At 69.4% G+C, this 109,886-nt stretch carries 110 protein-coding genes (2 of these 110 running past the window's edge); 77 read left to right on the top strand and 33 right to left on the bottom strand.

What is annotated here, in order from left to right; translation table 11 throughout:
- Positions 1–393 carry the final stretch of an Ig-like domain-containing protein gene (locus ACLQ2Q_RS02980; RefSeq protein WP_425817779.1) on the top strand. It extends 696 nt beyond the left edge of the window, so the window shows 393 of its 1,089 coding nt (coding positions 697–1,089); its start codon lies off the left edge, out of view; its stop codon occupies positions 391–393.
- A 172-nt stretch (positions 394–565) separates the two neighbouring features.
- Here the strand turns inward: ACLQ2Q_RS02980 and ACLQ2Q_RS02985 are convergent, their stop codons facing one another.
- A complete protein-coding gene (locus ACLQ2Q_RS02985; protein ID WP_425817781.1) occupies positions 566–823 on the bottom strand; it encodes a hypothetical protein in 258 nt (85 codons plus the stop codon).
- 230 nt (positions 824–1,053) lie between these two features.
- Between ACLQ2Q_RS02985 and ACLQ2Q_RS02990 the strand changes: the two genes are divergently transcribed.
- Positions 1,054–1,497, top strand: coding sequence for a thermonuclease family protein (locus tag ACLQ2Q_RS02990; protein WP_425817783.1), 444 nt, complete (start codon positions 1,054–1,056; stop codon positions 1,495–1,497).
- A 1-nt stretch (position 1,498) separates the two neighbouring features.
- Here the strand turns inward: ACLQ2Q_RS02990 and ACLQ2Q_RS02995 are convergent, their stop codons facing one another.
- Entirely contained in the window at positions 1,499–2,137 is a 639-nt protein-coding gene (locus ACLQ2Q_RS02995; protein ID WP_425817785.1) for a hypothetical protein, read from the bottom strand.
- Between the two features lie 509 nt (positions 2,138–2,646).
- Here ACLQ2Q_RS02995 and ACLQ2Q_RS03000 point away from each other — a divergent pair.
- From ACLQ2Q_RS03000 to ACLQ2Q_RS03040, 9 genes are read left to right on the top strand one after another with little or no spacing between them, the layout of a single operon-like run.
- Positions 2,647–3,522 (top strand): sulfurtransferase, encoded by an 876-nt coding sequence (locus ACLQ2Q_RS03000; RefSeq protein ID WP_425817787.1) that lies wholly within the window; start codon positions 2,647–2,649, stop codon positions 3,520–3,522.
- Positions 3,519–4,658 carry an LLM class flavin-dependent oxidoreductase gene (locus ACLQ2Q_RS03005; RefSeq protein WP_425817789.1) on the top strand — a complete coding sequence of 380 codons (1,140 nt, stop codon included), beginning with the start codon at positions 3,519–3,521 and terminating at the stop codon, positions 4,656–4,658. Before ACLQ2Q_RS03000 ends, ACLQ2Q_RS03005 begins: the two co-directional genes overlap by 4 nt.
- Complete coding sequence (locus ACLQ2Q_RS03010) at positions 4,655–5,884, top strand: acyl-CoA dehydrogenase family protein (RefSeq protein ID WP_425817791.1); 1,230 nt, start codon at positions 4,655–4,657, stop codon at positions 5,882–5,884. The genes ACLQ2Q_RS03005 and ACLQ2Q_RS03010 overlap by 4 nt, the downstream gene beginning before the upstream one ends.
- Positions 5,881–7,548, top strand: a complete 1,668-nt coding sequence (locus ACLQ2Q_RS03015) for an ABC transporter substrate-binding protein (protein WP_425817793.1) — start codon at positions 5,881–5,883, stop codon at positions 7,546–7,548. The genes ACLQ2Q_RS03010 and ACLQ2Q_RS03015 overlap by 4 nt, the downstream gene beginning before the upstream one ends.
- 4 nt (positions 7,549–7,552) lie before the next feature.
- Positions 7,553–8,539 (top strand): ABC transporter permease, encoded by a 987-nt coding sequence (locus tag ACLQ2Q_RS03020; protein WP_425817795.1) that lies wholly within the window; start codon positions 7,553–7,555, stop codon positions 8,537–8,539.
- Positions 8,536–9,450 (top strand): ABC transporter permease, encoded by a 915-nt coding sequence (locus tag ACLQ2Q_RS03025; protein ID WP_425817797.1) that lies wholly within the window; start codon positions 8,536–8,538, stop codon positions 9,448–9,450. The genes ACLQ2Q_RS03020 and ACLQ2Q_RS03025 overlap by 4 nt, the downstream gene beginning before the upstream one ends.
- Complete coding sequence (locus ACLQ2Q_RS03030; RefSeq protein ID WP_425817799.1) at positions 9,447–11,153, top strand: dipeptide ABC transporter ATP-binding protein; 1,707 nt, start codon at positions 9,447–9,449, stop codon at positions 11,151–11,153. Before ACLQ2Q_RS03025 ends, ACLQ2Q_RS03030 begins: the two co-directional genes overlap by 4 nt.
- Positions 11,150–12,148 (top strand): ketopantoate reductase family protein, encoded by a 999-nt coding sequence (locus tag ACLQ2Q_RS03035; protein ID WP_425817801.1) that lies wholly within the window; start codon positions 11,150–11,152, stop codon positions 12,146–12,148. Before ACLQ2Q_RS03030 ends, ACLQ2Q_RS03035 begins: the two co-directional genes overlap by 4 nt.
- A complete protein-coding gene (locus ACLQ2Q_RS03040) occupies positions 12,145–13,488 on the top strand; it encodes an FAD-binding oxidoreductase (protein ID WP_425817803.1) in 1,344 nt (447 codons plus the stop codon). The genes ACLQ2Q_RS03035 and ACLQ2Q_RS03040 overlap by 4 nt, the downstream gene beginning before the upstream one ends.
- Before the next feature lie 100 nt (positions 13,489–13,588).
- On the opposite strand, the gene ACLQ2Q_RS03045 is transcribed toward ACLQ2Q_RS03040, so the two are convergent.
- A complete protein-coding gene (locus ACLQ2Q_RS03045; RefSeq protein WP_425817805.1) occupies positions 13,589–13,945 on the bottom strand; it encodes a carboxymuconolactone decarboxylase family protein in 357 nt (118 codons plus the stop codon).
- Positions 13,946–14,108: 163 nt separating this feature from the next.
- Here ACLQ2Q_RS03045 and msuE point away from each other — a divergent pair, with 163 nt between their 5' ends.
- The 3 genes from msuE (at position 14,109) to ACLQ2Q_RS03060 (ending at position 16,346) form a co-directional block, all read left to right on the top strand.
- Positions 14,109–14,732 (top strand): FMN reductase, encoded by a 624-nt coding sequence (gene msuE / locus ACLQ2Q_RS03050; RefSeq protein ID WP_425817807.1) that lies wholly within the window; start codon positions 14,109–14,111, stop codon positions 14,730–14,732.
- A gap of 102 nt (positions 14,733–14,834) precedes the next feature.
- Positions 14,835–15,269: an SRPBCC family protein gene (locus tag ACLQ2Q_RS03055; protein ID WP_425817809.1), complete on the top strand. Its 435-nt coding sequence runs from the start codon at positions 14,835–14,837 to the stop codon at positions 15,267–15,269.
- Positions 15,270–15,455: 186 nt separating this feature from the next.
- Entirely contained in the window at positions 15,456–16,346 is an 891-nt protein-coding gene (locus ACLQ2Q_RS03060) for an alpha/beta hydrolase fold domain-containing protein (RefSeq protein ID WP_425817811.1), read from the top strand.
- A 44-nt stretch (positions 16,347–16,390) separates the two neighbouring features.
- On the opposite strand, the gene ACLQ2Q_RS03065 is transcribed toward ACLQ2Q_RS03060, so the two are convergent.
- A complete protein-coding gene (locus ACLQ2Q_RS03065) occupies positions 16,391–17,365 on the bottom strand; it encodes an intradiol ring-cleavage dioxygenase (protein ID WP_425817813.1) in 975 nt (324 codons plus the stop codon).
- Between the two features lie 140 nt (positions 17,366–17,505).
- Between ACLQ2Q_RS03065 and ACLQ2Q_RS03070 the strand changes: the two genes are divergently transcribed.
- Positions 17,506–18,219, top strand: coding sequence for an SOS response-associated peptidase (locus ACLQ2Q_RS03070; RefSeq protein ID WP_425817815.1), 714 nt, complete (start codon positions 17,506–17,508; stop codon positions 18,217–18,219).
- Between the two features lie 23 nt (positions 18,220–18,242).
- Here the strand turns inward: ACLQ2Q_RS03070 and ACLQ2Q_RS03075 are convergent, their stop codons facing one another.
- A complete protein-coding gene (locus ACLQ2Q_RS03075; RefSeq protein WP_425817817.1) occupies positions 18,243–19,100 on the bottom strand; it encodes an LLM class flavin-dependent oxidoreductase in 858 nt (285 codons plus the stop codon).
- 92 nt (positions 19,101–19,192) lie between these two features.
- Positions 19,193–21,073: an adenylyl cyclase gene (locus ACLQ2Q_RS03080; RefSeq protein ID WP_425817819.1), complete on the bottom strand. Its 1,881-nt coding sequence runs from the start codon at positions 21,071–21,073 to the stop codon at positions 19,193–19,195.
- A gap of 148 nt (positions 21,074–21,221) precedes the next feature.
- Between ACLQ2Q_RS03080 and ACLQ2Q_RS03085 the strand changes: the two genes are divergently transcribed.
- Positions 21,222–22,259, top strand: coding sequence for an aldo/keto reductase (locus ACLQ2Q_RS03085; protein WP_425817821.1), 1,038 nt, complete (start codon positions 21,222–21,224; stop codon positions 22,257–22,259).
- Between the two features lie 37 nt (positions 22,260–22,296).
- On the opposite strand, the gene ACLQ2Q_RS03090 is transcribed toward ACLQ2Q_RS03085, so the two are convergent.
- Positions 22,297–22,836 (bottom strand): WHG domain-containing protein, encoded by a 540-nt coding sequence (locus ACLQ2Q_RS03090; RefSeq protein ID WP_425817823.1) that lies wholly within the window; start codon positions 22,834–22,836, stop codon positions 22,297–22,299.
- Positions 22,837–22,889: 53 nt separating this feature from the next.
- On the opposite strand from ACLQ2Q_RS03090, the gene ACLQ2Q_RS03095 reads away from it, so the two are divergent.
- A complete protein-coding gene (locus tag ACLQ2Q_RS03095) occupies positions 22,890–23,621 on the top strand; it encodes an MBL fold metallo-hydrolase (RefSeq protein WP_425817825.1) in 732 nt (243 codons plus the stop codon).
- Between the two features lie 241 nt (positions 23,622–23,862).
- A complete protein-coding gene (locus ACLQ2Q_RS03100) occupies positions 23,863–24,789 on the top strand; it encodes an alpha/beta hydrolase (protein WP_425817827.1) in 927 nt (308 codons plus the stop codon).
- 199 nt (positions 24,790–24,988) lie between these two features.
- Here ACLQ2Q_RS03100 and ACLQ2Q_RS03105 read toward each other — a convergent pair whose 3' ends face one another.
- Positions 24,989–25,486: a hypothetical protein gene (locus ACLQ2Q_RS03105; protein ID WP_425817829.1), complete on the bottom strand. Its 498-nt coding sequence runs from the start codon at positions 25,484–25,486 to the stop codon at positions 24,989–24,991.
- 3 nt (positions 25,487–25,489) lie between these two features.
- Positions 25,490–25,903 (bottom strand): DUF4383 domain-containing protein, encoded by a 414-nt coding sequence (locus ACLQ2Q_RS03110; protein WP_425817831.1) that lies wholly within the window; start codon positions 25,901–25,903, stop codon positions 25,490–25,492.
- Between the two features lie 180 nt (positions 25,904–26,083).
- Between ACLQ2Q_RS03110 and ACLQ2Q_RS03115 the strand changes: the two genes are divergently transcribed.
- Positions 26,084–26,713: a hypothetical protein gene (locus ACLQ2Q_RS03115; RefSeq protein WP_425817833.1), complete on the top strand. Its 630-nt coding sequence runs from the start codon at positions 26,084–26,086 to the stop codon at positions 26,711–26,713.
- 171 nt (positions 26,714–26,884) lie between these two features.
- Here the strand turns inward: ACLQ2Q_RS03115 and ACLQ2Q_RS03120 are convergent, their stop codons facing one another.
- On the bottom strand, positions 26,885–27,088 hold the full coding sequence (locus ACLQ2Q_RS03120; RefSeq protein ID WP_425817835.1) for a cold-shock protein: 204 nt from the start codon (positions 27,086–27,088) through the stop codon (positions 26,885–26,887).
- A 90-nt stretch (positions 27,089–27,178) separates the two neighbouring features.
- Positions 27,179–28,294, bottom strand: a complete 1,116-nt coding sequence (locus tag ACLQ2Q_RS03125) for a fatty acid desaturase family protein (protein WP_425818609.1) — start codon at positions 28,292–28,294, stop codon at positions 27,179–27,181.
- A gap of 281 nt (positions 28,295–28,575) precedes the next feature.
- Here ACLQ2Q_RS03125 and ACLQ2Q_RS03130 point away from each other — a divergent pair, with 281 nt between their 5' ends.
- The 5 genes from ACLQ2Q_RS03130 (at position 28,576) to ACLQ2Q_RS03150 (ending at position 32,212) form a co-directional block, all read left to right on the top strand.
- Positions 28,576–29,523 carry a L,D-transpeptidase gene (locus tag ACLQ2Q_RS03130; protein ID WP_425817837.1) on the top strand — a complete coding sequence of 316 codons (948 nt, stop codon included), beginning with the start codon at positions 28,576–28,578 and terminating at the stop codon, positions 29,521–29,523.
- 63 nt (positions 29,524–29,586) lie between these two features.
- Positions 29,587–30,009 (top strand): SRPBCC family protein, encoded by a 423-nt coding sequence (locus ACLQ2Q_RS03135; protein ID WP_425817838.1) that lies wholly within the window; start codon positions 29,587–29,589, stop codon positions 30,007–30,009.
- A complete protein-coding gene (locus ACLQ2Q_RS03140) occupies positions 30,006–30,299 on the top strand; it encodes a DUF1905 domain-containing protein (RefSeq protein WP_425817840.1) in 294 nt (97 codons plus the stop codon). Before ACLQ2Q_RS03135 ends, ACLQ2Q_RS03140 begins: the two co-directional genes overlap by 4 nt.
- A 244-nt stretch (positions 30,300–30,543) precedes the next feature.
- The gene (locus tag ACLQ2Q_RS03145) at positions 30,544–31,098 is read left to right on the top strand and encodes a prepilin peptidase (RefSeq protein ID WP_425817842.1); all 555 of its coding nucleotides are present in this window, start codon (positions 30,544–30,546) and stop codon (positions 31,096–31,098) included.
- Positions 31,099–31,174: 76 nt separating this feature from the next.
- Complete coding sequence (locus tag ACLQ2Q_RS03150; RefSeq protein ID WP_425817844.1) at positions 31,175–32,212, top strand: YhjD/YihY/BrkB family envelope integrity protein; 1,038 nt, start codon at positions 31,175–31,177, stop codon at positions 32,210–32,212.
- Here the strand turns inward: ACLQ2Q_RS03150 and ACLQ2Q_RS03155 are convergent.
- From ACLQ2Q_RS03155 to glgP, 3 genes are read right to left on the bottom strand one after another with little or no spacing between them, the layout of a single operon-like run.
- A complete protein-coding gene (locus tag ACLQ2Q_RS03155; RefSeq protein WP_425817846.1) occupies positions 32,205–32,981 on the bottom strand; it encodes an isocitrate lyase/PEP mutase family protein in 777 nt (258 codons plus the stop codon). The two genes, ACLQ2Q_RS03150 and ACLQ2Q_RS03155, sit on opposite strands and share 8 nt — an antisense overlap.
- Before the next feature lie 34 nt (positions 32,982–33,015).
- Positions 33,016–33,747, bottom strand: a complete 732-nt coding sequence (locus ACLQ2Q_RS03160; protein WP_425817848.1) for a glutamine amidotransferase — start codon at positions 33,745–33,747, stop codon at positions 33,016–33,018.
- Entirely contained in the window at positions 33,744–36,308 is a 2,565-nt protein-coding gene (gene glgP / locus ACLQ2Q_RS03165; protein WP_425817850.1) for an alpha-glucan family phosphorylase, read from the bottom strand. Before glgP ends, ACLQ2Q_RS03160 begins: the two co-directional genes overlap by 4 nt.
- An 84-nt stretch (positions 36,309–36,392) precedes the next feature.
- Between glgP and ACLQ2Q_RS03170 the strand changes: the two genes are divergently transcribed.
- The 3 genes from ACLQ2Q_RS03170 to ACLQ2Q_RS03180 are packed head-to-tail and all read left to right on the top strand — an operon-like array spanning position 36,393 to position 37,750.
- The gene (locus ACLQ2Q_RS03170; protein ID WP_425817852.1) at positions 36,393–36,611 is read left to right on the top strand and encodes a response regulator; all 219 of its coding nucleotides are present in this window, start codon (positions 36,393–36,395) and stop codon (positions 36,609–36,611) included.
- A gap of 14 nt (positions 36,612–36,625) precedes the next feature.
- Positions 36,626–37,234, top strand: coding sequence for a CYTH domain-containing protein (locus tag ACLQ2Q_RS03175; protein ID WP_425817854.1), 609 nt, complete (start codon positions 36,626–36,628; stop codon positions 37,232–37,234).
- Between the two features lie 51 nt (positions 37,235–37,285).
- Positions 37,286–37,750, top strand: a complete 465-nt coding sequence (locus ACLQ2Q_RS03180) for a PaaI family thioesterase (RefSeq protein WP_425817856.1) — start codon at positions 37,286–37,288, stop codon at positions 37,748–37,750.
- 260 nt (positions 37,751–38,010) lie between these two features.
- On the opposite strand, the gene lpdA is transcribed toward ACLQ2Q_RS03180, so the two are convergent.
- Positions 38,011–39,408 carry a dihydrolipoyl dehydrogenase gene (lpdA, locus tag ACLQ2Q_RS03185; protein WP_425817858.1) on the bottom strand — a complete coding sequence of 466 codons (1,398 nt, stop codon included), beginning with the start codon at positions 39,406–39,408 and terminating at the stop codon, positions 38,011–38,013.
- A gap of 9 nt (positions 39,409–39,417) precedes the next feature.
- Positions 39,418–40,161: a copper resistance protein CopC gene (locus tag ACLQ2Q_RS03190; protein ID WP_425817860.1), complete on the bottom strand. Its 744-nt coding sequence runs from the start codon at positions 40,159–40,161 to the stop codon at positions 39,418–39,420.
- Between the two features lie 172 nt (positions 40,162–40,333).
- Between ACLQ2Q_RS03190 and ACLQ2Q_RS03195 the strand changes: the two genes are divergently transcribed.
- On the top strand, positions 40,334–40,750 hold the full coding sequence (locus ACLQ2Q_RS03195; RefSeq protein ID WP_425817862.1) for a hypothetical protein: 417 nt from the start codon (positions 40,334–40,336) through the stop codon (positions 40,748–40,750).
- A gap of 182 nt (positions 40,751–40,932) precedes the next feature.
- Here the strand turns inward: ACLQ2Q_RS03195 and ACLQ2Q_RS03200 are convergent, their stop codons facing one another.
- Positions 40,933–41,280: a hypothetical protein gene (locus ACLQ2Q_RS03200; RefSeq protein WP_425817864.1), complete on the bottom strand. Its 348-nt coding sequence runs from the start codon at positions 41,278–41,280 to the stop codon at positions 40,933–40,935.
- 205 nt (positions 41,281–41,485) lie between these two features.
- Between ACLQ2Q_RS03200 and ACLQ2Q_RS03205 the strand changes: the two genes are divergently transcribed.
- The 3 genes from ACLQ2Q_RS03205 (at position 41,486) to ACLQ2Q_RS03215 (ending at position 43,312) form a co-directional block, all read left to right on the top strand.
- Positions 41,486–41,956, top strand: a complete 471-nt coding sequence (locus ACLQ2Q_RS03205; protein ID WP_425818611.1) for an FHA domain-containing protein — start codon at positions 41,486–41,488, stop codon at positions 41,954–41,956.
- Positions 41,956–42,648, top strand: a complete 693-nt coding sequence (locus ACLQ2Q_RS03210) for a MerR family transcriptional regulator (RefSeq protein WP_425817866.1) — start codon at positions 41,956–41,958, stop codon at positions 42,646–42,648. Before ACLQ2Q_RS03205 ends, ACLQ2Q_RS03210 begins: the two co-directional genes overlap by 1 nt.
- Before the next feature lie 118 nt (positions 42,649–42,766).
- Entirely contained in the window at positions 42,767–43,312 is a 546-nt protein-coding gene (locus ACLQ2Q_RS03215; RefSeq protein ID WP_425817868.1) for a MerR family transcriptional regulator, read from the top strand.
- Here the strand turns inward: ACLQ2Q_RS03215 and ACLQ2Q_RS03220 are convergent.
- Complete coding sequence (locus ACLQ2Q_RS03220; protein WP_425817870.1) at positions 43,309–44,142, bottom strand: ParA family protein; 834 nt, start codon at positions 44,140–44,142, stop codon at positions 43,309–43,311. The two genes, ACLQ2Q_RS03215 and ACLQ2Q_RS03220, sit on opposite strands and share 4 nt — an antisense overlap.
- A 94-nt stretch (positions 44,143–44,236) precedes the next feature.
- Between ACLQ2Q_RS03220 and ACLQ2Q_RS03225 the strand changes: the two genes are divergently transcribed.
- The 3 genes from ACLQ2Q_RS03225 to def all read left to right on the top strand — a co-directional run bounded on the left by ACLQ2Q_RS03225 (position 44,237) and on the right by def (position 49,812).
- Positions 44,237–47,644 carry a pyruvate carboxylase gene (locus tag ACLQ2Q_RS03225; RefSeq protein ID WP_425817872.1) on the top strand — a complete coding sequence of 1,136 codons (3,408 nt, stop codon included), beginning with the start codon at positions 44,237–44,239 and terminating at the stop codon, positions 47,642–47,644.
- 77 nt (positions 47,645–47,721) lie between these two features.
- Positions 47,722–49,317 carry an AAA family ATPase gene (locus ACLQ2Q_RS03230; RefSeq protein WP_425817874.1) on the top strand — a complete coding sequence of 532 codons (1,596 nt, stop codon included), beginning with the start codon at positions 47,722–47,724 and terminating at the stop codon, positions 49,315–49,317.
- Positions 49,318–49,320: 3 nt separating this feature from the next.
- A complete protein-coding gene (gene def, locus ACLQ2Q_RS03235) occupies positions 49,321–49,812 on the top strand; it encodes a peptide deformylase (RefSeq protein WP_425817876.1) in 492 nt (163 codons plus the stop codon).
- 603 nt (positions 49,813–50,415) lie between these two features.
- Here def and ACLQ2Q_RS03240 read toward each other — a convergent pair.
- Positions 50,416–52,242 (bottom strand): AMP-dependent synthetase/ligase, encoded by a 1,827-nt coding sequence (locus tag ACLQ2Q_RS03240; protein WP_425817878.1) that lies wholly within the window; start codon positions 52,240–52,242, stop codon positions 50,416–50,418.
- Between the two features lie 150 nt (positions 52,243–52,392).
- Here ACLQ2Q_RS03240 and ACLQ2Q_RS03245 point away from each other — a divergent pair, with 150 nt between their 5' ends.
- The 3 genes from ACLQ2Q_RS03245 (at position 52,393) to ACLQ2Q_RS03255 (ending at position 55,524) form a co-directional block, all read left to right on the top strand.
- Positions 52,393–53,328 carry an ROK family glucokinase gene (locus ACLQ2Q_RS03245; protein WP_425817880.1) on the top strand — a complete coding sequence of 312 codons (936 nt, stop codon included), beginning with the start codon at positions 52,393–52,395 and terminating at the stop codon, positions 53,326–53,328.
- Positions 53,329–53,330: 2 nt separating this feature from the next.
- Positions 53,331–54,092: a lysophospholipid acyltransferase family protein gene (locus tag ACLQ2Q_RS03250; protein ID WP_425817882.1), complete on the top strand. Its 762-nt coding sequence runs from the start codon at positions 53,331–53,333 to the stop codon at positions 54,090–54,092.
- An 82-nt stretch (positions 54,093–54,174) separates the two neighbouring features.
- On the top strand, positions 54,175–55,524 hold the full coding sequence (locus ACLQ2Q_RS03255; RefSeq protein ID WP_425817884.1) for a class II 3-deoxy-7-phosphoheptulonate synthase: 1,350 nt from the start codon (positions 54,175–54,177) through the stop codon (positions 55,522–55,524).
- A 13-nt stretch (positions 55,525–55,537) separates the two neighbouring features.
- Here ACLQ2Q_RS03255 and pknB read toward each other — a convergent pair whose 3' ends face one another.
- Complete coding sequence (gene pknB, locus ACLQ2Q_RS03260) at positions 55,538–57,481, bottom strand: Stk1 family PASTA domain-containing Ser/Thr kinase (RefSeq protein ID WP_425817886.1); 1,944 nt, start codon at positions 57,479–57,481, stop codon at positions 55,538–55,540.
- Positions 57,482–57,551: 70 nt separating this feature from the next.
- Entirely contained in the window at positions 57,552–58,787 is a 1,236-nt protein-coding gene (locus tag ACLQ2Q_RS03265) for a LysM peptidoglycan-binding domain-containing protein (RefSeq protein WP_425817888.1), read from the bottom strand.
- A 229-nt stretch (positions 58,788–59,016) separates the two neighbouring features.
- Between ACLQ2Q_RS03265 and ACLQ2Q_RS03270 the strand changes: the two genes are divergently transcribed.
- On the top strand, positions 59,017–59,367 hold the full coding sequence (locus ACLQ2Q_RS03270; RefSeq protein ID WP_425817890.1) for an Rv2175c family DNA-binding protein: 351 nt from the start codon (positions 59,017–59,019) through the stop codon (positions 59,365–59,367).
- A gap of 15 nt (positions 59,368–59,382) precedes the next feature.
- On the opposite strand, the gene ACLQ2Q_RS03275 is transcribed toward ACLQ2Q_RS03270, so the two are convergent.
- Positions 59,383–60,477 carry a polyprenyl synthetase family protein gene (locus ACLQ2Q_RS03275; protein ID WP_425817892.1) on the bottom strand — a complete coding sequence of 365 codons (1,095 nt, stop codon included), beginning with the start codon at positions 60,475–60,477 and terminating at the stop codon, positions 59,383–59,385.
- Positions 60,478–60,542: 65 nt separating this feature from the next.
- Between ACLQ2Q_RS03275 and ACLQ2Q_RS03280 the strand changes: the two genes are divergently transcribed.
- From ACLQ2Q_RS03280 to ACLQ2Q_RS03375, 20 genes are all read left to right on the top strand, one after another.
- Positions 60,543–60,920: a DUF3040 domain-containing protein gene (locus tag ACLQ2Q_RS03280; RefSeq protein WP_425817894.1), complete on the top strand. Its 378-nt coding sequence runs from the start codon at positions 60,543–60,545 to the stop codon at positions 60,918–60,920.
- Positions 60,921–61,124: 204 nt separating this feature from the next.
- On the top strand, positions 61,125–61,556 hold the full coding sequence (gene mraZ / locus ACLQ2Q_RS03285; RefSeq protein ID WP_425817896.1) for a division/cell wall cluster transcriptional repressor MraZ: 432 nt from the start codon (positions 61,125–61,127) through the stop codon (positions 61,554–61,556).
- 103 nt (positions 61,557–61,659) lie between these two features.
- On the top strand, positions 61,660–62,613 hold the full coding sequence (gene rsmH, locus ACLQ2Q_RS03290) for a 16S rRNA (cytosine(1402)-N(4))-methyltransferase RsmH (RefSeq protein ID WP_425817898.1): 954 nt from the start codon (positions 61,660–61,662) through the stop codon (positions 62,611–62,613).
- Entirely contained in the window at positions 62,610–63,200 is a 591-nt protein-coding gene (locus tag ACLQ2Q_RS03295; protein ID WP_425817900.1) for a hypothetical protein, read from the top strand. The genes rsmH and ACLQ2Q_RS03295 overlap by 4 nt, the downstream gene beginning before the upstream one ends.
- Positions 63,201–63,204: 4 nt before the next feature.
- Positions 63,205–64,995 (top strand): peptidoglycan D,D-transpeptidase FtsI family protein, encoded by a 1,791-nt coding sequence (locus ACLQ2Q_RS03300; protein WP_425817902.1) that lies wholly within the window; start codon positions 63,205–63,207, stop codon positions 64,993–64,995.
- Positions 64,996–65,035: 40 nt separating this feature from the next.
- Entirely contained in the window at positions 65,036–66,448 is a 1,413-nt protein-coding gene (locus ACLQ2Q_RS03305; protein ID WP_425817904.1) for a UDP-N-acetylmuramoyl-tripeptide--D-alanyl-D-alanine ligase, read from the top strand.
- Positions 66,445–67,554: a phospho-N-acetylmuramoyl-pentapeptide-transferase gene (gene mraY / locus ACLQ2Q_RS03310; protein ID WP_425817906.1), complete on the top strand. Its 1,110-nt coding sequence runs from the start codon at positions 66,445–66,447 to the stop codon at positions 67,552–67,554. Before ACLQ2Q_RS03305 ends, mraY begins: the two co-directional genes overlap by 4 nt.
- On the top strand, positions 67,551–69,143 hold the full coding sequence (gene murD / locus ACLQ2Q_RS03315; protein WP_425817908.1) for a UDP-N-acetylmuramoyl-L-alanine--D-glutamate ligase: 1,593 nt from the start codon (positions 67,551–67,553) through the stop codon (positions 69,141–69,143). The genes mraY and murD overlap by 4 nt, the downstream gene beginning before the upstream one ends.
- A gap of 61 nt (positions 69,144–69,204) precedes the next feature.
- Entirely contained in the window at positions 69,205–70,389 is a 1,185-nt protein-coding gene (gene ftsW, locus ACLQ2Q_RS03320) for a putative lipid II flippase FtsW (protein WP_425817910.1), read from the top strand.
- Positions 70,386–71,459 (top strand): UDP-N-acetylglucosamine--N-acetylmuramyl-(pentapeptide) pyrophosphoryl-undecaprenol N-acetylglucosamine transferase, encoded by a 1,074-nt coding sequence (locus tag ACLQ2Q_RS03325; protein WP_425817912.1) that lies wholly within the window; start codon positions 70,386–70,388, stop codon positions 71,457–71,459. The genes ftsW and ACLQ2Q_RS03325 overlap by 4 nt, the downstream gene beginning before the upstream one ends.
- A gap of 154 nt (positions 71,460–71,613) precedes the next feature.
- Entirely contained in the window at positions 71,614–73,047 is a 1,434-nt protein-coding gene (gene murC, locus ACLQ2Q_RS03330) for a UDP-N-acetylmuramate--L-alanine ligase (RefSeq protein WP_425817914.1), read from the top strand.
- A gap of 2 nt (positions 73,048–73,049) precedes the next feature.
- The gene (locus ACLQ2Q_RS03335) at positions 73,050–74,276 is read left to right on the top strand and encodes an FtsQ-type POTRA domain-containing protein (protein WP_425817916.1); all 1,227 of its coding nucleotides are present in this window, start codon (positions 73,050–73,052) and stop codon (positions 74,274–74,276) included.
- 171 nt (positions 74,277–74,447) lie between these two features.
- On the top strand, positions 74,448–75,605 hold the full coding sequence (gene ftsZ, locus ACLQ2Q_RS03340; RefSeq protein ID WP_425817918.1) for a cell division protein FtsZ: 1,158 nt from the start codon (positions 74,448–74,450) through the stop codon (positions 75,603–75,605).
- Between the two features lie 8 nt (positions 75,606–75,613).
- Positions 75,614–76,339, top strand: coding sequence for a YggS family pyridoxal phosphate-dependent enzyme (locus ACLQ2Q_RS03345; RefSeq protein ID WP_425817920.1), 726 nt, complete (start codon positions 75,614–75,616; stop codon positions 76,337–76,339).
- A 32-nt stretch (positions 76,340–76,371) separates the two neighbouring features.
- Complete coding sequence (locus ACLQ2Q_RS03350; RefSeq protein ID WP_425818613.1) at positions 76,372–76,836, top strand: cell division protein SepF; 465 nt, start codon at positions 76,372–76,374, stop codon at positions 76,834–76,836.
- 9 nt (positions 76,837–76,845) lie between these two features.
- Positions 76,846–77,139, top strand: coding sequence for a YggT family protein (locus ACLQ2Q_RS03355; RefSeq protein WP_425817922.1), 294 nt, complete (start codon positions 76,846–76,848; stop codon positions 77,137–77,139).
- Between the two features lie 111 nt (positions 77,140–77,250).
- Positions 77,251–77,844, top strand: a complete 594-nt coding sequence (locus tag ACLQ2Q_RS03360) for a DivIVA domain-containing protein (RefSeq protein ID WP_425817924.1) — start codon at positions 77,251–77,253, stop codon at positions 77,842–77,844.
- A 9-nt stretch (positions 77,845–77,853) separates the two neighbouring features.
- Positions 77,854–78,441, top strand: a complete 588-nt coding sequence (gene lspA / locus ACLQ2Q_RS03365) for a signal peptidase II (RefSeq protein WP_425817926.1) — start codon at positions 77,854–77,856, stop codon at positions 78,439–78,441.
- A gap of 1 nt (position 78,442) precedes the next feature.
- Positions 78,443–79,363 carry an RluA family pseudouridine synthase gene (locus ACLQ2Q_RS03370; RefSeq protein ID WP_425817928.1) on the top strand — a complete coding sequence of 307 codons (921 nt, stop codon included), beginning with the start codon at positions 78,443–78,445 and terminating at the stop codon, positions 79,361–79,363.
- Positions 79,364–79,428: 65 nt separating this feature from the next.
- Positions 79,429–80,001, top strand: coding sequence for a GNAT family N-acetyltransferase (locus ACLQ2Q_RS03375; protein WP_425817930.1), 573 nt, complete (start codon positions 79,429–79,431; stop codon positions 79,999–80,001).
- A 4-nt stretch (positions 80,002–80,005) separates the two neighbouring features.
- Here ACLQ2Q_RS03375 and ACLQ2Q_RS03380 read toward each other — a convergent pair whose 3' ends face one another.
- Positions 80,006–80,485, bottom strand: coding sequence for an NUDIX hydrolase (locus ACLQ2Q_RS03380; protein ID WP_425817932.1), 480 nt, complete (start codon positions 80,483–80,485; stop codon positions 80,006–80,008).
- Between the two features lie 95 nt (positions 80,486–80,580).
- Here ACLQ2Q_RS03380 and ACLQ2Q_RS03385 point away from each other — a divergent pair, with 95 nt between their 5' ends.
- From ACLQ2Q_RS03385 to ACLQ2Q_RS03415, 7 genes are all read left to right on the top strand, one after another.
- Complete coding sequence (locus tag ACLQ2Q_RS03385; RefSeq protein WP_425817934.1) at positions 80,581–81,186, top strand: RNA polymerase sigma factor; 606 nt, start codon at positions 80,581–80,583, stop codon at positions 81,184–81,186.
- Positions 81,161–82,285, top strand: a complete 1,125-nt coding sequence (locus ACLQ2Q_RS03390; protein WP_425817936.1) for a hypothetical protein — start codon at positions 81,161–81,163, stop codon at positions 82,283–82,285. Before ACLQ2Q_RS03385 ends, ACLQ2Q_RS03390 begins: the two co-directional genes overlap by 26 nt.
- Positions 82,286–82,470: 185 nt before the next feature.
- Positions 82,471–85,983 (top strand): DNA polymerase III subunit alpha, encoded by a 3,513-nt coding sequence (dnaE, locus tag ACLQ2Q_RS03395; RefSeq protein WP_425817938.1) that lies wholly within the window; start codon positions 82,471–82,473, stop codon positions 85,981–85,983.
- Positions 85,984–86,050: 67 nt separating this feature from the next.
- Positions 86,051–87,160: a hypothetical protein gene (locus ACLQ2Q_RS03400; protein ID WP_425817940.1), complete on the top strand. Its 1,110-nt coding sequence runs from the start codon at positions 86,051–86,053 to the stop codon at positions 87,158–87,160.
- Between the two features lies 1 nt (position 87,161).
- On the top strand, positions 87,162–88,466 hold the full coding sequence (gene hisD, locus ACLQ2Q_RS03405) for a histidinol dehydrogenase (protein ID WP_425817942.1): 1,305 nt from the start codon (positions 87,162–87,164) through the stop codon (positions 88,464–88,466).
- Positions 88,467–88,555: 89 nt separating this feature from the next.
- On the top strand, positions 88,556–89,005 hold the full coding sequence (gene nrdR / locus ACLQ2Q_RS03410) for a transcriptional regulator NrdR (protein ID WP_425817944.1): 450 nt from the start codon (positions 88,556–88,558) through the stop codon (positions 89,003–89,005).
- A gap of 235 nt (positions 89,006–89,240) precedes the next feature.
- The gene (locus ACLQ2Q_RS03415) at positions 89,241–90,275 is read left to right on the top strand and encodes a quinone-dependent dihydroorotate dehydrogenase (RefSeq protein WP_425817946.1); all 1,035 of its coding nucleotides are present in this window, start codon (positions 89,241–89,243) and stop codon (positions 90,273–90,275) included.
- Between the two features lie 248 nt (positions 90,276–90,523).
- Here ACLQ2Q_RS03415 and ACLQ2Q_RS03420 read toward each other — a convergent pair whose 3' ends face one another.
- Positions 90,524–91,090, bottom strand: coding sequence for a DUF3043 domain-containing protein (locus ACLQ2Q_RS03420; protein WP_425817948.1), 567 nt, complete (start codon positions 91,088–91,090; stop codon positions 90,524–90,526).
- 47 nt (positions 91,091–91,137) lie between these two features.
- Between ACLQ2Q_RS03420 and ACLQ2Q_RS03425 the strand changes: the two genes are divergently transcribed.
- The 6 genes from ACLQ2Q_RS03425 (at position 91,138) to ACLQ2Q_RS03450 (ending at position 97,068) form a co-directional block, all read left to right on the top strand.
- The gene (locus ACLQ2Q_RS03425) at positions 91,138–92,556 is read left to right on the top strand and encodes a dipeptidase (RefSeq protein ID WP_425817950.1); all 1,419 of its coding nucleotides are present in this window, start codon (positions 91,138–91,140) and stop codon (positions 92,554–92,556) included.
- A gap of 73 nt (positions 92,557–92,629) precedes the next feature.
- The gene (erpA, locus tag ACLQ2Q_RS03430; protein WP_425817952.1) at positions 92,630–92,995 is read left to right on the top strand and encodes an iron-sulfur cluster insertion protein ErpA; all 366 of its coding nucleotides are present in this window, start codon (positions 92,630–92,632) and stop codon (positions 92,993–92,995) included.
- A gap of 156 nt (positions 92,996–93,151) precedes the next feature.
- Positions 93,152–94,054, top strand: a complete 903-nt coding sequence (coxB, locus tag ACLQ2Q_RS03435; RefSeq protein WP_425817954.1) for a cytochrome c oxidase subunit II — start codon at positions 93,152–93,154, stop codon at positions 94,052–94,054.
- Positions 94,055–94,056: 2 nt separating this feature from the next.
- A complete protein-coding gene (gene ctaD, locus ACLQ2Q_RS03440) occupies positions 94,057–95,820 on the top strand; it encodes a cytochrome c oxidase subunit I (RefSeq protein WP_425817956.1) in 1,764 nt (587 codons plus the stop codon).
- A gap of 1 nt (position 95,821) precedes the next feature.
- Positions 95,822–96,256 (top strand): cytochrome c oxidase subunit 4, encoded by a 435-nt coding sequence (locus tag ACLQ2Q_RS03445; protein ID WP_425817958.1) that lies wholly within the window; start codon positions 95,822–95,824, stop codon positions 96,254–96,256.
- Positions 96,256–97,068 (top strand): PP2C family protein-serine/threonine phosphatase, encoded by an 813-nt coding sequence (locus tag ACLQ2Q_RS03450; RefSeq protein ID WP_425818615.1) that lies wholly within the window; start codon positions 96,256–96,258, stop codon positions 97,066–97,068. Before ACLQ2Q_RS03445 ends, ACLQ2Q_RS03450 begins: the two co-directional genes overlap by 1 nt.
- On the opposite strand, the gene ACLQ2Q_RS03455 is transcribed toward ACLQ2Q_RS03450, so the two are convergent.
- The 5 genes from ACLQ2Q_RS03455 to ACLQ2Q_RS03475 all read right to left on the bottom strand — a co-directional run bounded on the left by ACLQ2Q_RS03455 (position 97,065) and on the right by ACLQ2Q_RS03475 (position 102,104).
- Positions 97,065–97,586, bottom strand: coding sequence for a rhodanese-like domain-containing protein (locus ACLQ2Q_RS03455; RefSeq protein ID WP_425817960.1), 522 nt, complete (start codon positions 97,584–97,586; stop codon positions 97,065–97,067). The two genes, ACLQ2Q_RS03450 and ACLQ2Q_RS03455, sit on opposite strands and share 4 nt — an antisense overlap.
- A 138-nt stretch (positions 97,587–97,724) precedes the next feature.
- Positions 97,725–99,545, bottom strand: a complete 1,821-nt coding sequence (locus ACLQ2Q_RS03460) for a cytochrome b (protein WP_425817962.1) — start codon at positions 99,543–99,545, stop codon at positions 97,725–97,727.
- On the bottom strand, positions 99,542–100,600 hold the full coding sequence (locus tag ACLQ2Q_RS03465) for a Rieske 2Fe-2S domain-containing protein (protein WP_425817964.1): 1,059 nt from the start codon (positions 100,598–100,600) through the stop codon (positions 99,542–99,544). The genes ACLQ2Q_RS03460 and ACLQ2Q_RS03465 overlap by 4 nt, the downstream gene beginning before the upstream one ends.
- A gap of 40 nt (positions 100,601–100,640) precedes the next feature.
- Positions 100,641–101,444 (bottom strand): c-type cytochrome, encoded by an 804-nt coding sequence (locus ACLQ2Q_RS03470; protein WP_425817966.1) that lies wholly within the window; start codon positions 101,442–101,444, stop codon positions 100,641–100,643.
- 21 nt (positions 101,445–101,465) lie between these two features.
- Positions 101,466–102,104 carry a cytochrome c oxidase subunit 3 gene (locus ACLQ2Q_RS03475; protein ID WP_425817969.1) on the bottom strand — a complete coding sequence of 213 codons (639 nt, stop codon included), beginning with the start codon at positions 102,102–102,104 and terminating at the stop codon, positions 101,466–101,468.
- Positions 102,105–102,281: 177 nt separating this feature from the next.
- Here ACLQ2Q_RS03475 and trpD point away from each other — a divergent pair, with 177 nt between their 5' ends.
- The 5 genes from trpD to ACLQ2Q_RS03500 all read left to right on the top strand — a co-directional run bounded on the left by trpD (position 102,282) and on the right by ACLQ2Q_RS03500 (position 106,808).
- Entirely contained in the window at positions 102,282–103,346 is a 1,065-nt protein-coding gene (gene trpD / locus ACLQ2Q_RS03480) for an anthranilate phosphoribosyltransferase (RefSeq protein ID WP_425817971.1), read from the top strand.
- Positions 103,347–103,426: 80 nt separating this feature from the next.
- Positions 103,427–103,939, top strand: coding sequence for an aromatic ring-opening dioxygenase LigA (locus tag ACLQ2Q_RS03485; protein ID WP_425817973.1), 513 nt, complete (start codon positions 103,427–103,429; stop codon positions 103,937–103,939).
- An 8-nt stretch (positions 103,940–103,947) separates the two neighbouring features.
- A complete protein-coding gene (locus ACLQ2Q_RS03490) occupies positions 103,948–104,952 on the top strand; it encodes a PHP domain-containing protein (protein ID WP_425817975.1) in 1,005 nt (334 codons plus the stop codon).
- Positions 104,949–105,476: a ClbS/DfsB family four-helix bundle protein gene (locus ACLQ2Q_RS03495; RefSeq protein WP_425817977.1), complete on the top strand. Its 528-nt coding sequence runs from the start codon at positions 104,949–104,951 to the stop codon at positions 105,474–105,476. Before ACLQ2Q_RS03490 ends, ACLQ2Q_RS03495 begins: the two co-directional genes overlap by 4 nt.
- A gap of 9 nt (positions 105,477–105,485) precedes the next feature.
- Positions 105,486–106,808, top strand: coding sequence for a CynX/NimT family MFS transporter (locus ACLQ2Q_RS03500; RefSeq protein ID WP_425817979.1), 1,323 nt, complete (start codon positions 105,486–105,488; stop codon positions 106,806–106,808).
- A 48-nt stretch (positions 106,809–106,856) separates the two neighbouring features.
- Here ACLQ2Q_RS03500 and ACLQ2Q_RS03505 read toward each other — a convergent pair whose 3' ends face one another.
- Both ACLQ2Q_RS03505 and ACLQ2Q_RS03510 read right to left on the bottom strand, forming a co-directional pair.
- Positions 106,857–107,777, bottom strand: a complete 921-nt coding sequence (locus tag ACLQ2Q_RS03505) for a 5'-3' exonuclease (RefSeq protein ID WP_425817981.1) — start codon at positions 107,775–107,777, stop codon at positions 106,857–106,859.
- Positions 107,778–107,834: 57 nt separating this feature from the next.
- Positions 107,835–108,194: a hypothetical protein gene (locus tag ACLQ2Q_RS03510; RefSeq protein WP_425817983.1), complete on the bottom strand. Its 360-nt coding sequence runs from the start codon at positions 108,192–108,194 to the stop codon at positions 107,835–107,837.
- Between the two features lie 215 nt (positions 108,195–108,409).
- Between ACLQ2Q_RS03510 and ACLQ2Q_RS03515 the strand changes: the two genes are divergently transcribed.
- Complete coding sequence (locus tag ACLQ2Q_RS03515) at positions 108,410–108,709, top strand: putative quinol monooxygenase (RefSeq protein ID WP_425817985.1); 300 nt, start codon at positions 108,410–108,412, stop codon at positions 108,707–108,709.
- Between the two features lie 51 nt (positions 108,710–108,760).
- Here ACLQ2Q_RS03515 and ACLQ2Q_RS03520 read toward each other — a convergent pair whose 3' ends face one another.
- The gene (locus ACLQ2Q_RS03520) at positions 108,761–109,363 is read right to left on the bottom strand and encodes a dihydrofolate reductase family protein (protein WP_425817987.1); all 603 of its coding nucleotides are present in this window, start codon (positions 109,361–109,363) and stop codon (positions 108,761–108,763) included.
- A gap of 57 nt (positions 109,364–109,420) precedes the next feature.
- Positions 109,421–109,886, bottom strand: partial view of an SDR family NAD(P)-dependent oxidoreductase gene (locus ACLQ2Q_RS03525; protein WP_425817989.1) — the 3' portion only. 314 nt of this gene lie beyond the right edge of the window; the window shows 466 of its 780 coding nt (coding positions 315–780); its start codon lies beyond the right edge, outside the window; it ends in the stop codon at positions 109,421–109,423.

Here is a 109,886-nt window from a genome sequence, read left to right on the forward strand (position 1 = left end):
GCCGCTGCGACTCTCGCGGGCGAATCGGGCTACAGCAGACAGGCGCCCGAAACGTGGGCCTACCGGACGGCGTGGAGCGGGCCGGTCACCTTCGAAGCGGCCGCGCCATCGAGCACCTTCCTCGCACTCGAGCGCCGGGTCGGGACCTCACGGGAGCGGCTGACCGCATCCGCCCTCGTGAAGAGTTCCGCAGGTGTTGTGGCCGGGGGGACGATCGACTTCTTCGTCGATGAGAAGCTGGTCGGGAGCGTGGCGGTCGACGCGAAGGGGCGGGCGTCCCTTGAGTTGCCGAAGCTCGCGCGCGGCAAGCACGTGGTGGTCGCGACCTTCCGAGGCACGGGCGCGGTGAAGTCCTCATCCAGCGCGGCATCCTCCCTGCGCATCCTGATCTGAGGCAGGATCCGTCGTCCGCGGCGCCGCCCGCCGGAGGATTCATGGTCCACGGAGGACCGATTCAGTCGCGGGCTCGACTCTCGTTACAGTGCCGGGATCGACATCGCGCCGCTGGTCTTCGGGGTTGTTGCGTTGCCCCCTGGCTGAGCCCTCGCACAGGAGCGGCTCGCGGTCAGCGCGGCGCGTTCGGCGGCCCTTCCCGCCCGGATGCTTGACGAAGGTGAGCCATGTGCAGGCGGTACGTCGCGAGCTTCAGAGAGTTCGCCCATCCGAGGAGCTCGGCACCCAGCTCGGCGCGGTACCGGATCTCGCCGTTGAGGCGCCGGATCTGCACTCTGCCGTACACCCGTCCCTGCGGGTCGATCATGCGCCACGTTCCTGTCGGCCCTTCATGCGCCGCAAGGACGGGGTGCCACTCGCGGTCCGTCATGCGCTTAGCTTCGAACAAATATTCGATAAGCGCAAGAGCTCCGTCACGGTTCAGCGCGAGCGTCGTCGCGCTGGGGACGGTTCGGCGGTCGGGATGCAGCACGCCTTATGCTCAGCACCATGCGTGAAGTTCGGGTGGCGCTCGTGAGTGTCGCTGTCGCTGGTCTCGTGGTGGGCTGTGCACCTGAGCCAACGTCAGGCTCCGCTCCCACCCTGATTTCGACAGCCACAGTGGACTGGGTCGTCGACGGTGACACGATCGAGACCAGCGACGGCACGGTGCGCATCATCGGGATCGACGCGCCGGAGCGCGGCGTGTGCGGGTACGCGGAAGCCGCGGCGCTCGTCTCATCCCTGCTGAACAAGGGGGATCTCGCGATCCTGGAGCTGCCCGAGGGGCAGAACGACGAGGACCGGTACGGCAGGATGCTGCGCCACGTCGACACGGCGCAGGGTGTGGATGTCGGGTTGTCGTTGCTGACGGCGGGTCTCGCCGTCGCGCGTTACGACTCGACCGATGGTTACCCCGCGCACCTCCGGGAGACGGATTACCATGCCGCGCAGGTTGCGACGGTCGCGGCCGATGGAGCCGTGACGACGGTTGCCTGCAAGACGGCTGCGGATGCGGCAGAGCAGGCAAGGATCGCGGCCGAGCAGCAGATCAATCACCGATGAGTCAGAAGGAGGAGAGGTTCTCCCCCAATCCGCCGGTGGCGAACTCCGAGCGGAGGATGCCGCGGCGTCGCAGTACCGGGACGAGTTCGTCGAGCATCCGGTGGAGCGTCACCGGGTGAAGGTCGCCTGAGAAGAGGAGCCCGTCGTTGTCGGCGTCCTCGCCCAACTCCTCGACGAGGTCCGCGATCTCCTCTGCCGTGCCGACCGTGCCGCCGGTCCCATTCCCGATTCGGCCGAGGCGGGCCTTGCCGGCGAGCACGTCGCGCAAGGGGGCCTCGGCGAAGCTGTCGAAGTCGCCGCGAAGCCCCTTGATGGTGCCCTGCGAGACGTGCTCGCCGAAGACCGCGGGGTCGAGCGGCTTGTCCAGGTCGAGGGTTGTCAGATCGGTCTCCAGGTCGCTGGACCACGCTTCGGCGACGTCACGCAGCGCGGCCTCGTCTGGGTCCAGGGAGGCACGCACGATCCGGTCCGCCTCGTCTGCACTTGCCGCGACGATGGGTGTGAAGACGAACAGCGTCTTGATGTCGTCTGCATCTCTTGCGTGCTCGCACCCCGCCGGCGCACCCGCCCGGCTCGGTGTCGCCGTGTCTATGGTCGCAGTCGACGGTCGCGCAGAGACCGCGCGCAGCTGCGAAGACATCCGGGGAGATCGGGGCCCGGAATGACACGCGGCGAAATGAACCGAGCGCCGAAGCGTCCCTTCGAGCGCAGTCCGCTCCGCCGACCACGATGCGCCGGAGTCGACAAACACCAGGTGAGGCCGAAATCCGGCAACCGCCACGCGGCGTCTCGATCTCGCCCCGGCTATCACCAGGACGCCGTGTGACACGCGGCGTCATATGCCGCGCGATCTGGGCGAGCTCGCCCGCCGTTGTCCATAGTCTGGCCAGAGCACCTCGACAGACAGGACTCGGATGCGACCCGCACCCTTCACCACGACCCTTCGGGGCGTCGGCGTGGCGCGTGGCGTGGACGTGACCGACTCGCTGAGCCTCTGTTCGCTGAATCCCGGTGCCGCGAGGCGTCGTCGAATGCGCTCGGCCGTCAGCGCCTCGCTGCGCTGACACTCGCTCCGGCAGCATCCGATTCCTTCCGCGCCCGGCACCCTCGTGCCCGGTGCTCGACATCCGCCGACTCCGAAAGACAATCGTGTCCCAGATCCTCATCACCGCAGACGAACTCGCCGACCTGCTCTCCGCCGATTCACCAGTCCGCGTTCTGGACGTGCGCTGGCGCCTGGACCGCCCCGATGGGCGGCCCGAGTTCCTCGACGGCCACATCCCGGGGGCCGTCTACGTCGACCTCGATTCCGAGCTCGCCGAACACGGCGCACCGGCCGACGGACGGCATCCGCTCCCTTCCAACGCCCTGCTGCAGACGGCGGCTCGCCGCTGGGGGGTGAACGACGGCGACGTCGTCGTCGTGTACGACGACCTCAAGTCCCTGTCGGCGGCCCGCGCGTGGTGGCTGCTGACGGACGCCGGCATCGCCGACGTGCGGATCCTCGACGGGTCGCTTCGCGCGTGGACGAACGCCGGCCACGCTCTCGAGCAGGGCGATGCCGTCCCCGCCCCTGGCAGTGTGACGCTCTCGAGAGGGCACCTGCCTCAGGTGGACATCGACCAGGCGGCCGCCCTGGCCGGACGGGGGGCGCTGATCGATGTGCGGGCTGCCGAGCGCTACCGCGGGGACTTCGAGCCGATCGACCCTCGGGCCGGCCACGTGCCGGGGGCCCTCAACCGCTTCACCGCGCAGAACGTCGACGCCGACGGGCGATTCCTCGATCCGGAGACCCTGCGCCGCGAGTTCGCCGAGCTCGGAATCGAGCATGGCGAGCCGGTCGGCGTCTACTGCGGGTCGGGCGTCACGGCATCCCACGCCTTCGTGGCCCTCACCCTGGCCGGCTACAGCCCCACCCTGTACGCGGGGTCGTGGAGCCAGTGGTCGAACCACCCCGACCGCCCGGTCGCCATCGGATCCGAACCCGAAGGCGCCCTGGCGTCCATCCAGAAGGAGAAGTCATGACCGTCGAATTCATCAGCGCCGTCAACGTCCGCCCAGGAGACGAGCTCAACCCGCTTCCGGGGCGAAGCCTTGACCCGGACTACCTGCGCCACTACTCGCGCGCGCTCGAAGATGCGGGCTTCGACTACACCCTCGTTCCCTACGGCAGCTCGGGCGCCGATTCGTTCGTCGTGGCCACAGCCGTCGCGGCGGCCACAGAATCGATCAAGCCCATCGTCGCCGTGCGGCCCAACACCGTCTTCCCCACCGTAGCGGCGCAGCAGCTCGCCACCCTCGACCAGTTCTCGAACGGCCGTGCCGTCGTGCACATCATCTCCGGGGGCAGCGACGCCGAACAGGCGCGCCAGGGGGACTTCCTGAACAAGGATGAGCGCTACGACCGCTCGGCGGAGTGGATCCAGATCGTCCGGCGCTCGTGGAACGAGCGAGCGCCGTTCAGCCACGAGGGAACCTACTATCGCTTCGAGGACTTCGGGCCCGGATTCCAGCCGCACGGCGAGATCCCGATCTCGGTCGGCGGATCCTCGGACGCGGCGTACCGGGTGGGCGGCGCCCTCGGTGACATCTTCGGGTTGTGGGGCGAGCCCCTCGCCGACACCCGCGACCAGATCGCCCGCGTGAACGAGAGCGCGGCCGCCGCCGGGCGCACCGACACACCTCGAATCTGGGTGACGTTCCGGCCCATCGTCGCCGCGACCGACGAGCTCGCCTGGGAGAAGGCGCACGCCCAGATCGCGACGCTCGCCGAGAACTACGCCAACGCCGGTCTCGTGCCCTTCCGCGGGCAGACCGGCACCCCACAGAACGTCGGCTCCCAGCGACTGCTGGATGCCGCGGCGCGCGGCGAGCTGCACGACCGTGCCCTGTGGACCAAGCCCGCCGCTGTGACCAACGCGCAGGGTGCCTCGACGGCGCTCGTCGGCAGCTACGAGACGGTGGCCGCCGCGATCCTCGACTACGTCGACCTCGGCGCCGAGCTGATCTCGATCCGCGGCTACGACAACCTCAACGACGCGATCGACTACGGCCGGTACATCCTGCCGCTCGTCCGCCAGGAGCTGGCCCACCGGGAGGCCACCGGCGTCCGCGGCGAGATCGTGGCGCAGCCTCCTATCACCGAGGGCGTCCGAGCGTGAGCGCGGTCGCCGCCGCGGACCTCCGGGAGGTGCGCCTGGATGCGGGCTCGCTCGCGGCCGTGACGGCGGCCCTCGCGGCGCACGCCCCGACGCACGACGCCGACGCCTCCTTTCCCTGGCCCGGGATCCTTGCCGTGCACGAAGCCGGGTTGCTGACGGCATCCGTGGTGGAGCGGGACGGCGGGCGCGGCCTCTCGGCGCACGAGACCGTCGAGGTCTTCCTCGCTCTCGGGCAGGGCGACCCCTCGGTCGCCCTGATCACGGCGATGACCGTCGCCCAGCACGCCCTGCAGGCAACGACCGGGGCGCTGCCCGTGGAGCTCTACGCGCAGATCCTTCGTGAATCGGCCGAGCGGCCGACGCTTCTGAACGCCGTGCGCGCGGAGCCGGAGCTCGGCGCTCCCGCGCGCGGGGGGCTGCCGGCCACCACGGCGCGGCGCACTTCGGACGGCTGGTCGGTGTCTGGCCACAAGGGCTTCGCCACCGGTTCGGAGGGCCTGGCCTACCACCTCGTCTGGGTCGTCACGGATGAGATCGACCAGCGCGTAGGCCACGTCCTCGTTCCGGGCGACGCGCCCGGCATCCGCATCGAGCGCACGTGGGACCACCTCGGCATGCGCGCCAGTTCGACCCACGACGTGATCTACGACGACGTGCGCGTGCCGTTCGAGAACTTCAGCGGCGCTCCGGTCGGCACGGTGCCGAACAACGGCAGCATCCCGGGTTCCATCGCCCTCGCGGTGCCGTCGCTGTACGTCGGCATCGCGCAGGCGGCGCTCGCGGCGTTCGCCCGGTTCGCCAACGAGCGCGTACCCACGTCGCTCGGGCGGCCGATCGCAACGCTCGAGCGCATCCAGTCGGTCGCCGGCGAGGCGCAGGCGCAGCTCACCCAGGCCCGGCTGGTGCTCGACGCCGTCGCGGCGCAGACCGATGAAGGACGACCGGATCCCGCTTCGCCGGGTCTCGTCAAGCTCCTGACCTCCCGCGGCGCGATCGCCGCGGTGCAGGGGCTCGTCGCCGCGATCGGCAACCCCGGTCTGACCCGCAGCCTCCCGTTCGAGCGGCACCTGCGCGACGTGCTGTGCGCCCGCCCGCACCCCCCGCAGGACGACGCCGCCCTCGTCGCGGCCGGCCGGAGCGTCCTCGAACACACCCCGGTCGCTTCGCTCCCTCGCTCAACGACCGATGCCAGTCGAACCCACCAAGAAAGAGGCACGACACCATGAGCACGACCCATCGATACCGAACCCCTGCGCTCGCCGCGTTGGCCGCGGCATCCGTCGTCCTGATGGCGGGCTGCGCGGGAACCACCGGAGGCGCGGCGACAACCGCCCCCGAGGGAGACCCCGTCGCCGGCGGCGAGCTGACTGTCGAGTTCTGGCCCGACAATGCCGCGTTCTCGTGCGTCGACCCATTCCAGACCTACTGGATCGAGCACCGCCAGGTGATCCGCAACGTCGCCGACTCGCTGACCGACCAGGACCCCGAGACAGGCGAGATCGTGCCGTGGCTCGCCACCGACTGGGAGGTCAGCCCCGACGGACTGACGTACACCTTCAACCTGCGCGATGACGTGACCTTCAGCGACGGAACGGCGTTCACGGCCGATTCGGTCGTGCTCGCCCTGGAGAGCGCCAAGGCGACCCTCGCTGCCGTTCCCGGCGCCTATGGAGGGGTGTACGTCTCCGGATACGCGTCGAGCACGGCCGTGGATGAGGACACCGTCGAGGTGCAGTTCTCGACGCCGAACGCCGCGTTCCTGCAGGGCACGTCGACGACGAACCTCGCGATCCTCGCAGCGTCGTCGTATGAGGGCACCCCCGAGGAGCGGTGCCTCGGCAACGTCGTCGGCTCCGGCCCGTTCGTGCTCGATCAGTACACGCCCGCTGAGGGCATCGACCTCTCCAAGCGCACCGGGTACGAATGGGCGAGCGAGCTGAATGCCCACCAGGGCGATGCCTACCTCGACGCCGTGCACATCAACTACGTCGCAGAGGACAGCGTGCGGGTAGGCGACCTCGCCAGCGGCGCCAGCGACATCGCGTGGCCGCGCAACCCGTTCACCCCCGAGGACCGGGCGCTCCTGGAAAGCAGCGGCGCCACGATCGAGAGCCGGTCGCTGCCGGGTCCATCCTCGGCGTACTACCCGAACGTGAGCGAGGGTCATCCGCTCTCCGAGAAGGCGGTGCGCGACGCGCTGCAGATCTCGATCGACCGCGAGACCTATGCCCAGACCATCTACGGCGCCGACTACCCGGTGGTCGAGGGACCATTCGACACCACCACGCCGTTCTTCGAGAGCCAGGCGGATGCGCTCGCCTACGATCCCGAGAAGGCCGGGGAGATCCTCGACGAAGCCGGATGGGTGCTCGAAGACGGCGCGACGTATCGCAGTCGGGACGGCCAGACGCTCACGCTCGTGGCGCCCATCACGGCCGAGACGCCCGGCGATGTGCTGCTGCAGGACCAGCTCAAGCAGGTCGGCATCGAGCTGAAGCTCGACGTCTACCAGCCGGCCGATCGTGCTGCCATCACCGCGAACGGCGAGTACGACCTGCTCGCGACCTACTACACCAGGGCCGACCCCGGTGTGCTGGCCTGGATCCTCGACGAGCGCTACGCCGGGTCCAAGGCGTTCGCCAAGAACGCCCAGACCCCGGAGACCGCGGCAGAGGTGCAGGCGCTCTTCGACGCGGGACTGCAGGAGGCCGATCCGGCGGACCGGTCCGACATCTACGCAGAGCTGCAGCAGCTGCTCATCGCCGACGGGGTCTCCTTCCCCATCTTCGAGCGTGTGCAGCTCGCCGCCACCGCGCCGGGCGTGAACGGGTTTCGTTTCACGAGCGAGTCGTTCCTGTCGTACTACGACATCTGGAAGAGCGCGGAGTAGCGCCATGACGAGGTACGTGCTGAAGAGGATCGGACAGGCCGCGCTGGTGCTGTGGGCTGCCTACACGGTGACCTTCGCGATCCTCTACCTGCTGCCGGGCGACCCGGTCGCCCTGATGCTGTCGGCCAACAACATCGAGGTCGACTCGCTCACGCCGCAGGAGAGGGAGGTGGCCGCGGCCCGACTCGGGCTGGACCGCCCCCTCTGGGCTCAGTACCTCGGCATGCTCGGGGCGGCGCTGCGCGGCGACTTCGGGGTGTCCTTCGCCAAGGGCATCCCGGTCACCGAGCTGCTCGCGCAGCGCCTCCCCGGCACCCTCACCCTCAGCGTGATCGCCATCGTCCTCGCCCTCGTCATCGGCGTCGCCATCGCGTTCCTCGCGACGTGGCTGCCCCGGGGGCGGCTGGCAGACCTGCTGCGCCGGGTGCCCGCGGTGGGCGTCAGCGTCCCGAACTTCTGGATCGGGCTCCTGCTGATCCAGGTGTTCGCCTTCACCCTCGGCTGGTTCCCGGCGATGGGCAGCGAGGGGTGGCAGAGCCTCGTGCTGCCGGCCGTCACGATGGCCATCCCCACCGCGGCGGTGCTCGCCCAGGTGCTGACCCGCAGCTTCGACGACACGCTCGCTGAGGCCTACATCGCCACCGCCCGGGCCAAGGGCCTCAGTCGTTTCGCGGTGCAGGTGCGTCACGCCTTCCGCAACGCGGCCCTGCCCACCCTGACGATCCTGGGCCTGCTGGTCGGGGCGACCGTGACCGGCTCGATCGTCGTGGAGACGGTGTTCTCACGCAACGGCGTGGGCCGGCTCGCCCAGGAGTCGGTGCTCGCCCAGGACATCCCCGTGGTGCAGGCGATCGTCGTGCTGGCGGCGGCCGCGTTCGTCGTCGTCAATCTGATCGTCGATCTGCTCTACCCCCTGCTCGATCCCCGCATCGCCCGAACCGCGAAGGCCCGAACCCCGAATGCCCGAACCCCGAATGTGAGCCGCGCATGACCGACCTGCTCGAGAAGCCCCTCGTCGCCACCGCACCGACCGAGGAGACCGGCGCAACGCCGGCGCCGCGGGCCGCGGCATCCACCCCCGGCCGCCGTCGGCGCCCGGTCCCGGCGCTGCTCCGCCGACCCGGCGTCGTGGTCGCGCTGGCGATCGTCGCCTTCGCGCTGCTGACCGCGATCGCACCCTCACTGTTCGCCACCTACGACCCCACCGCCACGGCGCCCGCCGCGAGACTGCAGCCGCCGAGCCTGGCGCACTGGTTCGGCACCGACGACCTCGGCCGCGACCTGTATTCGCGGGTCGTGCACGGCTCGACCCTGACCATCGCGGCCACGGTGCTGGCGATCGGCATCGCGCTCGTCGCCGGACTCACGCTGGGAGTGCTCGCCGGGTTCCTCGGCGGGGGCGTCGATTCGGTGACCATGCGGATCGTCGACGTCTTCCTCGCGATCCCCGGCCTGCTGCTCGCTTTGGCGATCGTGACCGCCCTCGGCTTCGGCACGATTCCGGTGGCGATCGCCGTCGGCATCGGCATCGTCCCGGGCTTCGCCAGAACGACCCGGGCGGAGGTGCTGCGAGTGAAGACGCTGCCCTACATCGAGGCGGCCCGCTCCGGCGGGGCGTCGTGGGGGCGCATCCTCTTCACCCACGTGCTGCCGAACTCGTGGGGGCCGGTCGCCGTCCTGGCCGTCCTGGACTTCGGCGCCGCGATCCTCGCCGTCGCCGCGCTGAGCTTCCTCGGCTTCGGGGCGGCGCCGCCCGCGGCCGAGTGGGGGACGCTCATCTCCAACGGGCGCAACTTCCTGATCACCGCGCCGTGGGTGTCTCTCCTGCCGGGGCTGTTCGTCGCCGTCGTGGTGCTGAGCCTGAACCATCTGGCGAAGAGCCTGGAAGAGGTGCAGCGATGAGCCCGGATGCCGGAAACGGCGCGACCCCGATCGAACCCGGTGCGCCGATCGAACCCACCGCGCTGATCGAACCCGCCGCGCTGATCGAACCCGCCGCGCTGATCGACATCCGCGGCCTCGCCGTCGACTACCGTCGCGACGGCCACCTCACGCACGCGCTCCGAGGCATCGACCTGCGGGTGGAGCGCGGCGAGCGGGTGGCGATCGTGGGGGAGTCGGGCTCGGGCAAGAGCACCGCTGCGCTGGCGCTGCTCGGGCTGCTGCCGCACACCGGCCGTGTCGTAGCCGGCTCGGCGAAGGTGGCCGGGGTCGAGCTCGCCGGCGCGCCGGAGCGGGTGGCACGCCGCATCCGCGGCCGCGTCGTCGGACTCGTGCCGCAGGATCCGACCGTCTCGCTCAACCCGACGCAGCGCATCGGCCACCAGGTCGCCGAGGCCGTTCGCCTACGAGGCGTGCCGAAACCCGCGGTCGATGCGGCCGTCGTCGAGGCGCTCACTCAGGCGGGCATCGATGACCCGGTGGCACGAGCTCAGCAGTACCCCCACGAACTGTCCGGGGGTCTGCGTCAGCGGGTGCTCATCGCGGTCGCGCTCGCCGGCGACCCGGATGTCATCGTCGCCGACGAGCCGACCAGCGCCCTCGACGTCACGGTGCAGCGCCGCATCCTCGATCACCTCGATGCCCTCGTCCGCGAACGCGGCATCGCGCTCGTGATCATCACGCACGACCTGGGGGTCGCCGCCGACCGCGCCGACCGCGTGCTGGTGCTGCAGGACGGGCTCGTGGTCGAACAGGGCGCGGCCGTCGAGGTGCTCGCCAGGCCCGCTCACGCGTACACCAAGCGGCTCGTGGCCGCCGCTCCGGGGCTCATCTCACCGCGCCCGCCGCACCCGCAGCCGGAGGCGGCGCCCGTCCTGGTGCGATGGGAAGGCGTCGGGAAGGACTTCCCGCTGCCGCGGGGATCGGCATCCACCTCCCTCCGCGCCCTGGATGACGTCTCCCTCGAGGCCCGCGCCGGTCGCACCCTGGCGATCGTGGGGGAGTCGGGGTCAGGCAAGACCACCCTGCTGCGCATCGCGCTGGGGCTCGAGAAGCCGACGCGGGGCCGGGTGCTCTTCGACGGCACCGACGTCACCTCGCTGAGCTGGCGCGCGGCCCGACCGCTGCGTCGCCGGTTCCAGCTCGTGCAGCAGAATCCGTTCTCGTCCCTCGATCCGAGATTCTCGATCGGCCGCAGCATCGCCGAGCCGCTCGTGTCGTTCGGTCTGGGCACGCGCACCACGCGTCGCGCCCGGGTCGCCGAGCTGCTCGAGCTCGTCGCGCTTCCGGCGGATGCGGCGACCCGCCGCCCGGCGGAGCTGTCGGGTGGCCAGCGCCAGCGCGCCGCGATCGCCCGGGCCCTCGCCATCGAGCCCGAGCTGCTGTATCTGGACGAACCGGTCTCGGCGCTGGACGTGTCGGTGCAGGACCAGGTGCTGCGACTGCTGGCCCGGCTGCAGCAGGACCTCGGCGTCGGCTTCGTGCTGGTCTCCCACGACCTCGGCGTCGTGGCGCAGGTGGCGCACGAGGTGGCCGTCATGCGGCGGGGACGCCTGCTCGAGCAGGGAACGGCGGCCAGCGTGCTCGCCGCCCCCACCCACGAATACACGGGGGCGCTGCTGGATGCCGTGCCCGGTCGAACCCTCCGAGAGGCTGTCGCATGAGTCGCTACATCATCGTCGGTGCGGGAGCCCTCGGTGCGCTCCTCGCCGCGCAATGGACGATCGCGAAGGTGCCCGTCACCCTCGTCGCCCGAGGCGCGTCCTACGAGGCGATCGCAGCTCGAGGCATCCGGGTGCGGCGTCCGGAAGGCGACGAAGTGGTTTCGGTGGACGTGGTGTCCTCGATCCGCGACGCGGCTCCGCGCCTCTCCGACACGGTCGTGCTGGCCGTCAAGTCGCAGGATGCCGAGTCGGCCATCGCCGAGATCGCCTGGATCCCCCTCGCCCACCGTGTAGGAGTGGTCGCCGATCTGCCGATCCTCACGCTGCAGAACGGCCTGGCGAGCGAGGACGCGGCGCTGCGCCGCTTCGATCGCGTGATCGGAGTCTCGGTCGGTATCCCCGCGAGTCACCTCGAACCGGGCGTCGTCGTCTCGCCCGCGAAGCCGGTCGTCGGGGTCGCCTGGATCGGCGGGTATCCCACGTCGCTGCCGGGCGAGGAGGAGCGCCACCGCGGTGCGTTCGCGCAGGCGGGCTTCGCCGCGCTGATCGAGCCGGATATCGCGGCGGCCAAGCGCCGCAAGCTCATCGCCAACCTTCGCAACGTGGTCGATGTCTTCGATGCGACGATCGAGCAGCAGGAACACGCTGAGGCGGCCCTCGCGCAGGAGGCGCGTCGGGTGTTCGCCTCGGCCGGCCTTGCCGTCGCCCCACCGCCGTGGGACGCGCCGCGCATCGATGTCGCCGAGGTGCCGGGGCATGAACCGGGGCACCTATCCACCTGGCAGAGTTTCGCGCGAGGGGCCTCGAGTGAGGTCGACTTCCTGAGCGGCGAGATCGCGCTGATCGCCCGCCGGCACGGCATCCATGCACCGCTCAACGCCGCAGTGGCACGGGAACTCGGTGCGCTCGCCGCCCACCGAGGGCGCCCGGGCGAAGTGACCTTGCCGCCCGAATTCGCCTCAGGGTGGCTGCCGCGCGAACGGCTGCGAGCATGACGCCGCAGTCTCCGCCCGTCGACGTGCTGACCGACCTCGACGTGCTGCGGGCCGCCGCCACCGACCGATCCGGATGGCCGGTCACGAACCCCGCCGGGGTGCTGCGCCCTCACGACGTCTCCGAGGTGCAGCGCCTGCTCGCATGGGCGCACGACACGGGAACTCCGGTGATCGCGCGCGGCGCCGGATCAGGCCTCGCCGCGGGCGCTGTCGGCGTGACCGGAGCCCTCGTCCTCGACCTCTCCGGCCTCGACCGCATTCTCGACCTCGACGCGGACGAGCAGCTCGCCCGCGTCGAACCGGGCGTCATCACCGCAGAGCTGGATGCCGCGGCATCCGTTCACGGTCTGATGTACGCCCCCGATCCCGGCAGCGTGGGAATCTCGACCATCGGCGGCAACATCGCCACCAACGCCGGCGGCCTGCGCGGCGCCAAGTACGGCGTGACACGAGACCACGTGCTCGCGCTCGATGTGGTGCTCGCGGATGGCACCCTGATCCACGTCGGCCGGGACACCATCAAGGGCGTCACCGGATACGACCTCGTCGGCCTCTTCACGGGGTCGGAGGGCACCCTCGGCGTCATCGTCGGAGCCACCCTGCGGCTCATTCCTCGCCCGGTCCGCACCGTCACCGCGGCCGTCTACTTTCCCGACATCGCGGCCGCGGCACGCGCCGTGACGGCCATCACGCGATCGGGGGCGCGGCCCGCGGTGCTCGAGATCCTCGACGGACCGACGCTCGGCGCGATCGACGCGCTCGAGGGCACCACCTTGCGCGACCGCGGCGACGCCCTGCTCGTCATCCAGACCGACGGATTCGGCGCGGAGGAGGAGCTCGGCGTCATCACCTCCGCCATCGCGCCTCTGGTCACACACGTGGAGACGGCGACGGATCCCGCGGCATCCGAAGCCCTGCTCTTCGCACGCCGCCGCGCGCTGCCCGCGCTCGAGGCCCTGGGCCGTACCCTGATCGAGGACATCGCGGTACCACGACGGCGCTTGGCGGAGGCCGTCGAGCGGATCGAGGCGATCGCCCGGGAAGAGCGCGTGCGCGTCTTCGTCTTCGGGCACGCCGGCGACGGCAACCTGCACCCCATCATCGTGACCGAGCGGGGCCCGGTCGATGCCCCGGTGCCGCCGCAGGCGCTCGCGGCGGCCGACCGGATCTTCGCCCTCGCGCTCGAACTCGGCGGCACCATCACGGCCGAGCACGGCGTCGGCCGGCTCAAACGAGCGTGGGCCGAGCGAGAGCTGGGACGGGATGTGCACGTCCTGCAGCTGAGGCTGAAGGGGCTGTTCGACCCCCTGGGCATCCTCAATCCGGGGAGCAGCGTCTGACGCACCGCGCCGAATGCGGCGGGTCCGAGGTCGCCGAGCCTGTCGAGGCGTCGTCACCCCGACCCTTCGACAGGCTCAGGGACCGGGGTCTCGTGATCCCTCAGTGCTGGTGCGCGGGCACCAGGGCGTCTTCGGCGAACTTGAACGCGAGGCGGCCGTGCGCGAAGCCGCCGCCGGCGCGGATGGCGGTGGCGACCCACGCGGCCTCGGCCAGTTCGGCCTCGCTGGCCCCGGCGCGCGCGGCCTTCTGACTGTGCCCGTCGATGCAGTAGACGCACTGCGTGGTGATCCCGACGGCGAGGGCGATGAGCTCGCGGTACTTCAGCGGAATCTCGCGTCCCTCGGAGGCGAACACCGCGCCGTCGAACTCGGCCCACGCCTTGAGGATGTCGGGCGTTTCGGTCTTGTAGACGCGGGTGTATGCCCGGTCGGCTTCGCGATCGAAGAAGTCGCTCATGAGTGTGTCCCTTTCCGGCACAGGCGGTGCAGGACCGCGTCGGACTGTCACGCTATCCGCGCGGCGCTCTTGCGGCTGCCCGCGTTACGCGTCGTGACACCCGTGTGACGCCCGGTGTCGGGGGAGAGGGGCGCCAGCTCCGGGATCGACGTAGCGTCACCTCATGACCACGATCGCCGCCCACCGCGAGTCCTCGCTCACGCCGCCATCCCTGCGCGCTCCGCTCAAGGTCGTCGGTGTGTCGGGGTCGCTGCACACACCCAGCAAGACCACCGCGCTCGTCTCGGAGATCATCGGCGCGGTGGGTCGCCGAGCGCGCATCGAATCGCAGCTGATCGAGCTCGCCCGGATCGGACCGTCGCTCGCCGGGGCGCTACGTCGCGACGACGTCACTCCCGAGGTCGACGCGGCGCTGCGCGCCATCGAGAGCGCGGATCTGCTCGTGGTCGCCAGTCCCGTCTACCGTGCGTCCTTCACCGGCCTGTTCAAGCACCTCTTCGACTTCGTCGACCAGTACGCACTGGTCGGGCGCCCCGTTCTGCTGGCCGCCACGGGCGGTGGCGAACGCCACGCGCTCATCATCGAGCACCAGCTTCGCCCGCTCTTCGGCTTCTTCCAGGCGATCACCCTGCCGTTGGGCGTCTACGCCAGCGCAGCCGACTTCGAGGGGAACGAGCTGCGCAGCGATGCGGCGCTACAGCGCATCGAGCAGGCTGTCGGCCGCGGGCTCCCCCTCATCGAGCAGGCGGCCGAACTGCAGACCTCGGCGTACGTCTCGACCTGGTAGGTCCGGCGTGGGCGCTTGACCCTCGCGCGGAGAGACACATACCCGGCACACGTCATCCGATCCGCGGCCCCACTTTCGACTCTCGGCGATAGCATTCGGCGCATGGCCGAGCCCGCATCATCGATCACCGTCCACCATCATTTCGATGCTGTGCAGAAGGTCGTGTGGGACGCATGGACGGATCCGGCGGTCGTGCGTCGCTGGTGGGGCTCGGACCCTGACGGGGTTGTGACATCCGCAGCACTCGATGTGCGACCGGGCGGCCGTTTCGCCATCTCATTCCAAGATTCCAGCGGTGACCTGCACACCTGCACGGGCGAGTACCTTCGGATCGAGGCGATGACCGAGCTGGATTTCACCTGGTCGTGGCTCAGCGAGACCAACGCCCCATCACGAGTGAGCGTGTTCTTCACGGCGGATGACACCGGCACGCGAATGCGTTTCGTGCACGGCGAACTCCGCGGCGGGTCGGATCACGATTACGAACAAGGCTGGCAACGCACCTTCGCGAAGCTGGACCGCGTCCTCGCCGGATAGCTGTCCGCGTCGCGCGCTTCCACCCGCTCGGTCAGGGGTAGGTATGGAACGGTGTCGATCGTCCCCGTCCCTGGACGTCTGACCGCTCGCCGAAGGCGAGGTCGAGCAGGGCGGCAAATCCCAGGGCAGGGGCATGAACCCAGCATCGCGTGCCTCGTCTCATCGTCCGTGCACGATGCTGGGGGGATGACACTCGTCGTTCCCGACGCTTTCGTGCCGCTGGCGCTGCGGCTGCTCCGCGCCAACCGCCCGTTCGTCACCGCTGAGGGCGCCAGGAGACGGATCCGGCAACGCGAGCTCCGGCCCATCCCGTACGGACCCCCGCCGCGGTTGCGGCCCGGCATCCGTCTCGACGTCGAGCATGTCGACGGCTGGCCGGTCTATACGATCCTGCCGCGGGAGATCCAGGGCGGTGCCGTCTACGTGCACGGTGGCGGCTGGGTCAACGAGATCGCGCCCCAGCACTGGCAACTGGCCGCTCGGATCGCCGACGAGGCGTCGATGGCGGTGACCGTGCCGATCTACCCGCTCGTCCCCTTCGGCACCGCGCGGCAGGCGCGCGAGGGGGTCCTCGCGCTGGTGCGTCGCAGTCGTGAGCGGTTCGGTGCGACGTGCCTTGCCGGCGATTCCGCGGGGGGTCAGATCGCCTTGTCCACCGCACTCGCGCTTCGCGACGAGGGCGTGGTCTTGCCGCACACCCTCCTCATCTCTCCTGCGCTCGACCTTTCCTGGAGCAACCCCCGAATCCCGGCGGTGCAGCCGACGGACCCGTGGCTCGGTACGCCCGGCGGCAAAGTCCTGGCAGAGCACTGGCGGGGCGGGTTGGACCTCCTCGATCCAGCCGTCAGTCCTCTCTTCGGCGACCTCGCCGGGCTCGGGCCGGTGACCGTCTTCACCGGGACACGCGACGTCCTCAACCCGGACGCGCACCTTCTTGCGGGAAGAGCTCATGCTGCTGGCGTGGCACTCGAGTTGCGGGAGGTCGCCGGGCAGGTGCACGTCTACCCGCTCATCCCCACGCGCGCGGGACTCGATGCGCAGCGCGAGGTGGTCCGGAGGATGCGAGAAGCGATCTAGGTTTCCCAAGGTCATCGCGCCGGATGTCACCCTCACGGCGGAGGTCAGGGGCGGCCGCCGCCGGGCCCGCCGCCTCCGGGCGCCGATCCGGCCGCCGGCACCGTGGCGGTGTCGACGCGCACGGTCAGCGCGACGGTGAAGCCGGCGGTCGTATCGCCGGTGACGGTCGCGAGTTGCAGCGCTCCGGCGTCGTCGCCGAAGACGTTGTCGCCGGCGAGGGACACCTGCGACATGTTCGCGCTTGATCCGTTGTACTCGGACAGGGCGTACACGGTGTCGCTGACGCCCTTGGGCAGGGCCACCTGAGAGGTGGCGATCACGTTGGCCGAGTCGGTGATCGCATCCAGAGTCGGGTAGACCTCGAAGTGGATGTGCGGCCACCGTCCCGCGTAACAGGCGGGGAAGATCGAGGTGAACGAGACCAGACCGTCAGGGCCCGCGACCTGGACGCCTCGGAGATAGGTCTGGTCTTCGACGCCCTCCGAGTACATCGAGTACCCGCCCTGGGCGTCGCAGTGCCACGCGTAGACGGCGACGTTCTGGAATGGGACATCGCCATGAGCGGCATCGAGGATCGTGAGGTTGAGCGTCATCGGTACGCCCTCGGCGGTCGCTCCGCCGTCGAGGCTGCTGCGGATGTCGCTGCGCACGATGCCCGACTGCTCCAAGATGTCGGGCCCGTTGGACCCATCGCCGGGGTACGGTCCCGCAGTCTCGTCCGGGATCTCACGCGCCGGGACGGCCGTCGAGCCGGGCGCAGAGGACTCGGTCGGGGTGTCGGTCGGAGACGATGTGGACGTGGGGGTCGAAGTGGTGCCCGTCGCGCTGGGCGCGCACGCCGCGAGCGCCGCCGCGCCCATCCCCACACCCACGAGGCTGAGGACCCCGCGTCGGCTGATGAGCGTGCGGATGTCGAACGGCGCGCCCTGGTCGACCACCTCCTCACGGGAATGATCGAGCAATCGGCCCTCGAAACGGGGGCCCTGCGTGGTCTGCTGCGGTTCGGGAATGCGGCGCATGATCTCTCCAAGCAAGTCGACGGAATCCTGACGAGAACCAGCATCCGGTCCCTGTCGATGACGCAACGTTGCGTCCGCTATGCGATTCCTATGTCGCCTGCCGGGTCACGCCGGGTGATGCGGGCTGGTACCCTCGGCGCATGTGTGGCCGGTTCGCGCTGAACGCCAAGACTGATGAGCTGATCCAGGAATTCGTCGCTGCCGGCGGGGACTTCCGCGAGTGGACGGGAAGCTATTCGATAGCGCCGACGAACACGGTGCCGATCGTGCGCGAGCGAGCGGACGAGAAGACCGGTGAGATCAGGCGGACGGTGGATGCCGCGGTGTGGAACTTCCATCCGGCGTTCATGAAGGAATCCAAGCGCCCCCAGTTCAACGCCCGCATCGAGACGGTCGCCACCAACGGTCTCTGGAAGGGCGCCTTCGCGTCCTCCCGAGCCCTGTTCCCGATGCTCGGCTACTACGAATGGACGGGAGAGCCGGGCAACAAGCAGGCGCACTTCCTGCGCGCTCAGTCAGGCGGACTTCTCGCGGCGGCGGGCATCTACACCGTTCGCAAGGTCGACGACGATTGGGAGGTCTCGGCGGCGATCATCACCCGTCCGGCGCGGGATGCGTCGGGCGAGATCCACGACCGGATGCCCGTCTTCCTCGAGCCGGCCGCCTGGGACCACTTCTTGACTCCGGACAAGCTGGATGCCGCCGGCAAGGAACAGCTGATCGAGCTGCTGAACGAGGAGTCCGACAAGGTCGCCGGCACCATCGCGGGTTACGAGGTGGATCGGCGAGTGAACAACACCCGCACCGCGGATCCCACCGACGCGTCCCTCATCGAACCCATCTCGACGGACTGACCCGCGCCCGATCGCGGAGCGCATCAGCCCCGAGGTCCCGCGCGGCGCCCTTCTTCGACGATTTCCCGGACGCGCGGCGCTGTCTCCTCTGCGAACGAGCGCAGGAACGCGCCATCGTCCGAGCCGACGATGAAGGTGCTGAACCCGTGCACCAGTGCCAGGTCCGCGAGGCGCTTCACCCCTTCCCGTCCGGAGATGTTCAGCAGCCGGCGCACGTCGGCGGGGGCGCGGCCCGCGCGATCCGCCGCGTCATCGATCCGCGCGTTCGCCTCGCGCAGATCCGCGGACTCCATGCGCCCGAGACTCGGCAGCCAGCCGTCGGCCTTGGCACCCGTGATCCCGAGCATGCGGGGCTTGTAGGCTCCCACCCAGATGGGGATTGCGTGGGCGGGAACCGGGCCGCGCTTGGCCCCGCGCACGGTGTCGTACCGGCCGCCGTGCAGAGGCGTGCGGTCACCGGGATCCCAGATGCCCCGGATCAGGTCGATCGCCTCGGACAGGGCGTCGACCGCCTGGCCCGGACTCAGGCGCCGACCGCCCATGGCCTCGATGGCATCCCAGAACGCACCGGCGCCCAGCCCCAGGTTGAAGCGTCCGTCGCTCAGCAGGTCGAGCGACGCCGCGGAACGGGCGATCACCGGCACCGGCCGCAGTGGCAGGTTGAGCACGTTCGGCGCGAGCTGGATCCTCGTCGTCACCGCGGCGACGTAGGAGAGCAGCGTCCACGTGTCGTGGAATCGGGGTTGATACGGATGGTCCTGGAACGCGACCAGGTCGTAGCCGAGCTCCTCGCTCAGCACGGCGAGGGCGACCGCTCCGTGCGGCTCGGCGTTCGTCGGAGTGATGAACGTGCCGAAGTGCAGCGGATGCCCGTAATCCATCCCTCCACTGTGACGCAGGAAACGTCCCGGCGGTGCGTGCTGCACCGCCGGGACGTCCGCCTACCGGCTGCCTGCCTCTCGGGGGGCGGGGCCTAGGGCGCCGGGTAGGCCGGCACGTACGCCGGAGCGCCCGTGTTCGTATTGTCGACCTGGCCACCCACGCCGTTCACCACGTGCTGGATGGTGCCGGCACTGAGGTTGACCGTCATGATGTGGTGCAGCCGCACGCCCGGCGCCTGAGGTGCCGTGAACCCGTTGGCCGTGACGATCGACGGGTTGTTCTGGTTGAAGACGTACACCCCGGCGCCGTCGAGGCGGTGCGTCGTGACATCCGGTCCCACGGCGTATCCGGGATAGCCGAGCGTGCCGTCGGGCTGTGTCCAGTCTGCCTGGGTCGGGGGATCGTACGGCAGCTCATTCTGATACAGGATGACGCGGCCGCCGTCGCCGTTCCACAGCGTGTTGTACTGCTGGAAGTGCTCCACGAACAGACCCGTGGCGGTCACGTTGTCGCCGTTGACGATCACGCCGTTGGTGCCGATGTTCGTCGCCCAGCGGTCGGTGTCGCCGTTCACTCCGTTGGTGAAGCCCTCGAGCCCGTGGTCGGCGCGCCACACCCAGATGTGGTCGATGAGCACGTGATCGGAATTGATCTCGACGGCCGTCGTCGCCTTGCCGACGTGCGGCCCACCGACGCGGAAGTACACGTCGTTGAGCGTGATCGGGTTCGAATCCGGCAGCTGCTTGCCGCTGTCCTTCCTGCCGACCTTCAGCAGCACAGGGGAGAGGCTTGTGCCCGCGTCGATCGTGATGCCGGCGACGACGACGCCCTCGACATCCTTGATCTCCATCGGGACCACGCCGTTCGCCGCGGTGAGCGTGGCGTGCCCGAGACCGAGCACCACCGTGTCGGCCCGCTTGACGTCGATCGTCCGGTCGATGTCGTAGAGGCCGGGCGTGAAGATCAGGTGCTGCCCGCGGGCCAGCGCGTTGTTGATGTCCTTCACGCTGTCCGACGGCGTCGCGAGAAAGAAGTCGGTGATCGGGATGCTGCGCCCCGCTGTCTCGCCATCGGCCCAGGAGACGCCGCTCGTGTTCGTCCGCGCGGCCGGCACTCGCACGTTGTAGGCGCCCGCGTCATCCACGGAGAGGTACGGCTTCTCCCGGCTGAGGGGGGTCTTCTCGATCGTCGTGTACGGGGGCGCCGGGAATGCGTCATCCGCAGGGGCGCCGACGACTCCCGAGAAGACCTGGTTCCACACGCCGTTGCTCCACCCCGCGACCTCGCTGTTGCGGGTCAGCCACTGCTGCTGCGACCCGCTGACGACGAAGGGCAGACGCGAGTCTGCGATGTACCCACCGCTGGCGTACTGCGGACCGGCGGTGCAGTAGTCCATGAGCGACAGGTTGGCACCCGAGATGTCCAGGCGGCGCATCGAGACCGCCTGCGAGACGGCCCAGAAGTTCGCGCTCGCGCGGCATTCGTCCTGCCCCGCCTTATTCACCTGGAGCGAGAGGTTGGAGATCGTGCGCCAGAAGTTGACGAGGGCGAGACAGTTGGCTGTTCCCCCGTCGGCGAGGCAGCGGTTGTAGACCTCGATGGCCCCGTTGATGTTGACATCCTCGGGCGACGCCCCGAGCCCGGCCACCTCGGTGTAGTAGCCGACCTCGAACTGCAGCGGCATCTCCGGCGTGCCATAGTCGCCCGGGAGGAAGTAGACGGCGTGCCTGCTGGTGCCCATCTCGTTGTTGCGCTGCTGGTCGGCGAGCTCGTCCATCGTGCTCTGGATCTCGGCCAAGGGAGTGTCCGGAGAGAAGACCGTGACGTTGGGCCCGAGGTCAGGGTCGTACGCATCGACCGCCCGAGGTGGAGCGGCGTGCGCCGGGGATGCCACCAGGGCGGCAGCGACGAGTGCCGCACCCGTCACGGAAGCGGCGAGACGTCGAAACCGACGCCTGGGTGTGCTGGTCATGCGAAAACCTCTCCATCGAGGGAATCGGCGGCGGATGCCACTCACTTACAGCACTGTAACCAAACGGTGAGAGCGTTCTCAAGGTTTGAACGTGATCCGTCCCGGTCGGCCGCGCAGCGGGTAGGGTGGCGCCGACGGAAGGAATGGGATGCAGCAGCGAATCCTCGGCAGGACCGGACGGAACGTCTCCGCGATCGGTCTCGGCACATGGCAGCTCGGCGCGGACTGGGGGGACGTCAGCGAGGAGGACGCTCGCGCGATCCTCACCGCGTCGGTCGATGCGGGTGTCACCCTCTTCGACACGGCGGATGTCTATGGCGACGGTCGTTCCGAGAAGCTGATCGGTGGGTTTCTCGCGGAGCGCGCCGAGGCCGGAGTCTTCGTCGCCACGAAGATGGGCAGGCGCGAGGCCCAGCTGCCCGAGAACTACGCGGCGGAGAACTTCCGCCTGTGGACCGACCGCTCCCGGGCCAACCTCGGGGTGGACACCCTCGACCTCGTGCAGCTGCACTGCCCGCCCAGCGAGGTCATCGAGGCCGACGCGACCTACGACGCGCTCGACGCCCTCGTCGCGGACGGGTCGATCGCCGCCTATGGCGTCTCGGTCGAGACCTGCGCTCAGGCACTGTCGGCCATCGCCCGGCCAGGGGTCGCGAGCATCCAGATCATCCTGAATCCGTTCCGGCTGAAGCCGCTCGACGAGGTGCTGCCTGCCGCGGAGGCCGCGGGAGTCGGCATCCTCGCCCGCGTCCCGCTCGCGTCCGGGCTCCTCTCCGGCCGGTACACCGCCGACACGACGTTTGCGGCTGACGACCACCGCAGCTACAACCGCCACGGCGAGGCGTTCGACCGTGGCGAGACGTTCTCGGGGGTCGACTTCGAGGTCGGGATCGAGGCGGCGCGCGAACTCGCCGCGGCCGTGCCGGAGGGGGTTTCGCTGCCGGCCGCATCGCTCGCCTGGGTGGCGTCGCGCCCGGGCGTGACCACCGTCATCCCCGGAGCGCGCACGGTCGCGCAGGGGGTCTCGAACGCGGATGCGGCGGCCCTGCTCGACGCCGACGCAGAGGACCGGCCGTTCGAGGACCTGGGATTCGACGTGGGCGGCTTCGATGTGGAGGCGTTCGCAGACGTCGTACGCGATGTGTACGACCGGCGACTCCGGGCCGACATCCACCCGCTCTGGTAGGTCGGCGGGAGCGCGCGGATCGCGCACGCCCGCGGACTCAGCGCGTGAGTCCGCGCGTGAGCGCCTCGATGCCGTAGTCGAACGCGCGGTCCACGTCCCCTCCGAGCTGGAAGGCGCCGGCGAGCTCCATGCCGACGAAGCCGCTCGCCCACGCGGTGATCGTGCGGGCGGCCTCGAGCGCGTTCTCCTCTCCGACAAGATCGCGGGCGGCGCGAAGGATCGGCTCGCTGTTCTGCGCCATCACCTCGGAGTTCGGGCGAGTGGCGTCGGGGCCGAGCGCGAAGATGAGCTGGTACGCCTGCGGGGACTCCTTCGCGAATGCCCGGAACTCGTGTGCGAAGTGCGCCAGCCCGGCATCCGTTCGCTCGAGCCGCTCGCGAAGATCGCGTACGGTGTCGTCGGCGACCAGGCCGACGAGCGAGTCGCGGTCTTTGACGTGCTTGTAGAGGGAGGGCGCACGCACACCGACCCGCGCGGCAACGGCCTGCATCGTGAGGCCTGGGAGCCCGTCGGCCTCGAGGATGTCGCGGCCGGCGGCGATGATGTCGGCGACGGATGTGCGCGGGGGAGTGGGCATCGGATCTCCTCGATAGCTATTGACAATAGCCATGATAGCTACGTATGATAGCCATGTCTACAGAGGAGGCAGCCATGGAACTGGCACCGCACATTCGCCGCATAGGCAACGACATCATCGCCGTGCATCTGATCGTGACCGACGAGGGGATCACCGTTGTCGACGCCGGGCTCGCCGGTCATCGGAAGGACCTGCTCGGCGAGCTCGAGGCCGTGGGTCGCTCGCTCGACGACGTGAAGGGAGTCATCCTCACGCACGGCGATTCCGATCATGTCGGCTTCGCCGAGCGGCTGCGCCGGGAGGCGGGTGTGCCGGTGTACGTCCACGAAGCGGATGCCGCGAGGGCCAAGGGCGCGAAGCCGCCGAAGACGGGCCGGCAGCACATGCATGTCGCACCGACGGTCGGGTTCTTCTGGTACTCGCTCCGCAAGGGCGGGCTCCGCACGACCGCGCTGAGCGAGGTCGTCGCGATGCGCGGCGGAGAGATCCTGCCCCTGCCGGGCGCGCCCCGCATCATCGAGCTGCCCGGGCACTCGCCGGGAAGCATCGCCGTGCACGTTCCGCTGGCCCGGGCGGTGTTCGTCGGGGACGCACTGACTACCCGGCACGTGCTCACGGGCGAGGTGGCGCCGCAGCCTGCGCCCTTCACCGACGATCCGGATGCCGCGGCCCGATCGCTCGATGCGATCGCCGATCTGGACGTGGACTGGGTCATTCCCGGCCACGGTGCACCCTGGCACGGCAGCCCGCGGGCGCTCGTCGACGCGATCCGCACCCGGTCCTGACCCAAAACCGCCCTCTGCTCCACCCTCACCCGACCCGGCCCGGCCACGACCCGGCCCGGCGCCACCCGGCCGCTGCCCACCGCCGCCGCCGCGCACAACGGCGGACTTCGTTCGCGACACGCCGGCAGCGGCATCCGTCACACGGCGTGTCGGCCCTGATTCCTGCCGTTGTGCGCGCGGGGATACCGAACGATGAGCATCGAGAACGCCCATAGTCTGAACGGACTCGACAGGAGACCCGATGACCGTGTTCCATCCCGACCTGCGCGCGGGCCGCTGCATCCCCAAGTTCTCGTACGGACCGCGCCTCGCGCGGTTCATGGCGACCAGGGCTCCCAAGCCCAAGGACCCTGGTGAGGGCGTGACGGCCGAGGAGCTCGTCGTGCGGGGTCCGCAGGGCGGGCCGGATGTCGTGCTCCGCGTCTTCCGGCCGGACGGGCTCACCGTCGCTGCACCGGCGCTCTTCTGGGTTCATGGCGGCGGGCTGATCGGCGGCTCCCCGCAGCAGGACGACGCGACGAACATCGCCTTCGCCCGTGAGCTCGGTATCACGGTCGCCGCGGTCGCCTACCGCTTCGCGCCGACCCATCCCGCACCGGCGGCTGTCGAGGACGTCTTCGCCGGTTATCTGGGGCTCCTCGAGCATGCCGAGCGGCTTCACATCGACACCGCGCGCGTGGCCATCGGCGGCGCGAGCGCCGGGGGAGGGCTGGCGGCGGCGCTGGCGCTCCTCATCTACGACCGCGGCGCGCCGGCGCCGGCGTTCCAGCTGCTGGTCTACCCGATGCTCGATGACCGGACGGCAGCGCGCACCGACATGGACACCCGCAACGTGCGGGTGTGGACGCCGGGAAGCAACAGATTCGCCTGGGAGTCGTATCTCGGGGCCGAGCCGGGCGGATCCGATGTCTCGCCGTACGCGGCTCCGGCGCGGCGGGTGGCGGTCTCCGGTCTTCCCCCGGCGTGGATCGGCGTCGGTACGCTCGATCTCTTCTACGAGGAGGACATCGAGTACGCGCGGCGCCTCAACGAGTCAGGGGTGGCCTGCGAGGTGTACGTCGTTCCCGGAGCGTTCCACGGGTTCGATGCGATCTTCCGGAAGGCTGACGTGACCCAGGAGTTCTGGGCCGAACAGGCACGGGCGCTGCGGGCGGTGCTCTTCGACTGAGGGTCGTGTCCTCAGGCGGCGCCGGCCGTTCACAAGGGCGGATGCCGTTGGCCGACGGGACGGACGGGGCGGTGTTCCGCGGCGTTTCGGCGGTGCACAACGGCGGAGATCGTGCTCGACATGCCGGACGAGAATCGTATCGCCCGGCGTGTCGGCAGAGATATCCGCCGTTGTGCAGCGCGGCGGCGTGCCGCTGCCGTCAGTGGCCACCGTGGCGCGACGTCTCGCCGTGGGGAACGGCATGCTCCCCAGCATCCGTCAGGGCGAGGGCGGGAGTCGTGAGCCCGGCGACCAGCGCGGCGCCGGCCAGCAGTCCGAGAAGGGTGCGTCCGGGGCGCTGCCGCGACGCCTCGTACGTGCTGCGGCGAGGCGATCGCCGTCTCTCCGCGCGCAGCACCGCCGCGGCGGCGAAGGCGATCACGAGCAGCAGGACGGCTGCCGCGGCGAGCGGCACCCCGGCGAAAGAGCCGGAGAGGCCCGCGATTCCCGACACCCCGATGGCGCCGAGCGCCGCACCCATCACGACGCGGGGCCGGGTCATCCGCCCGCTGCGGAGCGCATACACGCCCCACGCGAGCTCCAGCGCACCCATCGCGCCGAGCAGCACTGCCCAGAGGGGCGAAGAGCCGGCCGCCACGGCGAGGTGGATGAGGCCCGCCCCCCACGCACAGAGGGCGGGCCACTGACGCGTGAGCATGGGTCAGGCCACCGCAGTCCGGGTCGAGACGACCTTGTCGGCCGCGAGACCCGTGGCCAGCAGCACGATCGCGCTCGCGAGGTGCAGGAAGTGGTCGGCCGTGTTGAGGGCCAGGATGTTGGCCGCCGTGTTCACCAGGAAGAACCCGACGATGCCGAGCAGCAGGTATGCCGCGCCGACGACGACGTTGACGGTCTTCGCCGCCTTGACCGAGACGAGGCCCCCGATGAGCAGCGCGGCGCCGATCAGCAGGTGGGCGATGTTGTGCAGGGGGTTCACGGCGAAGATCCCCAGCAGCAGGCCGCCCTCCGTCGCGATGAATCCGACGCCGCCGGTGTAGGTGAAGCCGAGCAGTCCGACGAGCAGGTAGACGGCGCCGAAGACCACCCCGACGATCCGATTTGGTGAATTGCGCATGACGGGACTCCATTCCGCACGGACTGTCCGTGTCGACAAGTCTTCGGAGTGGACGCCCGATCGGATGTCCCGGCGATGCAGCAGGATGCGCTGAGCACCTCCGAGTGGTTGAGTGTGAGCACCAGTCCGCAACGGATGCCCGCCCCCGCCGGCCGCCGTCGCAGCACGGAAGGATCCTCGATGGCACCGCCCAGCGTGCGCGTTGCGGTCGCTCTCGGAGCCCTTTTCGGCTTCGCGTGGGCGGCCGCCTTCCGGGCCTATATGAGCGAGCTCGCGGGGCCTGCCTCGAAGATCGACTGGTTCGGAACCTTCGGTGCCATCGTGCTGCCTGGCGCCATCGTCGGTGGCCTGCTCGGCTGGGCGCATGCGCTGCGGATGCGCGGCGGCCGGCCCGGCTGGCGCTGGCTCGCACTCGCCCCGCTTCTCTTCGCTGTCGCGCCGATGTTTCTGCCGGGAGCGCTGGAGGCCCTCGTCACCGAGGGGCTCGGCGGGGGAGCGGTCGGGGTGGCGCTGCTCGCGATCGGCGGCGGATTCGCGATCTCCGGTCGAGGTCCACTGTGGGCGCGCATCGTCTGCGGGGTCATGAGCGCTGTGCTGCTGGCGGGCGCCGCCGCGACCGCGCTGTTCCTCGGGCGCGCTGCGTTGCCCGGCAATGAGGCGCGCGGCTGGTGGACCCTGCTGCTGGCGGCATCGCTGCTGATGATCCTCGTGCTCGCGGCATCGATCCCGTTCCGTCCCGTGTTGACGCACGCGCCGGCCGGGCTGCGGCCGAACGGCGGGCCGGAATCAGGCTCGTCGGGGCGCGAGTGATCCGGTGAAGCGGCGGCGCGGGCGGATCCGGTAGTCCGGCCTGCTTGCGGCACGGCTTGCGTCACCCGCAGGCGGGAACTTCCGGGACGCGAAGCGAGGATGCGGCCGCCCACACGCCGCACGCATGACGAAGCGCCCGGCCCCAAGGGACCGGGCGCTTCGCAGAGAAGACTAGACGAGACGGATGTTCTCCGCCTGCAGGCCCTTGGGGCCGCGAGCGGTGTCGAACTCGACACGCTGGTTCTCTTCGAGGCTGCGGTAACCGCCGGTGGCGATTGCGCTGTAGTGAGCGAAGACGTCGGCGGTGCCGTCGTCAGGAGCGATGAAGCCGAAGCCCTTTTCGGAGTTGAACCACTTAACGGTGCCGGTGGTCATGATGTTATTCCTTACTTTCGTTGTACCGGGGCCAGTACTCCGGCCCCATCTCGCGCCGCACCGTAGTGCGGAGACGTTCTGTGGGAGACGCTAGACGCGCCTGAACTGTCCTACAAGGGGGCAGTCGAAGGGATCGCGGGCCGAGAGGCCCACGCGGTTGAGATATTCGATCACGATGCCGTAAGAACGGATCAGTGTTGTCTCAGTGTACGGAACATCGAGCGTCTTGCAGTACTCACGTACGATTTCGCTCGCACGGGCCAGGTACGGCCGCGGCATGTTCGGGAAGAGGTGGTGCTCCACCTGGTAGTTGAGACCGCCCATGAGGGTCGATGCCCAGACGCGGCCCTTGATGTTGCGCGAGGTCAGCACCTGCTTGCTGAAGAAGTCGACTTTCGCGTCCTTCGCGATGATCGGCATGCCCTTGTGGTTCGGAGCGAAAGAGGCTCCCATGTAGAGGCCGAAGACGGCGAGCTGCACGCCGAGGAAGGCGAACGCCATGCCGAGCGGAAGGAACCAGAACAGGACGCCGAGGTAGAGCGCGAAGCGCAGCGCGATGCTGGTCAGCTCGATCCAACGGCCCTTCACCGGTGCGCGGGAGACCAGCGTCCTGATCGATATGAAGTGCAGGTTCACGCCCTCGAGCAGCAGCAGCGGGAAGAATGCGTAGCCCTGCTTGCGGGTGATGAGGGCGCGAAGGCCCTTGGCCGAGGCGGCATCCTCTTCGATGAAGGAGATGGTGTCGATCTCGATGTCGGGGTCGCGACCGATCTGGTTCGGATTCGCGTGGTGACGGGTGTGCTTCGTCATCCACCAGGCGTAGCTCATGCCGACCACGAACGTGGCGAGAAAGCGACCGAGGCGATCGTTGTTCGGACCGGACTTCAGGATCTGCCGGTGCGAGGCCTCATGGGCGAGGAAGGCGAACTGGGTGAAGATGATGCCGAGTGCGGCGGCCATGAGCAGCTGGAACCAGCTGTCGCCGAGCAGCCAGATTCCGAAGCCCGTCGCGACGAGCGCGACGGTGAGTCCGGAGCCGACGAGGGCGTAGAACCAGCGGGCCCGACGAAGCAGACCCGATTCCTTCACCACTCGGGAGACCGCGGAGTAGGACTGCGCGATGTTGGGCGCTGACCCTTGGATGCGGGGGCGGGTTTCGCGGACGGGACCGGCCCCAGCAAGGGCCGTATATGCCGTAGAAGAGATATGTCTCTCACTTCGCTCGGCGGTCCGTTGCCCGGACCTGGGTTACGCCAAAGGCAAACCGCCGATCGCTTCTTTCAATGTAGCGTGCCGGTGGCCCGGGGGGCTGGGATTGACCTGGCAATTAACCCCGTGGTAACGCGTATGCCGATTTCACGAAGTATCCGGAACCGGACACTGATGTCCCATCCTTCCGCGGCGGCAGCAGCGTCCGTCCGGTGCCGACACGCCGGAGGACGAGCGCGCCGCTTGACCCTCCGTCGTCCGGCGCGGACGATGAACTCATGCCGGAGGCGAGGGAACAGGATGCCGCGGCCGCGCCCCCGCGGCGCCGTCGCGCAGTGGTTGTCGCCCTGGCCGTCCTCGTCGCCCTGGCCACCGGCATCGGCACCGCTTACCTCCTCGCTTCACGCGACGCCGCGCCGGTCGTGGCGGTCGAAACGACGGCCCCGGCATCCACCCCGCCGACGGATCGCACGGCGACACCGACTCCGACACCGACCCCGGCACCCACCGGGCCGCCCGCGAACACGACGGTCTACGACACGGTCTCCCTTCCCCCCGTCGACGTGTTCGGGATCCACGCCGCCCTTCCGGTCGACGACGACCCGTTCGGCGCGGTGACGCCGTGGCGCGCGCGGTCCGCGGCGGCGTTCGCCCCTGTCTTCGCCGACCCCCTCGGCCAACCCGTCGCCGCGCTGCCTCGTGAGTACGTGTACGGCGGCACGGTGGTACCCGTTCTCGAGCGCCAGGAGCACTGGGTGAAGGTGCTGCTCGTCGGTCGCCAGGCGATGCCGTCGCAGGGGAACCCTCGCCAGCTCACGGGCTGGCTCCGCGCCCAGGATGTCGAGCTCACGCCCGGCGATGTCGCCGTAGATGTGAGCATCTCTGCCAGGACGATCGATATCGTGCGCGCGGGCGTGGCCGAGCGCGTCGCTACCGACTTTGGCTGGGGTGTCGAGGCGACGCCGACGCCGCTCGGCCGTGCGTTCCTGATGACCACGCGCATCGAACCGGAGTACGCGTACACACGAGGCAACCCGATCATCTACCTTTCGGTGCAGTCGGAGACGCTCGACGGGTTCGGCGGCGCGCCGGTTGCCATCACCGCCTTCCACTACCACGACGTGCGTTCCGGGCCCGTCTCCAACGGATGCCTCCGCGTCGGCGCCGAAGTGACACAGGCGCTCGCCGCGCTGCCCGACGGCACGCCCGTCACTCTCCGGCCGTGATCTCCTCTTCCGCGCCCGGAAACCGGTCGCGGCGGCATCCCGAGTAGCCGTATCGTGACGTGCATGCCAGAGCTCGAGACATCCGTGATCGTCGATGCGACGGTCGGCGAGGTGTGGGAGGCGTTCACCGATGCCCACGTCTTCGCCACGTGGCTGTGGCCCGCCTCGTTCGGCACGATCGCCGAGATCGAGGCGCAGCCCGGCGGATCGTGGTCGGCGCGTTCCACGTCCATCGGCATCGGCGTCTCCGGCGTGTACTCCGAGTTGGACAAGCCGTCCACCTTGCGCTCGACGTGGGTGTGGGATGGCGAGCCCGAGGTCACCGACATCGCTGTGCACGCGGAGCCTGAGTCATCCGGTGCGACGCGCGTCACCGTGACCCACGCGGGCTTCGCCGACGAGGAGGCCCGCGATGACCACGTGCTGGGCTGGACCGACTGCCTCGCGCGGCTCGTCGACCGGTTCGAGCCCGGGGAGCCGGTGTGAAGATCGAGTTCGAAAGCGAGGTCACCCACTGGGAGGCCCGTGACGACTCGTCGTGGTACTTCGTCCACCTTCCCGAAGAGCTCTCGAACGACATCAAGGAACTGCCCCGGCCGGCGCGCGGGTTCGGCTCACTGCGGGTACGCGCCAGAATCGGCCGGACCTCGTGGGCGACCTCCATCTTTCCCGGATCCGCGGGGTACGCCCTGCCGTTGAAGAAGGCGGTCCGCGATGCCGAGGGACTGGAGCTGGGCTCAGTGGCTGTCGTGGAAGTCGAGCTGATCGACCTTTAGTTCTGCTCAGGTTTCGCTCGGCGCGGGTGGGTCGAGTTGACACAACATGAGAGAACGCTCATGATTTGTCAGGGGAGTAGCGGCGCTGGGGGCGCCGTCGCCATCCAGCTCTGGGGAGAGGCTGGACCGGATTCGGTCCGGCGGCATCGTGACGACGTTCGCGATGTTCGCGGTGGTTCTACTCGCCGGGTCACGGTGGCACGATCCGGTGGCATGCGAGCCGGGAAGCGCGACAGGACAGGTGATGGCCGATATCTCATATCAGGCCATCGCTGTCCTGTCGCTCGCCGGGCCGGCGTCGTGGGTCGTGCTCGCCGCCTACCTGTACTTCCTGTCGATCAGCGTGGTCCTGGCATCCATCGACATCGCGACCCACCGTCTGCCGAACGCCATCGTGCTTCCGGGCTATGTCGTCGGCCTCACGCTGTTCACGGTGGCGTGCCTCGTCGGCGCGCCCTGGCAGCAATTGGTGCGCGGCGTGATCGGTATGGCGGTGCTCTACTGCTTCTACCTGGTTCTGCGTCTGATCCGCCCTGGCGGGATGGGCGGCGGTGACGTCAAGCTCGCCGGTGTCATCGGGCTGTACCTCGGGTGGGTCGGATGGGGAGCCTTGGCGGTCGGCGCCTTCGCCGCCTTCCTGCTGGGAGGCGCCTACGGCGTCGTCCTTCTCGCCTCCCGGCGCGCCGACCGGCGCACGGCGATCCCGTTCGGCCCGTGGATGATCGCCGGGGCGTGGATCGGCATCCTGCTCGGTGAGGCCGTGAGCCGGTGGTACGTCGGAGTCCTCGGAGGCGTCTAGTCACCGCACGAGTGGATCCGCGAAGCTCCGTTGCCAAACGACGCCGGGGAGTCGGCGACGCCGATAGCGTGGACGAATGGCGGACCCCGCGGCATCCAAACCCCCCGGCCTGATCGCGCGACTCACCGCGTGGGCCCTCACCCTCAAGCCCGTTCGGGCGATCCTGCTCTACATCGAGCGCCGAGGCCCCATGCTGGCCGACAGCATCACGTACCGCACCCTGTTCTCGGTCTTCGCCGGTGTGCTGCTCGGATTCTCGATCGCTGCCCTCTGGCTGTCGGACAATCCCGTCGCGTGGGAGGCCCTGATCGACGGGGTGAACGCGGCGATCCCCGGCCTCCTCGGAGAGGACGGGCTCATTGATCCGGAGTCCATCAAGGCGCCTGAGGCGATCAATCTCGCCGGCATCCTGTCGTTCATCGGTCTGGTGGGCGCCGCGATCGGTGCCATCGGCTCGCTGCGCGTCGCGCTGCGCACCCTCGCCGACCGTCTCACCGACGACATCTTCTGGGTCTGGGTGATCCTGCGCAACCTCGTGCTCGCGATCCTGCTCGGCGGCCTGCTGGCTGCGGCGGCCGGTGCCACCTACCTGGGAAGCTCCCTGCTCGGGGTCGTGCGTGGCTGGATCGGCATCTCGGCGCGGGACCCCGTCGCAGGGCTGGCCGTGACCGGCCTCTCGGTCGTCATCGTGTTCGTCCTCGACGCGGTCGTGATCGCCCTGATGTTCCGGTGGCTCTCGGGGCTGCGGCCCTCCGCCAGGACGCTGTGGCCCGGCGCGCTGCTGGGCGCGGCCGGACTGAGCGCGCTGCAGCAGCTCTCGAACCTGTTCGTCGCGGGCGCCGCCAACAACCCCCTGCTCACGACGTTTGCGTCGCTCATCGCTCTGCTGCTGTGGCTCAACCTGTCGTCGCAGGTGATCCTGATCGCCGGCGCCTACATCGTGACCGGGGTGGAGGAGCAGACCGACCGCGTGAAGGCGCGCTTCGGCGCGTCGACCTTCGCGCAGCGGCGGGTGCGGCGCGCCGAGATCGGGGTGATGGTGGCGGCGACCGAGCTCGAGGCCGCCCGACGCGACGAGGCCAAGGAGCGCTCCGGGACGGCTGCTGTTAGTTGAGTGCCTCGGTGTCGGCCGGGATCACGCCGTCCGCCATCAGGTCGAGCGCGACGCGCTTGAGCGCCGTCAGCGCGACGCGCTGCGGAAGCGGACCATAGGAGATGCGCGCGACGCCGAGGGCCTCGTACTCTGCCGCGGCGAGGTTTCCGGGGACGCCGATGACGCTGATCTTGCGGTCGCCGATCCCGTCGACAAGCCGGCGGGTCGTGTCGGCGGTCAGCAGTCCGGGCACGAAGACCGTGGTCGCCCCCTCGGCGAGATAGGCACGCCCTCGCTCGATCGCGTCGGCGATCGACTCCTCGAGGGGGCGTTTGCCGCCCTTGATCAGGGCGTCTGTGCGGGCGTTGAGCACGAACGGCACGCCCTCGGCCTCGCCCGCCGCGATCACCGCGCGGACCGCGGCGACCGAATCGGCCAGCGGCTTCATCGCGTCCTCGACGTTGGCGCCGACCGCTCCGGCGCCGATCGCACGGCGGGTCGTCTCACCCGCGTCGCCGTAGCCGGAGTCGAGGTCGGCGCTCACCGGGAGCTCGGTGGCCGCCGTGATGCGGGCGATCGCCGCGATCATGAGGTCGAGCGGGATCTGCTCGCCATCGGGGTACCCGTGGCTGGCGGCGATGGAGTGTCCGGCGGTCGCGAGGGCACGGGTTCCCGGCAGGTCGGCGATGACCTTCGCGCTCACGGCATCCCACACGTTCACGAGTCTGAGGATCTCGGCAGCGGAGTGCAGGGCGGCGAACGTGCGGGCCTTGTCGGCGGTGTCAGTCATCGTTCCAGGCTAGGGGTGCGCGGACGGACGGCGGTCAGCGGGCGTAACGCGCGACGAAGTTCTCGAGGATGCGGCCCGTGTGGGCCACCGGGGCGCGTCGGACGGCCGCGAGCGTGAGGTCGAGCTCGTCCGGCGCGAAGTACCCGTAGCCGGAGTAGGCGTGGATGCGCGTGGTGATGCCGTCGACATCCAGCTCGGGGTGGAACTGCGTCGCGTACACGTTCTCCCGCACGCGGAACATCTGCACCGGGCAGGAAGGGGATGACGCGAGCAGCATCGCCGATGGCGGCAGGCTCGAGATCGCCTCCTTATGTCCGACGAACGCCTCGAAGGTATCCGGCATCCCATCGAGCAGGGGGTCGCGACGGCCCGCATCGGTCAGCGTCACCGGTACGACGCTGATCGGCTCGGAGTACGTGCGATCGATCGTGGCGCGCTGATGCACGCCGAGCGTGCCCACCCCGTAGCAGGCGCCGAGGAACGGGAAATTGCGCGCGACCACGTCATCCAGAAGCGTCGCGAACTCGCCCTCTACGCGGTGCTGGATGGCCGACTTCTTCTCCGCGGGATCGGATGCGTTGAACGGTCCGCCGCCGACCATGATGCCCGACAGTGCGTCGAGGTCGAAGTGGGGCATCGGTCCGGACTCCAGGCGAACCCGGATCAGGTCGCGCTCGGCCAGTCCCGAGAAGCGGAGGAAGAGCGCGTACTCCTCATCCGCCGGACCGTCTTCTGCACGCGTCGAGAGCAGGACGAACGGCTTCACGAGGCGTAGGTGACCAGGCCCAGCTCGACGGGGGAGACGAGCTGCGGATGCGTCGGAATCACGCGCACCGTGTAGCCGAACGTGCCGGTGACCGTCAGCGGCAGCGCGCCCGTGAACGTGGTGATGCCGCCGTCGGCCGGGCCCGCGGCATCCAGTCGCATGACGGCGTGATCGCTCGCGAGCTTGTCGTTCTCGTCGGTGCGTCCGTAGGCCAGCTCCACCGCGACATCCTCGGTGGACAGCCCGTCGAGCGCGACGTACGCCCGCACCTCCATGCGGTCGCCGGCCTGCGCCTGCTGCGGGATGCCGGAGCTGTCGACGTTCGCGACGTGCACCTTGGGCCACGCCGCCTTGACGCGGTTGACGAACGCGGCGAGCTCACGCGCCTCGGTGAAGCCGTCGGCGCGCAGCGCGGCGTCGTGCTGGGCGGCAGGCACGTAGAGGCGCGTGACGTAGTCGCGCACCATCCGGTCACTCGTCGCCTTCTGCCCGAGGTCCGTCATCGTGTGACGCACCATCTCGAGCCAGCGGCGCGGGATGCCGCCATCCCGTTCGTAGAACGTCGGCACGAGCTGATGCTCGATGAGGTCGTACAGCGCTGAGGCCTCGGCGTCGTCGCGCTCCTCATCATTCGAGGCGTTGTCGGCCGTCGGGATCGCCCAGCCGTTCTTGCCGTCGTACCACTCGTCCCACCAGCCATCGAGGATCGACAGGTTGAGCACGCCGTTCAGGGCCGCCTTCATGCCCGACGTTCCGCAGGCCTCGAGGGGACGGAGCGGGTTGTTCAGCCACACGTCGCACCCCGGGTAGAGCGTCTTCGCGAGGGTGATGTCGTAGTCGGGCAGGAAGACGATGCGTCCGCGCACCTTGGGGTCGCGGCTGAACTTGACGAGCTGCTGGATGAGGATCTTGCCCGAGTCGTCGGCCGGATGCGACTTGCCGCCGATCAGGATCTGCACGGGGCGCTCGGGGTCGGTGAGCAGACGGGTCAGGCGCTCGGGGTCCCGCAGCATGAGCGTCAGGCGCTTGTACGTCGGCACGCGGCGAGCGAACCCGATGGTGAGGATCGTCGGGTCGAGCAGGTCCTCGATCCACGCGGGCGCGGTGTCGCGTCCGCTGGCCTGCATCGCGGATGCCGCGACACGACGGCGCGCCTCCCCGACGAGCTCGTTTTTCATCTGTGAGCGGACGCCCCAGAGCTCCTCGTCGGACACCCGAGCAGCATCCCGCCAGTCGTGCCTGTCGGAGTGCGCATCGCCGAACGCCCGCTCGCTCACGCCCTTGAGCGCGGGGTGCACCCACGTCGGCGCGTGCACGCCGTTCGTGATCGAGGTGATCGGCACCTCCTCGGTGTCGATACCTGGCCAGAGCTGGCCGAACATTCCCCGGCTGACGGCGCCGTGCAGCAGGGAGACGCCGTTGGCGTGCTGCCCGAGATGCAGGCCGAGCACCGCCATGTTGAAGACCGAGCCGTCACCGCCGGCGTAGTCCTCGAGGCCGAGGGCGAGCGCGCGCTCCGGATCGATCCTCGCGAACAGCCCGCTCTGCAGGTAGTCGCGGATCAGGTCGCGCGGGAAGCGGTCGATGCCGGCGGGCACCGGAGTGTGCGTCGTGAAGACGGTGGAGGCGCGCACCTGGGCGAGTGCCTCGTCGAACGCGAGGCCGTCGAGGGTGATGAGCTCCGACATCCGCTCGAGGCCCTGGAAGCCGGCGTGTCCTTCGTTCGTGTGGTACACATCGGGCGCCGGGCGCCCTGTGACCCGGCAGAACGCGCGCACCGCGCGCACGCCGCCGACGCCGAGCAGCAGCTCCTGCAAGAGGCGGTGCTCGCCGCCTCCGCCGTAGAGGCGGTCGGTGACGCGGCGCATCTCCTCGGTGTTCGAGGGCGTCTCGGAATCGAGGAGCAGCAGCGGGATGCGGCCGATGTCCGCGACCCACACGCGCGCGTGCAGCTGCCGGTCGTGCGGAAGCGTGAGCGAGATCTCGACCGGCGAGCCGTCGGCGTCGCGCAGCAGGGTCAGACCGAGGCCGTAGGGGTCGAGGAGGGGGTAACTCTCACGCTGCCAGCCGTCTTCGCCGATCGACTGACGGAAGTAGCCCGCCCGGTAGAAGAGGCCGACGCCCGTGAGCGGAACCCCGAGGTCGGACGAGCTCTTCAGGTGATCGCCGGCCAGGATGCCGAGGCCGCCGGAGTACTGGGGAAGCGAGCCGTCCACGCCGAACTCGGGGGAGAAGTAGGCGATGTGCGCGGGCTTCGGCCCCTCGAGGTTCTGGAACCAGCGGTCACCCGTGAGGTAGGCGTTGAGGCGCTCGGACTCTTCGCGCACGCGCGCGACGAAGGACTCGTCGGCCGCGAGCTCGTCGAGCCTCGTCTGTCCCAGTGCGCCGAGCATGCGGGCGGGGTTGGCGCCGACCTCTGCCCAGAGCTTCGGATCCATGGTCTCGAACAGTGCATGCGTCGCTCGGCTCCAGGACCATCGCCAGTTGGCGGCGAGCGTGTCGAGGGCGGCGAGCGAGTCGGCGAGCACCGGGCGGACGGTGAACGTGCGGATGGCCTTCATTCGGCTGATTCTAGGCGACGTGCAAACGCTTCCAGACCGGGTGGGTACAAGCGCGGGTCGAAGGCCGGGTCTACTGTGGAAGACATGGCCATCGCACGTCTTCACGGTGGGCCTCTCGACGGGCAGCTGCTGCCCCTCGAGTCGCCCGAGCTCGACTCTCTGATCGTCCCCTACGGCGAAGGGCAGATCGTCTACCGACGAGAGGGAGCTCTCGCGCACACGGGCGGCAGTGACGGTCCCTCCGAGGCGGAGTTCTGGTTCGTCGAGGCCACCGATGAAATCGGACCCAACAGCGACGACTGACAGTACGTGACGCCATGACCGAGCCGACCAGCTCCCTCGAGGTGGAGCGCAAGTACGACGTCGACGATGACACGCCTCTGCCGGACTGGTCCGCGCTGCCGGGCGTCGACTCGGTCGGCGAGGCCGAGACGCGCCCGCTCGATGCGGCGTACTTCGACACGGACGATCTGGCGCTCGCTCGCGCGGGGGTCGCCCTGCGCCGGCGGACGGGCGGCCCGGATGCCGGGTGGCACCTGAAGGGCGCGCTTATCGACGGCGGCCGCACCGAGTTGCACTGGCCGCTCGGCGAGACCGCCGACCTCCCGGCGGACGTTCTCGAGGCGGTTCAGGGTTACTCAACGGCCCCGCTGGAGCCCCTCGCCCGCATCGAGAACGCGCGAACGGCTTACGCGCTGCGCGCGGCCGACGGCGGGGTGGTGGCCGAGTTCGCGGACGATCACGTGCATGCGACCGATCTGCGCGCGGGGACCGTGCGCACGTGGCGTGAGTGGGAGATCGAGCTGAGCTCGGCGGCGCCGGTCGACGTGGATGGGTTCTTCGCCGCGGTGGAGCGCGCGGTGCGCGCCGCCGGCGCGCGAGACGCGGCATCCGCCTCGAAGCTCGCCCGGGCCCTGGGACGCTGACCGCCCTGGTGTGTGAGCATGGCCCCGGACGCAGCACGCTCTCGCTCGATCATGTGGGATGATCCCAAGCCGCCGCTCGCGGCATCCCGCGATCTCGATGGCCTCGCGTATCTGCGGGAGCTGCTCGCGGGGACGTACCCGCCGCCGCCGATCTCGCGGCTGATGAACTTCTGGATCGTGTCTGCGGAGCCCGGCGAGGCGGTCTTCGAGTGCGAGCCGGGGGAGTACCACGACAACCCGCTGGGCATGGTGCACGGCGGGCTTGCCTGCACGCTGCTCGACACGGTCGTCGGATGTGCGGCGCAGACGACGCTGCCGAAGGGCGTCGGCTACACGTCGATCGACCTCAACGTCTCGTACCTTCGGCCGATCATCTCGACCTCGGGCGTTATCCGCGCCACCGGCAGGGTGGTGAAGGGCGGCCAGCGCGTGATCTTCGCCGAGGGCGTGATCGAGGATGCCACTGGTCGGCCGCTCGCGACGGCGACGAGTTCCCTGCTCGTGCTCAAGGGCTGAGCGCCCGCTGGGATGTGTGCGCCGGTCCCAGACACCAACGCCGCCCCCGGCTTCGGTCGGGGCGGCGATGGTAGCTCCCGCGGAGCGGGCGCTCCGCAGAGTCTAGGGATGCCCGGCGTGCGGCACCAGGGGTCGCGGTGCGGCGGCGGGAGCGGTCACGGCCTCAGGTCCGGGGCCGAACCTGAGAGCCGGCGGCACTTCGCGCGAGACCGTGAGACGCGAGCGGGCAGAGGAACCGTCCGCCTCGCCCGGCCGCTCTGTCAGAAGTTGATCATGTGCCCCGCGAGGCCGTGGAAGGTCTCCTGCAGAGCCTCCGAGAGCGTCGGGTGGGTGTGCACGTTTCGGGCCAGCTCCAACGCCGTCAGGTCCCACTTCTGGGCCAGCGTCAGCTCCGGCAGCAGTTCGGAGACGTCCGGTCCGATCATGTGGGCGCCGAGCAGCTCGAGGTGCTCGGCATCCGCGATCACCTTGACGAAGCCCACCGGCTCGCCCAGACCGTGCGCCTTGCCGTTGGCCATGAACGGGAACGTCGCGACCTTGATCTCGTGGCCCTCGTCCTTGGCCTGCTGCTCCGTGAGGCCGAACGAGGCCACCTGCGGGGAGCAGAACGTGGCGCGGGGCATCATGCGGTAGTCGCCCAGCGGCATGGTCTCGGCCTTGCCGATCGTCTCGGCGGCGACCACCCCCTGCGCCTCCGCCACGTGGGCGAGCTGCAGCTTCGCGGTCACGTCGCCGATCGCGTAGATGTGCGGAACGTTGGTGCGCATGTAGTCATCGATCGCGATCGCGCCCCGGTCCGTGAGCTTCACGCCGGTCGCTTCGAGGCCGAAGCCCTCGACCCGCGGAGCGAAGCCGATCGACATCATGACCTTGTCGGCGTCGATCGAGCCCTTCGACCCGTCCTTAGCCGTGTAAGTGACCGTCACCGAACCGCCGTTGTCGACGACCGTCTCGACCTTGGTGGAGACGAGGATGTCGACGCCGTAGTTCTTGTACTGCTTGGCGATCTCCTTGGAGACATCCGGGTCTTCGTTCGGCAGCGCCCGATCGAGGAACTCGATGATCGTCACCTTGACGCCGTAGTTCGTCATCACGTAGCCGAACTCCATGCCGATGGCGCCGGCGCCCACGATGACGATCGAGCCGGGCAGCTCGCGCTCCATGATCTGCTCTTCGTACGTCACGACGTTCTCGCTCAGCGTGACCCCGGGCAGCAGGCGCACGTACGAACCGGTCGCGATGATCGCGTTGTCGAACGTGACGGTCTCGGACGAGCCGTCGGACTTGGCGACCTGGATCGTGTTCGCGTCGGTGAACGTCCCGCGGCCGTCGTACTCGGTGACCTTGTTCTTCTTCATCAGGAAGTGGATGCCCTTGACGCGTCCGTCTGCGACCACGCGGCTGCGATCGAACGCGGCGCCGTAGTCGAAGGTCGCCTCGCCCGAGATGCCGAAGAGCTTCGCCTTGTGCGCGAACGTGTGCGCGAGCTCGGCGTTCTTGAGCAGGGCCTTGGAGGGGATGCACCCCACGTTGAGACAGACACCGCCCCAGTACTTCTCTTCGATGATCGCGACGGAGAGGCCGAGTTGGGCGCTGCGAACGGCCGCGACGTACCCGCCGGGGCCAGCGCCGAGAATGACGACGTCGTAGTGAGGCATGCTCTCAGCCTATCGGTCGGTGTCGGGCGCGGATTCGGGTTCGCCGGAGGCCGAACCCGTGCCGGCGGCTGGGGAGGACGGGGTCAGCGACGCGGCCTGCGATGCCCGGATCGCCTCGGTATCGCGCCGGCGCCTGGACCGCGAAACGAGCAGATAGACGACCCCTCCGAGGATCGCGGCGCCCACGATGCCGAACAGCACCCACGGAAGGCTTGCCGACGAATCGGCCTCTTCTACCGGCAGGGGGGTTTCTGTCACCGCGGGGGCGGTTGTCGCCTCCTCGCTCGGCTCAGCCGACGGGGTCGCGCTCTCCGACGGCGTCGCGGTGGGGACCGGCTGCGCCGCCTCGACGGTGAACGCGAACTCCGCCGATATGGGGTGCCCGTCTCCCGAGACGACCTTCCAGAGCACACGGTACGCACCGTTCTCGAGGTCCGGGAAGAGCGGCTGCGTGACCGTCGTTCCCTCGGTCAGCGCGTCGCCGTCATTGACGACCGTGCCCGCAGCATCCAGCACCTGCACCTCGGTCGCGCCTTCTCCCGTCGTGAGCTCCGCGCTGAAGGTGAGCATGACAGCGGCCGGCGCCTCGGTCAGCACGGAGCCGGCGGCAGGATCGGAGGAGACGAGCTCGTCGTGGGCGAACGCGGGCGAGGCGAAGAGGAGCGCCCCACCGAGGGCCAGCATCCCGGCGAGGGCCAGAGAACGGATGCCGCGAAGCGGCCTGCGGACGAGGGATTCGGTGTGTGCAGACATCCCGTCGAGCCTAGTCCGCGGGCCGTTCCCCGCCCGCCGGGCCCGACCCGTGTGACGACCTTGTGAATTCGGGCTGAGCATCGCGATGAGGTGGTGACGCGGCGGGAGCCGCGGAGTAACCTGCCGATCAGGAGCGGGGAAGCCGCTCCGGGGAACAATCGGAGGAGCGAACATGGACTCGATGATGATGGGCATGATGTCCAAGGGCATGATGCCGATGGCCGGCATGGAGAACATGGACATGGCCGTCATGCAGGCCTGTATGGACGCCTGCTCGGCCTGCGAGCAGGCGTGTACGGTGTGCTCGGCTCAGCAGATGGACGGCTCGATGATGTCCTGCGCCGCCATGTGCATGAACTGCGCCGACATGTGCAACACGATGATGCGCGCGATGATGCGCCCGATGGGCATGGACATGGCGAGCATGATGGCGATGCTCGACGCCTGCATGGCCATGTGCAAGACGTGCATGGACGAGTGCATGAAGCACGCCGAGATGAGCGACGTCTGCCGGATGTGCGCTCAGGCGTGCCAGGCGTGCATGGATGCCTGCATGGCCATGAAGAACTCGATGAGCGCGATGGCGTAGCCACCGGTCTCTGAAGAACCGCGCCGGTCCCTGAAGAACCGCGCCGGTCCCTGGAGAACCGCGCCGGTCCCTGGAGAACCGCGCCGGTCCCTGAAGAACCGCGCCGGTCCCTGAAGAACCGCGCCGGTCCCTGAGCTTGTCGAAGGGTCGGCGCCCCGACGGGCTCGGCGACCGGCTGGGCGTCAGCCGCGCAGCACGTTGAAGCGCGCGGTCCCGACGGCGAGCACGTGGTAGCGGTCGTGCAGCGAGACCGGTGTGCCGCCCGAGACCGCGCGTGCCGCGCCCGCGCCGTTCCACAGGGCGATCTCTTCGCCGTCGAGCGTGCGCAGGTGCACCACTCCGGCTTCCGCGTGCACGCGTTCGACGATCGCATCGACCCACTCGGTCGGCGTCGCCGACGCGAGGCGGGCCTGGATCAGGTGGATGCCGTGACCCGGCGCGAACGCCGTGCAGTCTCCGCCGTGCTCGCACATGCATTCCACACGCTCACGCACCTGGAGGGCGGGAATCGGGTGGAGAGGGCTAGACACGGGAGGGTCCTTTCGCGATAGCGTCGATTTCCGCCACAGTATGCGGAATCGGGCCCCGAAGCACTCGCGCTGACACACGACGAAACATAGTCGTGGCCCCGTTTTCCGGCATCCGCCGGGTGTCCGGCGGAGCCCCATCGGATAGGCTGGGCTGGATAGGAGGCTGAGCGTGTCAGATGCGGAGTACCGTCCCGAGTCGCGGGACATCAAGCGCGAATCCGACGTCCCCGGGGACTCGCGTGCTGGTTCGAGCGACACCACCCAGACGTTCGGCCATGATTCCGATCTGTCCTTCGTGCCGTTCGGCAGCGAGCTGACCACGACGGAGATCGAGGCGATCACAGCTCTGCCGGCCCGGTCCGCCCTCCTGCTCGTTCGTTCGGGACCCACGGCGGGTGCCCGCTACCTGCTCGACACGGACGTGACGACCGTCGGCCGGCATCCCGAGGCCGACATCTTCTTCGACGACGTCACCGTCTCGCGACGCCACGCGGAGATCACCCGCACGGGTGACACGTTCGAGATCATCGATCAGCGATCGCTGAACGGCACCTACGTGAACGGCGAACGTGCCGATCGTGGGGTGCTCACCAACGGTGCCGAAGTGCGCATCGGCAAGTTCCGCCTCAACTTCTTCTCGTCGCCCGCTGACCTGACTCAGGCCGCGGACGGCTGATGCCGGCCGCTTCCGCCCGCGCACGTTCATCGTCCGCGGGGCTTCTCAGCATCGGTCAAGTGCTCGCACGCCTGACGCCGGAGTTCCCGCAGCTGACGACATCCAAGCTCCGCTTCCTCGAAGTGCAGGGCATCATCACGCCTTCGCGCACGGAGTCCGGGTATCGCAAGTTCTCGCTCGGCGACCTCGACCGGCTGCGGCTGGCGCTCACCCTGCAGCGCGACCACTACCTGCCGCTCAGCGTCATCCGCGACTACCTCGCCGACGTCGATGCGGGTCGTGAGCCGGCCACGCCGGCCTCGCTGGCACCGCCGTCCATCGTCCCCGCGGCGCGGCGGTATCGCCGCGAGGACCTGCTCGCGGCATCCGGTGCGGCGCCTCAGCTTCTCAACGACGCGATCAGCACCGGCGTGCTGACGGCCGCGGAGTCGTACGACGAGCAGGCGGTGTCGCTGCTGCGCGCGCTCGTCGCCCTCGACCGCCACGGCATCGAGCCGCGGCACCTGCGGGGAATGCGCCAGAGCGCCGAGCGGGAGGTGGCGCTGATCGAGTCGGCGCTGTCGGCGCTGCTGCGACGAACGGATGCCGGCTCCCGCGCCAAGGCGAGCGAGCTCGCCCCGGAACTCGCACATCGCCTCGACGATGTGCGGGCGATCTTCGTGAAGAACGCCCTCGGGCGTATCGTGTCCTAGGGACCGGATTTCGATCGTCTTGCGCGACACGCCCAACGCGCCGGGCGGATGTCGTTGCCCAGTGGTTGTCGCTCATCTAGCGTGGAACCTACCCCGACCCGATGAGGAGGACGCGAGCATGAAAGCTGGCGAACTAGCCGGCGAACCTCAGTTCGCCGCAGATCTCCTCTTCACCGACGGACTGCCCGACATGGACGACGAGGTGGGCTACCGCGGTGCGGTGGCGGCGCGCGCCGCCGGCATCACATACCGGCAGCTGGACTACTGGGCCCGCACCGAGCTGGTCGAGCCCACGGTGCGAGGGGCCAAGGGCTCCGGGTCGCAGCGGCTGTACGGCTTCCGCGACATCCTCGTGCTGAAGCTCGTCAAGCGGCTGCTGGATACGGGAATCTCCCTGCAGCAGATCCGCACGGCCGTCGATCAGCTGCGCGCCGCGGGCATCCGTGATCTTGCGGGGACCACGCTCATGAGCGACGGTGCGTCCGTGTATCTCTGCACGTCGAACGACGAGGTCATCGACCTGGTGAGCCGCGGTCAGGGCGTGTTCGGCATCGCCGTCGGGAAGGTGCTGCGGGAGGTCGAGTCGACGCTCGTCGACTTCGACGCGCAGGCACCCGAGTCGGTGGACGAGCTCTCCGCTCGTCGCGCGGCGCGTACGGCCTAGTACAGCGCCGGCGGGCCGGTACGGCCGCCGATCTCGGCGGGGACAGGGATGCGGCCGGTGCGCATGACGCGGTCGAGCAGCGCGTCGAAGTCGGCCGCGAGCTCCTGCGCGGAGTCGCCGGGCCAGATGTGCAGCGGCTTCGCCGCGCCCTGCGCCTGCTGGAGCGACGTGCGCTCCGGCAGCTGGGGCGACAGCACCAGCGGGCCGAACATGTCCCGAAGCTCCTTGATGCGGAACTGGTGCTCGATCGACTGGGGGCGAACGCGGTTGACCACGACCCCGAGCGGCTGCAGGCGGGGGGAGAGCCCACGGCGGATCTCTTCGATGGCGCGCAGCGCGCGGTCGGCGGCGGCGACGGAGAACAGTCCGGGCTCGGTCACGACGATCACGCGATCGCTTGCGGCCCAGGCCGTGCGGGTGAGGGCGTTCAGCGACGGGGCGCAGTCCACGAGAACGAGGTCGTAGTCGGCCTCGACGGTGGCGAGGGCCTCCTCGAGCTTCCACACGTCGCGCACGCTCGGGTGCGGGCCGTCGAAGTTGATCGCCGACGGGCTGCCGATCATGACGTCGATCGTGCCGGGGTGCACCTTGGCCCAGCCGCTCGAGGTGATCGCCTGCTTGACGATCTTGTCCTTGGGGTTCGCCAGCACGTCGGCGACGTTCAGGCGGCCGGCAACCTGGATGTCCATGCCCGTGGAGACGTCCGACTGGGGGTCGAGGTCGACGACGAGCGTCCGGACCCCACGGGCGAAAGCCGCTGATGCGAGGCCCAGGGTCACCGTCGTCTTGCCGACGCCTCCCTTGAGGGAGCTGACGCTGAGTACGTGCACAAAAGACCACGTTACCGTCCCCTAGGCTGAGAGCACACTCAGCCCCGCCCCGCCGAGAACGAAGACGACTCGCGCCGAGCCTCAAGAGGTGTGCATGTTCCGCAAGATCCTTGTCGCCAATCGTGGAGAGATCGCGATCCGGGCGTTCCGCGCGGCCTTCGAGCTGGGGGCGCGCACCGTCGCCGTGTTCCCCTACGAGGACCGCAACTCGCTGCACCGGCTGAAGGCCGACGAGGCGTATCAGATCGGCGAGAAGGGGCATCCCGTTCGGGCGTACCTCGACGTCGACGAGATCGTGCGCGTCGCCAAGGAGTCCGGCGCGGACGCGATCTACCCCGGTTACGGGTTCCTCTCCGAGAACCCCGAGCTGGCCGAGAAGGCCGCCGCCAACGGCATCGCGTTCATCGGACCACCGGCATCCGTGCTGGAGATGGCCGGCAACAAGGTCACGGCGAAGCACCATGCCATCTCGGCCGGAGTCCCGGTGCTGCGCTCGACGGAGGCCTCGGACGACATCGACGCGCTCGTCGCCCAGGCGGACGACATCGGCTTTCCGATCTTCGCGAAGGCGGTCGCCGGAGGCGGAGGTCGCGGCATGCGGCGCGTGGAATCCAAGGGTGAGCTGGCCCCCGCGCTGGCCGAGGCGATGCGGGAGGCGGCGAGCGCGTTCGGCGACGCCCGCATGTTCCTCGAGCAGGCCGTCGTGCGCCCGCGGCACGTCGAGGTGCAGATCCTCGCCGACAAGACCGGGCACACGGTGCACCTCTTCGAGCGCGACTGCTCCGTTCAGCGCCGGCACCAGAAGGTCATCGAGATCGCGCCCGCGCCGAACCTCGACGACGGTGTGCGCCAGGACCTGCACCGCTATGCCGTCGCCTTCGCCGAGTCCATCGGCTACGAGAACGCCGGCACCGTCGAGTTCCTGCTGGAGACAGCGGGGGAGCGCACCGGCGAGGTCGTCTTCATCGAGATGAACCCGCGCATCCAGGTGGAGCACACGGTCACCGAAGAGGTCACGGACGTCGACCTCGTGCAGTCGCAGATGCGCATCGCCGCGGGGCAGACGCTGAGCGAACTCGGCCTCGCGCAGGATGAGATCCGGCTGCGGGGCGCGGCCCTGCAGTGCCGCATCACGACCGAGGACCCGACGCAGGGCTTCCGGCCCGACACCGGCAAGATCACCACGTATCGCTCTCCGGGCGGCGCGGGCATCCGCCTCGACGGCGGCACCACGGCCGCCGGATCGCAGGTCAGCCCGCACTTCGACTCGATGCTCGCCAAGCTGACCTGCCGGGCGCGGGACTTCCCCGCCGCTGTCGCCCGCGCGCGCCGCGCGCTGGCCGAGTTCCGCATCCGCGGGGTATCCACCAACATCCCCTTCCTCCAGGCCGTCCTGGATGACCCGTCGTTCATCGCGGGCGATGTCAGCACCTCCTTCATCGACGAACGCCCGCAGCTGCTGAAGGGCCGCGAGTCCAAGGACCGCGGCACGCGGATGCTGAACTGGCTGGTGGATGTCACGGTCAACAAGCCGAACGGCGAGAACCCGCTGCATGTCGACCCGCGCATCAAGCTGCCGAAGGTGGACCTGCAGACGCCGCCTCCCGCCGGCTCGCGCCAGCGGCTGCTGGAGCTCGGCCCCACCGGCTTCGCCGCGGATCTCCGTGCCCAGAAGGCGCTGGCCGTCACCGACACGACGTTCCGCGACGCGCATCAGTCCCTGCTCGCGACGCGCGTGCGCACCAAGGACCTGCTCGCCGTCGCTCCGCATGTGGCGCGGATGACTCCGCAGCTGCTGTCGGTCGAGGCATGGGGTGGCGCCACCTACGACGTAGCCCTGCGGTTCCTGGGGGAGGACCCGTGGGAGCGCCTGGAGAAGCTCCGCGGAGCGCTCCCCAACATCGCGATCCAGATGCTGCTGCGCGGCCGCAACACCGTCGGCTACACCCCTTATCCGACCGAGGTCACCGACGCCTTCGTGCGCGAGGCCGCCGCCACCGGTGTCGACATCTTCCGTGTGTTCGATGCGCTCAACGACGTGTCCCAGATGCGCCCCGCGATCGATGCGGTGCTCGAGACGGGCACCGCGGTCGCCGAGGTCGCTGTCTGCTATACCGGCGACCTGCTGAATCCCGCCGAGAACCTGTACACGCTGGACTACTACCTGCGTCTGGGCGAGCAGATCATCGATGCCGGCGCCCACGTGCTGGCGATCAAGGACATGGCCGGCCTGCTGCGGCCGGCCGCGGCATCCGCCCTCGTCTCGGCGTTCCGCGACCGGTTCGACGTTCCGGTGCACGTGCACACGCATGACACCCCGGGCGGCCAGCTCGCGACCCTGCTCGCGGCTTCGGCGGCGGGGGCGGATGCCGTCGACGCGGCGGCCGCGCCGATGTCGGGCACCACCAGCCAGCCGTCGCTGTCGTCGCTCGTGGCCGCCCTCTCGCACACCGAGCGCGACACGGGCCTCGACCTCGACGCGGTGTCTGACCTCGAGCCGTACTGGGAGGCCGTGCGGCACCTGTACCGCCCGTTCGAGTCGGGCCTGCCGGGTCCGACGGGCCGGGTCTACCGCCACGAGATCCCCGGTGGCCAGCTCTCGAACCTGCGGCAGCAGGCGATCGCGCTCGGGCTGTCGGAGGACTTCGAGCTGATCGAGGACATGTACGCCGCCGCCGACCGCATCCTCGGGCGCGTGCCCAAGGTGACGCCCTCCTCCAAGGTCGTCGGCGACCTCGCGCTGCATCTCGCGGCGGTCAAGGCCGATCCGGCCGACTTCGAGGCGAACCCCGAGAAGTACGACGTGCCGGACTCCGTGGTCGGCTTCATGGCCGGTGAACTCGGTGACCTGCCCGGCGGATGGCCCGAGCCGTTCCGCACCAAGGTGCTCGCCGGGCGCGACGTGAAGATCGGCGTCACTCCGCTCACGGATGCCGACACCGCCGGGCTCGCCGGCGACGCCGCATCGCGGCGCGGGACGCTCAACCGGCTGCTCTTCCCGGCCCCCACGAAGAGCTACGAGGCGGTACGGGAAGCCTTCGGCGATCTGTCCGTGCTCGACACCGTGGACTATCTGTACGGGCTCGCCGAGGGGACGGAGCACGTCGTCGAGATCGAGCGCGGGGTGCGACTCTTCGTCGGGCTCGAGGCGATCGGGGCGGCCGACGACAAGGGCATGCGCACGGTCATGACCACGCTGAACGGACAGCTGCGACCCGTCTTCGTGCGGGACCGGAGCATCCAGGTCGACGTGCGGGAGGCGGAGAAGGCGGACACCTCCAAACCCGGTCAGGTGGCCGCGCCGTTCTCGGGCGTCGTGACGCTCAAGGTCGACGTGGGCGACGTCGTCGTGGCCGGGCAGCCGGTCGCGTCGATCGAGGCGATGAAGATGGAAGCGGCCATCACGGCACCCGTCCCCGGTGTGGTCGAGCGGCTCGCCCTCGGGGCGACGCAGCAGGTGGACGCCGGCGACCTTTTGGTCGTCATCCGCCCCTCGCATTAGCCTTGACCCGGCGAGACACACTCGCCGGAGTCCTGGGGAGGGACCTCGTGATGCCCGATCGCAACAATCCTGAGCCGATGGACGATGAAGTCAACGGTGTCCTCGGCGACACCGGCGGCCTCGACACGACGGGGATCGACATCCTCGGCGCGTCGACGTCGCACGTCGACGTATCGCTTCCCGTGCAGCATGATGACGACGAGTACGCCGACGACGAGACCGTCGACGACGGTTACGTCGTCGGAGAGTCCGTCAGCTCCCTGGAGGACGGCGCCGAGGTGTTCCACGGCGATGTCGAGGGTGGCGAGGCGGACGGCGGCGAGGTCGCGAGCGAACACCTCGAGATCGCTCGAGAGCCGCACGAGGACATCCACACCGCCGACATCGTGATCGAGCTCCCGAGCGACGCACCGCTGCCCGACTCGGCCGCCGAGATCGCAGCACCGCCCAGTCCGCAGTTCGAGGGGTCTGGCTGGCAGGCCGCCGGGTCGGTTACCGTCGAACCCCAGCCCATCGAGTCCGAGATCGAGGAGACAGTGGACGAAGAGAAGGACGCACCGGTCCCCATCGCCCAGGCGCCCGTTGCCGCGCAGCCCGTGGGGTCGACGCCCGCACCCGCGCCCGCCGTTCGAGAGCAGTCGCGCCAGGAGGTCGTGCGGCCCCTGCTTCGGCACGACATCACGCTCGCGTCCAAGCGACTGGGCGACCTGAACGCGGCCGGCCGCGAGACGCCGGACCTGCTCACCGCCGACCGCCTTCTCGAGCACAAGGAGCTGGTGCAGCCCGAGCCCGAGGGCGTCTGGCGTCACTTGCTGTACTCCCTGTCAGGCCGCCGGATCAATCTCGGCGACAGCAAGCGGGCCCGGGACCGCAAGATTCTGACGACACGGATCGCGGAGCCGCTCGTGGGGGGTGCTCGCTTCGTCCCTGTGCTCTCGCGCAAGGGCGGCGTCGGCAAGACCACGGTAACGACCCTGCTGGGCATGGCCCTCGCCGATGCCCGGGATGACCGCATCATCGCCGTCGACGCAAACCCCGACCGTGGCACCCTCGCCGACCGCATCGCGCGGCCGAGCGGCAAGACCGTGCGCGATCTCGTGCGCGCCCGCTCGCAGATCTTCGGCTACAACGACATCTCCAACATCGTTGCCCGCGACGAGACGCGCCTCGACATCCTTGCGTCCGACACCGACCCGCACGTCTCCGAGGCCTTCAGCGACGTGGACTACCGTGAGGTCGCGCAGGTCGCCGCGCACTACTACTCGATCGTGCTGACCGATACCGGCACGGGCATCGTGCACTCCGTGATGGGTGCGACGCTCGACCTCGCCGATCAGCTCGTGATCGTCGCCGGGCTCAGCATCGACGAAGCGCGCCTGGCGTCCGAGACGCTGACGTGGCTCGAGGCCAACGGGTACAGCGAGCAGGTGCGCAACGCCGTCGTGGTGCTCAACCAGGCATCGCCCGGCGCACCGGTCGTGCGACTCGACGAGGTGCAGCGGCACTTCGAGAGCCGTGTGCGGGATGTCGTGCGCATCCCGTACGACCCGCTCATCGCCGCCGGAAGTGCGATCTCGTTCCGCGACCTGCAGCCGGCGACGCGCCTCGCCGCACGCTCCCTCGCGGCCAAGGTCGTCGAGGGACTCCGCGGCCAGCCCGCCGCAGCCGCCTGATCCATGGCGGTCAGATCCATCCGCCTCTTCGGCGATCCCGTGCTGCGCGCGCCCAGCGCGCCGATCGAGCGCATCGACGACGGCATCCGGGCGCTGGTGCGCGACCTCGTGGACACGGTAGAACCTCCTGGCCGTGCCGGTGTCGCGGCACCGCAGATCGGCGTGGCGCTGCGCGCCTTCAGCTACAACATCGACGGCGACATCGGGTACGTCCTCAATCCCCGGATCGTCGAGCTTCGTGGCGAGCCGGAGCCCGTCGGGGAGGGATGCCTCTCGGTCCCCGGCCTCTGGCACGATGCCCTGCGACACCCGTATGCGCGCGTCGAAGGAATCGATCTCGACGGAGAGCCGATCGTGCTCGAGGGCGAGGGCCTCATGGCTCAGGCGCTGCAGCACGAGACGGACCACCTCGACGGCACGCTCTACCTCGAGCGCCTTGCGCCGGAAACGCGCCGCGTCGCGATGCGCGAGGTGCGGGAGAGCGCCTGGTTCTGAGGCGCGTTTGCTGTTCGGGGGTTGGCGCCCCTACGGTCGGTCGGACCGGGCGTGTGTCGCGTGGCTCGCCTGGGCGCGCCGTCGGCGCTTCCCGCCCGGCGTGTCGCGGAGGCTCCGCTGTCGGCGATTCGGCTGCTCAAGTCTGCATCTGGATTCGCGCAGACTTGAGCAGGTCTCACGGCGGGCCGAAAAGCCTGCGTCCGCAGCTCGCTCCGATGCCGAGCACAACGGCGGATCTCGGGCTCCGACACGCCGAGCGGATGCGCCGGACTCGGCGTGTCGTCCAAAGCATCAGCCGTTGTGCAGGCACGCCGGCCCGGATCCCGGGGGAGCACCACGGCGGCGTCCCCTGAGGGCCGATGGGGTACTCAAGTCTGCGTCTGGGTTCGCGCAGACTTGAACAGCCGATCAGAGAACATGCGCGCCGGGCTACCAGGGATGAGGTGAACGCCAGGTCTGAGCGCGGCGCAGTCGGTCGCCGACTTCATGGAGCGCCGACCCACGAGAAAGGCCCCGAGCGCATCGCGCCTCGGGGCCTTTCCTCGAGCCTACCGCCCGATCACACCGGGCCGCATCAGATCCGCCGAATCGGTGAGGGCCGGTTCAGCCCAGCGGCACGTTCGTCGTCGTGACCGGCTCGTTGTACAGGGCGTCGACCTCGGACGCGAAGTCCTCCATGATGACGTTGCGCTTGATCGACATCTTCGGCGTCAGGTGGCCGCTGGCCTCGGTCCACTCGGTGGAGAGGATCTTGAACTTGCGGATCGACTCCGCCCGCGACACGTGCTTGTTCGCGATGTCGATCGCCTTCTGCACCTCCGCGCGCACCTTGTCGTTCTTCGCGGCGTCCTCCAGGGACATGTCGGCGGGCAGCTCGTTGTTGGCGAGCCACGTCGGCAGCATCTCGGAGTCGAGGGTGATCAGCGCCGAGATGAACGGCTTCTGGTCGCCCACCACGACCACCTGACTCACGATCGGGTTGGCGCGGATCGGATCCTCGAGCGCGGCCGGTGCGACGTTCTTGCCCGCCGCCGTGACGATGATCTCCTTCTTGCGACCTGTGACCGTGAGGAACCCCTCTTCGTCGAATACGCCGATGTCTCCCGTCTTGAACCAGTCGCCGTCGAACGTCGCCGCGGTGGCCTCGGGATTGCGCCAGTACTCCTTGAAGACGTTGATCCCGCGCACCTCGATCTCGCCGTCATCCGCGATTCGCACGCCGACGCCGGGGAGGGCAGGTCCGACGGTGCCGATCTTGGACTTCGTTGCGAGGTTCACGGTTGCGGGGGCGGTCGTCTCGGTGAGGCCGTAGCCCTCGAGGATCGTGATGCCCAGGCTGTGGAAGAAGTGCCCGAGACGCGGCCCGAGGGGAGCGGATCCGGAGACGGCGTACTGCACCCGGCCGCCCATCGCGGCGCGCAGCTTGCTGTACACCAGCCGGTCGAACAGCGTGAACTGCAGCTTCATCAGCAGGGGGATCTTCTTCCCGTCCTGCAGCAGGCGGGAGTGCTCGACGGCGACGTGCGCGGCGGAGCGGAAGATCTTGCCCTTGCCGCCGGCCTCCGCCTTCTGCTCCGACGAGTTGTAGACCTTCTCGAAGACACGAGGCACCGCCAGCAGGAACGTCGGCTTGAAGGAGCCGAGGGCCGGCAGCAGCTGCTTGGTGTCTGGCTGGTGCCCGGTCTTGACGCCGGCGTGGATGTCGAGGATCGAGATGAACCGGGCGAAGATGTGCGCCGTCGTGATGAACAGCAGCGTCGAGGAGCCGGGGACGGTGAGCACTTCGTTGAGCGCGACGGCGGAGTTGCGGCAGAGCTCGACGAAGTTGCTGTGCGTCAGCACGCACCCCTTGGGGCGGCCGGTCGAGCCCGAGGTGTAGATGAGCGTCGCGATGTCGGCGCCGTCGGCGATGTTGCGGCGGCGCTCAACCTCGTCGTCGGCGACATCCTTGCCGTGCTCGGTGAGCGATTCGACCGCCCCCAGATGCAGCTGCCACACGTCGCGGACGAGCGGGAGGTCGCCTCGAACCTCGTCGAAGCGGGCGAAGTGGTCGGCCGACTCCAGGATGATGGCGATGGCGCCCGAGTCGGACATGTTCCACTGAATCTGCGCAGGAGAGCTGGTCTCGTAGATCGGGACCATCACGGCACCGGCGAAGAAGAGGCCGAAATCGACCAGGGTCCACTCGTACGTCGTGCGGGCGACGAAGCCGACCTTGTCGCCCGGCTGGATGCCTGCGGCGATGAAGCCCTTGGCGAGGCCGACCACCTGGCGGTGGAACTCCTTGGCCGTGATGTCGCGCCAGCCCGCGCCCTCGGGGACGGCGAAGAGGGCCATGTCGGGCGTCTTCTTCACACGGTCGACCAGGAGGTCGGTGACATTCGCCTGTGCGTCTGCGGGGACGACGGCGGGAACTTCGAACTGAACCACGGCAGCTCCTTTGGTACCGGAAGTGAACGGGTGAATCTCCCCTTGGAGTCTATGGCAACGGCCCCCTCGCCACCCGGGGGTGTGGAATTACGGGCGACGCTAGACTGCAAGGCGCCGCGCGCGCCAGCGCGCCGTGCGGGAGGGATATCGGTGCTCACGGTCGGAATCGACATCGGCGGAACGAAGATCGCTGGGGGAGTGGTGGATGAGCAGGGGTCCGTCGTCGCCATGGAGCGCGTGGACACTCCCCTGGAGCCGCGATCACTCGAAGATGCCGTTGTCGGCATGATCGAACGACTCCGCGCCGCACACGATGTGGCGCACGTCGGCGTCGCCGCCGCCGGGTTCATCGACCGCGACCGATCGCTCGTCTATCACGCGCCCAATATCGCGTGGCGGAACGAGCCGCTGAAGGAGCGCCTCGAGGCGCGGGTCGGGATCGACGTCGCGATCGAGAACGACGCCAATGCGGCCGGATGGGCGGAGTACCGGTTCGGTGCCGGCCGCGGCGTGCACGACATGGTGATGCTCACGATGGGCACCGGCGTCGGCGGGGCGATCATCGCCAACGGGGAGCTCTACCGCGGCGGCTACGGCGCGGCGGCTGAACTCGGCCACGTGCGATTCGAGCGGGGAGGGCTCGCGTGCGGCTGCGGGCAGAGCGGATGCATCGAGATGTACGCCTCCGGTCGCGCCCTGCAGCGGGCGGCGAACGCGGTGGCGGATGCCGGTGGCACCGGCGCAGCGCTGGCCGCCGCGCGGGCGGAGCACGGGTCCATCTCGGGCGCAACGATCTCGCGCCTCGTGACGGCCGGCGATCCCGGGGCGCTGGAGGCGCTGGCGACCGTGGCCACCGCGCTCGGGGAGACGTGCGGCGGGTTCCAGGCGACCATCGACCCCGAGCTGTTCGTGATCGGCGGGGGAGTGGCCCAGCTCGGCGAGGCTCTCCTGGCCCCGATGCGGGCCGCCTACACGGCATCCGTGCCCGCCTACGACCAGCGCCCGCACGCGGAGTTCAAGATCGCCCAGCTCGTGAACGACGCCGGTGTGATCGGCGTCGCCGACCTCGCCAGGACGGCGGCGTAGCGGTGTTCTACTGGGTCATGAAGTACATCGTGATCGGGCCGATCGTCAAGGCGATCTTCCGCCCGTGGATCGTCGGGCCGCGTCACATCCCCGCCGAAGGCGCCGCGATCCTGGCCAGCAATCACCTGTCCTTCATCGACTCGGTCTTCCTGCCCCTGATGATCGACCGCCGGATGTCCTTCCTCGCCAAGAGCGATTACTTCACCGGCAAGGGCCTGAAGGGCTGGGCGACCCGCATCTTCATGAAGGCCAGCGGACAGCTGCCGATCGACCGCTCGGGCGGCAAGGCATCCGAGGCATCGCTGAACACCGGACTGCGGGTGCTCGGCCGCGGGGACCTGCTCGGCATCTATCCCGAGGGCACGCGCAGCCCCGACGGCACGCTGTACCGCGGCCGCACCGGCATCGCCCGCATGGCGCTCGAGGCGCACGTGCCCGTCGTGCCGGTCGTGATGGTCGACACGGACGCCGTGATGCCGATCGGCCGGCGCCTGCCGCGTGTCGGGCGCGTTGGGATCGTCATCGGCGAACCCCTCGACTTCTCCCGCTTCGAAGGCATGGAAGGCGACCGCTACATACTGCGCTCGGTGACCGACGAGATCATGGTCGCGCTGCAGCAGCTCGGCGAGCAGAAGTACGAGGATGTCTACGCGTCGGCCGTCAAGAACCGCGTCGCAACCGCCCGGCCGCAGGACGCGGTGGCTCCCCGCGCGAAGGTCACGGCCATTCCACGGGCACAGGACGCGGCGGCGCCGCCCGCGTGAGACCGCACGCGCCGTCGCCCGCACCCGGCAGCGGCGCCGTCACGCGGCCTGGGCGTGGATGAGGCCGCGATAAGCTGATCGGATGCTTCAGCAGATGGACGCCGGCCCCCACGAACTCGACGCGTGGCGCTCGCTGCCCATCAAACAGCAGCCGCAGTGGTCGGATGTGGACGCCGTCGCCGCGGTGTCTGCCGAGATCGCGACCCTTCCGCCCCTCGTGTTCGCCGGCGAGGTCGACATCCTGCGTGACCGTCTGGCCCGTGCGGCCTCCGGCCGCGCCTTCCTGCTGCAGGGCGGCGACTGCGCCGAGACGTTCGCCGGCGCGACGGCCGAGCAGATCCGCAACCGAATCAAGACGGTCCTGCAGATGGCGGTCGTGCTGACCTACGGCGCCTCCATGCCGGTGGTGAAGATGGGGCGCATGGCCGGGCAGTTCGCCAAGCCCCGCTCGTCCGACACCGAGACGCGGGGAGACGTCACCCTTCCGGCCTACCGCGGCGACATCGTCAACGGGTTCGACTTCACGGAGGCGTCCCGCCGTCCGGATCCGGCTCGCCTGCTCAAGGGCTACCACACGGCCGCGTCGACGATCAACCTCATCCGCGCGTTCACCCAGGGTGGCTTCGCCGACCTGCGCGAGGTGCACAGCTGGAACAAGGGCTTCGCGGAGAACCCCGCGAACCAGGCGTACGAGCGACTCGCCGGCGAGATCGACCGCGCGATCAAGTTCATGGAGGCCGCCGGCGCCAACTTCGACGAGCTGCGCGGGGTCGAGTTCTACACGGGCCACGAAGGCCTGTTGATGGACTACGAGCGTCCGATGACGCGCATCGACTCGCGCACCGGCACGCCGTACAACACCTCGGCGCACTTCGTCTGGATCGGGGAGCGCACGCGGGACCTGGATGGCGCGCACGTCGACTACTTCTCGAAGATCCGCAACCCGATCGGCGTGAAGCTCGGCCCCTCGACCTCGCCGTCGACCGCCCTCGAGCTGATCGACAAGCTCGATCCCGACCGCGAGCCCGGCCGGCTGACCTTCATCACGCGCATGGGCGCGGGCAAGATCCGCGATGCGCTCCCGCCGCTGCTCGAAGCGGTGCGCGACTCGGGCGCCACCCCGCTGTGGGTGACCGACCCGATGCACGGAAACGGCATCACGACCCCCACCGGCTACAAGACGCGGCGCTTCGACGATGTCGTCGACGAGGTGCGGGGCTTCTTCGAGGCGCATCGCGCCGTCGGCACCTTCCCCGGCGGCATCCACGTCGAACTCACGGGGGACGACGTCACCGAGTGCCTCGGCGGCTCCGAGATGATCGACGAGAAGACGCTCGCGACGCGGTACGAGTCCCTGTGCGACCCGCGCCTGAACCATATGCAGAGCCTCGAGCTGGCGTTCCTCGTTGCCGAGGAGCTCGAGAAGCTCTAGCTCGTGCAGCTGATCAGAACGAGCCCCTGATGCGCAGGGATATCGTGCTGCCGCGCCGGACGAGGTCACCGGCTTCCGGGTCCTGGGCCTCGACCTCCGTGGCGGCGTCGAGGATCACGTCCCACAGAGTGTTGTATTCGAACGCGAACCCCTCAGCCGTGAGGGCGGCCTTGGCCTCGTCGCGCGTCATGCCGACCACGTCTGGGACCGCGACCGGTTCGGGGCCCTTCGATACGGCGAGGGTGACGCTGTCGCCCGGACTGAAGCTTCCGCCACCGTCGCGCTCGACGATGTAGACCACCAGGCCGGCGTCGAGGTCGTCGCGGAACTCCTCTCGCGTTCCGGCGACGGAGAGCTCCTTCTCGGCGAGGATCCCGGTCGCCGCCTCGACGCTCTCCCCGTAGACGTCGGGGAGCGGCCCCGCCGAGACCGACAAGCTCGCGGTGTCGCCCTCGAACGCGTCGCAGCCCTGCGTGCAGTCGACGGGGTCGCCACCGGCTCGCGGTGCGACCGAGATCGCGATGACGGTGCCGGACGCGGCATCCGTGAAGAGCTCCACTTCGGGTTCGGCGAGGGTCAGGTTGATGCCCTGAAGCGCGGCGCGGGCGTCCTCTGCCGTGGCGCCCCCGAGTGCGGGCACCGTCTGGGGCTGCGGACCCTGGGAGATCAGCACCGTCACACTCGCGCCTTTGTCGACGCGGGCGCCCGGCTCCGGGTCCGTCGTGACCGCGAGGCCCGGTTGGACATCGAGGCTGTAGGCGGACCCTTCGACCGCCACGAGGGAGTCTTCGGCGAGGCGAGCCTGCGCGTCCGCGAACGCCTGGCCCGTGACATCCGGAACCACCGCGAGCGAGCCGGGGCCGGATCCGAGCCACCAGCCGATGCCCCCGGCGAGCGCCGCGAGCAGCAGCACGATGGCGACGATCCAGCCGCCTCGCCTGCTGCGCTTCTTCGTACGCCGGCGCAGGAGCGTGGCGTTGTCGGCATCGCCCACGGTCGCCGCGGGCCCCGTGACGCTGGCGGGCAGCACCTTCGTGACGTCGCCGGTGGCACCGTCGTCGAGGGTCGGGATGCCGGTGGTGACGGCCGTGCGCGACACGATCGGGGTCACCCCGAGCTCGCGCTCGATCTCCCGCAGCCGGTCGAGCATCTGCTGGGCGTCGTTGGGCCGTTCATCGGGGGACTTCTCGGTCGCCCAGAGGACGAGCTCGTCCAGCGGCTCGGGCACGGAGGGGTTCCTGACGCTCGGTCGCGGCACGGAATCCGTCGCGTGCTGGTAGGCGATCTGCATCGGCTGCTCGCCCTTGTAGGGCTGCTCGCCGACGAGCATCTCGTAGAGCATGATGCCGAGGGCGTAGATGTCGCTGCGGGCATCCGCCATACCGCGGGTGACCAGCTCGGGCGCGAGGTAGGCGATCGTCCCGAGCAGCTGCTGGCCGGTCGCGGTGTTCGCGGTCGTCGCCCTGGCGAGCCCGAAATCGCCGATCTTGATGCGGCCGTCCTCGGCCAGCAGCACGTTCTCGGGCTTCACATCGCGGTGCACGATGCCCGCGCGGTGCGCCGCGGCGAGGCCCGAGAGCACGGCATCCATGATCGTGATCGTCTGGGTGATCGTGAGTCGGCGCTGCTCGCGCATCAGCTCGCGCAGGGTGATCCCCGGCAGGTACTCCATGACCAGATAGGCCATGTCGCCGTCCTGCCCCTGATCGAAGACATTGACGACGTTCGGGTCGGCCAGGCGCGCGGCCGCCCGTGCCTCCTGGATGAACCGGCTCTGGAAGACGGCATCGTCGCTGAGGTGCCCGTGCATGACCTTCAGGGCGATCCGTCGCTCGAGCCGAAGGTCGGTGGCGACGTATACGGTGGCCATGCCGCCACGGGCGATGCGGGCGCGCACGCGGTACCTGCCGTCGACAAGCCGCCCGATCAGCGGGTCGGCTTGCTGGCTCGTGCTCACGGGGAAAGTCTACGGAGGCCCGGGCCTCCGACCCCGCAGCGGCTCACCCCGCACGGGGGCCGCCGGGCGTTCAGCCCAGCGCGGCGAGCCACTGGTGGGCCGCCGCTTCCCAGGCGCCGTACCGGTCGGGGTACGCCGAGATCTGAACCGCCTGGGCCGCCTCAGTGAAGGGCATGCTCTCCCAGCCCGGGATGTCGAGCAGCCCGCGCGTGAGGTGGCCGTTGGGGTCTCCGCTGCCTCCGTAGAACGCCTGCGTGGCGCGCGTGGCATCCGACACCTGGGCCTCTGTGCCCCAGCCGGCGCTCGGGCGCTGCTGGAAGAGTCCCAGCGAATCGCGGTCGCCCCAGTCGAGGTTGCGCATCGACGATTCGACCATCGCCGTTGCGAGCGCGATCGCGATGCCTCGCTGGGACACCCCGAGCTGGCGGCCGATGCCGATGATCAGGTGCGCGTTGGCGACCTGTTCGGCGTCGAGCACGGCGGATTGCTGAGGCGGCGGTCCCGCCGGGGCAGGGGCCGGAGCCGGGGCCGGGACGGTGGCGACGGCGAGCGTCATCGCCCCCGGAAGCGTGAGGACCTCGCCCGGGTAGATGATCGATGAGCGGGTGAGTCCGTTCGCATCGAGCACCGCCTGGGTCGTCGTGCCGTACTTGTTCGCGATACCGCTGATGGTGTCGCCTGCACCCACGGTGTGCGTGGACGCGGCGGCCGGCGGGGCGGCGGGGGCGGCCGGCGGGGCCGCGGGCTCCGGCGGCGCGGATGCCGGCGCACCCGAGATCGCGATGGTCTGACCCGGATAGATGATGGACGAGGCGTCCAGCCCGTTGGCCGCGAGCACCGCGGGCACAGTGGTGCCGTACTTCTTGGCGATCCCGCTGATCGTGTCACCCGCCGCCACAGTATGGCTTCCGGCCGGAGCAACGGGAGCCGTCGGCGGGGGAGCGACCACCGTTGCGGGAGGTGTCGGTGCAGCCGGGGCGGCGACCGTGGTGCCCGAGAGGACGAGTACCTGTCCGGGGTGGATGACGCTCGACGAGGAGAGCCCGTTCCACGCGAGCACGTCGGCTGTTCGCAGCCCGAAGCGCTGGGCGATCGCGAAGACGCTGTCTCCTGACACGACGACATGGGAACCGGGGGCCTCGACCGCGTGGGGACGAAGCTGCGGGACGGCCCCCGGCCGCATCGCGAACGCCTTCGGCAGGGCGCCGGGCACCCCTGGGGCGCGCACCTCGCGTTCCACCCCGGCCGCGGGCGTGGCGCCCAGTGAGAGCGCGATGGAGCCGACGATCGCGGCGGGCACCGTCATCCGTGCATAGGGGCCCCCGCGGGGCCGCGTTTGTGTGCTGCGTCTCAAGGTTTCCCCCCGTTTCGACCTTCGAACCGTGTCACGGATGTTATGCGGTGTCAACGTTTGGTATGCAGAGTTACTGGTGTGACAGAAGTGAAACCGGCCCCGGACGCACGCGAACCGCCGCCGACGCAGCCTGACGGAAACGTCCGTGCGCGCAGACGCGGCGTGGTGGCACACTGGATGCGTGCCCGGAGATTCCACGCCGACCTATCCGACCGACTGGCTGACCCTGCCCGATCTCGTCGCCGTCACCGGCGAGTCACCGGGGCGCGTCCGCCGCCTCTTCGACGAGAACATGCTCGTCGGCTCCCGCCGCGACGGAACCTTCAAGGTGCCCTCGGTGTTCCTCGTCGACGGCGAGCCCCTCTCCTCGCTGCGGGGCACGATCTTCGTGTTGCACGATGCCGGCTTCACCGACGACGAGATCATCGACTGGCTGCTCAGCCCGGACGACTCCATCGGTCTCGCTCCCATAGAAGCGCTCCTCGCGGGGCGCAAGAGCGAAGTCCGCCGCGTCGCCCAGTCGCTCGCCTGACCCTTCCCGGCGCGGCTAGGACGTGCGAGCCGTCGCCGCCCGCGCCAGGTCACGCAGCTCGCCGACGGCGGCATTGTCCAGCCGAGCGCCCGACAGCGCGCGATCGGCCTCGTGCGCGTAAGAGGAGATGAGCTCCTCGACGCGGTGCAGTGCGCCGGTGTCGATGATCGTGCGCTGAAGCGATGCGATCTGTTCGCTGTCCAGCGTGGGATCGCCGATGAGCTCGTCGACGACTCGGCGGGCGGATGTCGGAAGTCCCTCGCGCGTGAGCGCGACGAGCACGGTGCGCTTCCCCTCCCGCAGGTCGTCGCCTGATGGCTTCCCGGTGACGCTCTCGTCGCCGAACACGCCGAGCACGTCGTCCCTCAGCTGGAAGGCGAGGCCGACGGGGTGGCCGAAGGCGCGCAGCGCTTCGAGCTGTGCGGGATCTGCTGCGGCCAGCGATGCGCCGATCAGCAGCGGCTGCTGGACGCTGTAGCGGGCCGACTTGAGGGATGCCACCCGCAGCGCGCGCTCGGCGTGCCGGTCATCCGGCTCTGTCACGAACGCGGACTCCTCGGCGATGTCGAGGAACTGGCCGATGGTGACGTCGCGCCGCATCAGCGCGTACTGGCGCCGCGCCGCCGCAGCGGTCGCGGCATCCCTGCTCTCCAGGCCCTGCTCGAAGAGGTCATCGCTCCATGCGACGAGAAGGTCGCCGAGGAGGATGGCGGCGGAGCGACCGAAGGATCCGGCGTTCCCCGCCCATCCCGCGTCGCGGTGCAGCGCCTCGAGCGCGCGGTGCGCGGCGGGTCCGCCGCGGCGGGTGTCGGAGTTGTCGATCACGTCGTCGTGCACGAGCGCGGCGGCATGGAAGATCTCGAGTGCGGCCCCGGCCGAGACGACCGCGTCACTCGAGGCCGGATCCGCTCCCCGCGCCGACGAGACGGCGCGCCACCCGGCGAAGCAGAACCGCGCCCGGAGCCGCTTGCCACCGGTCAGAGCTGCCGCTCCCGCATCGACCAGAGCAGCCGCCTCCGGCCCCATCTCGGCCGATTCGACCCGCATTTCCTGCACGAACCTTTCCAGACGCTGAGAAACCGCTTCGATCGGGTGCGGAGAGGCTGACACGGGCCTAGCCTAGTAATCCTGGCGGCGCGTAGACTTGACGCCTAGGTGGAAATCAAGGGGGACGAATGCCACTCTCCGAACAGGAGCAGCGTCTGCTCGACGAGATGGAGCGGCACCTGCTGCGCAACGACGCGGATGTCGTCAGCGCTCCGACCGGTGCGCGCTCGCTCAGCTATCGCAACATCGTCTACGGCACGATCCTCGTGCTCGCGGGCCTCGGCGCTCTCGTCGTCGGCGTGTCCACGCAGCTCATCTGGGTCGGCGTCGTCGGCTTCGTGCTGATGCTCGGCGGAGTCATCCTCGCAGTGACCCCCATGCGCGGCGCGGCGACCGACAGCGCGCGATCGACCGGGGCACGCGCCTCGACGCCGAGCCGAACGTCCACCTCCTTCATGGACCGGATGAACGACCGCTGGGATCGTCGCCAGGGCGGCGACCGCTAAACCCAGGCTTCCGAACGCACCGACCTCCGGGTCGGTGCGTTTTTTTGTGCGCGCGGATTTCCTCCACCCCGATCGGCGCCGTGATCCCGCGGTTCACGGAGCCCGTTTGCGCCCGCGCGCAGCCGTTGCCATAGACGAGTGGAGCGAAGTGGAGTAAAGTGGAGCAAACCTCGAGGGTGGGCCGGAAAGAGGGGGTGATGGCCGATGCTGCTGGGAACTCACACCCCCAAGCTCGACGACAAAGGTCGCGTCATCCTCCCCGCGAAGTTCCGGGAAGATCTCGCCGGCGGCATCGTCGTCACCCGTGGGCAAGAGCGCTGTCTTTACGTCTTCAGCTCGACGGAGTTCGAGGCGGTGCACGAGCGCATCCGGCAGGCACCGCTCAGCAACAAGCAGGCGCGCGACTTCCTGCGCATGTTCCTGTCCGGAGCGAGCGCCGAGATGCCCGACAGCCAGAACCGCATCACGATCCCGGCGCCCCTTCGCGCGTATGCCGGTCTGGAGAAGGACCTCGTCGTCACCGGCGTCGGGGCGCACGCCGAGATCTGGAACGCCGACGCCTGGAACGACTACCTGGCGGGCAACGAGTCCACGTACAGCGAGATGGAGCAGGAGGTGATTCCGGGTCTCTTCTAGGCCCCCGTTCGTGATCTCCAGCCGCTCCGCCCTGACGCCACTTCCCCGGCGCCAGGTCTGAGAGCGGAGGGGGATCAGGATCGGGGGATCGGACCCCGACATCATGAACCTCCGCGACATCCACACACCGGTCCTCCTCGAGCGCTGCATCGAACTGCTCGCGCCGGCCCTCTCGCACGACGGCGCCGTGCTCGTCGACGCCACGCTCGGCATGGGCGGTCACTCCGAGGCCTTCCTCGAGCGCTTCCCCGGCATCCACCTCATCGGGCTCGACCGCGACCGCGACGCCCTCCGCATCGCGGGCGAGCGGCTCGCACCCTTCGGCGACCGCGTCACCCTCGTGCACACCGTCTACGACGGGATCGTCGAGGCGGTGGACTCCGCCGGGTTCGAGAAGGCGGATGCCGTGCTGTTCGACCTCGGCGTCTCTTCGCTGCAGCTGGATGTCGCCGACCGCGGGTTCGCGTACTCGCAAGACGCCCCGCTGGACATGCGGATGGACCAGACGACCGGACCCACGGCGGCCGACGTCCTCGCCACCTACAGCGAGGGGCAGCTGCGCGCGATCTTCGAACGGTACGGCGAGGAGAAGCTGTCTGCGCGCTACGCCCGATCCATCATCGCCGCACGGCGGGAGGCGCCGATCGAGCGCTCCGGCCGGCTCGTCGAAATCCTCGTCGCAGCGACCCCGGCCGCCGCCCAGCGCGCCGGTCATCCGGCGAAGCGGGTGTTCCAGGCGCTGCGCATCGAGGTGAACGCCGAGCTCGCGGCGGTGGAACGCGCGATCCCCGCGGCGCTCGAGGTGCTGCCGGTCGGGGGACGCATCGTCGTGCTCTCGTATCAGTCCCTCGAGGATCGCATCGTGAAGCGGGCGCTGTCGGCGGCCACGGCGTCCACCGCTCCGTCCGGGCTTCCCATCGAGCTGCCGGAGCACGCCCCACGCTTCCGGCTGCTGGTCAAGGGCGCCGAGCTCGCCGGCGAAGAGGAGCGCGCGCGCAATCCGCGCGCCACTCCCGTGCGACTGCGGGCCGCCGAGAGAGTGAGGGATGCCGCATGAGTGCCGCCACCGCATCCACCTCGAGCCCGGAACGCCTCCCCTCCGTCTCGCCACGTCCCGCACCGGCGCGACGGCTGCGCGCCGTCGACGCGCTCGCACCACGGCGCAAGCGCCCTCGTCTGGCATACGCGATCGTCGCCGTCGCAGGAGCGATCGCCATCGGAGCCGCGCAGATGGCGCTGTCGATCGGTACGACGCAGGCCTCGTACGAGATCGCCCAGCTGAACACGCAGGTGCGCGATCTGACCTATCAGAAGCAGGCGCTCTACGACGATGTCGCCGGCCTCAGCTCGCCGCAGTATCTGGCGGCGAACGCCGCGGCGCTCGGCATGGTCATCAACGCCGCGCCCACCTACCTCCGGCTCAGTGACGGCGCGATCATCGGGACGAGCGAGGTGGCCGCCCCCACCTCGACCGTGGATGCCGTCGGCCGCAGCGAGGTCGCGAACGCACTCGTCGCCGACACGCCGCTCATCACGGCGCCCGACGCCACGATCCAGGGCGCGCCCGTCGAGACGGAGCTGCTGCTGGACGGGACCCTTCCCCAACCATTGACCGAGGGTCTGCCGACCCCGAGCACCCGGTGAGGTCATGAGCACCAGAGCCACGAGAAGCCCTCGCCGCCGCACGGTCGTAGCCCTCGGAGTCGTGCTCGCGATCCTGATCGCCTTCGTGGTGCGCCTGGTCGACATCCAGGTGGTGAACGCCGACGACCATGTCGCCGACTCCGTGCGCATGAGTCTCGGCGCATCGCGCACGCTGTACGGCACGCGAGGCCCGATCGTCGACGAGACCGGAGACGTTCTGGCCGGCAGCATCCTGCTCTACGACGGTCAGCTCGACCCCTCGAACGTGGGGCCGGTCGAGCGCAAGGCGGCGGACGGCACAGAGGTCGAGGTTCCCTGGGAGCAGACGTCCGCCGAGATCGCCGCGATCACCGGGCAGACCGCCGAAGACGTGCAGAAGATCGTCGCCGACGCGCGGGCCGACAACCCCAACTCTCAGTGGGCGCTCCTGATCCGCGGGCTCAGCACCGAGCAGTTCCGCGCACTGGCCGACCTCGAGCTGCCTTTCCTCTCCTTCGCGCCGCACCCTGCCCGCACGTACCCCGACGGCGCCGTCGGGGGCAACCTGGTGGGCTTCGTCGGCACGGACGGCGACGCCCTCGCCGGCCTCGAGCTGACCCAGGACGGCTGCCTCACGACCGAGGACGGGCACGAGTCCTACTCGGTGGGCAAGGACGGGGTGGTCATCCCGGGAACGCTGAAGACCGAGCCGGCCACAGACGGCGGCACGCTGCAGCTCACGATCAACCGCGACCTGCAGTGGTACCTGCAGCAGATGATCGCGGAGGAGGTGCAGAACCAGGCCGCGCAGTTCGGCACGGCGTTCGTCGTCGAGGTGGCCACGGGCAAGGTGCGCGCCGCGGCCGAGTACCCCTCGGTCGACCCCAACAACGTCGACGCCTCCGTCCCCGATGACCGTGGCAGTCGCATCTTCACGACGTACTTCGAACCCGGCTCCACATTCAAGGCGATCACCGCGGCGACGCTGCTCGAAGAGGGTGCGGCCACGCCGCTGACGACGGTCACGGCCTCGAGTTCGGAGTCGTTCCCCAACGGCGCCCGCATCAACGATCACTTTTCTCACCCCGCGCTGACCTACACGCTCACCGGGGCGCTCATCGACTCCTCCAACGTCGCCCTGTCGAAGTTCGGCAGCATGGTGTCGCCCGAGGTGCGGCACGACTGGCTCGAACGGTTCGGTGTCGGCAGGACGACCGACATCGGCTTCCTGGGGGAGGAAGCAGGAGAGCTGCACCCCGTCTCCGAGTGGGACAACCAGACGCTGTACACGACCACCTTCGGCCAGGCGTTCACCGTGACCGTGCCGCAGGTCGCGAGCGCGTACCAGACCATCGCGAACGGCGGGGTGCGGATGCCGCTCACGATGGTCGAGGGGTGCACACAGGCCGACGGAACCCTCGTGAAGCCTGAGCTCCCCGGCCCCGAGCGCATCATCAGCGAGACCACGGCGAAGACGACGTCGCTGATGATCGAGAACGTCGCCGTGCAGGGCGGTCTGGCCGAGTCGATCGCCGTGCCCGGCTACCGCATCGCGACCAAGACGGGGACGGCGCAGAAGTACGATCCCGTCACCAAGGGCTACAAGTCCGGCGTGTACTACACGTCGATGGTCGGCTTCGCGCCCGCAGACGACCCCGCGTACGTGGTGATGGTCACCCTCGACGAGCCGACTAAGGTAACCTCGTCTGCGGCCACCGCGCCCGCGTTCCAGAAGGCCATGACCCAGGTTCTCAAGACGTATCGCGTGATGCCGTCCTCGAGCGCAGAGCCCGAACTTCTTCCCAAGTACAAGTGACCCGCGGCGTCCGCCCGCGCACGTCCGGAGGATCGCCCCCATGATCGCGATGACGCTGGCCGAGATCGCCCGGGTGACGGGTGGGCAGCTGCACCCGGCGAGTGGCGACGAACCCGGCACGGTGATCTCCGGCGTCGTCGACACCGACTCCCGCAACATCGCCCCCGGCGGAATCTTCGTGGCGAAGCCGGGCGCCGAGACCGACGGCCACCTGTTCGTCGGCAAGGCCGTGACGGCGGGTGCGGCGCTGGCGCTCGTCGAGCGGCACGTTGACGATGACGTCTCGCAGATCGTCGTACCCGATGTCGTGGCGGCACTCGCCGCCCTCGCAGAAAAGGTCGTCGCCCGGGTGCGCGCGAGCGGGCACCTGCGGGTCGTCGGCATCACCGGATCCAACGGCAAGACGACGACGAAGAATCTGCTCGCCCGCATCCTCTCGGGCGAGGGCGAGACCGTCGCTCCGATCGCCTCGTTCAACAACGAGGTCGGGGCGCCGCTCACCATGCTGCGGGTGACCGCATCGACGCGCTTCCTGGTGAGCGAGTTCGGCGCCAGTGCTCCGGGCGAGATCGCGCGGCTGGCGGGTCTGGTGACGCCCGACGTCGGTGTCGTGCTCATGGTCGGCATGGCCCACGCCGGCGGCTTCGGCGGTATCGAGGCCACCGTGAAGGCCAAGCAGGAGCTCGTGGAGGCGGTCCGGCCCGGCGGGCTCGCCGTGCTCAACGTGGACGACGCAAGAGTGGCATCGATGGCCGCGACCGCCAGCGAACGGGGCCTCGCGGTCCGCTGGTTCGGATGCGGGGAATCCGCTGACGTGCGCGCCGACGACATCGACGTCACCGCGCGCGGCACGGTGCTCACCGTCACGGCGGACGGGGCATCCGCGCCCCTGCGCCTTCGGGTGCTCGGCGCTCATCACGTGATGAACGCCCTCGCGGCGATCGCCGCCGCCACCGCCCTCGGCGTCACACTCGAGGACTGCGTCGCCCGGCTGGAGACGGTGGAGATCGCCGAGCGCTGGCGTATGCAGCCGCTGGGCTCCGAGCGGGTCCGGATCATCAACGACGCCTACAACGCCAGCCCGGACTCGATGGCGGCGGCCCTTCGCACCCTCGCGCAGATCACCGGTCCCGGCGAGCGGTCGGTGGCGGTGCTCGGCGCCATGAGCGAGCTCGGGGAGTACGCCGAGGACGAGCACGACCGCATCGGACTGCTCGCCGTGCGGCTCGGCATCCGGCGCATCGTCGTCGTCGGAGGCGACGCCCGCCGCATGTTCCTGGAGGCCGTCGCTCAGGGATCGTGGGACGGCGAGGCCGTCTTCTTCCCCGATGCGGATGCCGCGTTCGAGTACCTGCGCGGTGAGCTGCGGGAGGGCGACCGGGTGCTGGTCAAGTCCTCCAACTCGGCGGGCCTGCGGCACCTGGGCGATCGTCTGGGAGACTTGTTCTCGTGAGATCACTCCTGATGGCGGCGGCGATCTCCCTCTCGTTCACGCTTTTCCTCACGCCCGTCTTCCTTCGTCTGTTCCGCAAGTGGGGCTGGGGACAGGTCATCCGCACCCCCGAAGCCATCGAGAACCCGAGCCACGGCGAGAAGCGCGGCACCCCCACCATGGGCGGCACCATCTTCATCGTGGGAACGCTCGTCGGCTATCTGGTCGGCGGCTACATGGGGAACAATCCACCGACCGTCTCCGGCTGGCTCGTCGTGTGGATGATGGTGGGCTTCGGCATCGTCGGCTTCATCGACGACTTCATGAAGGTCCGGAGTCAGCGAAGCCTGGGGCTGTCGGGCTGGCGGAAGATCCTCGGCCAGGTTCTCGTGGCCGTCCCGTTCGGCATCCTCGCCCTGGGTTTCCGCAACAGCGCCGGGGAGGCGCCGGCCTCTCCGTACGTGTCCATCTTCCGTGACGTGCCGGCGCTGTCGTTCTTCGCCGTCGGCCTGGTGCTCGGGTGGATCCTCTACCTGCTCTGGATCACGTTCATCGGCGTCGCGTTCTCGAACAGCGTGAACGTCACCGACGGGCTCGACGGCCTCGCGGCCGGAGCCGGCATCTTCGTCGTCGGCGCCTACAGCCTCATCGCGTTCTGGCAGTTCCAGCAGGTGTGCACGGGCGAGGGGCTCGCTCCGGCGCTGCAGCCCGCCTGCTACAACACGCGGGACCCCTTCGACCTCGCGATCGTGTCGGCCGCGTTCATCGGCGCCCTCATCGGATTCCTGTGGTGGAACGCGCCGAAGGCGAACGTCTTCATGGGGGATGTCGGATCCATGTCGATCGGCGGGGTGATCGCCGCGATGGCGATTCTGACCCGCACCGAGCTGCTCGCCGTGCTCGTCGCCGGCGTCTTCGTCATCGCGCCGGGCTCCGTCATCCTGCAGCGGCTGTACTTCAAGCTCACCCGCGGCAAGCGGCTCTTCCTGATGAGCCCGCTCCACCATCACCTCGAGATGCGGGGCTGGCCCGAGATCACGATCGTCGTGCGGATGTGGATCATCGCCGGGATGCTGGCGGTGTCGGGCATCGGGCTCTTCTACGTCGAGTGGCTCTCGCGCACATGAGCCCATCCCGCCTGGACTCGCTCACGAGCTGGCACGCGGACTGGCACGGGCTGCGGGTCGTCGTGCTCGGACTCTCGGTCACCGGCTTCTCGGTCGCGGACACACTGGTGGAGCTCGGTGCGGACGTGCTCGTGGTCACCGAGCGCGCCGACGAGGAGTACGCGCGGCTGCTGCCGGTGATCGGCGCCGCGCTCTGGGAGGGTCCGCTGGATGACGTGCCCGGCGCGCTCACGGCGCAGCGACCGGATGTCGTCATCGCCTCCCCGGGCTTCGCCCCCGCGCATCCCGTCATCGCGTGGGCCCTCCGCACCGGCGTGCCGCTGTGGGGCGACGTCGAACTGGCGTGGCGGGTGCGGGACAAGGTCCTCCGCCCCGACGGCTCGTCCGCGGCGTGGGTGCTCGTCACGGGCACCAACGGCAAGACGACGACCACCCGGCTCGCCGCATCGATGATGGTCGCGGGGGGCATGCGCGCGGCGCCGTGCGGCAACATCGGCGTCCCCGTGCTCGACGCTGTCCGGGACCCGGCCGGCTTCGACGCCCTGGTGGTCGAGCTCTCGAGCCACCAGCTCTGGTACCTCGGGCTCTCCGAGCCCGCCGGCCAGCTCTCGCCCCACGCCAGCGTGTGCCTCAACCTCGCCGATGACCACCTGCTCTGGCACGGATCATTCGACGCCTACCGCGATGCCAAGGCCGTGGTCTACCGGAACACCCGCGTCGCGTGCGTCTACAACAAGGCGGACATCGCCACTCAGGCGATGGTGGAGGACGCCGAGGTCACCGAGGGCGCCCGGGCGATCGGGTTCGACCTCGGGGTACCGGGGCCGAGCGACCTGGGCGTCGTGGACGGCATCCTCGTCGACCGCGCGTTCCTCGAGGAGCGCCGCACGTCGGCGCTGGAGCTCACCACCGTCGCGGACCTCGCCGCCCGTGGACTTGCCGCGCCCCACATGGTCGCGAACGTGCTCGCGGCGAGCGCCCTCGCGCGGGCGCTCGGTGTGGAGCCGGCCGCGATACGCGACGCCCTGGACGGATTCCGGCTCGACCCGCACCGCATCGAGGTCGTCGCCGCGGCCGCCGGTGTGGTCTGGGTGGATGACTCCAAGGCGACGAACCCCCATGCCGCTGCTTCCTCGCTGGCGGCCTTCCCCGGCGCCATCTGGGTCGTCGGGGGACAGCTGAAGGGTGTCGACATCGGCGATCTGGTCGCGCGGCGGGGGGCGGCGAGCAAGGCGGCGATCGTGATCGGGGTGGACCGGGCCGAAGTGGTCGCGGCGTTCGCGCGACACGCGCCCGCGGTTCCCCTCTTCGAGGTCGACCACGATGAGACTGGAGACGTCATGGCCCGTGTCGTCGAACTGGCGGCGGCGATCGTGCACGACGGGGACGTTGTACTGCTGGCCCCCGCCGCCGCATCGTTCGACCAGTTCACCGACTACGGCGACCGCGGCCGCCGGTTCGCCGGGGCCGTGCGGGACTGGATCGAGAGAGGGACTGCACGTGGCGACGACGCAGACCCCGGCGACGAGTACCCCGAGGGCGAAGGCTCCGGCGACGAGCACCTCGAAGGCCCCGAAGCCGGCCGATAGGCCCCGCTCCCGCCCCGCGCCGCTCCCGGACTCCGCGCCCAAGCGCGGCCTCGCGGCGCGCGTGTCGCTCGGCCGGGTCTTCGCGCCGGTGCCCAGCGAGTTCCTGCTGATCGCCTCGACGGCACTGATGCTCACCGGGTTCGGGCTCGTGATGGTGCTCTCGGCGACGTCGGCGACGTCCACCGCATCCGGAGCCGGCCCCTACGATGCCGTCATCCGCCAATCCGTATTCGCACTGATCGGCGTGCCGCTGATGTTCATCGCCAGCCGGTTCCCGATCAGCTTCTGGAAGCGGATCGCCTGGCCGGCGCTCTTCGCGACGGTGGTGTTCCAGCTGCTCGTGTTCACTCCGCTGGGCTTCGAGAACGCCGGAAACCGCAACTGGATCGTCATAGCGGGAGTCCAGGCTCAGCCCTCCGAGTTCCTGAAGCTCGGTCTCGCCCTGTGGGTGGGGTACGTGCTGTTCCGCAAGCAGACGCTGCTGGGGCTCTGGCGGCACGTGTTCATCCCGCTCGTACCCGTGGCCGTGCTCGTGATCGGGTCGGTCATGGCCGGTGACGACCTCGGCACCGTGATGATCCTGGTGCTCCTGGTGCTCGGTGCGCTGTTCTTCTCCGGCGTCAAGCTGCGCATCTTCATCCTTCCGCTGCTCGGTGCGGCCGCGGCCGTCGCCTACTTCGCCGTGACCAGCCCCGACCGCGTGCGGCGGTTCCTCAGCTTCCTCAACCCGAACTGCCTCGCCGACTACTACAACGACTGCTACCAGCCGCTGCACGGCATCTGGGGCCTCGCGGGTGGTGGCGTCTTCGGCCTCGGCCTCGGCAACTCCAAGGAGAAGTTCGACTGGCTCCCCGAGGCGCAGAGCGACTACATCTTCGCGATCGTCGGCGAGGAGCTCGGGCTCATCGGCTGCGCCGTGGTGCTCGCGCTGTTCGCCCTCTTCGCCGTGGGGGCCTTCCACGTGATCCGCAAGACGGACGACCCCTTCGTCCGGATCGTCTCCGGTGCCATCACGGTCTGGATCCTCAGCCAGGCGCTCATCAACATCGGGGTCGTGCTGCGGGTGTTCCCCGTGCTGGGCGTCCCGCTGCCGTTCATGTCGCAGGGCGGCACCGCCCTGATGTCGGTGCTGATCGCCTGCGGCGTGCTGCTCTCGTTCGCCCGCTCGCTCCCGGTCCGGACGGCGGGTCGCGCGCGGGCCACGCGTCCGCCGCGATCCGCGAGGCGTGCGAAGATTCCGGCGTGACGACTTACCTTCTGGCCGGCGGGGGAACCGCCGGCCACGTCAACCCGCTGCTCGCCGTGGCCGATGGCCTGCGCGCGCGGGATGCCTCCGCGGACGTGCTCGTGCTCGGAACGAGAGAGGGTCTGGAGGCGCGCCTCGTACCCGAACGCGGCTTTGAGCTGGTGTTCGTCGACAAGGTTCCGTTCCCCCGGAGGCCCGACCGTGCCGCCGCCGCGTTTCCCACGCGCTTCCGCCGTGCGATCTCTCAGGTGCGCACGATCATCCGCGAGCGCGGGGTGGACGTCGTGGTGGGTTTCGGCGGCTACGCGTCGGCACCGGCCTATGTGGCCGCGCGCCGCGAGCGCGTGCCCGTCGTGGTGCACGAGGCGAACGCGCGGCCGGGGCTCGCGAACGTCCTGGGCGCGCGGCGGGCCGCCGGTATCGGCGTGGCGTTCGAGGGGACGCCGCTGCGCGGCGCGCGCGTCGTCGGGATGCCGCTGCGCCGCGAGGTCGTCGAGCTCGATCGCCGGGGGATGCGGTCCGAGGCGGCCGCGTTCTTCGGGCTGGATGCCGGGCGTCCCACCCTGCTGGTCTTCGGCGGGTCGCTCGGCGCGCAGCGCCTGAACGAGGCCCTCGCGGGCTCGTGGCGCGACATCCTGGCGGCCGGATGGCAGCTCATCCACGTCACGGGTGAGCGAGCGACGCTCGAGGACCCCGGCGTCCCCGGCTACGCGATGCGGCGCTACGTCGACCGGATGGACCTGGCCTTCGCCGCCGCGGATGCGATCGTCTCGCGAGCGGGAGCGGCGACGGTCAGCGAGATCAGCGCTCTCGGCATCCCGGCCATCTACGTCCCCTATGCGGTCGGCAACGGCGAGCAGCGGCTGAACGCGCGCTCGGCGATCGAGGCCGGCGCGGCAGTCCTTCTGGAGGACGCCGGGTTCACGGCCGATCGGGTGCGCAGCGATGTCATTCCACTGCTGACCGATCGCGGCCGGATCGACGCGATGGCCGCGGCCGCGGCATCCATCGGCACCCGCACCGGCACCGAGAACGTGATCGCGATGGTCGACGAGGCACTCGCGCGCTGATCCCGGCCTCCACCGCTCACTCGGCGCCAACTGCGAGTGATGGGCCTGCGCACCCGCATATTGCGACGACTGAGCCGGGCCAGGGCGGGGAGCAGACGCCGCTCGGGCGCGCCGGGAGGGCCTTCCCCGGAGGCCAACTTAGGATTGACCCGTCATGATCTCACCCGATTTGAGCCTTCCCATCCCCGAGCACATCGGCGCCGCGCACTTCATCGGCATCGGCGGATCGGGCATGAGCGGCCTCGCCCGCATGTTCCTCGCCGCCGGCATCCCGGTCTCCGGATCCGACCGCGCCGACAGCGCAGCGCTGCGCGACCTCGAGCAGCGGGGCGCCACGGTCTACGTCGGGCACGATGCCGCACACCTCGGCGACGCCGACACGGTGATCCACACGGGCGCCATCTGGCCCCAGAATCCGGAGTTCGTCACGGCCAAGCAGCGGGGGATGCCCGTCATCCACCGTTCGCAGGCCCTGTACTGGCTCATCGGCGGGCGCCGGCTCGTGTCGGTCGCCGGGGCGCACGGCAAGACCACCTCCACGGGAATGATCGTCACGGCTCTCCGGGCGCTCGGGGCCGACCCGAACTTCGTGAACGGCGGAGTCATCGCGCAGCTCGGCGCATCGAGCGGCACCGGGGCCGATGACCTCTTCGTCGTCGAGGCCGACGAATCGGACGGCACATTCCTGCTCTATGACACCTCGGTGGCGCTCGTCACCAACATCGACGCCGACCACCTCGACCACTACGGCTCGGCGGAGGCCTTCGACGACGCCTTCGCGCGGTTCGCCGACAAGGCACGCGAGGCCGTGGTCATCTCGGCGGATGACCCGGGCGCCGTACGCGTCGCGGAAGGGCTGTCCCACCAGCAGGTCCTGACCTTCGGCGAGGCGGAACGGGCGCAGGTGCGCGTCACCGACATCCGAACGGACGGACCGGTCGCCTTCACGATCACGCACGACGGCGAGTCGGTCGCCGCTCGCCTCGCGATTCCCGGCGCGCACAACGCCATCAACGCGGCCGGGGCCGTGGCGGTCCTGAGAACGCTCGGCTACGACCTGGCGCCCGCCGTCCGCGCGGTGGAGGGCTTCGAGGGCACGGTGCGCCGCTTCGAGCTGCACGGAGTCGAGCGGGGGGTCAGCGTCTTCGACGACTATGCGCACCACCCCACCGAGGTCGCGGCGGCGCTCGCGGCGGCACGAACGGTCGTGGGGGACGGGCGCATCATCGCCGTGCACCAGCCGCACACCTATTCCCGCACGCAGCACATGTTCCGCGAGTTCGCCGAGGTGCTCGAGTCGCACGCCGATCACACGATCGTGCTCGACGTCTACGGCGCCCGGGAAGACCCCATACCCGGCGTGACGGGCGAACTCGTCTCCGGTGCCTTCGCCGACCCGGCCCACGTGCATTTCGTGTCGGACTGGCAGGATGCGGCCGACTACACCGCGGGGGTCGCCCGCGACGGCGACTACGTCATCACGCTCGGCTGCGGCAACGTCTACCAGATCATCCCGCAGGTGCTGGGGGCCCTCGAGCGCACGGCGCCCGTGACTCGGGCTTCGGCATCGCGCGGTACGGGGGACTAGGGATGCGGCGGCCGACGCCTCTTCCGGTCCCGGCGCGAAAGGCGCCGGAGCCGGCGGCGGAAGCGCCGTCGAGAGAGGCGACCGGATCCGTCGCGGTCCGGGCGCGGAACGAGGCCTTCGAGCCGCTCCCGGTCATCGAGCCGAATCCGGTCACGGACGCGACCGGGGTCGATGAGCCCGTGCGCGTGGCCGATCCCGACCGTGTCTCCGCACCCGTGGTGGTGCACGACCCCACCGCGCGTACCGAACCGATCCCGGTGGTGGGGTCCGCAGCTGTGGTGAGGTCCGCGGCCGTGGTGGCGACGGAACCCGCGGGGGCGACGGGCACATTGCTGCCGATGCAGACAGTGGTGCCGGCGGGAACGGTGTCCTCGCCCGGTGCCCCGAGCGAGCCTTCGGTCACCACCGAGACGCCGGCGCGCCCCGGAGCGTCGCCGAGCGCCACGCCCGACCCGGAACCCGATCAGGTGCGGCTCCGTGACGTCTGGCGCGCCAGCCGGGCCAGACGCAAGGCGCTGCGCGCCGAGGTGCGCCGCTTCACCGTGCGCGCACGCCGCCGGCGTGCCGTCTGGATCGGGGCCGCGGCATCCCTGCTCCTGCTGGTGCTCGGATCGCTCGGCGCGGCCTACAGCCCCCTCTTCGCGGTCGAGCGGATCCGTATCCTCGGGGCCGAGCAGCTCGACACTGCGGCCGTCGAGGCGGCGCTCGCCGACGAGGTCGGCACGCCGCTGCCCCTCGTCGACGCGAGCGCGGTGAAAGCAGCGCTGCTCGCGTTCCCCCTCATCGAGACGTACACGCTCGAAGCCCGCCCCCCGCACGACCTCGTCGTGCGCGTCGTGGAGCGCACGCCGATCGGAGCAGTGGCGTCCGCGGCCGGCTTCACCGTGGTGGATGCCGCGGGCGTCGCCCTCTCCACGACCGCCGCGGCCCCCGCGGGCCGGCCGCTGATCACCGCGCGCGGCGGAGTGAAATCCGACGCGTTCTCGGCGGTCGGGCTGGTAATGCGCTCACTTCCCGACCAGATCCGCGGGCAGGTCACCGCGGTGGCGGCCACGTCGCCGGACGACGTCACTCTGACGCTCGGAGGCACCGACACGCAGGTCGTCTGGGGCAGCGCCGAGGAGTCGGCGATGAAGTCCGTCGTGCTGCAGACCACGATGGCGGCCCGCCCCCCGGCCGATGTCAGTGTCTACGACGTGTCCTCCCCCACGGCCGTCGTCGTGCGCTGACCAGCGCCACACGACATTCCGCTCCAGAATGTGCGACACGCCCGCCGTGTTCCCGGCCGTGGCGAGGCATCCGCTTAGCGTCTGTCTTAGGAATTGCATACCGAGCAATTCTTTACACCTCTAGTAGAGGTTGAAGGTTTTGAACCAGGTTCAGGACAGACGGAGGCCGGCATGAGCCAGAACCAGAACTATCTCGCGGTGATCAAGGTCGTCGGCGTCGGCGGCGGCGGCGTCAACGCCGTGAACCGCATGATCGAACTCGGCCTCCGCGGCGTCGAGTTCATCGCCATCAACACCGACGCGCAGGCGCTGCTGATGAGCGACGCCGACGTCAAGCTCGACGTCGGCCGCGAGCTCACACGCGGGCTGGGCGCGGGCGCCGACCCCGAGGTCGGGCGTCGAGCCGCCGAGGACCACGCGGAGGAGATCGAGGAGGCCCTCGCCGGCGCCGACATGGTGTTCGTGACGGCCGGCGAAGGCGGTGGCACGGGCACCGGCGGAGCTCCGGTGGTCGCCCGCATCGCGAAGTCGATCGGCGCCCTGACCATCGGTGTCGTGACGCGCCCGTTCTCCTTCGAGGGACGCCGCCGTCAGAGCCAGGCCGACGCGGGCGTCAGCAAGCTGAAGGAAGAGGTCGACACCCTCATCGTCGTGCCGAACGACCGCCTGCTCGAGATCAGCGATCGCGGCATCTCGATGATCGAGGCGTTCGCCACGGCCGACCAGGTGCTGCTCGCCGGTGTGCAGGGCATCACCGACCTCATCACCACGCCCGGTCTCATCAACCTGGACTTCGCCGACGTGAAGTCGGTCATGCAGGGTGCCGGATCGGCGCTCATGGGCATCGGGTCCGCTCGTGGCGCCGACAGGGCGATAAAGGCGGCGGAGCTCGCCGTCGAATCGCCCCTGCTCGAGGCGAGCATCGAGGGCGCCCATGGCGTGCTGCTCTCGATCCAGGGCGGGTCCAACCTCGGCATCTTCGAGATCAACGACGCGGCGCAGCTCGTCAAGGAGGCGGCGCACCCCGAGGCGAACATCATCTTCGGAACGGTGATCGACGACACCCTCGGCGACGAGGTGCGGGTGACGGTCATCGCGGCCGGCTTCGACAGCGGCGAGCCCACCGTGCGGCTCGACGCTCCGCTCGCGGCCACCCGTCCTGCGCCGGCGCTGCCCGCGCCCGTTGAGGAGGTCGCCGAGGTGCGGAGCGAGGTGCGCGAGAAGGTCTCGGTCGGTGCCGCCTCTTCGTCCCCGGTGCTGCCGGAGACCAGCAGCTACGACTCGGCCTTCGGTGACGACGACCTCGACATCCCCGACTTCCTGAAGTAGCGGGACACGTGGATGAGGCTGAGGAGCCACGCAGCCTCGAAGCGCGGCGCACCGGCGAGCTCGAAGAGCGGCTCGCAGGTGTCGACGCACGGATCGCCGAGGCGGCCCGGGCGGTGGGCCGGGATCCCGGCGAGCTGACCCGGATCGTGGTCTCGAAGTTCCACCCGGCGGAGCTGGTGCGCGAGCTCCACGCCCTCGGGGTGCGCGACTTCGGGGAGAACCGGCAGCAGGAGTTCACGGCGAAGGCAGCGGAGGTCGGTGCGCTGCACGGCATCCGCTGGCACTTCATCGGCCAGGCGCAGACGAACAAGGCACGATCGATCCGGAAGGCGGCGACCGCGGTGCACTCCCTCGATCGAGCACGCCTCGCCGACGCCCTCGATGCGGCGGCGGAGGGGGGACCGACCCTCGATGTGCTGCTTCAGGTGAACCTCACGGACGACGCGGACCGCGGAGGCGTCGCACCCGCCGAGATCGAGTCTCTGGCCGAGCACGTCGCCGGCTGCGACACCCTCGCGCTGCGCGGCGTGATGGGCGTGGCGCCGCTCGATGAACCTGCACCGGCGGCGTTCGAGCGACTGCGCGGATACGCCGACCGCGTGCGGTCGATCGTGCCGCAGGCCACCTGGATCTCGGCGGGAATGACAGCCGATTTCGCCGACGCGATCGCGTTCGGTGCGACACACCTAAGGATCGGGTCCGCAATCACGGGCCCACGACCGGCACGGGGTTAATCTCAATGAAGACGAGCAACACGGAGGATGCGATGTCGAACCCGCTCAAGAAGACCATGGTGTACCTGGGCCTCGCCGATGAGGAGGAAGCCTACGAAGAGGCGCCTCAGCCGGCTGCGCGTGGTACTCGCGAGAGCTCGCGCGACGTCGAGGCCAAGGCGCCCGTCACTCCGCTGCGCCGCCCCGCCGTGGTGCGCCAGCCGATCGTGGGCGCCGTCAGCGAGATCCTCACCGTGCACCCGAAGCAGTATCGCGACGCGCAGGTGATCGCTGAGAACTTCCGCGAGGGCATCCCCGTGATCATCAACCTGTCGCAGATGAGCGATGCCGATGCTCGCCGCCTGATCGACTTCGCAAGCGGGCTGTCGCTGGGCCTGTACGGACGCATCGAACGCGTCACCAGCAAGGTCTTCCTGCTGTCGCCGGAGAACGTGGCGGTCTCGGGTGACGGTGCGATCGCGCAGGCGGATGCCGAGTCCGCCTCGTTCGCACCGTAGGGTAGGGGTGTGCTCCAGCTCGTCTTCGGGATCCTCAACGCGCTGCTGCTGCTCTACATCTTCGTGCTGTTCGGACGGCTGATCCTCGAGTACATCCCGATCTTCAACAGGGAGTGGCGCCCGAAGGGCGGATTCCTCGTCATCGCCGAAGTGATCTACACGATCACCGACCCGCCGATCAAGTTCTTCCGTCGTTTCATCCCCCCGCTGCGGGTCGGCGCCATCGCCATCGACTTCGCCTTCGCGCTGACGATGCTGCTGTGTTTCATCCTGCTCGCGGTCACCAGATCGCTCGCCGGCTGACCCTTCGACACGCTCCGCGACCGCCGACTATGCTTGCTAGAGCGTTGCCGTCCTGGCGAGAAACTGCCTGACTCTGGCCAGCGTCCCGAACTCATCGAAAGAGGAGCCACCATGGCATTGACCCCAGATGACGTCGTCACCAAACAGTTCCAGCACGTCCGGTTCAAGGAGGGCTTCGACCCGGACGAGGTCGACGACTTCCTGGACGAGATCGTCGTCGAATGGCGCAAGACGATCGCGGAGAACGAAGAGCTGAAGGCCAAGCTCGCCCAGTACGAGTCGGGCGAGACCCCCCAGCCCGTCGCCGCGGCTCCCGACGAAGAGGCCAAGCCCGAGCCCGTCGCCGAGACGCCCCGTGTCGCCGATGGCACGCCTCCCGTCGCCGCCAGTGCCGGCATCATCGAGCTCGCCCAGCGGCTGCACGACGAGCACGTCGCCGAGGGCAAGGCCCAGCGCGATCAGCTCATCTCGGACGCGCAGTCCGAGGCCGCCCGCATCCTCTCCGAGGCGGAGCAGAAGCAGCGCGAGCAGCTCGACAGCCTCGAACGCGAGCGCGGTGTGCTCGAGTCCCGCATCACCGAGCTCCGCCAGTTCGAGCGCGACTACCGCGCACAGCTGCGCAGCTACATCGAAGGCAAGCTCCGCGACCTCGAGACCACGGCGGCCTCGTCGGGTTCGACTCCGGTCTCTGCCATCGGCCTCTAGGCCGGGCCTTTGACCCGCCGAGCCCCCCTGAGAACGGCGGCGGCCGGCACCATCATCGCGATCCTCGCGGCGCTGGTGCTGGCCGCCGATCAGTTCACCAAGTACCTCGCTATCGAGAACCTGCCGCCGGAGGAACCGGTGCCGGTGATCGGCGAATTCCTCGTCTTCTACCTGGTTCGAAACCCCGGCGCCGCCTTCTCGCTCGGCGAAGGGATCACCTGGATCTTCACCATCGCCCTCGCCGCGGTGGCGGTGGGGATCGTGTGGCTCATCACGCGCGTGCACTCGAGGCTCTGGGCCGTCGTGCTCGGCCTGCTGCTGGGCGGTGTGCTGGGCAATCTGACCGATCGTCTGCTCCGCACCCCCGGCTTCGCCGTCGGCCACGTCGTCGACTTCATCTCCACTCCGTGGATGATGCCCGCGATCTACAACATCGCCGACATCTTCATCGTCACGTGCATGATCGCCGTGGCGCTGCTCGTCCTGTTCGGCATCCGCCTCGACGGCACGCGCGAGCGTCGCGAGCGCGCGGCCGAGAGCGAACCGGATGCCGCGGGCGATGCCCCGGCCGGCACGGACGAACCCTCGAAGGCCTGACGTGGAGACGAGGAGCATGCCCGTCCCCGATGGGCTGGACGGAGTGCGCGTCGACGCCGGACTCGCGAAGATGCTCGGATTCTCGCGGACGTTCGCGGCGGAGGTCGCCGAGGCCGGCGGCGTCGTCCTGGACGGCGGGGTGCTGGGAAAATCCGACCGGCTGCACGCGGGAGCGTGGCTCGAGGTGTCGTGGCGGGCCCGCGACGAGCCGACCATCGTCCCCGTGGTGGTGGATGACCTCGGCATCGTCTACGACGACGACGAGATCGTGGTGGTCGACAAGCCGAGCGGGGTCGCGGCGCACCCCTCCGTCGGCTGGGAAGGACCGACCGTCCTCGGTGCCCTCGCCGGCGCCGGATTCCGCATCGCGACGACCGGTGCCGCCGAGCGCCAGGGCGTCGTGCATCGCCTCGATGTGGGCACGAGCGGCCTCATGGTCGTGGCCAAGACGGAGCGTGCGTACACCGTGTTGAAACGGGCCTTCAAGGAGCGCGAGGTGGAGAAGATCTACCACGCCGTCGTGCAGGGGCATCCGGACCCGCTCGCCGGGACGATCGATGCGCCCATCGGCCGGCATCCGACCCACTCGTGGAAGTTCGCGGTCACACCGACCGGCAAGGACTCCGTGACCCACTACGAGACCCTCGAGGCGTTCCGGGGCGCCGCCCTGCTGGAGATCCACCTCGAGACGGGGCGAACCCACCAGATCCGGGTGCACATGGCGGCCCATCGGCATCCCTGCGTGGGCGACCCCCTCTATGGCGGCGACCCGATCCTCGCCGCGCGACTGGGACTGACGCGGCAATGGCTGCACGCCCGCCAGCTCTCCTTCGACCATCCGGCGACCGGCGACCGGGTCACGTTCTCATCGCCGTACCCGGCGGATCTCGCGCACGCGCTCGAGGTGCTGCGCGCCGACTGAGCGCGCGGCAGTCGATCGGGATCCGGCGTTGCCGGGTGTCGGTGGGGCGCGGCATCCTGGACCGCATGACGATCACGGTGCGGCCCGCGACGGTCTTCGACGACGTGAAGGCGATGGTGGGGCCGAAGAACCCCGAGTCGAACGTCTGCTGGTGCCTGAGCTACCGCATCCCCGCGAAGCTGAACGGGGAGCTGCGCGGTCCGCAGCGCGGGGAGTTCGTTCGTGCGCTGTGCGCCGAGACCCCCGCGCCGGGAGTGCTGGCGTACGACGGCGACGAGGTCGCCGGGTGGGCGGCCGTGGCGCCGCGGGCGAACACGAATTTCGCGCGCAACCGCAAGATCCCGCACGTGGACGACCTCGAGGCATGGTCGCTGTGGTGCATCCGGACACGTCCGGGTCATCGAGGGCAGGGGATCTCCCACGCCCTCATCGAAGGAGCCGTGCAGTTCGCGAAGGCGAACGGCGCCCCCGTGATCGAGGGCTACCCGGTAGACAACCAGGGCAGAAAAGTCGACCAGACGATGGCCTACGTCGGCACGAGGTCGATGTTCGAGAAAGCGGGGTTCGAAAAGGCAGCCGATACGGATTCGGTGTCCGGAGGCATACCGCGCGTGGTGATGCGCCTGGATCTGCGCTGACCGCTCAGCGCGGACGGCCGCCGTCGAACCGGGCCGGGTCGTCCTCGGCGAGCGCGAGCGCGATGTTGCGCACATGCTCGGGGGTCGTGTCGCCCAACTCCTCGAGCCCGCGCCACGACACCTCGGTGAGCTCGCCATCGGCCGGATGCGGATCGCCCGCCACCCATTCGCACCGGAACACGAGATCGAGATAGTCCACCTGATCGCCGTTCGGGTAGGTCATGCGGGGGAGCGCGCGCACGAGCGCCAGGCGGGTCACGCGCACGTCGACCCCCGCTTCCTCCACGCATTCACGCACGGCCGCATCCGCCGGCTGCTCGCCGGGGTCGACGATGCCGGACACGCACTCCAGGTGCCCGTTGTCGGCGCGCCGTCCGAGCAGCACCTTCTCGTCGCGGAACACCACCGCGGTGACGCCCACCAGGGGGAGGGGAGCGGTGCCGATGGAGCGGCGCAGCTCGAGAACGAAGTCAGGGGTCGCCATGAGGCAAGCCTACGAGGAGGCATCTCGTGCCCGGCGCGCGAGCGTGGGACGATGCAGAATGTGAACCGGATGCGCCGAAATCGGCAATCCTTAACGTGAGCGCAGACAGCGAGATCATACGACGGTCGATCGATGTCCCGTCCGCCTTCGCCGAGCTTTTCGAGCGACACGCGAAGGTCATCGGCGCGTTCGCCGCACGGCGAGTCGGGTCCGACGCCGCCCAGGACATCCTGAGCGAGACGTTCCTGGTCGCCTTCCGCCGACGGCGTGATTTCGACCCCTCGTGGGACTCCGCGAAGCCGTGGCTGCTGGGCATCGCGACCCGGCTCATCGGAAAGCACCGGGGCAAGGAGGCGGCGCAGTGGAGGGCATTCGAGGCCTCCGCGGGAGGCGCCGAGACGTGGTCCGACGGCGCCATCGACGCGCTCGTGAAGCGAACGGATGCCGCGGCGGCTCTTCGGGCGCTCGCCCCCCGGATCGCGGCCCTCACGGCGCGCGACCGCGACACTCTGCTGCTCTACGCCTGGGGCGATCTCACCTATGAGCAGATCGCGGTGGCTCAGGGGATCCCCGTCGGCACGGTGCGCTCCCGACTGAATCGGGTCCGCCGCAAGCTGTCGCCGCCGGACATCAAGCCGGATCACCGTCAACCATGGACCAAGGAGGAGGAAGCCAATGGACGCCTTGGATCGCGTGCGTGAGATCGGCGCAGACGCCGAGCTCACGGAAGAGCAGCTGGCCTCCGCGCTTCAGAAGGTGCGACGCGGTCTGCTGCCGGACCCGGCGCCGCGCAGACGCGCCCGGCTGTGGATCGGGATCGGCGGACTCGTGGCAGCGGGAGCCGCGACGACGGCGGTCGCCATCGCCCTCTCCGCACCACCCGCCGCGGTGATCGAGGCGGTCACACCGCCACCGGCCGCCCCGGACGTGACGGTCACGACCGAGCCCGAGCCCGAGCCGACGACGACGCCCACCCCGGCGCCGACGATCCCACCGGTGTCGGCCGCCTCCGTGCTCGAAGGGGCCGCCGCGCTGGCCACGACCTCCGCCGGGTCCGCGATCGCCGACGACGGGTACCTGCGCATCGATCACCGCACGGAACAGCTCGTCCTCTATGCCGCCGATGCCCCGAACTCGCCCTACAACGCATCCCGCGAGAGCGCGACGGCGGCCTGGGTGGTGGCCGGGACCTACTCGACCTATATCCCCGCCGATCGCTCAGGCGAATGGGTGAGGGTGTTCCAGCCCGAGAAGCAGCTCCTGTCGCTCTACGGGACGGACGCCGAGCCCCTCGCCGCGGACTGGCTGGCGATGACGCTCAAGGAGGTCATCGTGAACCGCTACCAGGGCGGCCTCGGCGACCCGGGCGATGAGACCTACCCGGCGTACGGGTCGGATGCGTACTTCGCACAGATGCCCCGCGATCCCCAGGCGCTCATCGACTGGAATCGGGCGCGGCTGATCGCCGGCAACGTCCAGGACCTGGACGAGGGCGTCGTGACCGTGCTCACTCAGGATCTCGAGCTCAATGCCGCACCGCCCGACTTGCGCGCCGCGATGTTCCGCGCACTCGCGCTCGCACCGGGGGTCGAGATCCAGTCGGTCGACGGCGATCTCACCACGATCGCGTTCCACTACGACTCCTACGAACCGCGGATGGGCACCATGACCATCGACACCCGTACGGGGCTTGTCGCGGAGAGCACGAGCACGTGGCTGCCAGGACCAGGGATCGTGCCCGAGTCGGTGCCCGGGCACCGGATGACGACGACGATCACCGTGGTCGACTCCGCGCCCTAGCGGTCATCCCTGCGCTCGCGTCCCGGGTCGCGCGCGCACAACGGCGGGGATTCTCCTCGACACGCCGGTGGTGGATGCCCCCACCCGGCGTGTCGCCAAGAATCCCCGCCGTTGTGCACGACTCCGGGCGGCGGCCGCGGCGTGCGCTGGGGCGGGTCGTCGGACCTCGACCGTAGACTCGATCCGTGGCATCCGACTCCTTCGTTCACCTGCACGTGCACAGCGAGTACTCGATGCTCGACGGGGCGGCACGGGTCAAGCCGCTGATCGAAGAGGCCTCGAAGCAGGGCATGCCGGCGATCGCCGTGACAGACCACGGCAACACGTTCGGCGCCTTCGACTTCTACAAGACCGCGACCGACACGGGCATCAAGCCGATCATCGGCATGGAGGCCTACGTCACCCCCGGCACGCACCGGGCCGACAAGGCCCGCGTGCGCTGGGGCAGCCCCGACCAGAACGACGACGACGTCTCGGGCTCCGGCGCCTACACCCATATGACCCTGCTCGCCGAGAGCAACGAGGGCCTGCACAACCTCTTCCGGATGTCGTCGTACGCGTCGCTCGAGGGCTACTACTTCAAGCCACGGCTCGACCGCGAGCTGCTGCAGACCTACTCGAAGGGCGTCATCGCCACGACCGGCTGCGTCGGCGGCGAGGTGCAGACCCGCCTACGGCTCGGTCAGTACGACGCGGCAAAGGCCGCCGCCGCGGAGTTCCGCGACATCTTCGGCAAGGACAATTTCTACGCCGAGGTCATGGACCACGGCATCGACATCGAGCGCCGCACGATGAACGACCTGATGCGCCTCGCGAAGGAGCTCGACCTTCCGCTCGTCGCGACGAACGACCTGCACTACACGCACCAGCACGACGCGAAGAGCCACGCGGCGCTGCTCTGCGTCCAGTCGGGCTCGACTCTCGATGACCCCAAGCGCTTCAAGTTCGAGGGGGAGGAGTTCTACCTCAAGACCCCTGCGCAGATGCGCCAGATCTTCCGCGACAACCCCGAGGCCTGTGACAACACCCTCGCGATCGCCGAGCGCGTCGACATCCGCTTCGACACCAGCGCGAACTACATGCCCCGCTATCCGGTCCCGGCCGGCGAGACGGAGCAGAGCTGGTTCGTCAAGGAGGTCGAGCGCGGCCTGCACGCGCGGTATCCCGCCGGCATCCCGACCGCGGCGCGCGAGCGAGCCGACTTCGAGACCGACGTGATCGTGCAGATGGGCTTCCCCGGCTACTTCCTCGTCGTCGCGGACTTCATCAACTGGGCGAAGGAGAACGGCATCCGGGTCGGACCCGGCCGCGGATCGGGCGCAGGCTCGATGGCGGCCTACGCCATGCGGATCACCGACCTCGACCCCCTGCAGCACGGACTGCTGTTCGAGCGGTTCCTCAACCCGGACCGCGTCTCGATGCCCGACTTCGACATCGACTTCGATGACCGTCGCCGCGGCGAGGTCATCCAGTACGTCACGGAGAAGTACGGCGACGAGCGCGTCGCGCAGATCGTCACCTACGGCACGATCAAGGCGAAGCAGGCGCTGAAAGACGCGAGCCGGGTGCTCGGCTTCCCGTTCGGCATGGGGGAGCGGCTGACGAAGGCGATGCCCCCGGCCGTGATGGGCAAGGACATGCCGCTGGAGGGAATGTTCGATCCGCAGCATCCGCGGTACAAGGAGGCCAGCGAGTTCCGGGCGCTGATCGACACGGATCCCGAGGCGAAGACGGTCTTCGACACGGCCGTCGGCCTCGAGAACCTGAAGCGCCAGTGGGGCGTCCACGCCGCCGGTGTGATCATGTCGAGCGAACCCCTGATCGACATCATCCCGATCATGAAGCGCGAGCAGGACGGCCAGATCGTCACGCAGTTCGACTACCCCGCGTGCGAGTCGCTCGGCCTGATCAAGATGGACTTCCTGGGGCTCCGCAACCTCACGATCATCGATGACGCCCTCGACAACATCCGTGCCAACCGCGACGAAGAGCTCGTGCTCGAAGACCTCGCGCTCGATGACGCCGCGTCGTACGAGCTTCTCGCCCGGGGCGACACGCTCGGGGTCTTCCAGCTCGACGGCGGGCCGATGCGCAGCCTCCTGCGCCTGATGAAGCCCGACAACTTCGAGGACATCTCGGCCGTCCTCGCCCTGTACCGCCCGGGGCCCATGGGCGTGAACTCGCACACGAACTACGCGCTGCGCAAGAACGGGCTGCAGGAGATCGAGCCGATCCACCCCGAGCTCGCCGAGCCGCTGTCGGACGTGCTCGACACGACGTACGGCCTCATCGTCTACCAGGAGCAGGTGATGGCGGCGGCGCAGAAGCTCGCCGGCTTCACGCTCGGCCAGGCGGACATCCTGCGTCGCGCCATGGGCAAGAAGAAGAAGTCCGAGCTCGACAAGCAGCAGGCCGACTTCTTCGGCGGCATGACGACCAACGGCTACAGCCCGCAGGCGCAGGAGGCGCTCTGGAAGGTGCTCGAGTCGTTCGCGGACTACGCCTTCAACAAGGCGCACACGGCCGCCTACGGCCTCATCGCCTACTGGACGGCCTACCTGAAGGCGCACTACCCGGCCGAGTACATGGCGGCGCTGCTGACCAGCGTCGGCGACGCGAAGGACAAGCTCGCCGTCTATCTCAACGAGTGCCGCCGCATGGGCATCAGGGTGCTCCCGCCGGATGTCGCGCAGTCGATCAAGTACTTCGCCGCGGTCGGCGACGACATCCGGTTCGGTCTCGGAGCCGTCCGCAACGTCGGCTCCAACGTCGTCGAGGGAATCGTCGCCTCGCGCGGCGACGACGGCTTCGTGTCGTTCCACGATTTCCTCACCAAGGTGCCTACGCATGTCGCGAACAAGCGCACGGTGGAGTCGCTGATCAAGGCGGGAGCGTTCGACTCCCTCGGTGCCACACGGCGCGCGCTCATGGAGATCCACGAGGATGCCACCGAGCAGGCGGTGCTCGACAAGCGCCGCGAGGCCAATGGCGAGGTCGGCTTCGATTTCGACAGCCTCTGGGACGAGCCCACGCAGACGACGAAGGTGCCGGATCGACCCGAGTGGACGAAGAAGGACAAGCTCGCGTTCGAGCGCGAGATGCTCGGCCTCTACGTCTCGGATCACCCGCTGGCGGGGCTCGAGGTGCCGTTGGCGAAGCACGCGTCGACGTCGATCCACGACCTGCTGACCTCCGACGACCTGCAGGACGGCGATCAGGTCACGATCGCCGGCCTGATCACCAGCGTGCAGCACCGGGTGGCCAAATCGAGCGGCAACCCGTACGGCATGATCACGGTCGAGGACTTCAACGGCGAGATCACGGTCATGTTCATGGGGAAGACCTACGTCGAGTTCCAGCCGCTCCTGCAGTCCGACGCCATCCTGGTGGTGCGGGGACGCGTCTCTCGGCGCGACGACGGCATGAATCTGCACGCCCAGTCCGCCTTCACCCCGGACATCGGGTCGATGGATGCCTCCGGCCCGCTCACGCTGGTCATCGCCGAGCACCGCGCGACCGAGCCGGCCATGCTCGAGCTGGCGGCCGTGCTGCACCGCCACGAAGGCACCACCGAGGTCTCCATCAAGCTGCACAAGGGCGGAACCGCGAAGCTGTTCGAGCTGCCGCATCCGGTTCGCGTCACGGCCGACCTGTTCGGTGACCTCAAATCACTGCTCGGCCCGAACTGCCTCGGCTGAAGAACAGGCGAGCCCCCTCGGGGCGCCGAGAAGCGCCGAGTAGTATCGGGGACGCAAGACGAGCTCGATGGAAGGGAAGATCGTGACGGATGAGGACGCAGGACGCACCGCCGATGGTTCGGAGACCCCGATCGCAGAGGTGGAGGATTCGTCCGCGCAGTACGGCGTGGGGCCCTTCACGATCCGGGAGCTGGCGATCCTCGTCGCGTGGGCCCTCGCCTTCATCGTGTCGTTCTTCTCCTTGAGCACCGTGCGCTTCGAATCCGTCTGGACCTCCGGCATCCTCTGGATCCTGACGATCGGCGTGCCGACCGTCGCCGTCTTCCTTCTCGTGCTCCGGCGTTTCTCGCCCCAGGGCATCCGCCGAGTCGGCTCGCTGGGCATCGACCAGTTCGCCTCCGTCGCGTTCTCGGTCGCGGCCGTGCTGTGGCTGCAGCTGCTCTGGGAGACGATCGCCTTCGTCGTGGACGGTGGTCCGTGGCTCCGCGGCTGGGTCGTGTGGGTCGAGCTCGCCCTCATGTTCGCGCTCGTCGTGCTCACGGTGTTCGCTACCTTCATCGAGCCGCTCAGCGAAGACTTCCGCGGGCGTCCCGAGGTCGTCGCGCACCGCAACGCGCGCCCCGTCCGCAAGGTTGTGCCCCGTCCCCGCCCGGTGCGTCCGGAGCCGGAGCCGGAGCCTCAGGCGCGGCCCGAGGCGGTCGAGGGCGATGCAGTGGCGGCGGCACCCGAGGGCTACCGCACCCCGACGGACGGTGACCGCGTCGTGGCCGTCCCCTTCGAGCAGTCCGCACAGGGTGACACCGGGGCACACGCCGTCACGGGCACCGCGGTCGCGACCGGCGCGACCGGCGGCGCCTCAGGCACAACGGGCGGCTACGGGACGGACTCGCCCGTCTTCTCGGCCGCCGAGCCGGTTGCGAGCGAGGACTCCACCCACACGCGCGCCTTCGACCAGCAGCAGGCGCACGCCTCCGCGGCCGCCCCGTCGAACCAGGCATTCTGGGCCCTCGTGCCCGAGGAGCGCGACGTCGTCGACGAGCGGGACATCCCGATCTTCCGGATCGGACCGACCGCCTGGGCTCTCGTCATCGAGGACCGCGGCGAGACCTTCGTCGTGCGGCACGACGACGGCCGCATCGGCTACCTGCACGACGTGTCCGGTGTGACACGCGGCTGACATGAGGACCATCGATCTCCGCGGTCGCACACTCTCGACCGCGGAACTTCTCGCCGCCGTGCCGAGGGCGACGGCGGCACGCGCGACCGCGGTCGCCACGGCCTCCGAGATCGTCGAGGACGTGCGGATCCGTGGCGAGGAGTCGCTGCGCGAGCAGGCCGAGCGATTCGACGGGGTGACCGGCCACGCCTTGCGCGTACCCCAGGATCACATCGACGAAGCGGTCGCCGGGCTCGAACCCGCGGTGCGCGCAGCGCTCGACGAGGCCATCCGGCGGGTGCGCGTCGCCTCCGCGGCGCAGGTGCCGGCGGCATCCACGACACAGCTCGCGCCCGGCGCATCCGTAACCCAGCGCTGGCAGCCGGTCTCGCGGGTCGGGGTCTACGTTCCGGGCGGCAAGGCGGTGTACCCCTCGAGCGTCGTGATGAACGTCGTGCCCGCGCAGGTCGCCGGGGTGTCGAGTGTCGCGCTCGCGTCGCCCGCTCAGCGCTCCGACGACGGACGCGTGCACCCGACGATCCTCGCCGCCGCCGGGCTGCTCGGTGTGGACGAGGTCTACGCCATGGGCGGTGCCGGCGCGATCGGCGCGCTCGCGCACGGGGTGGCATCGCTCGGTCTCGAACCGGTGGATGTGGTGAGCGGTCCTGGTAACAACTTCGTCGCCGCGGCGAAGCGCGCGGTCGCGGGCGTCGTCGGAACGGACTCCGAGGCGGGCGCGACCGAGATCCTGATCGTCGCGGACGATTCGGCGGATGCGCGCCTCGTCGCCGTCGACCTCGTGAGCCAGGCGGAGCACGACGAACAGGCGTCCGCCGTGCTCGTGACGACATCGCCCCGGCTCGCGGGGCTCGTGGCCGAGGAGGTCGAGCTGTTCGCGGCATCCACTCGCCACAGCGAGCGCGTGGGTGTCGCCCTTGCGGGTCCGCAGTCCGCGATCGTGCTCGTCGACGACCTCGAGGCCGCCGCCGCGTTCAGCAACGCCTATGCGCCGGAGCACCTCGAGCTGCACATCCGGGATGCCGCGGCCTCCGCATCCGCCTACGTCAATGCGGGGGCCGTCTTCGTCGGCCGGGATTCGCCCGTCAGCCTCGGCGACTACCTCGCGGGCAGCAACCACGTGCTGCCGACCGGCGGACAGGCGCGGTACGCCTCCGGGCTCGGGGCCTTCACCTTCCTGCGCCCGCAACAGGTCATCGAGTACGACCGCGAGGCGCTTCGTCAGGTCAGCGACGGCATCGTCGCCCTCGCCGAGGCGGAGGCCCTCCCCGCGCACGGGGAGGCCGTGGCGGCCCGATTCGCCGAGTAGTCGACAGGCGAGGGCCGCGCCCGCCGTGGAGGCGATGCGGGCGACGACGCCGTCTCTCGCAAAGGCGGATGGCGTAGTCTGTCCTGGCCATGCACTGCCCCTTCTGCCGCCATCCCGACTCGCGTGTCATCGACTCCCGCACGAGCGATGACGGTCTCTCGATCCGCCGCCGCCGGCAGTGCCCGGAGTGCGGTGGGCGATTCTCGACCATCGAGACGGCGCATCTCAACGTCATCAAGCGCTCCGGCGTCATCGAGCCGTTCAGCCGCGAGAAGGTCATGTCGGGCGTGCGAAAGGCCTGTCAGGGGCGGCCCGTCACCGAGGCCGATCTCGCCGTCCTCGCCCAGAAGGTCGAAGAGGCGGTGCGCCAGACCGGATCCTCGCAGGTCGACACGAACGAGATCGGGCTCGCGATCCTCGGGCCCCTCCGCGAGCTCGACGAGGTCGCCTACCTCCGGTTCGCGAGCGTCTACCAGGCCTTCGAGTCGCTCGAAGACTTCGAGGCGTCGATCCGGGACCTGCGCGCCGACCACGCCTGAGCGGTCCCGGAGGCATGGACCGGGCATGTTCCGTTCGAGCGGGTAGCGCGCGCGTCCGCGGCGCGCCCATTCGGGTGGGAATGTGCCCGCTGGGGCAGGGCTCCTCACTGACCGGGGCATGCCCGGTCGATGAGCGTGTGCCCGGCCGTGGAGGCTGACCGAGGCGGTGCTGGAGCCGGTGCCGCAACCGGTGCCGCAGCCGGTGCCGGCTGGTGGCGCCGGTAGCCTGGATTTGATGTATCCCTTCTTCTTCCGCACCGTTCTGTCCCGCCTGGACCCGGAGTTCGCCCACCATGCGGGCATGGCGGTGATCCGGGTGCTCGGCGTGTGGCCCTTCGCGCCGATCACGCGCGCGCTGGCGAAGCCCTCGCCCTCGCTGACGACCTCCGCGCTCGGGCTGACCTTCGACTCGCCGTTCGGCGTGGCCGCGGGCTTCGACAAGAACGTGCTCGGCGTTCGGGGACTGGGCGCCCTGGGTTTCGGTCATGTCGAGGTCGGCACCGTCACGGCGATCGCGCAGGAGGGGAACCCCCGGCCACGCCTCTTCCGGCTCGTGCAGGACCGCGCCGTCATCAACCGCATGGGGTTCAACAACCGGGGCGCCGAGGCGGCCGCGCCGCGCCTGCGGAGACTGCGACGCCGTCGCCCGCGCACGATCGTCGGCGTCAACATCGGCAAGAGCCGGGTGGTGGATGTCGAGGATGCGACCGCCGACTACGTCCGCAGCGCCCGGCTGCTGGCCCCGCTCGCGGACTACCTCGCCGTCAACGTGTCCTCGCCGAACACCCCGGGACTGCGGGGTCTGCAGGCCGTTGAGACGCTCGCCCCGCTGCTCGAGGCGGTCCGGGACGCCGCCGGCTCCACGCCGATGCTGGTCAAGATCGCGCCGGACCTCCCGGACGAGGAGGTCGAAGCCATCGCCCGCCTCGCCGTGCAGCTCGGCCTCGCCGGACTCATCGCGACGAACACCACGATCTCCCGCGAGGGCCTGCTGACCGATCCGGACGTCGTGGCGGCCGCCGGAGCGGGAGGGCTCTCCGGAGCTCCGCTGAGGGGACGGGCGCTCGAGGTGCTGCGGATCGTCCGCGCGGCGGTTCCCGAGGACTTCTGCGTCATCTCGGTCGGAGGGGTGGAGACGGCGGCCGACGTGCGAGAGCGCCTGGATGCCGGTGCCACCCTCGTGCAGGGCTACACAGCGTTCCTGTACCGGGGACCGCTCTGGGCGCGGCAGATCAACCGCGGTCTCGCCGCGGCATCCATCGCGCGCTGACGCCCGCCCTCGCTCGTCGCTAAGTGAGGGTGTTGCCCGCGCGCACCCGCACTTTGCGCCGAGGCAGGTGCAGCGTGGTTTCCTCACTGGTCGCTACGTGTGGGTGTCGCTGCCGCGTACCCGCACTTCGCGCCGAGTGAGCGACAGGACGTGTGCTCGCTCGGCGCGTTCTGTGGGTGTCACCCCCTTGCACCCGCAGTGTGCGTCGAGTGAGGGGTCGCGCGCGCCGCGGCAAGAGCAGGCGCCGCCTACGCGGGGTGCTGGCCGCGCTTGACCTGGGGCTTCGGGAGGCGCATGAAGCGCATCTGCATCGACCGCATGGCGGCGTACCAGCCGAGCCCCTTCTCGCGCCGATCGGCGCCGAACTTGTCGCCGATCTTCTTCTTGACCCGCATCGACAGGATGATCATGTCGCCGACGACGAAGAGGATGAAGATCCAGAGGCCGACGAAGGACCAGTACTGGAAGAACGCCACCGGGATGAACGTGGCGATGATCACGAGCACCATCATCGGCATGACGAACTCGCCGAGGTGCCACCCGGAGTCCACGAAGTCACGCACGTACTTGCGCTGCGGGCCCTTGTCGCGCGCGGGCAGGTACCGCTCGTCGCCGGCGGCCATGCCCAGGCGCGCCTTGTCACGGGACGCGGCCAGCTCTGCGCGTGCTCGCGACTTCGCCTCCTTGGTGTCGGCGACGAGGGGGCGCTTTCGCGCGGCCTCCTGCTCGGCACGGGTCGGCGTCGCGCGGCCCTTGCCGCCGCCACTCGTGTCGGCGTACTCGTCTGCGGGGACGGCAGCTGGTGTCTTGGCCACGGCGGAACCTCTGAGTCTCGATAGGGAAGCCCCTTAAGATTACTCGCATGACTTCAGTGCAGCACTCAGAGAACGCTCAACCCGCGATCGAGGGTGCGGTGCGCGAAGCGGCGACCGCCGGCATCCCGACCGCGCTCGCCGATCTGGGTGCGCTGGTGCGCATCCCGTCCATCGCGTGGCCCGCCTTCGAGCAGAGCCATGTGAGCCGGAGCGCCGAGGCGGTCGCGGCCCTCGCGGAGGGCACCGGCGTCTTCGACAGCGTCCGGGTGCTCGACGCCGCGATCCCCGGCACGGACGAACGGGGCCGGCCGGCGGTGCTCGCGACCCGGGCGGCGCGGAACGGCCGCCCGACCGTGCTGCTCTATGCGCACCACGACGTCCAGCCGACCGGGGACGACGCGCTGTGGGAGTCGCCGCCGTTCGAGCCGACCGTTCGGGGGGGCCGCCTCTACGGCCGCGGCGCCGCGGATGACAAGGCCGGCATCATGGCGCACATCGCATCGCTGCGAGCGATCCGGGAAGTCGCGGGGGATGACCTCGACCTCGGCATCGCGATGTTCATCGAGGGCGAAGAGGAGTACGGGTCCCGCTCGTTCGGGCAGTTCCTCGCAGACAACCGCGACGCGCTCCGCTCCGATGTCATCGTGGTCGCGGACTCGGGCAACTGGGATTCCGAGACGCCGGCCCTGACCGTCACCCTTCGAGGCAACGCGCGCTTCACTCTCACTGTCCGCACGCTCGACCACGCGTCGCACTCCGGGATGTTCGGGGGAGCGGTGCCGGATGCCATGCTCGCGACGATCAAGCTTCTCGCCACGCTGTGGGACGACGAAGGGGCGGTGGCGGTCGAAGGCATGACGACGCGGGACGCGGAGACCCCCGAGTACACCGAGCAGACCCTCCGCGACGAGGCCGGCCTGCTCCCCGGCGTGAGCCCGATCGGCACGGGGACGATCCTCAGCCGCATCTGGAACAAGCCCTCGATCACCGTCACCGGCATCGACCACACCACTGTGGCGGCGGCATCCAACACTCTCGCTCCCCAGATCTCCGTGGTGGTCAGCGCCCGCGTGGCGCCTGGTCAGGATGCGGAGCAGGCGTACGCGGCGCTCGAGGCGCACCTGCGCGCGCATGCCCCGTTCGGAGCCGAACTCACCTTCAGCGACGTGGACTGCGGGGACGGCTTCCTCGTCGACACCAGCGGGTGGGCGGTGGATGCCGCGCACGACGCGATGCGCGATGGCTACGGGGTGGATCCGGTGGATGTCGGCGTCGGCGGATCGATCCCGTTCATCGCCGACCTGGTCCGCGAGTTCCCCGGCGCCCAGATCCTGGTCACCGGGGTGGAGGACCCGCAGTCGCGGGCGCACAGCCCCAACGAGTCGCTGCACCTCGACACGTTCCGGCACGCCGTGCTCACCGAGGCGCTGCTGCTCGCGCGCCTCAACGCGCGAACCGCGCCGTAGAGCGCCGGGCGCCGAAGGCGCGCGGTAGAATCAGATGAACGGCCGCACCGTGGCCCGGACCCCGAGGAGAGTCATGACCGACACGACCCTTGCCGTCGACGAGACCACGCGCGCTCACGGCGTCAGCCTCACCGACGCGGCGGCCGCCAAGGTGAAGAGCCTGCTCGAGCAGGAGGGCCGCGACGACCTCCGTCTTCGCGTTGCCGTCCAGCCCGGCGGATGCTCCGGCCTGATCTACCAGCTGTACTTCGACGAGCGGTACCTGGATGGCGATGAGACGGTCGACTTCGACGGCGTCGAGGTCATCGTCGACAACATGAGCGTCCCGTACCTCGACGGTGCGGCGATCGACTTCAAGGACACGATCTCGGAGCAGGGCTTCACGATCGACAACCCCAATGCGGCCGGCAGCTGCGCCTGCGGCGACAGCTTCCACTGACCGATGCCGCACCCCGGTCCCCGAGCGCTTCCAGAGGCTCGCGGGGCCCTCTCGATGACGGCTCCAGCTGCTCCGGAACCTGGGCGCCTGGCCCGAATCCGGTGTGAGGTTGCCCTAGACTTGCGAGAGTCCCATCCGCGTCCCGAAAGGTGCATCGTGCCCCCGAAACGTCGCCTCCGCTGGGCCGCCATCCCCGTCGGGATCGCTGCGGCCATCGCCCTCGCAGGGTGCACGACGCAGGAGCTCAACGGCTACCTTCCCGGTTTCGAGGAGAGCGGACAGCCGGCCACGAACCGCACCGAGATGGTGTCGGGCCTGTGGGTCAACTCGTGGATCGTGCTGCTGATCGTGGGGGCGGTGACGTGGGGCCTGATGCTGTGGGCGATGATCGCCTACCGTCGGCGCAGGGGTCAGGTCGGCCTGCCGGTGCAGCTGCGCTACAACATGCCCATCGAGATCTTCTACACCGTCGTGCCGCTCATCCTCGTGCTGGGCTTCTTCGCTTTCACTGCGCGCGACCAGACGATCCTCGAGACGCAGTACGAAGACCCCGATGTGTCGATCATCGCGATCGGCAAGCAGTGGGCGTGGGACTTCCAGTACAACGGCGAAGAGGAAGACGGCTCCGACGCCGTCTGGACGCAGGGCGTCCAGGCCGTGCCGGACGCCAACGGCAAGATCGACCAGGCCGAGCTCCCGACGCTCGTGCTTCCCGTCGACAAGTCGGTGAAGATCCTGCTGCAGTCCCGCGACGTCATCCACTCCTTCTGGATCATCGACTTCCTCTACAAGAAGGACATGTACATCGGGCGCGACAACTACTGGTCGTTCACGCCGACCCGCGAGGGCACGTACGCCGGGAAGTGCGCCGAACTGTGCGGCGAGTACCACTCGGCCATGCTCTTCAACGTCGAGGTCGTCAGCGAGGGCGAGTACGAGGACTACCTCGACACGCTGCGCGAAGAGGGCAACACGGGCTCGATCAACGACGAGTACGACCGTCTGGGCAACTATCCCGGCACCGGCGCCGAGTCCGAAGACCAACTGGAGGATGACTGATCATGGCGACGACTCTTCCGCTGCAGGAAGGCGCGCCCGTGCGCCCGACGACCATGCCTCCGCGGCAGGCGGCTCTCCTCAGCGCCTCACGCGTTGAGCAGAAGGGCAACATCGTCGTCAAGTGGATCACCTCCACTGACCACAAGACGATCGGGTACATGTACCTGATCGCGTCGGTGCTGTTCTTCATGCTCGGCGGCGTCATGGCGCTGATCATCCGCGCCGAGCTCTTCGCCCCCGGCATGCAGGTGGTGCCGACGAAGGACCAGTACAACCAGCTGTTCACGATGCACGGCACGATCATGCTGCTGATGTTCGCGACGCCGCTGTTCGCCGGCTTCGCCAACGCCATCCTTCCGCTCCAGCTGGGCGCACCGGACGTCGCGTTCCCCCGGCTGAACGCCTTCGCGTTCTGGCTGTTCCTGTTCGGCTCGACCATCGCGGTCTCCGGCTTCCTGTCTCCGGATGGAGCGGCATCCTTCGGATGGTTCGCGTACCAGCCGTTGGCGAGTCAGACCTTCTCGCCAGGTGTCGGCGGCAATCTGTGGATGCTCGGCCTCGGCATGAGCGGTTTCGGCACGATCCTCGGTGCGGTGAACTTCGTCACGACGATCATCACGATGCGGGCCCCGGGCATGACGATGTGGCGGATGCCGATCTTCTCCTGGAACACGCTGGTCACGAGCCTGCTCGTGCTGATGGCGTTCCCGGTGCTCGCGGCCGCCATCCTCGCCGCCGCCGCGGACCGGGTGCTGGGAGCACACATCTACGACCCGCTGAACGGTGGTGTGCTGCTGTGGCAGCACCTGTTCTGGTTCTTCGGGCACCCCGAGGTGTACATCATCGCGCTGCCGTTCTTCGGCATCATCTCCGAGGTGCTGCCGGTGTTCTCCCGGAAGCCGATCTTCGGGTACAAGACCCTCGTCTACGCCACGATCGCGATCGCAGCGCTGTCGGTGGCGGTCTGGGCGCACCACATGTACGTCACCGGAGCCGTGCTGCTGCCGTTCTTCGCCCTGATGACCATGCTGATCGCGGTGCCCACCGGGGTGAAGATCTTCAACTGGATCGGCACCATGTGGCGGGGATCGGTGACCTTCGAATCCCCGATGCTCTTCGCTCTCGGCTTCCTGATCTCGTTCGTGTTCGGCGGACTGACCGGTATCATCCTGGCGTCGCCGCCGCTCGACTTCCACCTCTCCGACTCGTACTTCGTGGTCGCGCACTTCCACTATGTCGTGTTCGGCACAGTGGTGTTCGCAATGTTCGCCGGCTTCTACTTCTGGTGGCCGAAGTGGACGGGGCGGATGCTGAACGAGCGCCTGGCGGTGGTGCACTTCTGGATGCTGTTCATCGGGTTCCACATGACCTTCCTGATCCAGCACTGGCTGGGGGTGGACGGCATGCCGCGTCGGTACGCCGACTACTCCGACCAGGACGGGTTCACGTGGGGCAACCAGGTCTCCACTGTCGGCGCGATGCTCCTCGGCCTGTCCATGCTGCCGTTCCTGCTCAACGTGTGGCTGACGGCCCGCAAGGCGCCTCGGGTCACGGTGAACGACCCCTGGGGCTATGGCGCGTCGCTCGAGTGGGCGACGTCGTGCCCTCCGCCGCGGCACAACTTCACCTCGATCCCGCGCATCCGCAGCGAGCGCCCCGCGTTCGACCTCAACCACCCGGAAGCGGGCCTGCCCGTCGGCGTCGGACCCGCGAAGGACGCCCCCGATGCTCCGGTTGTGGATCTCGACCAGGAGAGGGTGAAGTAGCGTGCGCTCCAATACCAACCTCTGGTGGCTTCTCGCCGGGTTCTTCGGGCTCGTCGGGGCCGTCTACACGGTGTGGAACATCCTGGTGCAGCCCGAGGCGCCGCTCGTCAACCAGATCGAGTGGGTCGGCACCGTTGCGCTCTTCTTCGCGGCGTTGATGGCCGTGCTCGTCGCGTTCTACCTCGGTCGGGTTCACAAGGCGCAGGGCGGTGAGCTCCCCGAAGACAACCTGACCGCGGACATCGACGACGGTGACCCGGAACTCGGCGAGTTCAGCCCGTGGTCGTGGTGGCCCATCGTGCTCGCCTTCGCCGCCGGGGTGGCCATGACCGGCCTCGCCGTGGGGACCTGGCTCCTGCCGATCGGCTTCGCCATCTTCCTCGTCGCAATCGTGGGCTGGGTGTACGAGTACTACCGCGGATACTTCGCACGCTGATATCGCTCAGCTTCGAGGCGGCGGTCGTCTCCGACACGGGACGATACCGCCGGTCCAATCAGGACTCGGCGTTCATCGCTCCGTCCGCCGTCGGCGTCGCCGACGGCGTGGGCGGTGGCCCGGCCGGTGACGTCGCCTCGGCGGTTCTGGTGCATCGCTTCGTCGCCGGCGGCCTCCTGCGCCTTCACGACGGCGAAGAGGTGCGACGGCGCCTGGACATGGCCAACTGGGACATCGGCGCCCTCACGCGGCACGACGACGCTCTTGACGGCATGGCCACCACCTTCACGGGCATCTTCCTGCACGGCGACGAGCTGCTCGTGGCGCACGTCGGCGACTCCCGGGCGTATCTGCTGCGGGACGGCGATCTGACACGGTGCACCAGGGACGACTCGTACGTGCAGGACCTCGTCGACGCCGGGCTGGTCACCGCGGATGACGCGGCCCATCACCCCCGGCGGAACCTCGTCACCGCGTCATTCGGCGGCGCTCCGACCGACGCCGCGCGTCTGACGGTGAGCCGGCACGCCGCCACGGCGGGGGAGCGGTGGATGCTGTGCAGCGACGGCGTCTCGGACTACCTTCCGGAGAACGAGATCGCGGCCATTCTGCGGTGGGGGCATCCCGAACAGGCGGCGCAGGCGCTCGTCCACGGCGCGCTGGACACGGGCAGCAGAGACAACGTGACCGCGGTCGTCGCCGATGTCGTGGCGCGTTCGCCCCTCCAAGACGACCGGCGGCCGAACAGCGCGCGCGGCTCTGTGGCGTTCGCCGGGGCGGCCGGCGAGCTGTTCCAGGAAGAACTCGCCTAGCAGGCGCAGGACGCCGCTGAGCCGCTCAGGGTGCCCGTCAGGGGGTCGACCGCGCGGCGGTGGATACCCGACCCGTCTTCGACCGGATAGCCCTCACGAGCCCAGTACTCGAAGCCGCCGATCATCTCCTTCGCCTCGAACCCCAGGAGGCTGAGCTCCAGCGCCGCCTTCACGCCGCCGTTGCACCCGGGGCTCCAGCAGTACACGACGACGGGAACGCCGGCTCGCAACTCGCCCGGTGCGCGGTCTGCGATCTCCCGCGTGGGCATGTGGATCGCGCCGGCGGCGTGGCCCTGAGCCCACGCTTCGGCGCTGCGGGAGTCGAGCAGAACGAACTCCTCACCGGCCCGCTGGGCGGCGTACACGTCCGAGGCATCCGTCTCGAAGCGCAGCCGACGGCGGAAGAACTCCGCGGCCTCGGCGGCTCGTGTCGACTCCGCCGGCTGGGTGGTGGGGCCGGTGGTCGGGGAGGCCGGGCCGCGCTCGGATGGGTCGACGTATGGGAGTGTGGAAGTCATACTCCTCAGCCTATGAACGGCGCGTCCGGGGCCTCGACAGCGCGTCGGTCAGTGATCGCGCGATTTCCGCCAGAACGACGGATGCCCCGGCCGCCGCATGACGGGGGCCGGGGCATCCGGTGTCCTGCTTTCGCCCGGCTAGGGCTTCTTGTCCCTCTTGGCCTTGCGGTCATCGCCGCCACCATCGGACACCATCACGTTGGAGGGCCGGTTGCCGGTCTCGGTGACCTTGACCTCCTCCTGCGCGACGGCGTCGGGGAGTCCGGCGCGCTCGTGGGCCGCCTGGATCTCGCCTGCCTCTTCCGTTGCGATGTGATCGAGCGAGTGGTGCTGGTGCGCGACCGCGGCCTCGAGCTCCGCCGCGGAGACCGGGGCGAGCCGGTCCTCGAAGAACCAGCGCGACAGGGACGCTCGGATGTTCTCGTACCACGGGATGCGGCCCTGGGCGTTCGGGCGGACGATGAGCGGCTCGTAGCTCTCCACATCCACCAGGCGCCAGCGCTCGTAGGCGTCGACGGGCTGGTGCACCTCGATGTACTCGCCGCCGGGGAGGCGGACGATCCGGCCGGACTCGAAGCCGTGCAGCGCGATCTCGCGGTCCTTGCGCTGCAGGGCGATGCAGATGCGCTTCGTGACGAAGTAGGCGATCACCGGACCGATGATCAGCAGAGCCTGCAGCGTGTGGATCACGCCTTCCATCGTGACCCAGAAGTGCGTCGCGATGATGTCCGATGAGGCGGCGGCCCACAGCACCGCGTAGAACGTCACACCGGCGGCGCCGATCGCCGTGCGCGTGGCCGCATTGCGGGGGCGCTGGGCGATGTGGTGCTCTCGCTTGTCGCCCGTGACCCACGCCTCCAGGAAGGGGTAGACCATCACGAGCACGATGAAGACGCCGATGACACCGAGCGGAAGCAGGATGTTCCACGAGAAGGTGTAGCCGAGGATCACCGACTCGAGATGGGGAGGCACGAGGCGCAGTCCGCCATCGGCGAAGCCGATGTACCAGTCGGGCTGCGTTCCGGCCGAGACGGGGGAAGGGTCGTATGGTCCGTAGTTCCAGATCGGGTTGATCGTGAACAGCGATGCGATGAGCACGATCACGCCGAACGTGATGAACAGGAACCCACCCATCTTGGTCATGTAGATGGGCATCATCGGGTAGCCGACGACGTTCTGATTCGTGCGACCGGGGCCCGCGAACTGGGTGTGCTTGTTGATCACCATGAGCATGAGGTGAAGGCCCACGAGGGCCACGACGAGCGCGGGCAGCAGCAGGATGTGCAGCGTGTAGAGGCGGCCCACGATCTCACTGCCCGGGAACTCACCTCCGAAGAAGAGGAACGACACCCACGTGCCGACGACGGGGATGCCCTTGACCATCCCGTCGATGATGCGCAGGCCGTTGCCGGAAAGCAGGTCGTCGGGGAGCGAGTAGCCCGTGAACCCCTCGGCCATCGCCAGGATGAAGAGGATGAAGCCGATCACCCAGTTGAGCTCGCGCGGCTTGCGGAACGCTCCGGTGAAGAACACGCGGAGCATGTGCACGCCGATGCCGGCTATGAACACCAGCGCCGCCCAGTGGTGGATCTGGCGGACCAGAAGCCCGCCTCGCACGTCGAACGAGATCGCGAGCGAGGACTGGAGGGCCGCGGACATCTCGACGCCTCGCATCGGTGCGAAGTTGCCGGTGTAGTGCGTCTCGACCATCGACGCCTGGAAGAAGAAGGTCAGGAAGGTGCCCGAGAGGAGCACCACGACGAAGCTCCAGAGGGCGATCTCTCCCAGCATGAACGACCAGTGGTCGGGGAAGATCTTGCGGCCGAGCTCCTTGACGAACCCGGAGAGGCTCGTCCGCTCGTCGATGTAGTTCGATGCGGCACCGACGAAGCGGCCGCCGAGCGGCTTTTCGCGCTCGGGGACGACGACCGGTTCAGCGGTCACCTGTGTGGTACTCAATTTCGCTCACGCTCCCAGAAGCTGGGGCCGACGGGTTCGTGGAAGTCACTCTGGGCGATGAGGTATCCCTCGTCGTCCACGGTGATCGGAAGCTGCGGCAGGGGTCGGGCGGCCGGTCCGAAGATCACGGCCGCGTGGTTCGCCACGTCGAACTGCGACTGGTGGCAGGGGCACAGCAGGTGATGCGTCTGCTGTTCGTAGAGCGCGACGGGACATCCGACGTGGGTGCAGACCTTGGAGTAGGCCACGATTCCGTCGTACGACCAGCCGGCCCGTTCGGGCGTTTCGTTGAGGTCTTCGGGGAGCAGGCGCATGAGCAGCACGATGGCCTTCGCCTTGGCCTCGAGGTAGCCCTCCTCGTGGCTCAGTTCGGCCAGGGACTCGGGGATGACATGCACGGCGGAGCCGAGCGTGAGGTCCGCGGCGCGGATCGGAGTGCCCTCGGGGTCGTGCGCCAGGCGCATGCCCTCGGTCCACATCGTGACTTTGAGGAGCTCTACCGGGTCCTCGTTCTGCGGAGCGAGTCCGCGGAACAGGGTGATCCCGGGCAGGACCGACGCGGCCAGAGCGGCGATGAGCGAATTGCGGATCACCGTGCGGCGGCCGAATCCTGATTCCTCATTGGCGTCCGCGAACGCCTGGACGGCGGCAGCTCGCGTCGAATCCCGACCCCGCGTGGGGTGGCGGTATTCCACGTGCTCCTTGTCGGACATGATGGCCTTGGACCAGTGGATGCCGGCGATGCCGATGGCCAGGAGCGCGAGGCCGATGCCGAGCCCGATGAACAGGTTGTTGTCGCGGATCGCAAGGACCTGCCCGCTTTCGATCGGGAAGATCATGTAGGCGGCGATGGCCCAGATGCTGGCGGCGACCGAGATGTAGAAGAGCGTGTAGACCGTGCGAACGGCGTTCTTCATCGCCCGCGGATCCTGGTCGGTCACCCGCGCACGATGCGCCGGCAGCCCGGGGTTCTCCACGGGGTCGGGGGTCGCGACTACCAGACCCGCCGAGGGCTTGTACGCCCTGTCGAGCTGCGCCTCGTCCTCGTGTGCCATTGCTCTCCTCGTGCGTCCTCTTCGTGAAATGAATGCGTCGTCAGTTGGACTTGGCCGTGATCCAGACGGTCAGCGCGACGAGCGCGCCGATGCCGAAGATCCAGGCGAAGAGGCCTTCCGAGACCGGCCCCAGCGCGCCGAGGTTGAACCCGCCCGGCGATGGGTTGTCCTGCAGCCAGAGCAGCGACGAGATGATGTCGCGCTTGTCCTCGGCGGTCAGGGTCAGGTCGTTGAACACGGGCATGTTCTGCGGGCCCGTGGCCATGGCCGCGTACATGTGCAGCGCGCTCGTGTCGGTCAGAGCCGGCGCGTACTTTCCTTCTGTGAGGGCACCGCCCGCGGCCGCCACGTTGTGGCACATCGCGCAGTTGATGCGGAAGAGCTCGGCGCCTCGGGCGACATCGCCGTCGCCGTCGATGATCTCCTCATCCGGGAAGCCGGGACCGGGGGCGACCGACTGCACGTAGTTCGCCATCGCGAGCGACTGCTCCTCGGTGAACTGCGGCGGCTTCTCCGGCGCCTGCGGCGACTGGCGCTCCAGCGGCATCCGCCCCGTCGAGACCTGGAACTCGACCGAGAGCGCACCGGCACCATAGAGCGACGGGCCGTTCTCCGTGCCCTGGAGGTCGAGGCCGTGGCACGTCGCGCAGTTGGCCTGGAACAGCTTCTTGCCGTCCTCGACGGTCAGGGTGCTCGCGGCGCTCTGCTGGTCGGAGGATGCGGCCACGGCGGCCGTCGCTCCGGCATAGGCGCCGCCGGTCAGCAGCAGTCCGATGCCGATCAGTGCGGCTGCGGCGAGGGGGCTGCGACGTCCGTTGGAGTGCCGCTTCTTCTCTCGTGCCATGTGGGGGATCCGCTCCGCTCTCTATTTCAGGAAGTAGATGACGAGGAACAGCGCGATCCACACCACGTCGACGAAGTGCCAGTAGTACGAAACGACGATCGCGGTCGTCGCCTCCTTGTGCCGGAAGTTCTTGACCGCGTAGGCGCGGCCGATGACGAGCAGGAAGGCGAGCAGGCCGCCTGTCACGTGCAGGGCGTGGAAGCCCGTCGTCAGATAGAAGGCCGATGCGTAGGAGTTGGCGCTGATCGGCATGCCCTCGGCGACCAGCTGGGCGTACTCCCAGACCTGGCCCGACACGAAGACGGCGCCGAGCGCGAAGGTGAGGAAGAACCACTCCACCATGCCCCAGCCGAGCCAGCCGCGCTTGCGCGTCGAATACGGCTGGAACCGCTCCGCGGCGAAGACGCCCATCTGGCACGTCACGGATGAGAGCACGAGGATGATGGTGTTCACCGTGGCGTAGGGGATGTTCAGCAGCTGGGTCTCCTGCGCCCACAGCTCCGGAGACGTGCTGCGCAGCGTGAAGTAGATCGCGAAGAGACCCGCGAAGAACATGACTTCACTGCCGAGCCACACGATCGTGCCGACGGCGACCGGGTCGGGCCGCTTGATCTGTCGTGCCACAGGGGCATAGGTCGCTGAGGTCGTCACGTTCCCCATTATGGCCGATACAGAGCCGCGGGTTCGCAAACGGGGGTATCGTTTTGGCCCGATCTCTCGACGGCGAACTATATGGATAAGCTCGGAGACCCCCGTGAAGTGGCTGGGCATCCGAAGCCGGCGCGGGGGACCGGCGGTGCGCTCAGGCCGACGGAATGCCTGGATAGGATCGCAGGCATGGCTGAGCAGCTCACGTGGCCCGATCTCCTGGCATCCCTCCTTCGGCGGGAGGACCTGAGCGTCTGGGAGTCGACGTGGGCGATGCGCCGGGTGATGGCGGGGGAAGCCACCCCGTCTCAGCTGGCCGGGTTCCTCGTCGCGCTGCGCGCGAAGGGAGAGACGGTCGATGAGATCGTTGGCTTCCGCGACGCGATCCTCGAGGCGGCTCTTCCGCTGCCGGTGGACCCCAACGTCCTGGACATCGTCGGCACGGGGGGCGACCGTTTCGGCACCGTGAACGTGTCCACGATGTCGGCGATCGTCGCCGCAGCGGCCGGTGTGCCGGTCGTCAAGCACGGCAACCGCGCGGCCAGCTCGTCATCCGGGTCCTCCGACGTGCTGGCGGCCCTCGGCATCGACCTGTCGCTCTCGCCCCAGCAGGTGGCGGAGACCCTCGACCGCACGGGCATCACGTTCGCCTTCGCCTCCGCCTTCCACCCGGGGTTCCGGCATGCCGGCCCGACGAGGGCCGAGCTGGGCGTGCCGACCGTCTTCAACTTCCTCGGACCGCTCTGCAACCCCGCGCGCGCCGAGGCGAACGCCGTGGGGGTCGCGCACCTCGACCGCGTGCCCCTCATCACGGGGGTCTTCCGCACGCGCGGTGCCACGGCCCTCGTCTTCCGCGGTGACGACGGTCTGGACGAGCTGACGACGACGGGACACAGCCGGATGTGGGAGGTCAGCCGCGGCGACGTGCACGAGCACGACATCGACCCGCGCGATCTGGGCATCCCGTTCTCCGACATCGACGCGCTCCGAGGCGGCGCCCCGGCGCACAACGCGGACGTCGTGCGGCGTGTGCTCGCGGGGGAGTCCGGTCCGGTCCGCGACATCGTCCTGCTGAACACGGCGGCCGGGATCGTCGCCTTCCGGCTCTCGCAGGACGCCGCGCAGGTGAACAGGCCGATCCTGGAGCGCCTTGCGGAGGGCATGGATGCCGCGGCCGCTGCCATCGACGACGGCTCGGCCGAATCGAAGCTCTCTTCGTGGGTCGAGGCGACCCGGTCCTTCGCGGCGGCCTGACGCGGCAGCCGCTGCCCTGGCGCGACGTCGGCGCACGGCGCTAGCGTGAGAGACGTTCAGGCCGATCCTCAGGAGGTGCGATGTCGGAAACCCGAAGTCCCGGCGCGGTGCCGGCGGCGACCGCCGACACGGTGCAGGCGCCCACCCGCAGCCTCGGACCGGTGAAGGTGATCGGCGTGCTCGGCATGCTGGGTGGGATCGCGCTCGTCGTCGTCGGCATCATCGTATGGGTGGCCGTCTCGACGCAGCTGCGCGCCGAGAACATCACGATCCCGGATGACGCCATGGCGTTCCAGGGCCAGATGGTGCAGGGTCCGATGACCGCATATGTGCAGGCCGACATCATCCAGCGGCACGCGATGGAGGCATCCGGCGGGCAGACGTATGCGCAACTGGCGCAGGACGACCCCATTCGGGACACGATGATGAATGCCTCGTTCCTTCGCGCATCCCTGTTCACGTCGGTGGTGTCGTTCGGCGTCGCCGCCTTCGCCATCGGCGTCGGCATCCTGTTCATCCTCCTCGGCTGGGCACTCAGGCGGCTCGCGGATGCGCCCGTGGTCGTGAAGCGCTCGTCCGTCGTCGGCGTCTAGCCGGATCCATGCATCCGATCGACGCCCTCAACGAGATCGCCTATCTGCTGGAGCGCGAGCGATCATCCCGCTACAAGTCGAAAGCGTTCCGTACGGCGGCCGACGCCGTCGCGTCCCTGCCCCCGGACGTGCTCGAGGACCCCGACCGGCTGCGGCGCACGAAGGGCATCGGCGACTCGACCTACGCCGTCATCCGTCAGGCGCTGGAGGGCAGGGTGCCCGACTACCTCGTCGACCTGCGCGAGCGGGTGGGTGTCGCCGGCCGGAGCGAGCTCCGCGGCACGCTGCGCGGCGACCTGCACTCGCACAGCGACTGGTCCGACGGTACGACGACCATCGAGCTCATGGCGGACAGCGCGCGCAGGCTCGGCCACGAGTACCTCGCCCTGACCGACCACTCGCCCCGGCTGCGCGTGGCGAACGGACTCTCGCCCGAGCGGCTGCGCGAACAGCTCGACGTCGTGGCGGGGCTCTCCGGCGACGGCTTCACCCTGCTCTCCGGCATCGAGGTCGACATCCTCGAGGAAGGCGCGCTCGACCAGGAGCCGGCTCTCCTGGACCGCCTGAACATCGTCGTCGCGTCGGCGCATTCCCAGCTGCGCATGGAGTCCGGCCCGATGACCCGCCGGCTCGTGGCGGCGGTGTCTGATCCGCACGTCGACGTTCTGGGGCACGTCACCGGCCGGCTCGTCGAAGGTGCCCGCGGCACGAGGCCGCAGTCCACCTTCGACGCGCGCGCGGTGTTCGAGGCCTGCGCGGCGAACGGCGTCGCCGTCGAGATCAACTCCCGTCCCGAGCGCCAGGATCCGCCGGACGAGCTGATCGCGCTCGCGCTGGAGATCGGATGCCTTTTCTCGATCGACTCGGATGCCCACGCGCCGGGTCAGCTGTCGCTCATCGACTACGGCGCCGAGCGGGCGGAGCGGGCTGGAGTCCCTGCGGATCGAATCGTCACCACGTGGCCGCTCGATCGCCTGCTGGCGTGGGCGCACGGTGACGGTGTGCGGCCGTGACAGCGGACGGGCGCGATGCGCTGCTGCGCCGGAACGAGGACGAATACGTGCTGCTGAGAGGGGTGGTCAACCGGCTGCGCGGCGAGGGGCGGATCGATGACCGCTTCGCCGGGGAGGGGCGCGACCGCAGCGTGCGGGACGTGCTCGCCCACCTGCACGCCTGGCACCTGCTGCTCGAGCAGTGGTACGCCGACGGCATGACCGGCGGCTCGCCCGCGATTCCCGCCGAGGGGTACAGCTGGCGCGAACTGGACGACCTGAACGTGGCGCTGAGGGACCGGTGGGCGGACGCCGACGTCGAGGAGGTCGCATCCCTGCTCGAGGATTCGCACGCCCGGCTGCAGCTTCTGGTCGCCGCGCATGACGACGAGGAGCTTTTCGACGCCGAGGCGTACCCGTGGACTCGCGGGTCGGACCTCGGCGAGTTCTGCCTCGAGTGCGGGGGAAACCACTACGCGTGGGCGCGCGACGCCATCGACCGGGGGCTCCGTGCCGAGACGGGCCGCGAAAGGCGGGGTGCCTAGACTTCGAGGGTGACCTCTCTCCCCGCGCCGCACGCGCGCGGGGCCGTCCCGTGGCTCGTCATCGCGGGCGTGCTGGTGGCCGCCCTCAGCCTCCGGGGCCCGATCGTGGCGCCGACACCGGTTCTCGCCGACATCGAGCACGATCTCGGCGTCAACGCGGCGACCGCGGGGTTGCTGACCTCGGTGCCGGTGCTCATGTTCGCGCTGCTGACGCCGCTCGCCGCCCTCGTCATCCGCCGGGCCGGCGCCGAGATCGCCCTCATGCTGTCGCTGTCTGGAGTGCTTCTCGGCACGCTGGTGCGAGCCGTGCCGGGCTTCGGCTGGATGCTCGCGGGATCGCTCGTCATCGGGGCCTCCATCACGATCGGCAACGTCGTCATCCCGGTCATCATCCGGCGGGATGTCGCACCCGAGCGGGTCTCGCTGGTCACCGCGGCGTACACGGCAACCCTCAACGCAGGGTCGCTGCTCACCTCACTTGCCACCGTTCCACTCGCATCGGTCGTCGGATGGAACATGGCGCTGCTGCTCTGGGGTGCCGTCACCCTGGCCGGTGCGGTGCTCTGGGGCGTCCATCTGGGGCGCGAGAAGCGCGCGGGCCGTGGCTGGGGATCGCGCGATTCCGGGGAACAGCACGACCCAGCGGCTCGTCGGGTGTCGACAGGCACCGGCCCCCTCGATGCCGCCTCTCTGACGGGCCCGATGCCGGCCCTGGGGATGCGCGGAGGTCGGAAGGAACGCGGAGCCCGACACGAGCGGACGATGCTGCGCAGGCCGGTGGTGTGGCTGCTCGTGGGCGCGTTCGGGGCGCAGACGTTCGGCTACTACGGAATGTCGACGTGGCTGCCGACGCTTGTCGCCGACACGCTCGGCGTCGGGCAGGCGGCCGCGGGGGCGCTGGCCTCCATCTTCCAGGGCATGGGCATCGTCGGCGCGTTCCTGGTGCCGATCCTCGCGCGCTTCGCACCGCCGGTGGTGCCCGCAGCGGTCGTCTGCTTCTGCTGGCTCGCGCTCAGCGTCGGGCTGCTGCTGGCGCCGGACGCCTTCGTGATCTGGGTCGCGTTCGGGGCGATGGCGCACGCCGGCGGGTTCGTCGTGATCTTCACACTGCTGGTCGGGGTCGCACGAAGCGACGCCGAAGCCGCCGGCATGTCGGCCCTGGTGCAGGGCGGGGGATACGGGATCGGCGCCCTCGGGGCACCGCTGCTGGGCGCCGTGCACGAGGCCACCGGCGGCTGGAGCGCGCCGCTGATGATCATGGCCGGCGTCGCCGTCGCCTACACCGTGCTCCTGCTGTCCGCCTTGGCCGCGGCGCGACGAGCGACGACGTGACAGGCTCTCGGGCTCCCGCGGCGCTGAGTTCCTCCAGCCAGCTCAGTCTCAGCGGGTGAGCGCGGCAAGCACGCGCTCGACCGGCGACGCAAGGTTGTGCGAGTCCGCCAGCGCGCCCAGCTGCGCCCTGGCCGTGTCATCCGGACGCGTGATCCGGGAGTCGATCTCCCCGAGGTCGAGATCGCGCACCACCGCCACGACAGTCGGGGCGACCTGGAGGTACCCCGCGGCGCCGACGATCTTCGACTGGAGGCCGGCCGACATCCCCTCACCCGCTGCCGCGGCGGCGATGATGCCGGGCAGGTCGCCGTGCGTCGCCAAGAGCGTGGCGGCGGTCTTCTCGCCGATCCCCGCCACGCCGGGCAGTCCGTCCGATGCGTCTCCGCGGAGGGTGGCGAAGTCGGCGTACTGGCTCGGCAGCACGCCGTACTTGCCGACGACGACCGCCTCGGTGACGAGTTCCAGGTTGCTCATGCCGCGGGCGGTATAGATCACGCGCACCTGGCGCGCGTCATCCACCAGCTGGAAGAGATCCCGATCGCCGGTGACGATGTCGACCGGCAGCGTGGCCTGCGACGCGAGGCTGCCGATGATGTCGTCGGCCTCGTGGTGAGCGCGGCCGACGATCGGGATCCGAAGGGCCTCGAGCACAGCACGGATGGTGGGGATCTGCACCTCGAGCGGGTCGGGAGTCTCCTCGACGTCCGGCCCGCCGACGACGACTTCGGCAACCCGATGCGACTTGTAGGTGGGGATGAGGTCGACCCGCCACTGGGGCCGCCAGTCGTCGTCCCAGCAGGCGATGAGGTGAGTGGGCTCGTAGGTGGTGACGAGCCGCGTGATGATATCGAGCAGCCCCCGCACCGCGTTGACCGGGGTGCCGTCCGCCGCCTTGACAGTGTCGGGCACGCCGTAGAAGGCACGGAAGTACAGCGATGCGGTGTCGAGGAGCATGAGGCGGTCGGTCACGTGCTCATCCTGCCACGGGGGTGCGACGGGCTTTCAGGGGGCGTGCCGCGCGTCTGTTCAGACGTCGAAGCGGGGAGTCACCGCCCAGGCGGTGCTGCTCGCAAGCACTGCCGCGAGCGCGAGTGCCTGGGCTCGAGCGTCGGCCAGCCCGGACGAGGAGTACACGTCGATCGCCAGTGGGGGCGGCTCGCCGAACTTGGGGATCTCGATCTCGGCCCAGGCGCTGGGAGAGAGCCGGATGAACGGTCGGGCCGTGCCCGCGTTCTCAACCGCCGCGTCGAGCGTCAACGCGACGATCGCGAGGGCATCGAGCTTGGTGACGGCATCACCCACGACGAGCGTCGCGACGTGCGGGGTGCGCTCGGGCGATGGCGACCCCGCTGTGCGGCCCCTGCGCTTCGCTCGTGGCCCCGGCATGGCGAAAGCCTACGGCGGTGCTCAGGGGTGCGGGTCAGTTTCCCGAGACGATCCCGATGATGCCCGACGCCAGAAGATAGATGCCCACCCCTCCCGCGAGCACCCAGACCAGGATGCGGGTGGACGAGGGGCGCTTCGGGTCGTCGATATCCATCGTCCTCAGGGTAGCCGACCCACGCGCGAGCCCTGTCGGGGGGTCGTGCCACACTTCCCGCATGACGTTCGCGAACATCGGCCACCTCGGCACGCTCCCCGGCAAGCGCGACGAACTCGTCGCCATCCTCACGCGCCGCAACCCCGCCATGGCCGAGATAGGATGCCTGCTCTACGAGGTCGGCGTAAACGACGAACAGCCCGACACGGTGTTCGTCGCGGAACTGTGGCGATCGGCCGAGGCGCATCGAGCCTCGCTGGAGCTCTCCGAGGTGAAGGCGGCGATCGCGGAGGCGATGCCACTTCTCTCGGGCGAGATGGGAGGAACGCGATTCGACGTGGTGGGGTCGCCGCTGAGATAGCGGCGCGCCGACGGTGAGCGGAAGCCGGAAGGGTGGGCGGGCCATCGGCCGCTAGCGGCGGCGGTAGGTGACGTGGCTCACGTGGGGGGTGGAACGGGCGGATGCGACGACCCACTCCGACCGCTCGACGCCGTCGAAGAGCCGCACGATGCCGTGACCGCCGAGGCCGACCACGAGAGGCGCGAAATGCAGGCGGAGCTCGTCGATCAGCCCGGCCCGCAGGAACTCGTTGATGGTGGAGGCGCCGCCGGCGATCGCGACGCTGCGCTCACCGGCGGCCGCTCGTGCGGCATCCATCGCCTTCTCCGGCCCATCCGTGATGAAGTGGAATATCGTCCCGCCCTCCATCTCGAGAGGTTCCCGGGCGAAGTGCGTCAGGACGTAGACGGGCGCGTGATACGGCGGTTCGTCCCCCCACCACCCGCGCCAGTCGCCCTTCCATTCACCGCGGACCGGACCGAACATGTTGCGGCCCATGATGTATGCGCCGGCGTCGAGGATCGCGGCGACTTCGTCGGCGCTCTCTCGGCCGTGCTCGAACATCCACTCATGCAGCACCTCGCCGACGCCATCGCCGAACGGGGCCGCGGCCCGCTGGTCGTAGCCGGTCGAATAGCCGTCCATCGACAGCGACAGGTCGCACGTGACCGTCATTGCTCCATTTTCAGGCCGAGCGATGCCGTGCGCCAGAGGATGCGCGGGGTGTCGCGATCAGGTGAGGAGCCGGCCCGTTGCGGCGAGGCTGAGGCGACGGGGCACGATGCCCGCCGCCTTCGCGAGGATTCCGTTCCTCACGCCCGACACGATGCTGGGCGGGGTGTGCGAGCGGTCGATCGCCTTCAGGGCTGTTGCCACGACCTGTTCGGAACTCTGGAATCTCCCGACGGCGGCGTCCTCCGAGCCGACGACGTCGAAGAACTCGGTGCTCGTCGCGCCCGGACTGAGGGCCAGCACGCTGAGGCCGGATTCACGCGTCTCGTACGCGATGGCCTCGGTGAAGCTCAGGACGTAGGCCTTCGAGGCGCCGTAGATCGCCATGTTGGGCAGCGGCTGGTAGGCCGCAGTGCTGGCGATGTTGACCAGCGCGCCTTCCCCCCTGCGGATGAGATCGGGAAGGAACTCGCGAGTGAGCCGCGTCAGCGCCAGCACATTCAGCTGCAGCAGTGACTCGACGCGC

The sequence above is a fragment of the Microbacterium sp. DT81.1 genome (assembly GCF_049844955.1).
GTDB lineage: Bacteria > Actinomycetota > Actinomycetes > Actinomycetales > Microbacteriaceae > Microbacterium.

What these genes read in the sequence shown, in the direction of transcription:
- ACLQ2Q_RS03415 (WP_425817946.1), top strand. Translation starts at nt 89,241, where the DNA reads ATGTATCCCTTCTTCTTCCGCACCGTTCTGTCCCGCCTGGACCCGGAG.
- ACLQ2Q_RS03025 (WP_425817797.1), top strand. Translation starts at nt 8,536, where the DNA reads ATGACCGACCTGCTCGAGAAGCCCCTCGTCGCCACCGCACCGACCGAG.
- ACLQ2Q_RS03515 (WP_425817985.1), top strand. Translation starts at nt 108,410, where the DNA reads ATGACGTTCGCGAACATCGGCCACCTCGGCACGCTCCCCGGCAAGCGC.
- ACLQ2Q_RS03225 (WP_425817872.1), top strand. Translation starts at nt 44,237, where the DNA reads ATGTTCCGCAAGATCCTTGTCGCCAATCGTGGAGAGATCGCGATCCGG.
- ACLQ2Q_RS03375 (WP_425817930.1), top strand. Translation starts at nt 79,429, where the DNA reads ATGACGATCACGGTGCGGCCCGCGACGGTCTTCGACGACGTGAAGGCG.
- ACLQ2Q_RS03400 (WP_425817940.1), top strand. Translation starts at nt 86,051, where the DNA reads ATGGAAGGGAAGATCGTGACGGATGAGGACGCAGGACGCACCGCCGAT.
- ACLQ2Q_RS03150 (WP_425817844.1), top strand. Translation starts at nt 31,175, where the DNA reads ATGGCGGACCCCGCGGCATCCAAACCCCCCGGCCTGATCGCGCGACTC.
- mraZ (WP_425817896.1), top strand. Translation starts at nt 61,125, where the DNA reads ATGCTGCTGGGAACTCACACCCCCAAGCTCGACGACAAAGGTCGCGTC.
- ACLQ2Q_RS03215 (WP_425817868.1), top strand. Translation starts at nt 42,767, where the DNA reads ATGAAAGCTGGCGAACTAGCCGGCGAACCTCAGTTCGCCGCAGATCTC.
- ACLQ2Q_RS03065 (WP_425817813.1), bottom strand. Translation starts at nt 17,365, where the DNA reads ATGCGCCGCATTCCCGAACCGCAGCAGACCACGCAGGGCCCCCGTTTC.
- ACLQ2Q_RS03105 (WP_425817829.1), bottom strand. Translation starts at nt 25,486, where the DNA reads ATGCTCACGCGTCAGTGGCCCGCCCTCTGTGCGTGGGGGGCGGGCCTC.
- ACLQ2Q_RS03300 (WP_425817902.1), top strand. Translation starts at nt 63,205, where the DNA reads ATGAGCACCAGAGCCACGAGAAGCCCTCGCCGCCGCACGGTCGTAGCC.
- ACLQ2Q_RS03100 (WP_425817827.1), top strand. Translation starts at nt 23,863, where the DNA reads ATGACCGTGTTCCATCCCGACCTGCGCGCGGGCCGCTGCATCCCCAAG.
- ACLQ2Q_RS03335 (WP_425817916.1), top strand. Translation starts at nt 73,050, where the DNA reads ATGCGGCGGCCGACGCCTCTTCCGGTCCCGGCGCGAAAGGCGCCGGAG.
- ACLQ2Q_RS03060 (WP_425817811.1), top strand. Translation starts at nt 15,456, where the DNA reads ATGACACTCGTCGTTCCCGACGCTTTCGTGCCGCTGGCGCTGCGGCTG.
- ACLQ2Q_RS03080 (WP_425817819.1), bottom strand. Translation starts at nt 21,073, where the DNA reads ATGACCAGCACACCCAGGCGTCGGTTTCGACGTCTCGCCGCTTCCGTG.
- ACLQ2Q_RS03110 (WP_425817831.1), bottom strand. Translation starts at nt 25,903, where the DNA reads ATGCGCAATTCACCAAATCGGATCGTCGGGGTGGTCTTCGGCGCCGTC.
- ACLQ2Q_RS02985 (WP_425817781.1), bottom strand. Translation starts at nt 823, where the DNA reads ATGACGGACCGCGAGTGGCACCCCGTCCTTGCGGCGCATGAAGGGCCG.
- ACLQ2Q_RS03265 (WP_425817888.1), bottom strand. Translation starts at nt 58,787, where the DNA reads ATGACGGTGCCCGCCGCGATCGTCGGCTCCATCGCGCTCTCACTGGGC.
- rsmH (WP_425817898.1), top strand. Translation starts at nt 61,660, where the DNA reads ATGAACCTCCGCGACATCCACACACCGGTCCTCCTCGAGCGCTGCATC.
- ACLQ2Q_RS03155 (WP_425817846.1), bottom strand. Translation starts at nt 32,981, where the DNA reads ATGACTGACACCGCCGACAAGGCCCGCACGTTCGCCGCCCTGCACTCC.
- ACLQ2Q_RS02995 (WP_425817785.1), bottom strand. Translation starts at nt 2,137, where the DNA reads ATGTCTTCGCAGCTGCGCGCGGTCTCTGCGCGACCGTCGACTGCGACC.
- ACLQ2Q_RS03510 (WP_425817983.1), bottom strand. Translation starts at nt 108,194, where the DNA reads ATGCCGGGGCCACGAGCGAAGCGCAGGGGCCGCACAGCGGGGTCGCCA.
- ACLQ2Q_RS03130 (WP_425817837.1), top strand. Translation starts at nt 28,576, where the DNA reads ATGCCGGAGGCGAGGGAACAGGATGCCGCGGCCGCGCCCCCGCGGCGC.
- murD (WP_425817908.1), top strand. Translation starts at nt 67,551, where the DNA reads ATGAGCCCATCCCGCCTGGACTCGCTCACGAGCTGGCACGCGGACTGG.
- ACLQ2Q_RS03360 (WP_425817924.1), top strand. Translation starts at nt 77,251, where the DNA reads ATGGCATTGACCCCAGATGACGTCGTCACCAAACAGTTCCAGCACGTC.
- ACLQ2Q_RS03070 (WP_425817815.1), top strand. Translation starts at nt 17,506, where the DNA reads ATGTGTGGCCGGTTCGCGCTGAACGCCAAGACTGATGAGCTGATCCAG.
- ACLQ2Q_RS03210 (WP_425817866.1), top strand. Translation starts at nt 41,956, where the DNA reads ATGCCGGCCGCTTCCGCCCGCGCACGTTCATCGTCCGCGGGGCTTCTC.
- ACLQ2Q_RS03190 (WP_425817860.1), bottom strand. Translation starts at nt 40,161, where the DNA reads ATGTCTGCACACACCGAATCCCTCGTCCGCAGGCCGCTTCGCGGCATC.
- erpA (WP_425817952.1), top strand. Translation starts at nt 92,630, where the DNA reads ATGACCGACACGACCCTTGCCGTCGACGAGACCACGCGCGCTCACGGC.
- ACLQ2Q_RS03055 (WP_425817809.1), top strand. Translation starts at nt 14,835, where the DNA reads ATGGCCGAGCCCGCATCATCGATCACCGTCCACCATCATTTCGATGCT.
- ACLQ2Q_RS03380 (WP_425817932.1), bottom strand. Translation starts at nt 80,485, where the DNA reads ATGGCGACCCCTGACTTCGTTCTCGAGCTGCGCCGCTCCATCGGCACC.
- ACLQ2Q_RS03005 (WP_425817789.1), top strand. Translation starts at nt 3,519, where the DNA reads ATGACCGTCGAATTCATCAGCGCCGTCAACGTCCGCCCAGGAGACGAG.
- ACLQ2Q_RS03195 (WP_425817862.1), top strand. Translation starts at nt 40,334, where the DNA reads ATGGACTCGATGATGATGGGCATGATGTCCAAGGGCATGATGCCGATG.
- ACLQ2Q_RS03520 (WP_425817987.1), bottom strand. Translation starts at nt 109,363, where the DNA reads ATGACGGTCACGTGCGACCTGTCGCTGTCGATGGACGGCTATTCGACC.
- ACLQ2Q_RS03475 (WP_425817969.1), bottom strand. Translation starts at nt 102,104, where the DNA reads ATGGGGAACGTGACGACCTCAGCGACCTATGCCCCTGTGGCACGACAG.
- ACLQ2Q_RS03490 (WP_425817975.1), top strand. Translation starts at nt 103,948, where the DNA reads ATGCATCCGATCGACGCCCTCAACGAGATCGCCTATCTGCTGGAGCGC.
- ACLQ2Q_RS03030 (WP_425817799.1), top strand. Translation starts at nt 9,447, where the DNA reads ATGAGCCCGGATGCCGGAAACGGCGCGACCCCGATCGAACCCGGTGCG.
- ACLQ2Q_RS03020 (WP_425817795.1), top strand. Translation starts at nt 7,553, where the DNA reads ATGACGAGGTACGTGCTGAAGAGGATCGGACAGGCCGCGCTGGTGCTG.
- ACLQ2Q_RS03470 (WP_425817966.1), bottom strand. Translation starts at nt 101,444, where the DNA reads ATGGCACGAGAGAAGAAGCGGCACTCCAACGGACGTCGCAGCCCCCTC.
- trpD (WP_425817971.1), top strand. Translation starts at nt 102,282, where the DNA reads ATGGCTGAGCAGCTCACGTGGCCCGATCTCCTGGCATCCCTCCTTCGG.
- ACLQ2Q_RS03175 (WP_425817854.1), top strand. Translation starts at nt 36,626, where the DNA reads ATGACCGAGCCGACCAGCTCCCTCGAGGTGGAGCGCAAGTACGACGTC.
- ACLQ2Q_RS03230 (WP_425817874.1), top strand. Translation starts at nt 47,722, where the DNA reads ATGGACGATGAAGTCAACGGTGTCCTCGGCGACACCGGCGGCCTCGAC.
- ACLQ2Q_RS03485 (WP_425817973.1), top strand. Translation starts at nt 103,427, where the DNA reads ATGTCGGAAACCCGAAGTCCCGGCGCGGTGCCGGCGGCGACCGCCGAC.
- murC (WP_425817914.1), top strand. Translation starts at nt 71,614, where the DNA reads ATGATCTCACCCGATTTGAGCCTTCCCATCCCCGAGCACATCGGCGCC.
- ACLQ2Q_RS03255 (WP_425817884.1), top strand. Translation starts at nt 54,175, where the DNA reads ATGCTTCAGCAGATGGACGCCGGCCCCCACGAACTCGACGCGTGGCGC.
- ACLQ2Q_RS03045 (WP_425817805.1), bottom strand. Translation starts at nt 13,945, where the DNA reads ATGAGCGACTTCTTCGATCGCGAAGCCGACCGGGCATACACCCGCGTC.
- ACLQ2Q_RS03295 (WP_425817900.1), top strand. Translation starts at nt 62,610, where the DNA reads ATGAGTGCCGCCACCGCATCCACCTCGAGCCCGGAACGCCTCCCCTCC.
- ACLQ2Q_RS03390 (WP_425817936.1), top strand. Translation starts at nt 81,161, where the DNA reads ATGGACGCCTTGGATCGCGTGCGTGAGATCGGCGCAGACGCCGAGCTC.
- ACLQ2Q_RS03425 (WP_425817950.1), top strand. Translation starts at nt 91,138, where the DNA reads ATGACTTCAGTGCAGCACTCAGAGAACGCTCAACCCGCGATCGAGGGT.
- ACLQ2Q_RS03090 (WP_425817823.1), bottom strand. Translation starts at nt 22,836, where the DNA reads ATGCCCACTCCCCCGCGCACATCCGTCGCCGACATCATCGCCGCCGGC.
- hisD (WP_425817942.1), top strand. Translation starts at nt 87,162, where the DNA reads ATGAGGACCATCGATCTCCGCGGTCGCACACTCTCGACCGCGGAACTT.
- ACLQ2Q_RS03145 (WP_425817842.1), top strand. Translation starts at nt 30,544, where the DNA reads ATGGCCGATATCTCATATCAGGCCATCGCTGTCCTGTCGCTCGCCGGG.
- lpdA (WP_425817858.1), bottom strand. Translation starts at nt 39,408, where the DNA reads ATGCCTCACTACGACGTCGTCATTCTCGGCGCTGGCCCCGGCGGGTAC.
- ACLQ2Q_RS03035 (WP_425817801.1), top strand. Translation starts at nt 11,150, where the DNA reads ATGAGTCGCTACATCATCGTCGGTGCGGGAGCCCTCGGTGCGCTCCTC.
- ACLQ2Q_RS03350 (WP_425818613.1), top strand. Translation starts at nt 76,372, where the DNA reads ATGTCGAACCCGCTCAAGAAGACCATGGTGTACCTGGGCCTCGCCGAT.
- ACLQ2Q_RS03040 (WP_425817803.1), top strand. Translation starts at nt 12,145, where the DNA reads ATGACGCCGCAGTCTCCGCCCGTCGACGTGCTGACCGACCTCGACGTG.
- ACLQ2Q_RS03280 (WP_425817894.1), top strand. Translation starts at nt 60,543, where the DNA reads ATGCCACTCTCCGAACAGGAGCAGCGTCTGCTCGACGAGATGGAGCGG.
- ACLQ2Q_RS03085 (WP_425817821.1), top strand. Translation starts at nt 21,222, where the DNA reads ATGCAGCAGCGAATCCTCGGCAGGACCGGACGGAACGTCTCCGCGATC.
- ACLQ2Q_RS03455 (WP_425817960.1), bottom strand. Translation starts at nt 97,586, where the DNA reads ATGACTTCCACACTCCCATACGTCGACCCATCCGAGCGCGGCCCGGCC.
- ACLQ2Q_RS03135 (WP_425817838.1), top strand. Translation starts at nt 29,587, where the DNA reads ATGCCAGAGCTCGAGACATCCGTGATCGTCGATGCGACGGTCGGCGAG.
- ctaD (WP_425817956.1), top strand. Translation starts at nt 94,057, where the DNA reads ATGGCGACGACTCTTCCGCTGCAGGAAGGCGCGCCCGTGCGCCCGACG.
- msuE (WP_425817807.1), top strand. Translation starts at nt 14,109, where the DNA reads ATGACCACGATCGCCGCCCACCGCGAGTCCTCGCTCACGCCGCCATCC.
- ACLQ2Q_RS03075 (WP_425817817.1), bottom strand. Translation starts at nt 19,100, where the DNA reads ATGGATTACGGGCATCCGCTGCACTTCGGCACGTTCATCACTCCGACG.
- ACLQ2Q_RS03180 (WP_425817856.1), top strand. Translation starts at nt 37,286, where the DNA reads ATGTGGGATGATCCCAAGCCGCCGCTCGCGGCATCCCGCGATCTCGAT.
- def (WP_425817876.1), top strand. Translation starts at nt 49,321, where the DNA reads ATGGCGGTCAGATCCATCCGCCTCTTCGGCGATCCCGTGCTGCGCGCG.
- ftsZ (WP_425817918.1), top strand. Translation starts at nt 74,448, where the DNA reads ATGAGCCAGAACCAGAACTATCTCGCGGTGATCAAGGTCGTCGGCGTC.
- ACLQ2Q_RS03305 (WP_425817904.1), top strand. Translation starts at nt 65,036, where the DNA reads ATGATCGCGATGACGCTGGCCGAGATCGCCCGGGTGACGGGTGGGCAG.
- ACLQ2Q_RS03170 (WP_425817852.1), top strand. Translation starts at nt 36,393, where the DNA reads ATGGCCATCGCACGTCTTCACGGTGGGCCTCTCGACGGGCAGCTGCTG.
- ACLQ2Q_RS03120 (WP_425817835.1), bottom strand. Translation starts at nt 27,088, where the DNA reads ATGACCACCGGCACCGTTAAGTGGTTCAACTCCGAAAAGGGCTTCGGC.
- nrdR (WP_425817944.1), top strand. Translation starts at nt 88,556, where the DNA reads ATGCACTGCCCCTTCTGCCGCCATCCCGACTCGCGTGTCATCGACTCC.
- ACLQ2Q_RS03465 (WP_425817964.1), bottom strand. Translation starts at nt 100,600, where the DNA reads ATGGCACACGAGGACGAGGCGCAGCTCGACAGGGCGTACAAGCCCTCG.
- ACLQ2Q_RS03015 (WP_425817793.1), top strand. Translation starts at nt 5,881, where the DNA reads ATGAGCACGACCCATCGATACCGAACCCCTGCGCTCGCCGCGTTGGCC.
- ACLQ2Q_RS03115 (WP_425817833.1), top strand. Translation starts at nt 26,084, where the DNA reads ATGGCACCGCCCAGCGTGCGCGTTGCGGTCGCTCTCGGAGCCCTTTTC.
- ACLQ2Q_RS03095 (WP_425817825.1), top strand. Translation starts at nt 22,890, where the DNA reads ATGTCTACAGAGGAGGCAGCCATGGAACTGGCACCGCACATTCGCCGC.
- glgP (WP_425817850.1), bottom strand. Translation starts at nt 36,308, where the DNA reads ATGAAGGCCATCCGCACGTTCACCGTCCGCCCGGTGCTCGCCGACTCG.